Origin of the sequence: Weissella paramesenteroides (assembly GCF_036327715.1) — a bacterium.
In the GTDB taxonomy this organism is placed as follows: Bacteria; Bacillota; Bacilli; order Lactobacillales; family Lactobacillaceae; genus Weissella; species Weissella paramesenteroides.
Map to the genome: position 1 here is coordinate 806,336 of NZ_CP130559.1, position 115,343 is coordinate 921,678.

The window sequence follows — 115,343 nt, forward strand, 5'->3', positions numbered from 1 at the left end:
GCTTTTGGGATGATTCTTTTGCTGTCATTTTGCATACCTAATCATAAAATTTATGGTCAGACAAATAATCCAGTAACCAATGTTGATTTGAAACGTAACATTCAATTGCAGACAGGTAGTAATCAGATAAAAGGTGCAATTTATGATACTAATGAAAGTGGATCAGTTGCTTATACACTTGTTGTGAAGAATCAGCAAAGTGTTTTATTAAAAAAGGTAATTATTTTAAACCAAGCGTTTACCGCAAAATTATCTCGCCCTTTGCGTAGCAGTGATCTGATTACGTTGTCATTGCAGGATAAAGCTGGCAGAAATTTGACGGGTGCAACACAAATTAAGCCGGCACAATGGCAGGTTTTGAATAAACCAAAAACAAAAATAAAGACGAGTAATTGGTCAAATGTTTTTCAAAATAGTCGCACTACGCAAAAAAAGTATCGCATTATTCAATCACCCGATACGGGTATTTCATATTTGAAGAAACCAACGTATACAGCAGCTAAAAGCAAATTTTCTACTTTACGGGCAACAAGTCGATCAGTGTCACCGATTAAAGGTTATCAAACAGCGCTATTGTTACCCACTGTGTCAACAAAGTTAGTCAATTGGCAATTACCACAAGGAAGTGTGATGAATGGTCGCTACTTGTATGTTGTTTATGAGTCACAGCAACGAAAAAATTATGGGCGCGTTGTGCGATATGATATTCAACAATTACAAAGACTTGGCGTGTGGCAAACTAGTCAAGCTGACATGCTTAGAAAAATAGAGAATCGTGTTAATCATCACCAATTTGCAACAACCAATGATGATCGACTGTTGCAGGCAATTAAGGTTGGACCAGAATTTTATATGGGGCATGGTCAAGCGATCGCTTATAATGCCCAAGATAATCGTATTTGGATGATTGCGTTAGCAAAAAAATCACGACAACAGCGTTTGATCAGAATTAAATTAGATACGCTATATCCTAGTGATCAACACCAGTTTATTTTTAGAGACACTAAAACTCATCAGTCATTTCACGGTGAACAAACATTAAGTATTGATGGGGATGGTAATGTGGCGATTGTTAGCATGGTTTCAAGCCAAACTAAGAAAAGTTTTGCTGCTAAGAATATTAAGGTGGGTGATTTGATGCTTTATCGTGGTGCTGTGTCGCACGGTAAACTTCGATTGTATATGTCGCGAACACTGATTAGACAAAAGCCAGGCTACTTTGGTCAATTTTTATCAATTAATAATAATACTGATCAATTATTTTATCTCACGGATGGCGCCTATTATGCTATCCCAGCTTCAAGATGGGCGAATGGTGCATTACAAAAATCAGATATTAAAAGTGGTGTCTATGTATCACCAAAACAATCAACCAGAGAGTTTGAATCACAAGTTTGGGATAACAATGGACGTTCTTATCTAGTTGTGAATCGTGGTGCTGAAATTATGCACGAAATCCAGTGAGTTTCTGAAGGATTTTTTATTTAATTACACGGTGTCAATAACATATTTTTGTTATACTTGAATTATTAACTTAGGGCAGAGGGTAATGGTAGTAATATGGGTCGAGCACAAAAAATAAAAAATCGTATTAAAAATTCATCTTTTTTTGGTGGGGCATACCTCATTCTTGTGGGTGCATTTGTTAAAGTTCTACAATTGTTTATTAGACCGAACGAAAAACAGATTTTGTTTATTTCATACAGTGGTCGGCAATATTCAGATACACCAAAAGAAGCATATAATATGTTAAGAACTGACCCAGCGTTTAAAGACTATGAGTTGGTATGGGCACTGAATAAACCAAATATTTATGTTCAACCTGAATTAGGCCGAAAGATTTCATCTAATTCGCCAACTTTTTTTTACCATTTATTAAAATCTAAATATTGGGTGGCTAATTCGAGCATTGATCGTTTAATACCGTTTAGTCATAAACGGCATATTTATATTCAATTTTGGCATGGTGTTCCTATGAAAACACTAGGTCATGCTGAAATTGGCTTATCAAGACTGGTACAATATTGGTATGACCATGTACAATTTGACTTTATGTTTACCTATGGTGACTACGATTTGGAAAAATTCAAAGAGGTATTTCCAAAGACAAAAAGGTTTGTGGAACATGGGCAATTGCGAAAGAATATTGTGACTCGTTATCAAAAAAATATAACACCAGCGCGTGTTAAGTATCAGTTGGGCATCAAATCGGAGAAACCAATTCTACTGTATGTGCCAACCTTTAGAGGTTACCAAGCGCGCGAACAGACAACACTAACACAAGCAACACTAGAGAAATTGTCTGAAACTTATACCGTGATTTACCGTGGTCATTATTTTTCAGAGGGTGTAAAAAAAGGTAGAATCATTACAGCTGATAATTATTCTTTGTATAAACTGTTTATGATTACTGATGTTTTGATTACTGATTTTTCAAGCGTCTTTTTTGACTTTGCCGTCTATGGTAAAAAGATTTTTCTTTTTCAACCAGACTTTAATGAATACCATGTTCGACGTGGTGTTTATCTAGATGCTAAAAAAGATTTGGGGTTACCGGTTGCATATTCTGAAACAGAGTTGATGGATCTATTACGAGCAGATGATTATGATTATCAGGTACTTGCAGACATTAGTCAGCAATACAATCCACATGATGGTGATGAAGCTGCGACAGCATTAAAAAACATTTTGATGCATTTATCGTGATATAATTATAAGGACGCTATGAGACTGTTAAAGTTAATAGCGCCCTTTAATTTGAAATAAAAATTAGAAAACAATCAAGGAGTTAGAAAAATGCATGCTAGTGCAATAAAGAAGGGATGCTACTACCTTATTCCAGGCTTAGTATTTGCGATCATCTTAGCCTATGTTGGTCGGTTTGGCTTTTTATATGCTGGTGCTGATTTACAATTCCATGCGAATAGAATTGTTGAATTCTATAATAATTTAAGACAAGGAAATTTGATACCAGTTATTTCAACATTTTCAGCTAATCAGATTGGTAGTATTGTACCAACGATGTATCCATCATTTCCTGTGTACATTGGGGCAGTATTGGAATTTATTTTCCCGCCAGTTACAGCCATGTATGTGTTGATGTGGGTGCAATTAATGACTCAATTCAGCATTGCAAAATGGGTTAGTAAAGAATTGGGGTTATCTTTGACAGAAAGTACAACGGCAGCTTTCATTTATACAATGGCTGTGCCAACACTTTCACAGGTTATTCAGCAATGGCTGTTTGGTGAAGTATGGGCAATGTCATTTATGCCTTTAGTTGTACTAGGATTAATTAGATTAACGAAGACAACAGCAAACAATTTGGTGGTATTAGATAAGAAAACTATTTTGTTGTTAGTCATTGGTTTCACCTTTATTATTCTTTCGCATGTTTTGTCATTTGCAATCGTTGTTGGCTATACTGCAATTTTTACTTTGTTTTTATTGATTTTTAGAAAGAATCGTCTGAATGTTTTGGCGAACTTATCAGTTGCTGCAGTTATTACGGTACTTTTGTCACTGATATTTTTACTACCATTTATTATTGCCATGTTGGGGAATACAATGGTTACACCAGCGGCAACAGAATTATCTATTTGGGCAGCACCGGATTGGCATGAATTTATTAAGTCAACCTTTGCAATTGCAGGAGATGCACGTTTTAAAACCAACACGGTGGGAATTATTGCTTTCTTAGCAATTTTTGGTGTATTAGTTACCTGGCGTAAGCAGGATCGTTTTACAAAAGTTGCGACACTTGTGTCTGTTGGGGTTATTTTTAGTGGAACGAGTTATGTTTGGAAATACTTGTATGGGACGAAACTAGGCGTTATTCAATTTCCACATCGGGTGTTTATTATTGCTATCTTCCTATTAAGTTTGAGTGCTATTTTGGCTGTACGTCATGTTATTAATAAAAATTGGTTACGAAATACAATCTACGTGGTATTAGCACTATTTTCATTTGGTGTTGCCGTGTTTAACGTCAAATATGGTTTTGTGGATCGGGTGAACGCATTCGCTGTTCAAACAAATTACAAATCAACAGCCAAGCACCCAGTTAGCTATACACCAATGGCAAATTTTAAGGTACACAATGAGGATTTTAAAAATTTGATGGGTTACTGGGTAACTTATGGTGCATTTGATTATTTACCTAAAAATGTTGATTTTAATCAGTCATTACAGAAAAAAGAAATTGTTCAAGATGACAAATTATTAAAGACAAAAGCAACGTCTGTACCGAATGGTATGGTTTATCGGGCTAAATTTGCAAAAAATACAACGACGGTCATCCCAATGGTGGGATATAAAAGTTTAAAGTATGAAGTTACTGATCAAAATAAGCATCAGTATCAGTATAAAATAAATAAAAATAAGCAACTAGTTATTAAGACGACGGCTGCACAAGTTAATCGTTTAACAGTTCGAGCAAAGACACCTGCAACAACCTATATTGCATGGATAATTAGTCTAGCAACTGGAGTATGTTTAATTATTTTTGGTGTACGAGATAAGCGTAAAACTATATAAGCACAACTGTTGTGCGACAAGCGAGAAAGAATTCTTCTTTCTCGCTTTTTTCTAACCTAAAAAATAGATTCATGATGCTATAAAGTGGTACAGTTATAGGTGTAATTCATAAAATTTAGGGGTGGCAATGGGCATGCAAAATCATAATAATTTATATCGAACGATGATATTTGGAATGAGTTTATTAGCAGGAGGACAGCTGGGCTATACAATCGTGTCTGCTGATGCAACAACATCATCTCAGACAATAACCAGTGAAATGAGTTCTGAACAATCTAGTCAGGCCTCTTTAACAACTAATTCAGTAAGTACAAGTAGTATAACGAGTAGTTCAAGCGTTATATCATCAAGTGCTGCTGATTCGACGGACGTACCAGGGACATCTAGTAATAGGACAACAACAGCAGCATCTGCTGTGGATCATCGATCAGGTTATGTCTATGCACCAGATGTTTCTTCCGCTAATGGTGGGTGGAATTGGTTAGAGAATGGGCAACCGTATACTGGGTTTAGGAAGTATCAAGGTTCATATTATTGGTTCCAAAATGGTGTGCGTCAAAATAACCAATGGGAGACAGCTTGGGGCCATCAATATTACGTTGGCGCAGATGGCCGAGCCGTTCAAGGCATACAATGGATCAATGGTAAAAGATATAATTTTGGCACAAATGGGACATTTTATTTACGACAGGATAATGTATCAGGCTACTTAAATGTACCTGGTGTTGGGTGGCGTTGGCTTGAGAATGGGCAACTTTATTCAGGCTTTCGCTATTACATGGGTGCATACTACTGGTTCCAACAAGGTGTGCGTCAAAATAACCAATGGGAAACAGCATGGGGTCACCAGTATTATGTTGGCGCTGATGGGCGTGCCGTCCAAGGGTTGAAGGTCATTAATAATCATATTTATAACTTTGGTACAAATGGGACATTTTATAAACGTGCAGTACCTTCCGGATATGTCAATGTTTCAGGGTTAGGTTGGCGCTGGATAGAAAATGAACAATTATTCACTGGTTTCCGTCATTATCAAGGTTCATATTATTGGTTCCAAAATGGTGTGCGCCAAAATAATCAATGGGAAACGGCTTGGGGACACCGATATTATGTCGGTGCTGATGGTCGAGCTGTTCAAGGAATTGTCACGATTGATGGTGTGAAACATAATTTTGGCACGAATGGGACATTTTACGAACGTGAAATGCCAAAAAAAGCTGCAAAACCTTACTATTATTCACAATGGGATAAACGCTGGGCAAATACCTGGTTAAGTGGCGGATCATTTGGTGCAACAGGCTGTGTGCCAACTAGTGCTGCAATGGTTCTAAAAGGAACGTACGGTATCAATGTCACCCCACGTCAGGTTGGTAACCAAGTGAGTCATTTCCATGAGTCATATGGTGCATCAGGTCTAGATCTAAAGACAATGATTAATGCGTATGGACATAGTATTCAAAGCTTAGGTACACCAAACGCAGTGAAATCAGCCTTACAACAAGGTAAACCAGTTATCTTCTTCGTGAATGTTGGAATTGGTCATGCGGTAGTTGGCTATGGCTATAACCAAGGTAACACAGAAATTTTTGATCCTTATAATCACCAGTTTTATAGTGGCTGGAATAGTGTAGATGGCATTTTGAGTAAGTTATCAAAGGATCCACAAGATTGGGATGCAGGAACACCTGCGTTTGCGATTAATTAGGGGTGATCAAGATGAAACATAAACATATTCTTTGGGTCGTATCGGGTGTTATTATCATGATTGTGATTATTTCATTATTCTTTGTGTTTAATAGATCAGAAGATAAGCACACAACGATGACTTCTTCACATACATCGAGTGTGAAATCATCCCATTCATCGCATGCGCAGAGTTCAAGTGTCAGTAGTACATCGTTATCCGGAGATAAGAGTCTCACATTGGAAACTAGCTCGGCTGAAACAACTACTAGTAGTGATCAAGACACCAGTGACTCTCAAGTTGTTAATATTCGGGAAGCGCGTATTAAACTTTACGAAGCTGGTGTTGATTCTTCAAATCTAGACGATGCAACGATTGCCCAGTATTGGCAAGCAGCTAAGAAACAACAGATTGACTTTCCAACCTATGTTAAAAATCAACTGAATCAATAGTCTGACTTATTTTTTTACCAACGTAAAATAACAGTTCTTATTTCAGTTACCAAATATTGTAATATGGTTAGGCACTTACAAAAAGTGTAATCATATAAATATGAGGTAAGGGTTAGATGCACTATTTTAAACAATTAATACTAGTTTTAATAATTAGTATTTTAAGTATTGCTGTTTTAGTACATCGTGTTTATGCGACAGGTGTGCCGAGTATTACAGTTGGTCAAGCAGGTACACCACGTACGGACTTTGTGGATGTTTCATCATGGAACGGTCGTTTAACCACCGCTGATTTTGACAATATGAAAAGTCATGGTGTCAGAGGTGTTATTGTTAAATTGACTGATAGCACATATTACATTAATCCAAATGCACAAGCACAAATTGCCAGTGCACAAGCTGCTGGGCTTCGAATTGCGGTCTATCATTATTCCAAATATCAGACACCTGTTAGTGCGATAAATGAAGCCGATTATTTTACAACATTTGTTAAAAAATATGGGTTAACGAACAATACGGTACTAGTTGATGATTTGGAAGATTCAGCGACCAGGCAAGGGGATGTCACACAGAATGCATTGGCCTTTCGTGATCGTTTAGCAGCTAATGGATATCAGCGATATATGCTATACACTTCGCCAAGCTATATCGCAGCGACAAAATTGAATCCAAATACATTTGGATTGCGTAATATTTGGATGGCATCATACCCATATCAACCAACTGCTAATAATTTATGGCACACGCAATATGGTGCGTGGCAATGGAATTCAAAAACTAGTTTTCCAGGTGTTCCAGGATTATTTGATGTGAGTATTGATTACGGATCGCCATTCTTACAACAAGGTCTAAGCACTGCAACGACTGCAACTGAACCAGTGGATCATATTTTTTATTCAGCAGGTAAACCAGCTGCAGGGTATCTAAATGATGGAACCGGTTGGTATTGGTTTGAAGCAGGTCGACGATATACAGGTTTCCGTCATTATATGGGAACGTATTATTGGTTTACAAATGGTGTTCGACAAAACAATCAATGGCAAACAGCATGGGGTTATCGTTATTATGTCGATGCCCAAGGACGTGCGGTACAAGGTATTCAACAAATTGGTGAAAATAACTATTACTTTGGTGATAATGGCACACACTTTTTGCGAACAAATCAATCGATTAAGGTAGGTAACCAAACCTTTTATGCTGATGCACAAGGCATACTTATTCCTTGGCAAGGTTATATACAGTCTCGTATGGGTTGGCAATGGTTTGAAGATGGCAAACCATACACAGGCTTCCGATATTATATGGGTGCATACTACTGGTTTACGAATGGTTTCCGTCAAAATAATCAGTGGCAAACAGCATGGGGTTATCGCTACTATGTTGGAGCTGACGGTCGTGCGGTGCAAGGACATCAAATGATAAATAACCATCATTATTATTTTGGTAATAACGATACGTTCTATTTGCGTTAATATTTCTAATATTGGCTATTTTCAGTGTTTATTGAAAATAGCCAATTTTTTATAGATAATAAGAAAAGTTTCCAAGAATTGTTAAAGTAAGCGTATAATGTTACTAGTTAAACTGAATTTAGAAAAGCAGGTTAGAACATAAATGATTACAATTAAATCACAACGTGAAATAGAAGGCATGAAAAAATCTGGTGAAATTATCGCTGGTATGCATAAAGGACTACGTGAATTAATCAAACCGGGCCTTTCAACTTGGGAAATTGAAGAGTTTAGTCGTCAATACATTGAAAGTCATGGTGGTCGTGCGGCTCAAATCGGTTTTGAAGGATTTGAGTATGCGACGACGGTTTCAGTTAATAACGAAGTTGCACACGCTTTTCCACGTAAAAAATTAATTTTAAAAGACGGTGATATCGTCAAAGTTGATACAGTTGTTGATTTGGATGGCTATTATTCAGATTCAGCATGGTCATATGCTGTTGGTAATGTGTCAGATGAGGTCAAGCGTTTGATGGCAGTAACTAAGAAAGCCTTATACATTGGTATTGACCAGGCTCAAGTGGGTAACCGAATTGGTGATATCGGTGCAGCAATTGATAAATATGTCACTGATGAAAATGGTTATGGTAATGTCCGTGAATATATTGGTCATGGGATTCAGCCAACCATGCACGAAGAACCAGCAGTACCACATTATGGTAAAGCAGGACATGGGTTGCGCTTAAAGGCTGGTATGACAATTACGATTGAACCAATGGTAAATCTTGGTGGTTGGAAAGTAGAGACCTCTAAAGAAGATGGTTGGACTGTTACAACCGAAGATGGTTCGTGGTCAGCACAATATGAGCATGTGATTGCCATAACAGATGATGGTCCCAAAATTTTGACGTCACAAGATCCTGAATTTGACGCAAAATATCTATAAAATATTAGCAAACAAGAAGGAGGTTTCGCGGTGTCAGAAACCGGATACTTATTTACGAAACGATTTTTAGATATTTCTGTTTCACTATTTGCATTGATTATTTTATCGCCAATCTTTTTGGTTGTTTCACTGTTTTATTTTTTTGGTGATAATCGTGGTCCTATTTTTTATCAACAAAAACGAATTGGTCAAAACCATCGTGAGTTTGGTATTTACAAATTTCGGTCAATGGTTGTCGGTGCTGAAGAAAAGCTATACGCTAATAAAGCACTTTATGCAAAATTTGTCGAAAACGGATACAAATTGCCAACTGAAGAGGATCCTAGAATCACAAAATTTGGTGCATTTCTACGTAAAACTTCGATTGATGAGTTACCACAATTCATTAACATTCTTAAGGGTGAAATGAGCATTGTTGGGCCACGACCAGTGGTTGAAAAGGAATTGGTAGAATATGGTCAGGATGTTGATAAATTCTTATCAGTTAAACCAGGTGCAATGGGGCTTTGGCAGGCAAGTGGTCGTAGTGAAATTCAATATCCAGAACGTGCCCAATTAGAAATTGGCTATGTCGATCAAGCTGATTTATGGTTTGATTTTAAAATTTTATTTATGACAGTTATTGCAGTTTTTAAAGGAAAAGGTGCAATGTAAAGAAAGTTAAAAAAATGTGACATAACTATCAAACTCGCTACATCTCATGTATACTGAAATGTAGCGAGTTTTCGCGTTTAACTGACGATGTTATAGTCAGAAATTTTATACTAAGAGGAAATAGTGAAAATGGACAATCAATTTACTATAACTGATTTGATTAAGCACATGTTACGGAATGCTTGGTGGATTATCGTATTAGGGATTATCGGCGGTGGTGCCATGTATGTCATGAACAAACAACCAGCCGTTACTAGTTATAGTGCTTCACGAAATATGTATGTTGGTAAAAGTGATAGCGATGTCAAAGATCCAAATTCACGTATCATGGGAAATTCTTGGATGTTAAAGACATACCGCTCAATCGGTAAGGATCGTCAGATTATTGAGCCTGCTGTCAAGCAATTAAAGAAACAACACGTTAAAGTGACCGCAAATGAATTACGTCAGGCAATTAGCTTATCGACACCTGATAGTACATTGTTAATAGATGCTCAAGTACATGGTATTAAAAAGGGAAATCAAGCAGTCAAAATGGTTAATGCTTATACAGACTCATTTGCTGTGAATGGCCCTAAGCTAATTTCAAATATGCCACAGCCTGAGTTAATGTCTGCCGCTAAAAAGGCACGTGCTGACTCAATTGTTTCGGGATCTCCTAAAAAGTCAGCTGCATTTGGCTTGGTTGCAGGAGTTGCCTTGGGAATTGTATTAGCGTTCTTTACTGGTATTTTCAAAAATTTTAAAACAACGAAAGCATAAAAAGGAGTGAAATATGGTTAATTGGTTAATGCCTTTTGCGATTTTGCCAAAAACATATACATTCTTTTTCTTTGATTTATTTTCTCAAATTGCTGTTGTTGTATTCGGTCTATTTATATTAGTGAAACTGTATTTACAACCTAAACAATTGGAAGATGTTTTACCAAAAACGTCGACTTTGCGTATCTGGGGTGTATTTGTTGTTGTACAACTGATTTTAATGACCTATGAATCATTCGTGGTAGGGGCAACTACGCGAGTATATGGCTTATTACATGGTTTATTAATGTTTATTCAAGTCATACTGTCAATTTGGATGGCATATACGATTCAAAAAATGCTTATTCGTAGTTATGACGATGCAATAAAGTTTATGAAATCTGTCGTCATTACAATGGCTGTTTACCTTGGCGTAATTGTTTTGCCGCAGATACTTTATCTTTTTGGCTTCACATCATTAACACATTGGATAAACCCAATCGCTCATTTGTTCGAACGTCATTGGGAAAATCGTAACTTTTATGACAACGGTAGTTATGTCACAACTTCGATGCGTGTTAATGGATTTGAGCCAGAAGCAGCATACTTGGCATTATTAGTTGGTATAGCATTCAGCCCATTCCTACTTATGTTGATACAAGAACCATTGAGAGCATTTAAAAATCGTTGGATATACTGGATAGCAATTATATTAGGTGCTGCCAGTTTAGGTGTATTGTTGTTAGCAAAGACAACAACGGGATTCCTACTAATTGGTATTCTTGCACTAGTGTATTGGTTAGCAGCACCCAAAAAGCAAAAAATTAGCTTATTTTTTCTGGGAATAATCGCAGTAATTGGGGTAGCCTTGACATATATCACTGTGCCAAGTGTTCATAATTTATTGAATACTTGGATTTTCCAAAAAGGTGGTACTGACAACCGACTTGGTGGAACAATTGCCCTAATTAGAACATGGATACAACATCCACTATTTGGTGTTGGCTATGGTTATGAGGGACAATATATTGTTGATAACTTACCTGCTTGGTCAAAAAATAATTTCGAGTATATGCAGGTCTATCAACATCAAGCTTATCCAATTTTGAACGATACCTTTGGTTGGTTAGCAAGATATGGCCTTGTATTTTTCTTGATATTTATTTGGCTATTGTTTGGCCTAGTTAAGCGTTCTTTAGTAGTTTTAAAAGAGTTATCTGGTAAATTTGATCAGCGTAGTATGTTCTATCGCGTCTCAATTAAGGCGTTTTATATGACAATTATCACTGTTGCTGTCGTTAGTTCAGTAACGCCATCGAATGTTGTGTCATGGCCAATTCTATTAATGCTGTTCTTTTACTGGCGTGTTATTCATATCGCTGAAAATGATGTGTTTGCAAAGGAGTCAGAATAATGAAGATTTTAATTGCAACCCATAAACCATATCAAATACCTGAAATTTCAGGATATCAACCGATTATGGTTGGGTCTGCGTTACGTGATGAGGTACCGGTAGGATATCTACGAGATGATCAAGGTGAAAATATTTCGTCTTTGAATCCATTTTTTAATGAACTGACAGCATTATATTGGGCAAAGTATAATTTGAGAGATGAAGATATAGTGGGACTTGCTCACTATCGCCGCTATTTCGGTACGAAATCAAGTCATAATTTGGCTGATATTCTTAGTCAAGAGCAAATCTATGATGCTTTAGAGAAAGTAGATGTATTGTTGCCAAAGCAACGTAATTATTACATTGAATCACAGGAGAATCATTACTTAAATGCACATAAAAATGAACCTTATTTTATGATGCAGGATGTTATTAAAGAAAGTTTTCCTGAGTATTTGTCAGCATTTCAACAAATGGGTCAAAGTAAGAAGGCACATTTGTTTAATATGGCAATCATGAAACAGGCAGACTTTCAGTCATATACTGATTTTATGTTTGGCGTTTTGAACCAAGTCGCACAACGGATTCCTTATGAATCGTATGAAGGCCAAGATCGTCGTGTATTTGGTTTCTTGTCAGAACGTTTAATGGATACCTGGCTGTATACGAATCATAAAACATTCCAAGATTTTCCTTTGGTAACTACTGAAAAAACGAATTGGCTTGATAAGGGTACACAATTTTTAAAGCGTAAATTTTTTAAAAATACAAATAAGAAGGTTCACTTTTAAAACACAATATCCTGGATTTATGGTAAAGTAAGTTCAGGATATTTTTTTATAGATATGTAGAGGAAAATAATAAATGACTTTAAATGATAAAAATTATGATTACTTAGTTGTTGGGGCCGGTCCATTCGGAGCTATTTTTGCCTATGAGGCGGCTAAACGTGGTAAGCGTTCACTTATCATCGAAAAGCGTTCACACATTGCCGGAAATACGTATACACATACTGACCATGGTATCACTGTCCATGATTATGGTGCTCATATTTTCCATACGGACAATAAAGAAGTTTGGGAATACATCAATCAATTTGCCGAGTTTAATGGTTACCAAAACCAAGTGGTAGCGAACTACAAGGGTGAACTTTATAATTTACCATTCAACATGAACACATTTTACGAAATGTGGGGTACCAAAACACCCGCTGAGGCCAAGGCTAAGATTGAAGAACAAAAGCAAGCAGCCTTATCTGAATTAGGCGATCGCGAACCACGTAATTTGGAAGAACAAGCAATTTCACTGATTGGTACTGATATTTATCAAAAATTGGTGAAGGGCTATACTGAAAAGCAATGGGGACGTAAGGCAACTGAATTGCCTTCATTTATCATTAAACGATTGCCAGTTCGTTTTATTTACGATAATAATTACTTTAATCACCGTTATCAAGGAATTCCGGTTGGTGGTTATACGCAAATCTTTGAGAAGATGTTGGACAATGATTTGATTGATGTTCGTGTCAATGAAGATTTCTTTGCTCACAAGGACGAGTATATCGCAGAGTTCTCTCGTATTGTTTACACGGGAATGATTGACCAATTCTTTGATTACAAGTTTGGTGAACTAGAATATCGCTCAGTTCGCTTTGAATCTGAATTAAAGCAGACTGAAAATTATCAAGGTAATTCTGTGATTAACTATACTGATGCTGAAACACCATACACACGTGTTATGGAATGGAAGCATTTTGATGGCTTGTCAGATGATGGTGTTACCATCATTACAAAAGAATACCCACAAGAATGGGATCGCTCAAAAGAAGCATATTATCCTGTTAATGATGAAAAGAATACAAATCTGTATAAGGAATACGCAAAGGAAGCACGCAAACATAAAGAACAATTTATTTTTGGTGGTCGCTTAGGACAATATCGCTATTATGATATGGATCAAGTGTTCAATGCTGCCTTTAATACAGTACGTAAAGAGTTTGATATTCCATCAGATTTTAACTTCGCACATGATGAAGAACATTAATTTTTGATAGATTAATAGATAATCGAGGCGCAATCACTCTTTAGTGTATTGTGCCTCATTTTTTCATAATAAGTTTAGATACAATAACAGGAGTGACATGAGTAATCCAGTTAACATAAGTGAACAACACTATTATTATTTGGATATTTTAAATATTGTGGCCACTTTTGCAGTAATATGGCTTCATACATCTGAATATGCCTTTCATTTTATGCCAAATGATCCCAATTGGTATTTAGGTGTATTTATTCAAGTAATTTTTATATGGGCAGTTCCAATATTTTTTATGATATCGGGAGCAAATTTGCTCAACTATCGCGAGCGATATGATACCAAAACTTTTTTGAAAAAAAGAGGGGCACGTGTGCTAGTGCCATTTCTGGTTTGGTCAATCATTTGGTATGCTTGAAATCATTTTATTTTGGGAATACCAGATTGGTCACTGTCAGGTTTGATTAATGGCATCGAACAAGATCATATTCAACCGGTCTTTTGGTTTTTTTATTATATAATTCCGGTATATATCGCAATGCCTTTTTTATCGATTTTAGCAACTAAAGAAAATAAGAAAGTCGTTGAATATATTATTTTGCTGTATATAATTGGAACTGGCATCATAAACTATGGGTATAGTTTATTGCATCGACCATTTAGTCAGCTTATATCAAATATTCCTTTAGCGTTGAGCATGGGAATGGGTATATTTTTTGTAGGTTGGTATCTACATAACTTTAAGCAAACAGAGCGGCAGAGACATTGGGTATACGGGTTGTCGTTTTTGAGCGTGGGATTTATGTTTTTATTGACAGTATTTCTTTCTATTAGTCACGGTGAAACTGCGCGTGAAGTTTATAATATATTTTCAATCGGTGGATTCATCTTGCCTTTGGGAATTTGGCTGTTTTTCCAACATCGATTCCCCAAAACTTGGCAACCAAATCCTAAAACAGGACAGTGGTTAAAACGTATTTCTGGCGCTTCACTTGGTGTGTATGTTGTCCATGAATTTATCATACAAATAGTTACTCATTTTCTACATATCAAACCAGATTCACTATTCCATTTGTTGGGGTTACCATTGATTGTCTGGCTTATTTGTCTCATTATCATACTTATACTAAAAAGAGTACCAGTCTTAAATAAAATTATTCCGTAATCAAAATTAATGATTACAAGCAGAGGATGGAACCATGCAAGTTGTCAAAAATTATTTATACAATGTGTTTTATCAGCTATTAGTTGTTTTAGCGCCTTTGATTACCATGACCTATTTGTCACATGTATTGGGTGCAGAAGGTATGGGTGTTCAAGCTTGGACTAATTCAATTGTTAGTTATTTTCTTTTGTTTGCGACTTTAGGAATTACACTCTATGGTCAACGAGAGATCGCTTATGTCCGTGATGACATTGACTTGCGTAACAAACGTTTTTGGGAAATTCAGCTCTTACACACGTTTGTCAGTGTAATTGCAATTATCTCCTATGTTATTTTTGTGTTTTTTATGCGCCAAGTTTCGAGCGAATTTAGTCAAAACACGCATCAACTTTATTTGCAAACCTGGGTAATTGTCTCAGGATTGTTAGACATCTCATGGTATTTTATGGGACTTGAGGATTTTAAGAAAACAGTTATTCGTAATTCCTTAGTAAAGATTGCGATGGTTATTCTGATATTCTTGGTTGTTAAATCACCAGCAGATGTTAATAACTATATTTTGCTGTTAGCCTTGACGCAGGTGGTTGGTAACATCACCATGTGGTTTTATATTCCAGGGCAGGTTAAACTGCCTAAATTGCGAACATTGCAGTTCAAGCGACATGTTCTGCCAACGTTAGGCTTGTTTATGCCTACCATTGCGACACAGATTTATTTACAATTGAATAAAACAATGTTGCCACTATTCCAAACAAACTCAATCGGATTATCTGCATTTTATGAAAATGCAGATAAAATCATTAAAGTGTCTTTGGCATTGGTTACTGCTTTGGGAACAGTTATGCTACCGCGTGTGGCAAATTACTTTGTAAAGGGTAATATTTTAGCGGTGAACAAAGCCATTTATAAATCAATGGATTTTGTGACCGCTCTATCAGTACCATTAATGTTTGGTATGATGGCACTGGGACCCAAAATGTCGATTTGGTATATGGGACTTCCTTTCTTGCCTGCTGGATGGACAATCTCAATTTTGTCACCAATTATTGTTTTAATTGCGTGGAGCAATGTCCTGGGAACACAGTATTTAATGCCAATCAGTCGGACAAAGGATTATACGATGTCCGTAACGATTGGAGCAATCATAAATATTGTACTTAACTTTATTACTATTCCACTTTGGAGTCTCTATGGTGCAGCGGTTGCAACGGTACTTTCAGAGGGTGCGGTGACGCTTTATCAGTTAATTGTTGTCCGTCATGATCTATCAATCGGTAAACTATTTTCTGGTACATGGAAATATATGGTTGCTGGGTTAATTATGTTTGCTGTTATTCTTCCAATGACAATGAAGCTACAAGCAAATCCTAGTGGTACAGTACTATGTATTGTTGTTGGTGCAGTTATTTATTTTGCAATTATTTTCTTATTACGCGCTAAGCTTGTAATGGAAAGTATCGGTTTTGTAAAAAAAATTTTAAAGGATAGGAAATGATTGGAATTTTGCTATAATAGAATGCAGTAAGATTTCAAAAAGGGGAAGAAATGGCTAAATTATCTTTGATTGTACCGGTCTTTAATGAGCAAGACACTGTAAATTTATTTTATGATGCAATAGAAGAGGAACATAAAAATTTTGCCGATTATGAATTAGAATATTGGTTCATTGATGACGGATCTTCGGATAATACAATGGACGTTGTGGAAAAGTTGATTGAGAAGGATAATCATGTCCACACAGTATCATTTTCTCGTAATTTTGGTAAAGAGTCAGCATTATATGCAGGGCTTGAACACGCAACGGGTGAATATGTTGCAGTAATGGATGTTGATCTTCAGGATCCGCCTTCAATGTTGCCTGAAATGTTGGCTGGCGTGTCGTCTGGTGAATGGGATGCGGTGGGTGCTCGTCGTACCAGCCGTGAAGGTGAGCCGGTCATTCGTTCATGGTTCTCAAATTTGTTTTATAAATTAATTAATTCAATGTCTGATACGCATATTGTTGAAGGAGCCCGTGACTTCCGAGTAATGAGCCGACAAATGGTTGATGCCATTTTGAGTATGCAAGAATATAATCGTTTCTCAAAAGGTATTTTTTCTTGGGTTGGATTTAAGCAAAAGTATTTAGATTATAAAAATCAAGATCGGGTTGCTGGTAAGACATCATGGTCTTTCTGGGGTCTATTTAGATATTCAATTGAAGGATTTATTGACTTTTCACGAGCACCACTGTTACTAGTTTCTGTTCTTGGTAGCATTGCCTTTGTTTTGGCGTTAATTGGTGCATTAGTTGTATTTATTCGTGCCATTTTATATCCAGATACTTCGGTCTTTGGTTGGCCATCAATGGTGGTTATTATTCTAGCATTGGGTGGTGTTCAACTTTTGAGTATTGGTATTGTTGGTCGATATATTTCAAATATTTATTTAGAAGTAAAAAAGCGACCAATCTATGTTGCTAAAAAAGTGAAATAATCTAAGCATACTTTTAGGTCGCAAATGTATAAGTGTATATGAACATGTTATATATGTTCATTTATAAAAATAGTTAATAGTTGGGAGACTATCTAATATGACTGTGAGTGCGGTTGTGGTAACGTATAATCGGCTACCAATGTTAAAAGAGGTCATTGAAGCCTTACAAAATTCTGAGACGAAGGTAGATAATATCATCGTTGTTGATAATAATAGTAAAGAGGATACTCAAGAGTATCTAACAAGTTTGGGTGACGCGATTCGATACGTTCGCTTAAAAGACAATATTGGTGGATCTGGTGGCTTTAATAAAGGTGTTCGTTACTTCATGGAAGAAACGACTGATGACTACGTCTGGTTGATGGATGATGACACAGTGCCAACACCAACAGCCTTAACTGAGTTGGTAAATGCAGCGAAGAAGATTAATAATCAATTTGGCTTCTTGGCATCTGATGTTCGTTGGACAGACAATTCACGAGCACAAATGAATCTACCATCTCCAAAGAGTAGGTTCCATAAAATTTCATTACATGCGACTGAATTAGAACCACTGCGGAATGCAACTTTTGTGTCAGTTATGTTTAGTCGAGAAGTTGTCGCAAATATTGGTTTGCCAATTACCGAATTCTTTATTTGGGGCGATGACATTGAGTATACTGAGCGTTCTGCGCGAGTACTACCAGGATATATGGTTCCAACATCTCGAGTTATTCATAAGATGGCAAACAATATTGCATCTAATGTTTCTTTGGACACAATTAATCGTGTACCTCGTTATTTCTATGCCTTTAGAAATCAAATGTACTTTAGCCGACAAAGAGGTTTGCTATTGTATTTGAGAACACATCTAAAGGTTCTATATGAAATTTTTAGAGTATTCTTAAATCACAAACCTAATATGCGCTTGCGTTTGAAAATGATTGTTAAAGGAACTGTAACTGGGTGGTTCTTCCGTCCAAAGGTTGAATTTGCTAAAAACAAAAAAGTTAGTCACTGATAGTTGTGCAGAAGTGTCTATAATGGAGGTTGTTAATGTTACGTTAGCAACCTTTTTATTTTGAGTATTTAAATCTAGCTAATTACATTCAAAAAGGAATAATAGAACCCATGATTTCAAAAATAAAATCAACAATTAATCGATATCCCAATTTTTTTAGTTTATTATTATTTGTTTTGTTGAGCTTTTTGCTTGTTTTACCATATTTACATGGACCTGCGTATCAACATATGCCGGGTTGGGATGGTAGGTTTCATATTTCACGTGTTGCTGAAAGTTATTTAAATCTAAAAGCAGGGCATATCACCCAAATAAATCCAAGTATTATGACAAAAACATTTGGATCGTTTGGGTACCCGCAAAATATATTTTATCCGATATTCGTTATGTTACCCGAGGCCTTTTTGCAATTAATTATTGGTAATGCCTATGGTGCTTATTTAGCTTTTGTTGGACTAATATTCTTTCTAACATTTGCATCAATGTATGTATGCACTCTAAAATTATCAAGTAATCATTACACTGCTTTACTTAGCAGTATTTTGTATGGATTAGGTCATTTTACGCTCACAATTAACTTGTTTTATCGTAGTTTTGGTGGCTCATTTGCTTTTATTTTTATTCCCATTGCTTTTTATGGTATTTATCAAATTGCAATTGCAGATTATCGAAAGTGGTGGATATTATCACTTGGTGTTACGGGACTAATTTTTAGCGATTTACCGGATGCAAGCGTCTCGCTTCTTTTACTATTGTTAAGTTTCTTAGTGACATTTACAGCATCTGAATCAATTCAAACCAAAGTAAAACGCTTTTTACGGTTAATCTACGCAGGTATATTAACAATTGGTCTGACAGCTTTTTTTCTATTCCCGTTAATTCAAAATCTATTATTTGTAAAAAGTATAGCAGTAACGAAGCTGATGCTATCAAAGACAGCATATCCATTAATTAATCTATTTATTACAGATAAATTAGCATCATATAGTTTAGGAATTTCAGGTTTAATTCTAGTTGTATGCATTGCTATCTATTGGCAAAAATTTAAGGCACCATATAAGTATTTTTCGGTCATGCTAATTATTTCTATATTAATGGCATCAACCGTTTTTCCATGGACACCACTTGATAAGTATTTAAGTTTTATCCAATTTGTGGGTCGTTTCTTATATTTTGCTACTTTTCTTGCTGCTTTATTAGGAGCAAGTGCCATTACAGAATTAGTTCATGGCATGCAAAATAAAAAAATAATTATTAGTTTATTTTGTGTGATTGGAATTCTTGCTGGTACGAGCTTGAATTTTAATATCAAACACAGTCAGGTCAATGATTCAGTTTACGAGACTAGTTGGCGTGATTTTCAAAAAAGTACTTTAAACAATAACGTCTATGATTATTTGCCAAGTAAATCTGTTGGTTTAAAAGATAAGTTGTTGAAGCATGATATTAATGTGATGAATCCTAAAAAGCAAGTCAAACAATTAGAATGGTCAACAGGATATAATGTTATTCATTATCAAATTAAAGCACAATACGCGTATGAAAAATTAATTTTGCCAAATATCTATTATCCAGGATTTGTAACTTACGTTAATGACACAAAGGTTGATGGTGGTTATACAAAACAAAATTTGATAACGATACCTATAAAAAAGGGGATTAATCAAATTGACGTACGCTATATCAAAACACCTGTTCAACTGTTCTCAATTTGGTTAAGTGTGTTTTCATGGATTGGATTATTGATTTTTAATTTGTTATCCCTGAAGAGGAAAAAATAAGTACTTGGCTAAATTGGTAGTTGTCATATATGCCAAATCTAAATTTTCACTATATTTAAAGCGTCTCATACTTGTTAGGTCTTAATGCCAAACAAGTATGAGACGTTTTTTTTACGTTCAATAATATTTTTAAAAATATCAAGTATCGCTATTATCATAGAAATGATAAATATATTGAGGTAATTTAGATGTTAGGAATAAAGTTGATTTTAGCGCTTGGAATGTGTGTACTAACAGTTTGCACTGGTCGCCACAGCGTGTTAGCAAGAGAGCGACTTCTTTGTGGGGATGAAATAGTAAAGAAAAATGATTTAAGTAGATTGTGTGGGCAAAAAGGATGTTTGAACTTGTCACAAATGCTTTACTTTAAAAACAAAAAAATTTGGATCGTGGGTGACTCATTAATGGTGGGCTGGGATGGTACAAAATTACTAAAAAACAATTGCCCAAAATTAATATCACAAGCATTACGGCCAAAGGTAATAAATAATCGATATTCATTTTCTGGTGCACAAATTAGCGGTAATCGAAATCAGGGTACGGTCGATTTGACCAATAATGTCTCACAAATTATTTTGAATTCGCAATTTAAATCTGTAGATATTTTGTTATTGTCATTAGGTATAAACGATTTAAATTATAGTGATAACAATATTGGTTACATTCAACAGCGACTACAAGCGAATATTATCCGACTAAAGTCAAATAATTCTAATGTAGTAATCATAGGTATTTTGCCTTTTGAATCATATTTAAAAACGAAAAAAAGGCAATATCAGCTGCAAGAGATGCGAGCGGCATTGACAGAAGTTTACCAGAGCTTTGGCATACCAGTTTTAAGTTGGCAACAGGCAGGATTTTTTATTGGCTATTCTTCACTGAATGACGGTGTTCATCCGAAATACATGACTTATAGAAGAATGAGTACAACGATTATAAATTTTATGATTCAAAATAAAACTACTCAGCCAATTGTTTTAAAAAAGCAGCGGATTTTTGTATCAAATGGTTGGCAAACAAATGAACAAGGTTATCGGCAGTATGCTAAAAACAATATTTTACTGACAGATTGGCAAAAGATTGGTCATACGAACTATTATTTTGATCCAATTAATAAATCAGTGGTGTTTGAAAAATAATTTAAAAAATCGTGGACAAATAATGGCAAATAACGTCCTTGTATATAGCTCAATTAATGACAGTTAATACAGGAGAAGAAGATGATCCAAATAAAGAAATGGTTACCAATAACAATTATTACTGTTGCCATAAGTGTTACGTATCAAGAAATTTCGATGACTCAAATTTGTGCAGATAATAAGAACGGCTATATTAATCAGCGTTTCTATAAGGATAATGTATTGGCAAATGGCTATTTAAATGATGGTCAGCAGTGGTTCCTGTTTAAGGATGGAAGCAAGCAAATTGAAATCCAAAAATGGCAAGAAAATTATTATTATTTTGATCCCAAAACAGGGTTAAGGTCGGACGATGTGTTTAGGAATCAATGGGGTAATACTTATTATTTTGATAAGAATGGTATTGCTGTCTCTGGGTTTCAATTAATTTCCGGTAAAAAATATTATTTTGGCGATGATGGTACGCATTTTTTGCGCAAAAATACTTGGCTCAATATAAACGGCAAGCAATATTATGCTGATATAAATGGTGTTATTGTGAGTGGCGTTCAAAAAATTGATAGCAACTATTATTTCTTTAATATTGATACAAATGATTTGCGAAAAAAACGAGATTATATTTTGTCACAATGGGGTAAATGGTATTTAATTAATGAACTAGGAATCGTTCAAAGCGGGTTACAATACTGGGCAGGCGATAATTACTATTTTGATCCAGTGACCTTCTTAAAAGTCGAAAATCAAACAAGGAACATTAATAATGTTGACTGGTATTTTGATAATCAAGGTATCGGACATAAAAAAATTGATCAACGAATTGTGGAAGATATTACTTTTGCTGAATTAAATAAGATACGAAAAATGTATGGACGTCACCCACTGGTATGGGATAATCAACTCGCACAATTGGCACAAAATAGGGCAAGTCTCACAAATAAGACTGGTATTCCTGCAAATCACTGGCGTACACCAAACGAGGTGATAGGTATTGGGTGGCAGAAAGGAAATAATGTTATCATGGCTTGGTTTAATGAAACAAATATGTTGCCAAAAGGAACTCGAGGACATCATGATTGGTTGTTAAATAACAGTGTTACTAAGGTTGGTTTTGGCTATTCTGGTAATGTCATTGTTGGCAAGTCCAATTAAAATTAGCACTTAATAATAAAGAGTGCTAAAAGGTGTTGACAAGTTAACTTCAGGCGTGTACTATAATAACTGTTAGCACGAAGTAGTTGAGAGTGCTAAGGAAGGTGGCGCGTATGTTAACGGACAGACAGCGGCTAATATTAGCCACAATAATTCGCGATTACGCAAAAACCGGCAAAGCTGTTGGATCTAAAACGCTATTAGGTGAATTAGATTTGACAGTCAGTTCAGCAACTGTGCGAAATGAGATGGCACTACTAGAGGAATTGGGCTTGCTACAAAAAGAGCACACTTCATCGGGTCGCGTGCCTTCACAACGGGGCTATCGCTATTATGTTGATGAATTAATGCATCAACATCATTTATCAAAAGTTGTTCAACAATCATTAGAACGTGTGTTTAATCGTAACTTTCAGGAGATTGACGATTTGATGCAAACGATGGTAGATGAATTAGCGAGTCTGACAGGCTATACGGTTGTTGCTCTAAAACCTGAATCAGCTGATATTCGGCTTTCGGGTTTCCGCCTAGTACCAATAAATGGTCAGCAAATAATGGCCATTATTGTAACTAATGATGGACAAGTTACCAGTCAAAGTTTTAGATTGCCAGAAGGAACGTCTGTTCGATATCTTGATGATATGGTTGATTATATTAATAGAACATTAGTTAACCAACCAATTATTGAAGTATTAAGGACACTAACAGGTGATTTGCCTTGGCAAATGGAACGAACTATCCGTACACCGGTTGCGTTTTTACAACTGTTTGGTGACGTATTAGCGCGATCGATTCATGATAACGTATTTATTGGCGGTTATTTAAATGTTCTTGACTTTACTGTTGATTCAAGCTTGCAAGATGTCAAGCAACTATATCAGTTGCTTGACTCAGCACAAGATATGAGACGTGTTGTTGGAACTGCTAATGATGGAGTGATTGTACAAATCGGTGATGAAAATGGTAATGATTTATTGTCACCATATAGTCTAGTATCAGCCACATATCGTGTAGCACAGTATGGCGTTGGCGCAATTGCTATTTTGGGTCCAACATCTATGCGTTATGCTGACATGGTGAGTTTGGTTGATGCGTTCCGCAGTGCTTTATCGCAACAGTTACTGGAGTATTATCGATAGTTAGAAAAGAGGTGTTAACATGTCAGAAGAGAAGCAAACCCCTGAAGAAGAAATTGAGGTTGTCAGTGAAGAAGCGGATGTTGACACTGAAGCTAAATCTAGTGAGGCAGAAAAGCCTGAGCAAGAAACAGAAGCAGATCAAATTTCTGACCTAAAGGACAAAGTTGCCGAAGCTGAGGACAAATATTTACGTGCAGAAGCTGAGATGCAAAACATGCAGTCTCGATATGCTAAAGAACAAGTTCAAGCTGTTAAATTTGCAAACCAAAAATTAGCAGCTTCAATTCTACCAGCGGTAGATAACTTGGAACGCGCACTACAAGTAGATGCTGAAGATGGTGCAGCAAAGCAAATTAAGACTGGTGTTGAAATGGTTTATAAAACACTGATTTCAGCACTTGAAGAACATGATGTTAAGGCAGTTGGTGAAACTGGCGAAACATTTGACCCGAACTTCCACCAAGCAATTCAATCAGTACCTGCGGATGATGATCATCCTGCAGATACGATTGCAACGGTTCTTCAAAAGGGTTATGTCTTAGCTGATCGAGTAATTCGACCAGCGATGGTAGCTGTTTATAACTAAACAACTAATCATTAAATAATATATAAAAAATCTGATCAATAAGAGGTAAATTATTATGTCAAAGATCATTGGAATTGATTTAGGAACTACAAATTCTGCTGTTGCTGTTATGGAAGGTGGATCTCCAAAGATTATCACTAACCCAAACGGTGGTCGTACGACACCATCAGCTGTTTCATTTAAGAATGGTGAAACACAAGTTGGTGATACAGCAAAGCGTCAAGCAATTACAAATCCAGATACAATTTTGTCAATCAAGTCACACATGGGTGAAGCTGGTTACAAGGTAACTGTTGATGGCAAAGATTATACACCACAAGAAATTTCAGCAATGATTCTACAATATATCAAGAAGTATGCTGAAGATTACTTAGGTGAGACAGTTGACAAGGCTGTTATCACTGTTCCCGCATACTTTAATGATGCGCAACGTCAAGCAACTAAGGATGCTGGTAAAATTGCTGGCTTGCAAGTAGAACGTATTGTTAACGAGCCAACTGCTTCATCATTGGCATATGGTCTAGATAAGCTTGATCAAGATCAAAAGATTTTGGTTTATGACTTGGGTGGTGGAACATTTGATGTTTCTGTTCTTGAGTTAGGTGATGGTGTGTTTGAGGTACTATCAACTAATGGTGATACACACCTTGGTGGTGACGACTTTGACCAAAAGATCATCGATTGGTTAGCTGATGGCTTCAAGAAGGAACACGGCATTGACCTAAAGAATGATAAATTAGCATTACAACGTTTGAAGGATGCTGCTGAAACTGCAAAGAAGACTTTGTCATCAGCCACTGAAGCTCAAATTGATTTGCCATTTATCACAGCTACTAATGAAGGTCCATTGCACTTGCAAACAACATTGTCTCGTGCGCAATTTAACCAATTGACAGCAGACCTAGTAAAGCGTGCCGAAGGTCCTGTTCGTAGTGCTTTGAAGGATGCTGGTCTTTCAATGGGTGATATTGATAAGGTTATTTTGAACGGTGGTTCAACTCGTATTCCAGCTGTTCAAGAATCTGTTAAGGAATTGACAGGTAAGGAACCAGATCACTCAATTAACCCTGACGAAGCGGTTGCACTTGGTGCAGCTGTTCAAGGTGGTGTGATTACTGGTGATGTTAAGGACGTTGTTTTGCTTGATGTTACACCATTATCACTTGGTATTGAAACAATGGGTGGTGTCTTCACAAAGTTGATTGATCGTAATACAACGATTCCAACATCAAAGTCACAGACCTTCTCAACAGCAGCCGATAACCAACCAGCTGTTGATATCCATGTCTTGCAAGGTGAGCGTTCAATGGCAGCTGACAACAAGACACTGGGACGTTTCCAATTAGCTGATATTCCTGCTGCACCTCGTGGTGTACCACAAATCGAAGTTAAGTTTGATATTGATCGTAATGGTATTGTGTCTGTTTCTGCTAAGGACTTAGGTACAAACAAAGAGCAAAAGATTACAATTCAAAGCTCAGGATCATTGTCAGATGAAGAAATTGAGCGTATGATGAATGACGCGAAGGCAAATGAGGAAGCTGATAAGAAGCGTAAGGACGAAGCAGACTTGCGTAACGAAGTTGACCAATTGATCTTCCAATCAGAAAAGACGTTGGAAGAAGTTGGTGACAAGCTACCAGCTGACGAAAAGAAGCCAGTAGAAGATGGTGTTGCTGATTTGAAGGCAGCTAAAGAAGCTGATAACTTAGAAGATATGAAGGCAAAGAAGGAAGCTTTGGAAAAGGTTTCTCAAGAATTGGCCGTTAAGTTGTATCAACAAGCACAACCAGAAGAAGGCAAGGACGGAGCTGCTCAAGACGGTAAGTCAGGCGATGACAATACTGTTGATGGTGACTTTGAAGATGTCTCAGATGACGACAAAAAGTAAACTAAACTAACGATCTGAACACCCCTACGTTACAGACCGTACGCCTTTGTGAGAATAGCAGCTCACAAGGCGATACATATTTAAATTTTAGGAGGACTTGCCTCATGAATAATACTGAATTATATGAGCGTTTAGGTGTTGATAAAAATGCCTCACAAGATGAAATTAAGAAAGCTTACCGTAAGCTATCTAAGAAATATCACCCGGATATTAACCATGAAGCAGGTGCTGAGGAAAAGTATAAAGAAGTTCAAGAAGCCTACGATACATTAGGTGATGAACAAAAACGTGCAATGTATGATCAATACGGTGCGACCGATGGTCAACCAGGTGGTCAAGGCGGTTTCGGCGGCTTTGGTGGTTTTGGTGGCGGTGGCGCTCAATATGGGGACTTCTCTGATCTTGGCGATATTTTTAGTCAAATGTTTGGTGGCGGTTTCCAAGATCCAAATCGTCCACGTAAGGGGCAAGACTTACAGTATCGTATGAACTTAACCTTTGAAGAAGCGGTGTTTGGAAAAGAAACAACTATTTCATATACGCGTTCTACAGATAATGGTAAACAAGAAAGTAAAGAGTTAAAAGTTACTGTTCCCGCAGGTGTTGAGAATGGCCAACAGATGCGTTTGTCTGGTCAAGGTGAAGCAGGATTTAACGGTGGCCCATACGGTGATTTGTTTGTTGTATTCCATGTTGCACCATCTAAAGATGGATTTGAACGTGAAGGTGCGACAGTATATTCACGCATGGGTGTTGATTTTACAACCGCAACATTGGGTGGCGAAATTGCTGTTAAAACTGTCCATGGTGATGTAAAGCTTAAGGTACCAGCCGGAACGGCAACGGAGACTAATTTCCGTTTGCGTGGTAAGGGTGCACCGCACATGCGCAATAATAACAACAATGGAGATCATATTGTGACATTGTTTGTTGATGTGCCAAAGAAGTTAACAAAAGAACAGAAGAAGGCCCTTGAAGCTTTCCGTGAAGCCATGACTGGTGAGCATAAAAAAGGATTTTTCGGTTAATATAGCTACAAGTGACTTTATTTAAGGTTGCTTGTTTTTTTATATGTCATAATATATAAATGAAATGGAGTGTGCGAAGTGCGATTAGGAGATTTAAAAATATCAACAGGTGGTATGCCGATAAACCGTCCAATCGCAACGCGTCTATTTGTGACTACGTTTGAATCAATTAGAATCGTCGGTATAGATGGAAACTTTTTGGTTTTAGAAATAGATAAAAATCAAGTAACGACAATTAATGATCTACAACAGTATCATGATGATTTAGAAATTGTCATTCGTGATAGTGATCAAACATTACATAAAATATACGGCTATCGCATTATTGAGGATGTTATTGTGTTAGGCTGATGAGGAAGGAAAGTATGCAAAGACGAATAGGATGGCTTTTAACAACAATTATAGGTATTGTTGCCGTTATTGTTGTTTTAGTGTTGTATCGCAGTAATGAGCAACCTACCCGTGTTCGAACGATGGCGGAGGTTAACCTAACACATAACAAACGCCCTTTTTCAAAAAAAGATAGTGACAAAGATAGTAGCTATGAACCAACTAAGAAAGATTTGGCAGATAAAAATTATGTTAAAACTGGCCAAATTAAAAAAATTGGTCAATATCAAATCACTGAAAATGGTCTTGTACAAAAATGGGTTGACAGTAAAAAGGTTAATCGTACCATAACGAATGGATCAATTAGTTATAAAATTGAACAAATTAATACCATTGAAAACACAGCTCGGACACAAAATGCTTTGGTTGCAGCAAGGCATACGTTAAATGACCGAAACATGTCTGATAAGTTTACAACATTGGTGATTAGTTATAGAGTTACGAATAACAATGCAGTGACAGCGATAACGCCAGGGATTACAGCAATTAAATATCCTGGGAGTATAACCATGTCAGCATTGAGTGGTATTTATAATGATGGACAGTTGAACACGGCTGGCATTGTACCGTATAGTACAGTAGTTACGACAACAACTGTTTTGGTGCCTAAAAAGGATGTTGCCAAATTGAAGTCGCTTGACGTACAATTCGCAACTGTGAAAGATTCAGCTGGTAATGAAATTGAGAAACCTTCTGACGTTGAGACAATTACTTTTTAACGATGTAAAACCGCTGTATTAAACGTTTAAAAGATGATAATATTGTAGAGAGTGTTGACCGTCATTTTAGACGGTTTTCTTTTTGAATAAGTTTGATACTTATACATGAACAAATATTTAAAAAAAGATAAGGAGTTCCTAACTATGCAAATTGAGTTTCTGGGAACTGGAGCTGGTTCGCCAGCACATTTTCGTAATGTAACAGGGGTTGCTTTACGATTACTTGAAGAAATTAACGAAGTATGGTTGTTTGATGTTGGTGAAGGAACCCAACGTCAAATGTTACAATCAACAATTCGGCCCCGTAAAGTCACTAAGATATTCATTACACACTTACATGGTGACCATATTTATGGGCTGCCAGGATTGTTATCATCACGTTCATTCCAAGGTGGCGAAGATGAACTAACGATTTATGGTCCAAAAGGTATTCGCCAATTTGTGGAAGTTAGTTTGCGTGTCTCACAGACACACCTAACTTACCCAATTAAGTTCGTTGAACTACCGGATGATGGGGGCGATGTCTTACAGACGGATAAATTTACAGTTTCTGCATTACCATTGGATCATCGAATTATTTCATTTGGTTATCGTGTGACAGAGCATGCACACCCAGGTGAGCTACTAGTTGAGCGTTTACGTGAATTAAACGTGCCTGCTGGGCCGTTGTATGGTCAATTAAAGCAAGGAAATGATGTCACTTTGGCAGATGGTCGCACAATCCATGGTGCAGATGTTATTGGGGCACCACAACCAGGCCGTTGTGTTGCAATTATTGGTGATACACGCAAAACAAATAATACAATGACCCTTGCAAGAAATGCAGATGTTTTAGTTCATGAATCGACTTACGGTAAAGGTGAAGGTAAGCAGGCTCGTAATCATTTCCATACGACTAGTGTGCAAGCAGCAACTATTGCGAAACAAGCCCAGGTTGGTCGACTATTATTAACACATATTTCTGCCCGCTATGCAGGAAAGGCAGCGAATGAATTAGCTTATCAAGCACGTTCAATTTTTCCAAATACGCGTGTTGTCAATGATTTTGATGTCTTTGACATTCCGTTTGGTAAACAAGGAAACACAAAACCAGTGAAATTGACTGTACCTAGTGAGGTTGAGTAGTAAGGAGGCAGCGTATGATTGATTCACGTTATCAATGGGAATTTCCTGAAGTAAGTAATCAAAAGGCGGTTAAAACGATCAGTGAAGCGTTTGGCGTCACAGAGTTGATTGCTAAGATTTTAGTTAATCGAGGTTATGACACTATTGAAGCTGCGAATGCCTTTTTAAGACCTGATCTTTCTGGTTTGTATGATCCATTTTTGTTGCATGATATGGATAAAGCAATTACACGTCTGATGCAAGCCATTGATAATGGACAAAAGATTATTGTCTATGGTGATTATGACGTTGATGGTATGACTAGTACAGCTATTATGACTTGGGCGTTGGAATTAATGGGAGCGAACGTAGACTACTTTGTTCCTAGTCGTTTTAGTGATGGTTATGGTCCAAATTTAGCAAACTATCAAAAGTTAGCTGCTGAAGGAATGCAATTACTAGTGACTGTTGATAACGGGGTTTCAGGAAAAGATGAAGTGGCATGGTTAATGTCACAAGGGATTGATGTCATTATTACTGATCATCACGAACTACCAGAGGAACTACCAATTGCAACAGCTATCGTCCATCCACGCCATCCTGAAGGTGAATATCCATTTGGTGGTCTTTCAGGAGCTGGTGTGGCTTTTAAAGTGGCATCTGCTTTACTTGAAGAACCTGCTGACGAAGTATTAGACTTAGCAGCCTTAGGGACAGTTGCTGATGTGATGTCATTAACGGATGAGAATCGTATTATCGTTAAGCAAGGTCTTGAAAATCTGAAATTAGATCCTCGTCCTGGACTTGCAGCATTATTAGCAGCAGCTGGTACGCAATTATCTGACATTGACTCTTCAACGATTGGTTTTACGATTGCACCAAGATTAAATGCATTGGGTCGGTTAGAAGATGCAACTACTGGTGTGCAATTATTATTAATGGATGATATTGGGGGTGCCAAACCTTTAGCTGATCACATCAATAACCTAAATCAAGAACGTCAACAGTTAGTCACAACTATTACCGCTGCAGCACAAGAGCAGGCTGCACAGTTGCGTGATGATCCAGTACTTGTGGTTGCTGGTGAAAATTGGCACGAAGGTGTCTTAGGAATTGTTGCTAGCAAGTTAGTCGAGCAAACAGGTAAACCAACAATTGTCTTGAATATCAATGGTGATGAGATGAAAGGATCCGGTCGTTCAGTACCATCCTTTGATTTATTTACAGCTTTAGATGGACATCGTGATTTAATGACTGCTTTTGGTGGGCATGCAAGTGCTGCAGGAATGACAGTGCCAACTAATAATTTAACTGCATTGAGAGCTGCTTTGCATGATGCGGCAGCACAACAAGAATTAGCTAATGCACAAAAACCGAATCTTCAAATTGCTGCAAAAGTAAGCGCTGCTGATTTTACGAAAGAAAATTTTGATAATTTACAAGTACTGGCACCATTTGGTGAAGGTAATCCGGAACCCTTATTCATGTTGGATTTACTGGGTGTTAATCAAGTAAAAACAATGAGCGATGGTAAACATTTACGATTTATTGCACAAACAGATACGGACCAATTACCCGTGATTGCCTTCGGCTGGGGAAATCAAGCAAGTGCGCTTGCAGGTCATTTTTCTTCTCTACAGATTATCGGTACGATGAGTCAGAATTCTTATCGAGGGAACATTTCATATCAATTAATGTTACGTGATATGTTAGCTGAAGGAGCGGCTATTTTGGATTGGCGCACGAGCCATCTTACCAGACAAACTTTTAATAAGCCCGTAACCTACGTTTTTTTCAAAGAAAATCATTTACAACAGTTAGCAACATATATTGATTCAGCTGCACAACCTTTAATGTGGCAAGATGCAATGAATGAATCGGACATTCAAACAATGGTACTAGTTGATTTGCCCGATTCCTTAGATCAATTACAAATGTTATTAAAGGCAAGTACGCCAGGTAGATTAGCACCAATGTTTTACGTGCAGTCACCAGTTTATTTACAACCTGTACCAAGTAAGCAAGTCTTTTCTAATGTTTATAAATTTGTCTATTCATTCAAAAACATCAACTTACAAACACAATTTGATGCGATGATTAATCATCTGAAAATCTCTAATATGACATTAAAACTAATTTTAAAGGTGTTTTTAGAGGCAAAATTTGTTACAATTGACAATGGTGTTTTGAATGCTGTGCCTAATCCAACGCCGATGAAATTAACACAGACAAAGACGTTCCAACGATTTATGGCTCAGCGAGATCTTGAACAACAACTAATTTACAGCACAACAGCTGAATTAGAAACTTTATTAATGAATTTAAGTAAGCAGGAGAGCTAGACTGATGTTGGATTTGAATGACTATATTGCCTCTATTCCGGATTTTCCAGAAAAGGGTATAATTTTCCGTGATATTACGCCACTCTGGGGCAATGCAGAAGCATATGCAGAAGCTACGCACCGCATTGCACATTTTGCAAAGATGCGTGATGTTAACGTTGTGGTTGGTCCAGAATCACGTGGTTTTTTGGTTGGAGCACCAGTAGCTAATGAATTAGGAACTGGTATTGTCTTAGCTCGCAAGCCAGGTAAATTACCACGAGAGACAGTTAGTGAAAAATATACTCTAGAATATGGTGAAGCAGCCTTAGAAATGCATAAGGATGCGATTAAGCCAGGAGATAAGGTATTAATTACTGATGATTTACTTGCAACAGGTGGTACGATTGCTGCGACAGTTAAGTTGGTTGAATCATTAGGTGGTGAAGTTGCAGGGCTGGCATTTATGATTGAATTGAATGACTTACATGGGCGCGAAAAACTTGCAGGTTATGACATTTTATCGTTGATGGATTACTAAAATAAGAAAAATTTATGTTTTGTTTTTGAAATATGATTTATAATACTTTTAAGTAATTAAGGGAGCCGGGTTTATTTTTATCCGACTCCTTTATGTTTTTATATAGGAGCATCTGAAATGGTGATGAATAATAAAGATAGAACGATACAAATACTTTCAAGTTTTTCATTTATGATGTTAATTTTTATTAGCATCATAAACCCACAAAATCATAGTATTTTGTATCATTTTTTCACATGGTTAACATGGCCAACTATTTTCTTTATTGCTGGTTATAGTATTGATGTTAATTTAAAAATAGGTCAGTCTATTTTTTTAGCAGTTAAACGTTATTTGGTTCCATACCTTTCTGCTGGATTGTTGATGATTGTAATGAATAAAGTAGTTCAACTCCTTCAATTAAGTACATGGTTGAATACACCATTTCCCGCAATGCGTACTGGATTGAAGGCCTTATTATATGGGAATGGTTCGCCTGTTGTTACGATTTTTGGTTTTTTTGATACAGGTATCGGACTTCTTTGGTTATTAATAGCTTTATTTACTGGTACACTGTTAATGATTTTTATTTCAAAAATAAAAAAAATGTTTTGGGCAGTTTTAATCATTATTTTGCTTGGTGGGCTAGGCTTTTACCTAGCTACTTTTATTCAAATACCTTGGTCATTGGAATCGGCATTGATTGCCTTACCATTTATGCTTTTCGGTGTTTATTATCAAAAATTAGACAATTGGTCAGCTGGCCCAGCGACAGTTTTAGCTGCTTTAATCGTTGATTTGACGATGTCAGCTTCAACAGGCCTAGATATGATTGTTGCCTACACACCATTTTGGATTTTAGGAACGTTAACTGGTTTGATTAGCTTAGCAGGAGTAATTGTTGTAGCAAGTAGCTTGACAAAAAATTCTGCACTTACCAATTTATTCGCTAAAATTGGCAGCTATTTAAGTTTAAATCTAGTCGTGTTTATATTTATTAATACAATGATACCGATAAATAATTACATTGGCGGGCTGTTACCCACAGGAATGTTAAGCTTTATCATAATTTGGTTAATCATGTTAATTATTAGCACTGTGATTAAGTTTGGTTTAGTAAAAATTTTAAAGACATTTAGTGGGCAAGAGGGTGAGTTAGATGAAAAAGTTTTTAAGTAGAAAACAATTTAGTGGACCGACGTTCAATAATTGGATGAAATTTTTAATCATCGGTCTTGTTTTAAGTGTGTTAACAACTGTTGTTTTACAATTTACCATGTATTTTCAAATTTGGGGAAGATTTGACCAAACTTTAAATCTTGGGCAGGCTGTTTTAACATCTATTAAGTTCTTAACACGTGCTCAGGCATTGTTTACTATTGTTACCTGTTTAATCTTATTCATATTTATTGTGGTACTGGTTAATCGATTATTTGTTGGGATTGCTATATATTTGACAATTGCAGTAGTAACTTTTATTGCCGAATATATGAAAATGAAGGCACGAAACGAACCAATCTTGTTTAGTGATATGTCTGAAGTTACCGCTGTTGGCGGTTTAACACAGATGGTTGATAAAAACTTGTTAATGCTTGCTATTGTTGGTATTGTCGTTGTTTTTGTTGGCGCAGGATTATTGGAATATTGGCTCCATCGTAAGAGATCAGGTCGCTTTGCAGAATCTATCAAGCGAATGATGATCAAACAGACTGGGACAAGAATTGCTATTCTATTGGTCAGTTTCTTAACCTTAGCATCTCCATTTATTGCTAATGCTGACCAAAATCGTGCTTTATTGGATCATTTTAAGTATCAGTGGCAGAGCTTTAATACAGGTGAAGATGCTATGCTTAATGGTCCAGTGATGACTTTTGTTTCGAATATTTCGAGCGTTATTATGCGCCAACCATCAGGTTATTCGCAAAAATCAATGGCTGCTTTGCAAAAAAAGTATACAAAGTATTCAGAGACATTAAATAAAACTCGGCAGGATAATCTTAAAGGACAAACAGTGGCTTATATTTTGAGTGAGTCATTAACAGATCCTGATGATGTACCTGGGTTAAAATACAAGGGAACTGATGTCTTTAAAAATATTAAACAGATTCAAAAGAATGCAGTCTTCTCAGGTAAAATGCTGTCTTCAGGTTACGGTGGTGGAACGGCTAACATTGAGTATATGACTTTGGCAGGATTCCCATTAGCAACTTATGCACCAGAAATGGTGGTGCCTTACACACAATTGGTACCTGTTGCTCATGACGTACCTACAATTACTAACTTGTTCCAAGATCGAGAAGTGATTCATCCATATGTTGGTACGTTCTATAACCGACGAGATGCCTATAAAAAAATTGGTATTCAAAAGTTTTATACAACGGATGGCAATCAATATAAGTATCCTGAAAAGTATGTGAAGTCGGTTGGTTCTAAAAACAATTATCCTGCTGATAAATATTCTTATAAATACTTAACAAAGAAAATTACGTCAGCGAATAATAATCAGTCGCAATTCATCCAGTTGATGACAATGCAGAATCATATGCCTTATTCTGCAAATCAATATCCTGATAGTAAATATAAAATGTTAGAACCAGCTGTTACTGGTAATACAAAAGAAACTGTTGAAAGCTATATTGCTGGTGTACATTATACAGACGTCGCAACGAAGAATCTCATTAATAAATTAGAGAATATTTCACGACCGGTGACACTTGTCTTTTATGGCGATCATTGGCCAGGTGTATTCACATTTGTTGATCAGGACAAGCAACAAGAACGATCTCATGAAACGGACTACTTTATTTATCAAAATAAGGCTGCTCGTGAAAAGAGTCATGCAAAAACAGATCACAATCAACGTGCTTATGCATCACCAAGTGATTTTCCTGCATTAGCATTAGAAGCCACAAACAGCAAATTAACGCCATTTTACGCATTGCAAACGAAGGTAACAAAGGAACTACCAGCATTTGCTAATTACACGCGTGGCGAATTTGTAGATAATAATGGTCATACTTTAAAGACAAAAGATTTAACTAAGAAGCAAAAAAAGCTATTACATGAATTTAAGTTAGTTCAATACGATTTAAGTTCTGGTAAGCATTATCTATCAAAGAGTTTTACAAAACACTAAAATAAAGCATCTTGTCACTAATGAAAAGTGGACAAGATGCTTTATTTTTTATCAGAGTTTTTTTAGTGGGAAATTTCGATCAACGAATAATTGATAGATAAACTTTATTTTTAGTAAAATCCATGTGAAAAAGGTTGTATATAAAATTCTCGCTAGCATTAAACCAATGTAAGCAATCAGACTGTCCTTTAAGAACCAAGCTTGTGATTGGAAGAAATGCATTATTTCAGAATCTAATAGTCCAATGTCCATTGAATGGATGCACAGAAGAACTAGTGAATATTGACCTACATAGCTCAGCAAATTAGCCAATTTTTGCCAATGTTTTTCAATAAAAAAAGCGATACCTAAGAGGACAACAGCACTACCGATACCACCTAAAACTGCCATTAGCATGTTATCTGCTAAACCGCGATTTAGTTCGTATGTACCGCTAGTTGCACTCATAATCCAAAAGACTAGGCCGACTATTAAAAGAGGAAGATTGGTAAAAACTTTTTTTTCTGAATATTTTTTTACAATCTTTGCTAACCAGTAGCCAAATAGGTAATAAATTTGAACTTCTAATGCAGCTTGTATAGACCAAGGAAAGTAAGCATACTGAGCTAATGTATAACCAGTGCCAAATAAAATGATGACAATAATGAAGCGGATAAATTCTTTATTTGATTTCATTAACAAATGGAAAATGATATTTGCGATGAACATCGTTGGCAGGAACCAGACAGCGCCTGCATGTGAACTTAAGTCAAAGCCAAATGGTGAATGGGCAGTTGCGCCATTTCCATATATGAGTGGTAGTAACGTTTGAAAATTTAGATAATGAATATGTTGGATAAATTCACCAATAATCGTTCTCAATCCGATATAGAGAATGGTAACAATAAAAAAAGGTATTAGTAATGTATTAATTCCAGTTTGGATGACATCTTTCATTTTTTTTGAATGATAGAAGTAACCAGAGATAATAAAGAATACTGGTAAGTTTGCGGCAAATAAAAAATTAGATTGCCATGTTCCCCATAAACCAGTCATTGAATGGCCGATGATTACCAGGTAAATCGCCATTGCACGAGCAATATCAAAGGAGAGATTTCGTTTAGACGTTGTCATATAATTGCCTTTCTAAAATAAAACTGATAAAAATAATGTTATCATTTAAATCCGACTTTCACAATTGGTCACGGTGACGAGACTTATGTTAGAATTAGACAGTTCATATACAATAGGGGGCTATTAAATGAAAACTGAACGAGAGATTATGTTGTCAGCTAATTTGTATGATTCAACTGACAAAGAATTAATTGCTTTGCGAAAGGCATGTAAGTGGAGGGTTGCCTTGTACAATCAGGTTGCTCATGAGGAAGAAGATCAGGTCCAGGAGCTACTATCAGAAATATTTGGGTCAGTTGGTGAGGGAAGTTACATTGAGCCAGACGTTTATATAGATTACGGTAAAAATGTCTATATTGGTGAAGCTTTCTATGGGAATACTGGATTAACGATATTAGATACGTGTGAGATACATATTGGTGATCACGTGATGATTGGACCACGTGTAAGTTTAATTACAGCCGGACACCCCATTGATGCTGGTGTCCGGACACGTGGACTAGAATTTGGTAAACCAATTAACATTGGCAATAATGTTTGGATTGGCGCCAATGTTTTTATTGGACCTGGTGTCACAATCGGTGATAATGCGGTTATCGGTGGTGGAGCAGTTGTTGTGAAAGATGTTCCTGCCAATACGGTAGCTGTAGGGAATCCGGCTAATAACAGCCGAAGATCAAGATTATTGGGAACAGCAAGAACAATCGTATTATGATGATCGAAAAAATTAGGTAACTAAGTGCTCTGATAGCGGTTTAATTTCTGTTATCAGAGTCATTTTTTTGGTTAAATAGAAAGTATGAAATAAATAACGTCACCGATCAGCTAAATCTCAGGCGTTATTTGGGATGGAGGTAAAATGACAACTAAAGAATTATTAATTCGTCTATTATTAGCAACTCTGGCAGGCTTATTAATTGGTATTGAAAGACAAACTAGATCGAAATCTGCCGGTCTACGAACTCATGCAATTGTTAGTTTAGGTGCAGCGTTAATGATGATTGTTTCACAATATGGCTTTGGCTCTGTTTTAGGCATGCAAAATGTTAACCTCGATCCATCACGTATTGCTGCCCAGATTGTTAGTGGTATCAGTTTTCTAGGTGCAGGGATGATAATTGTTCGTAGCCCAGACTTTAATGTGATTGGTGGACTAACGACGGCAGCTGGTATTTGGACAACTGCTGGTGTGGGGATGGCCATTGGGGCCGGTTTGTACGAAGTGGGCTTTGCAGCGACATTTATTATCGTTATTTTGCAACTGGCATTTCATTATTTTAATGATTTTAATTTGCGCCAGTCATTTTCGATTAGAGTTTACTTGAAAAAAATTGATGATGTGAAAAAACTACGTAATTACCTAGAAGAGCAGCACATTTCAAGTAAGGTCTCTAGTTTGAAAAAATCGTCAGAAGGATTGACAGTGAATTTAGCTTTATCAACACCAAGGAATTTATCACTTGAGGACGTTGGTCAGATGATATCTGATACTGATATTGATTTAAGTTGGGAAATGGGTCTATAGCAATCAAATACCCTAATGAGTTGATAGATTAGGGTATTTGATTGCTTTATTAGGTATTTTCTGAATTTAATTGATATGATTGCGGTAAATTCCAACGACGCGGCCAAGAATAGTAGGATTTTCAATAATAACAGGTTTTAAATTACTATTCTCTGGTTGTAGCCGGCAATGAGTACCTTCCTTGAAATAGCGGTACACGTTAGTCATTTCATTAATTTTAACAACAATAATATCACCATTGACAACGGATTTTTGCTTTTTAACAATCAAATAATCATTATTTAAAATACCAATATTGAGCATGGTGTTACTGTGTTGCTGTAGGATAAAAGTATCATCATCGAATGAAAATAAATTTTGTATTGTTATATTAGTGATTGGCTCTTTCGTTTCATCATTATGATAATCCTGATTTAGTAATGACATGCCTTGTGGTGTTACCTTGATTGCGCGAGTCTTTTCAGCATCCTTAGTAATCAAGCCCTTTTTTTGTAAGCGGTCTAGGTGACCATGCACGGTTGAGGATGATGCTAGACCAACTTTTGCTCCAATTTCACGAATAGTAGGCGGGTAACCACTGGTTAACTGTTTTTCATATATATATTGTAGTATCTCTAATTGCTTTCTAGGCTTTTTTGTCATACGTTAGTTGCTCCTTTGTAACTACTGAATATTGTACGACAAACATCTGCTCATATGTACATCAGTTAATACAAATATTATTAATCAAAATATGTTAAAATGGTAACATTAAATTCAAAAAAAGGTGGAACTAGCATGGTTGAGACAGATCACATGATGGCTGTTCGTTCACGAATTAATGAATTAGCAGCAAAAGCAAAATCTCCAGAAGGATTAACAAAGGATGAAGTTGCCGAACGTGCGGATTTGCGGGCTGAATTTTTGGATAATTTTAGAAAGTCCTTTCGTTCTCAAGTAGAAATGCTACAAGTCTACGATGAGAATGGCAATGAAGTAACTCCTGAAAAAGTAAAGAAAATTCAGCGTGATAAGGGATTACGTGATAATTAATCGTTCGGGTAGCTAGTCAAACGGCATTTAGTTCGCTATAATGATGTTTGAATATATTTTTGGAGTAATAAAATGAGCACAACAATTTGGATTTTTATTGTCGTTCTTGCCGCGGTAGTTGGCGCTGTCGCTGGATTCTTCATCGCACGTCGTTCAATGGAGACGTACATCAAGAATAATCCGCCAATTTCAGAAGAAATGATGAAATCAATGATGACATCAATGGGACAAAAGCCTTCTCAGAAGCGTTTGAACCAGATGATGGCACAAATGAAGAGTCAAGCACAAACTTCTTCAAAAAAGAAGTAATGTGTGAAAAAAGTTGAGTTATCAATACTCAACTTTTTTTTTGCAGTTATAAAAAAGTTGGAACAAATCCTTCTGTCCCAACTTCTCTATAATTATTGATTAACTACTTGATTTATTCTTTGTTCTTCGGATTTGGATCAACATAAACCCAATCAGGATTAATTTCATCATCTAGCTTGTCAAAAGCTGCTTGTAGAGTATCACCAAATTCAGCGGTATTTTCTTCATTTACTTTGATACGCTTATCAATGTAAATGGGATCACCAAATGCCATTGTGACATTCTTGCGCTTGAATAAACCAGAAAACTTTACTGGTCCTTGATAAACGATTGGTACTAATGGTGCACCAGAAAGTTTCGCAATCATTAAAGCGCCACCTTTCATTTCTTCAGAATGGCGACTACCAGATGGAAACATAATCAAACTTAGGTCAGTCTTTTTTAAGTTCTTAACTGGTGTTTTAATGGCTGATGGACCTGGATGGTCACGATCAACTGAAAAAGCATTGGCATGGACAAGAATCCAGCGTAAAATAGGATTCTTGAAAAGCTCTTTTTTAGCCATAAAGCTAAATTTATGTGGCCAACCCGCTAGAGCAAAAAATACAGGTTCCCACCAAGTACGATGTGGACCAACTAAAATATAGTTGCCCTCAGGTAATTTGTCTGTCCCTAGCAGTTTGTAGCGACCATTGATAAGCCAAACAATTCCCGCAGCGACATAACGTATGAATGAATAGAACATTTTGTTCATCCTCCCTAATAATAACGCCTTATTATCCCACATAACAGGCGTTTTTGGCAAACGATGGTGAACGATAAGGAGAAAAATATGAAAGTTGAACTGTTACCTGATGAACGTATCGATATGCTATACAATGACGACGTTCACATCATTCAAAGTAAATCGGTTTTTTCATTTTCACTGGATGCAGTATTACTGGCCAACTTTGCTGAACCCCGGAAAAATGGTCGGGGTTTGACAGTGGATCTTGGTGCCGGGAATGGTGCGGTGTCATTATTTATGGCGCACAAAGTTTCTGGTCAAATTATTGGTGTAGAAATACAAGAACGTCTAGCCGATATGGCACAACGATCAGTTATGATGAATGACCTAACTGATAAAATTCGCATTATGAATGCAGATATGCGTGATATTTTCAATGACATTCGCCCAGGGTCAGCAGATATGGTGGTATCAAATCCACCTTATTTTTCGATTGATAACGAGCATACAGTCATGCATGAAAATAAACATTATGCGATTGCACGCCATGAATTGATGGCAGATTTGGATTTAGTAACATATACTGCTAAGAAGTTGTTGAAAAATAAGGCACATTTTTTCATGGTTCATCGACCTGATCGTTTGTTTGAAATTTTAGAGTCATTACAAAAAAATCATTTATCACCAAAGCAAATTCAATTTGTCTATCCTAAAGTTGGTGAACCAGCTAATATCGTGTTAATTGATGCAATCAAAGACGGTAAATTAACAGGAGCAAAGATTTTACCACCGATTGTTACCCATAATTTAGATGACACCTATACAGATGCTGTCTGGTCAATTTATGAAGGGCGTCAGCAGCATGGATAAACCATATTATATGTACGTGTTATTGACTGCGGATAATATGCTTTATTGTGGGTTTACGGATGATGTTGGTAAACGTCTAGCCACTCATGAAGCAGGTAAGGGGGCAAAGTTTACTAGACCAGCCAAACGACACCCACTGAAACTGCTTTATGCGGAGGCGTTTACGACGAAACATGATGCATTGCATGCAGAAGCTATGTTTAAGAAGCTTACTCGTAGCCAAAAAGAGAGATTTCTATATGAACACCATGTGCCAGAGTTTGAGAAAAATTTTGGTTGACATATTGCATAAAACTGAGTAATATTAATTATTGGTTTTATACCAAAAATACACACTAGTTCTCAATAGTTTGACGGGTGCCCCTTTACCGGGTCGCCAGGCTACATGCGAGGCTAGGCGGAAAAAACATTTGGAGGCAGATACTCATGGCAGTAATCTCAATGAAGCAATTGCTTGAAGCTGGTGTACACTTCGGACACCAAACTCGTCGTTGGAACCCAAAGATGTCAGATTACATCTTTACGGAACGTAACGGTATTTACATTATCGATTTGCAAAAGACAGTTAAGTTGGTTGACCAAGCATATAACTATGTTCGCGATGCAGCTGCTGATGGTGCAACGGTATTGTTCGTTGGTACTAAGAAGCAGGCACAAGACTCAATTGCAGAAGAAGCAACTCGTGCAAACATGTTCTACGTTAACCACCGTTGGTTAGGTGGAACTTTGACTAACTGGAAGACTATCCAAGCTCGTATTGCTCGTCTAAAGGAATTGCGTGCAATGGAAGAAGACGGTACTTTCGATCGTTTGCCAAAGAAGGAAGTTTCATTGCTAATCAAGCAACGTGAGAAGTTGGACAAGTTCTTGGGTGGTATTGCTGATATGCCTAAGATTCCTGATTTGATGTTCATCGTTGATCCTCACAAGGAACAATTGGCTGTGCAAGAAGCACACAAGTTGAACATCCCTATCGTGGCTATGGTCGATACTAACGCTGATCCAGATCAAATTGACGTTAAGATTCCATCAAACGATGATGCAATCCGTGCCGTACGTTTGATTACTTCAAAGATGGCAGATGCTATTATTGAAGGTAACCAAGGTGAAGATGCAGTTGAAGAAGCTGATTTTGCAGCTGAAGGTGACAAGCCTGCTTCAATCGAAGAATTGACTGATCTTGTTGAAGGTAAGAAGAACTAATTATCTTTTGACAAATAGCAAAAAAGCTTATTCCAATTTACGGAATAAGCTTTTTTTGCGCTCTACGCAAAACTCATGTAAAATGATTACTAGATATCTAATATGTGTATAGAAAATCGTTATATTTTCGTGTATACTAGTTGAGATAAGATTTAGCATATACAAGGAGACCATAAAATGGCTATTACTGCTTCACAAGTTAAAGAGTTACGTGAAAAGACTGGCGTTGGAATGATGGATGCCAAGAAGGCATTGGTTCAAACTGATGGTGATATGGACAAGGCAATTGATGCTTTGCGTGAAAAGGGAATGGCAAAGGCTGCTAAGAAGGCCGGTGCTGTTGCTGCTGAAGGAATGACTTATGTTGTTTCAAAGGACAACAAAGCTGCTATCATCGAATTGAACTCTCAAACTGACTTCGTTGCTGGCAATGCAGAATTTAACGAATTGTTACATGCTGTTGCCAACGCAATTGTTGAATATGCACCAGCAAATGTTGAAGATGCTTTGGCACTAAAAGTTTCTGAAGATCAAACATTAAATGACATGATTATTCACACAACACAAATCACTGGTGAGAAGATTACACTACGTCGTTTTGCAGTTGTTGAAAAAGCAGAAGGTCAAGTATTTGGTACTTACTCACATATGGGTGGTCGTATTTCATCACTTGTATTGTTGGATGGTTCAGATGAACAAGTTGCAAAGGACGTTGCAATGCACGTTGCAGCAATTGCACCAAAGTACGTTTCAGCTGAAGAAGTGCCAGCAGAAGTTTTGGATCACGAGAAGGCCGTTCAAATGAAGTCAGAAGACTTAGCAGGTAAGCCTGATAACATCAAGGAAAAGATGGTTGAAGGACGTTTGCACAAGTTCTTGGCAGAAATTGCATTGGTTGACCAACCATTCGTAAAGGGTGACGGTAAAGAAACTGTTGCTAAGTATGTTGCAAGCAAGAACAGCAAGGTTGTTTCATTCGTTCGCTATGAAGTTGGTGAAGGAATCGAAAAGAAGGCAAATGACTTTGCTGCTGAAGTTGCAGCTCAAATGGGTGAATAGAGACCGAGGCGATTAAAATAATGGCAGATGTAAAGTACAAACGAATATTGTTAAAGCTCTCAGGTGAAGCTTTGTCCGGTGAGCGTGGGTATGGTATTGATCCAGAAACTGTTAACAATATCGCAGCGGAAATCAAAGAAGTTTATGAACTAGGTGTTGAGATTGCAATCGTTGTTGGTGGTGGTAACCTATGGCGTGGTGAAGCTGGTGCAAAGTTGGGAATGGAACGTGCACAGGCCGACTATGTTGGTATGTTAGGTACAACTATGAACGCATTGGCATTGCAAGACGCACTTGAATCACACGATGTTCCCACACGTGTACAAACTGCTATTGAAATGCGTCAAGTTGCTGAACCTTACGTTCGTCGAAAGGCAGTTCGTCACTTAGAAAAGGGACGTGTTGTGATTTTCGGTGCAGGTACTGGTTCACCATACTTTTCAACGGACACAACTGCAGCCTTACGTGCCGCCGAGATTAATGCTGAAGCTATTCTAATGGCTAAAAATGGCGTTGACGGTGTATACAGCGACGATCCTCGTAAAAACCCAGACGCAACGATGTTTGAAAAGCTAACGCATAAAGACATTATTGCTAAGGGGCTTAAAGTGATGGATTCAACTGCTTCAACACTATCAATGGATAACGATATTAATCTGGTGATTTTTAACATGAATACATCTGGCAATATTAAGCGTGTTGTCTTGGGTGAGAATATCGGAACAACCGTGGAGGTAGATTAGAATTATGGCTAATGCAATTATTGAATCAGCAAAAGAGCGTATGAGCAAGGCTGGTGATGCATTACGTCGTGAATTAGGTAATATCCGTGCGGGTGTTGCTAATCCATCAATTCTACGTAATATTACAGTAGAATACTATGGGGCAGAGACACCACTTAATCAATTAGCATCGGTAACTGTACCTGAGGCACGTGTATTGTTGATCACGCCCTTTGATAAGTCTGTTTTAAAAGGGATTGAGCAATCTATTTTTGCATCTGATTTGGGATTGACTCCAGCCAACGATGGGTCAGTTATTCGCTTGGTAATTCCAGCTTTGACTGAAGAAACTCGTAAAGATTTGGCTAAAGAAGTTAAGGCAGAATCAGAAAAAGCAAAGGTTGCTGTTCGAAATGTTCGTCGTGATGCGATGGATGATGCGAAGAAAGCATTAAAGAACAACGACTTATCAGAAGATGAAGCACACAATATTGAAGATGACATTCAAAAGGCAACGGATGCTGCCATTAAGAATGTTGACGAAATTGCGGCTGAAAAAGAAAAAGAATTGTTGACTATCTAGTTGATGGTTATTTTCTAAAAAGAATTGGGAACAAATCGTTCTCAATTCTTTTTTATATCTTAATAAATTTGTTACTTATTCATTGGTTTATTTGTGTATAATGCTTTATAGGTGGAATATACTACACAAAATAATGCCTGTTTCAGGAGTAGGAGTGTCAACAATTTTTATTTGCTGGCAAATAGGGAGGACAAATCATGGATGATGAGCAAAAGGTATCTCGCTCAGAACGTGGTAACAAAAAAGGTAAAAAGAAATCGCATAAGGTACGTAATACGATTTTGAGCCTTTTGTTACTGATCATATTAGCTGTGGCTGGTCTATTCGGTTACGCATATATGCAAACCAAGGGTGCCATTGATAAATCATACGTTGCGCCAAACATAAAGAAGGCACGTGATGTTTCAAGTGTCCTTAATGATGGCCGGCCAATTTCTATTTTGTTGTTGGGTACTGATACGGGAGAATTAAACCGTAACTATAAAGGTCGTACGGATTCGATCATGGTTTTGACGATCAATCCAAAAACAAACAAGACAACAATCATGTCAATACCACGTGATACATTGATTGCCATTGTTGGATATGAAAATACATTCCCACAAAAAATCAATGCGGCTTATTCATATGGTTCAGCGGCGACAACGATTAAGACAGTGCAAAAGTGGTTAAATATTCCAATTGATTACTATGCATTGGTCAACATGGGTGGTATGGAGAAGGTTGTTAATAAAATTGGTGGTGTCACAGTAACATCACCACTAACATTCAACTTTAACCCAGATACGGCACATTCTACAGGAAGTAATTTGTACAGCTTTACTGAAGGATCAAGTACGTATTCACATAATGGCAAGACTTACTCAAAAATGAATGGTAAAGCAGCCTTAGCATTTTCTCGTATGCGTTATAATGATCCGCAGGGAGATTATGGTCGTCAGACACGTCAACGACTAGTTTTGCAAGGTATTATTGAAGCTGCGAAGAATAATCCAACAAAACTATTGGACTCAGGATTCTTAGATTCAGTTTCATCCTCAACACAAACGGATTTGACCTATAATGATATGATTACAATTGCTCGTAAGTATGCGAAAGCAGCTGGACATATTTCAAATGATCATATTCAAGGTACAGGGTATAGCTTGTCATCAGGTTCAACCGAAGTTGTTTCAAGTGATGAACAACAACGTGCAACCAATGTCTTGCGCAAGTCATTGGGTCTAAAAGCTGCACAAACTGGACCACTTTATGGTGGCAATGTTTCAGTATCTGAAATGAGTTCAATCGGTGTACCAACAAATTAATATAATTGTTAGAAATAAGAGGTTGCATACTTTCTCTATCCCAACTTCGTTTAAAGGACGTCAATCTACCGAATGCAAATAGGTAGATTGACGTCCTTTTCAGTCTATAATGACTAGCTATGACTATTTGTCTAGACCACCAAATGTTAGCATTGTTAACACAATTTATTACGTTCGCCGGGTATGTGCTTATACTGATGTTAAGTTATTTCAAGAAAGCGCAGGTGAGAAAAATGAATGGTGCAGATGTCGCATGGGTGTTAGTAAGTGCAGGATTGGTCTGGTTAATGGTGCCTGGATTGGCGTTATTTTATGGTGGTTTAGCAGAAACACGGACAACGGTTAATACATTGGCAATGGTTATGATTGCGATTGCAGTTGGTGGTGTCGTTTGGTTCACAGTTGGCTATTCATTAGCCTTTAGCGGTTCAGGACCTATTATTGGTAACCTAGATGCAGCATTTCTTCATAATGTCTCTATGACAAAGAGTACACGAGGTTTAGGTATCTCAGATGGTCTATTTGCACTCTTTCAAGGAATGTTTCCAATGATTACTATGGCAATTATTGCGGGTTCAGTTGTTGGTCGTATGAATTTTAAGGCATTTATTTTGTTTTTAACTGCTTGGATGTTGCTAGTTTATGTCCCATTGGCACACATGATTTGGGGCGGCGGAATTTTAGCACAACATGGCGCCCTGGATTTTGCTGGTGGTGATGTTGTTCATATTTCATCAGGTGTGTCTGGTTTGGTCCTAGCTTTAATGATTGGTAAGCGGCGAGTGAACACTGATACGTCAGGAAACAATTTATTAGCAACAGTTATTGGTGGTGGCTTACTCTGGTTTGGTTGGTTTGGTTTCAATGCTGGTTCTGCCTTAGCAGCCGATGGCGTTGCAATTGTTGCTTTCACAAATACAAATATTGCGGCAGCTTTTGCTATGCTAACTTGGGTTATTCTTGATTTTATCTTGTTCAAGCGCGTACGTATTTCCGGAGCTATTTCTGGAGGTGTGGCAGGATTAGTTGTTATCACACCAGCTGCTGGATTCGTGCAACCAGCTAGTGCGATGATCATGGGAATTATTGTTGCTATTGGTGCTTATTTTGCAACAACTGTGATTAAGTATCGATTGGGATATGATGACACACTAGATGCTTTTGGATTGCATGGTGTTGGTGGTGTCATTGGTGGTATTTTGACCGGTGTCTTTGCTTCAAAGCCATTGGCTGGGAAATCAGTTAGTTGGCAATTAATGGGTACCCAACTTGGGGCAATCTTGGTAACAATTGTTCTAGTTGTTGTCTTAACATTTATTATTGCGAAAGTTGTTAACTTGATTACACCATTACGAGTTGATGAAGCTGTTGAAGAAGACGGTCTAGACTATGACCTTCACGGCGAAGTCAATGCATAATTTATTGACTTTTTAAGGTAAATAGTTTAGTATTAGTCCACAGGTTAATATTACAGTAATGTAAAGATTATCTTTACATGAATTAAATGAAAAAGGGAGGTAATTTTATGTTCGGAATGAATATGTTGAACAAGAAAGTTGATCGCGCTGTTCGTGCATATAAGAACATGGATATTCAGCGCCACCCTAAGGCTTGTGAACATCACAAGGCTCACTAATTTGGCGATGATTATTAAAAAATAAAATTATTTTTTACTGACTGGAACATATAATAATGTTTCAGTCTTTTTTTATGATAATTTCGCACATCAATAAAATCTATACCAATTTAGACCAAATAGATAGTTAAACGTTATAAATTCATTGACTGATACAAATTAACGCGTGATAATGGTCATTGTACTTAAAATAAAAAACAAAAAAATACTATACCATTAGTGGAAACGTTGTATTAGTTGTATAAGGAGAAAAATATGTTCTGTGGAATTGTTGGATTTACTGGAAATAATTACCAATCAGCACCTATTCTATTAAAAGGATTACAAAAGTTAGAATATCGTGGTTATGATTCTGCTGGCTTATATGTAGCAGATGAGGCCAATGGCACAGATCAACTAGTTAAGGAAAACGGCCGTGTTTCAGAACTAGTAAAACTGGTTTCAGAGAAAAATGTCAAGGGAACTGCCGGTATTGCACATACTCGTTGGGCAACTCATGGTGTGCCTTCTGTAGCAAATGCGCATCCCCATGTTTCTGCGGATGGTCGTTTTTACTTAGTTCATAACGGTGTGATTGAAAATTATGCAGAATTGAAGCAAAATTATTTATCAGACGTTCAGTTTGCATCAAATACTGATACAGAAGTTGCTGTACAAATGATTGATAAGTTTGTGAAGGAAGGCGAAACAACTGTTAACGCACTTAAGAAGTTAATTGCATTGATGGATCGTAATTCAGCCTATGGTTTCTTGCTAATGGATCGTGAAGAACCTGAACGCATGTATGTTGCTAAGCAAAAGTCACCTTTGTTGATTGGTATCGGTTCAGATTTTAATGTCGTTACATCTGATGCCGTTGCTATGCTGGATCAGACACATGATTTTATTGAATTACATGATGGTGAAATTGCCATCGTTGATCCAGACAATGTGCAATTATTCGCTGCTAATGGCGATGCAATTTCTCGTGAGGCTTTCCATCTAGATATTGATGCAACTGAAACAGATAAGGGTGCCTATCCATTTTATATGTTAAAAGAAATCGATGAACAACCTGTTGTGATTCGACAATTAATTTCACGTTACTTACCTAAGGATGGTCAGCCACAAATTGGTGAAGGAATTGTGAAGGATATGTTAGCAGCGGATCGTATCTACATCGTTGCTGCTGGAACTTCATATCATGCAGGACTAGTTGGGGCACGGCTCTTTGAACGTTGGGCTGGTATACCGACAGAAGTTCATGTGTCATCAGAATTTGCTTATGAGCAGCCATTATTATCAGAAAAGCCATTCTTTATTTTCCTATCACAGTCTGGTGAGACGGCAGATTCACGTGAGGTTTTGCAAAATATCAATGCCCAAGGTTTCAAGTCATTGACATTGACTAATGTTGAAAAATCAACACTATGGCGTGAGGCAACTTACGCTTTGCCGCTACTTGCTGGTCCAGAAATTGCTGTGGCATCAACGAAAGCATATGTTGCACAAGTGACTTTGCAGGCTATTTTGGCATATGCTTTGGCAGACCGTGAAGCGTTAAATCTAGATTTAGAACAAGAATTATCAAAGATTGCCATTGCTATTCAGGGAATTATCGATGATAAAGAGCAGCTGCAAGAAGTTGCAGAGGAAATGCTTGTACCAGCACACCATGCATTTTACATTGGGCGTGGTGTAGATTCAGCAGTTGTATTGGAAGCTGCCTTGAAATTAAAGGAAATTTCATATGTTCAGACTGAAGGATTTGCTGCCGGAGAATTAAAGCACGGTACATTAGCCTTAATTGAAGAAGATACACCAGTTATTGCTGTAATGACCCAACCACGTTTAGCTGGACTGGTTCGTGGTAATTTGGCTGAAACACAAGCTCGTGGTGCGAAAACTTATACGATTGTGACACAAGCTATTGCCAAACCTGAGGATGATTTTGTACTACCAGATATTAATGAATTGTTGACACCGTTGGTTAGTGTCGTACCAACGCAATTGTTGGCTTATTACACATCACTTGGTCGGGGATTAGATGTTGATCATCCACGTAATTTGGCTAAGTCTGTTACTGTTCAGTAAAAAAGTAATCTGAAATGTTTAACGTTGATTTGTTTCGGCAAATCAACGTTTTTTATTAGCAGATGACGTGTACAATAGAGAGTAGGAAAAAGGTAATTTGGAGGACTAACGATGTATAAAAACTTAGTCACACATAATGGAAAGTTTCACGCAGATGATGTCTTTGCGAGTGTTATCATGACACAGCTTTTCCCAGAATTGACAATCATTAGAACACGTGATGAAGTCGTTACTGATGATCATCAGAATTTTGTCTATGATGTTGGTGGTGGTGAATTTGATCATCATGGCATTGACGATACTCGTCAGCATCAAAACGGGGTACCAATGGCTGCGTTTGGGTTAATTTGGCAAACTTTTGGTCAACAATATATTGAAAAATTAGTTCCTGACTTATCAGAAGAAATTATTAAGTCTGTTCATCGTCATATTGATAGTAGCTTTGTTATTGGTATCGATGCATTGGATAATGGTGTTTCCGAATACCAAAGTGAAGTCTTTACAGTACCGGATGTGATTAATGACTTCTATGAAGAAGATGATGAAACAAATAGTTTTAATCATGCAGTGGTTTGTGCGACATTAATTTTGGAAAATCGGGTCAAAAAGACAGTAGCTAAGCAAATCGCACAACAGGCGGTTATTGAACAAGCCACATTCGTATCTAATCAAATCTTATTATTACCAATTTCGGGACCTTGGAAAGATTATGCTGAGCAATTTGATCAATTAGTATTTGTTGTATTACCTAGAAAAGACGGTAATTGGATGATACAAGGTGTTCCAGTAACCCATGGCAGTTTTGAAGTTAAGCATGCGATTCCACAAGTAAAAGAAGATGGTATCGTATTTATACATCGCACTGGTTTCATGGCAGTCGTAGATACACAAGAACATGCATTGCAATTAGCCCAGCAAGTACTGGATGGGCGGGAAAACTAAAAATAAATGAATGTTCGTTCATTTATGAGTCGTGCATTCTATGGTGTACACGATTCATAAAAAGATTAAGGTGTCTGGTATACTGAGTAGTAGCAGAAAAAAGGAGGCCCAACATGAAAATAAATAAAATGCCATTGGAGTTTATTGAGGCATTGCCGATTTTAGAAACGATAGAAAATGCGGGTTATGAGGCGTATTTTGTTGGTGGATCGGTTCGTGATACATTGCTCAGTAAACCAATCCATGACGTTGATATTGCGACCTCGGCTTATCCTGAAGAAATTAAGAAAATATTTAATCGTACGGTAGATACCGGTATCGAACATGGGACGGTTATGATTCTGGATCATGGCACTGGTTATGAGACAACCACATTTCGAACAGAATCAACTTACACAGATTTTCGTCGCCCAGATGAGGTGAAATTTGTTAGATCCTTAGATGAAGACTTAAAGCGACGTGATTTTACGGTTAATGCACTGGCTTTAACAAAAGATGGTGAGGTCATTGACTTATTTGGTGGTGTCCAGGATATGTCAGCTAAAGTATTACGAGCTGTTGGCCGACCTGAGGAACGTTTTCACGAAGATGCATTACGCATGATGAGAGCAGTGCGTTTTGCTGCCCAATTAGACTTTAAAATCGATCCTGATACGCAAAAGGCGATTGCAGAAAACGCACCATTGCTAGCAAACATTGCTGTGGAACGGATCAATGTTGAATTTAGTAAACTCATGCAGGGAACTGCAGCTAGCTATGGTTTAGTTGAAATGATTAAAAGTGGCTTGAACGGATTTATGCCGGGGTTATCAAGCACAGATCAGGATCTAGCTGCCTATGCTGAATTATTACAAATTGCGCAGCCTGCTGATGATAACCAAGCTTGGTCATTACTATCTTTCGAGCTGGGATTAAATCCACAGGATACGAGTAAATTCTTAAAGCTATGGAAGCAACCAAATGAAATGATTCAGACGGCAAAGTCAGTCATTACACTGATGAATAAACTGCGTCTTGGTGATGTTAACGATTGGGATCTTTATCAAACACAGGATGCCATCACGACAGCTTTAGCTACTGTCAAAATAAGTGAAATTAGCGCTAATGTTGACAATTTGTCAATGCGCTATCAAGCATTACCTATTAAACATAAACAAGAATTGGCCATCAATGGTGGTGAACTAGTGAAAAGTTTGCATCTTGCACCTGGACCATTATTTGGGAAAATATTAGCTGACTTAGAGCATCGGGTTGTAACTGGTGGGCTAGTGAATGAGCGAGCGGCTTTATTGCACGCTGCTGCTGAGATTGTAGAGAAAGAGAAGAAATAATATAAAATGAAGCAATTAAGGGCAACAGATCTACATAGTGTCTATGGTGAAAAAACACTGTTAGACAAAGTGTCATTTTTGATTGAGACAGGTGACCGTGTGGGAATCGTTGGTGTTAATGGTACAGGTAAGACAACGTTATTAAATGCTGTTTCAAAAGTTGTGCCTGCTGATAGTGGTCAAATTGAAACACCAAATGACTACACGATTGGCTATTTACAGCAAGAACCACCACTAGATGAAAATAAAAAAGTGATGGATGCCATTTTTAGTGGTGCCCAACCAGTCTTTCAGCTAATTCGTGATTATCAAGCGGCACTAGCTGAATATTCCGAAAATCCATCTGATGAAAAGCGGCTTTCTCGTTACACTAGACTAGAACAACAAATGACGCAACAAGATGCCTGGTTAGCTGAGTCTGAAGTTAAAAATATTCTGACACAATTACACCTACCAAACTTGGACTTACAAATATCTGCACTATCTGGTGGCCAACGTAAGCGTGTCGGCCTTGCTCAAGTGCTTATTCAGGCACCAGATTTATTGTTATTAGATGAGCCCACGAACCACCTTGATTTTGATTCAATTGCGTGGTTGGAGAAGTATCTAGCTAATTATTCCGGTGCCGTCATGACAGTGACTCATGATCGGTATTTCTTAGATAGTGTCACCAATCGTATTTTTGAGTTATCATTTGGAAAACTCTATGAATATCATGGTAACTATGAGAAATATGTTACTGCCAAGGCTGAACGAGTTAGTGCTGAAGCTGTTGCAGAACACAAATCAGCACAGTTATACAAAAAGGAATTGGCTTGGATGCATGCGGGTGCGAAAGCCCGTTCTACCAAACAAAAAGCTCGCGAAAATGCCTTTGCAGAATTAGCGGCACAACAGGGAACTCGTCAGGTTGAAGGTGAAGTTTCAGTCAATCTTGGACAAACGCGTTTAGGTAAAAAAGTTATCAATATTGACCATGCAAATTTGGCGTTTGATCAATTAACGATTTTAAAAGATTTCAGTGAGTTGGTGCAAGGTAATGAACGGATTGGTATCACCGGACCAAATGGTTCTGGAAAATCAACCCTTTTAAATGCGATTGCAGGGCAGCAGCCGCTAGATAGTGGTGTGATTGAAATTGGTGAAACCGTTAAAATGGCGTATTATACGCAAATTACCGAACCAATACCAGAAGATAAGCGAGTGCTTGCCTATTTAAGTGAAGTCGCTGAAGAAGTTACGGATTCGGATGGTAATCACATTTCGGCTGCTGAATTATTAGAGCAATTCTTATTCCCACCATTCATGCACGGTACGTTAATTCGACAACTTTCTGGTGGTGAAAAGCGCCGGCTGTATTTACTGAAATTGTTAATTCAACAACCGAACGTATTACTACTAGACGAGCCAACGAATGACTTAGATATTGGTACCTTAACCGTTCTTGAAGATTATCTACGATCATTTGCAGGTACGGTGATAACTGTTTCTCATGATCGGTATTTCTTAGATAAAGTAGCTAACAAACTGTGGATATTTAAAGGACATGGTGAAATCACACGCTACAATGGTAGTTTCAGTGATTATTTGGACACGTATGGTGCACCAACTCTTGATGTAAAGGCTACTAAACCAGTTGCTGAAGTAGACGAAAAGGTCAATAAAAAACCAGTTCCTAAAAAGAAAAAGTTGACTTGGAATGAGAAACAAGAATGGGCAACTATCGAAGATGATATTGCCAATTTAGAAAGTAAAATTAGCGCTATTGAAGAAGAAATGAATATAAGTGGTGATGATTTTACAAAATTAGCGGATTTGCAAAAAGAATTAGAGCAAACAAATGACGCATTAGAAGCAAAGATGATACGATGGGAAGAATTATCTGAACTTGTAGAAGGTGGTGCATAAGATGGCTGAGAAAAACTTAATTTGGGCACAAACACTGGATGGTACGATTGCTATTGATGGACATATACCTTGGCATCAAAAGGCTGATTTACAATTTTTTAAACAATCCACTATTCATGAGGCAGCACTAATGGGACGCCATACAATGGCTAGTTTTCATGGTCGTCCATTGCCTGAACGCTTAAATTTAGTACTGACAAGAAATCATGATTTGGAAGTTCCAGAGGGCTTTCAAAAAGTTTATAGTGTTGCTGAAGCCGAAAAGGTCGCTGATAATGCTAACTTGAAGTTGCAAGTTATTGGTGGTAAACCAATCTATGAAAGTTTCATGGATACAGCAGATACATTATATGTGACCTATTTACAGACAGATTTTTCTGGGGATGTTAAAATGGCACCAGTTGATTTAACTGTCTGGCAAGGTGAAGTGATTGATCAAGGACCTGCCGATACAGATAATGATTATGATTGGCGATTAGTGAAATACACAAGGCAACAGATTTCTGTGAATTAATTAACATGTGACAAATTGGTTGCTGAGGCGTAAAATGATGGAGTAAAACATTTTGGCGATATGCTAAGAGGTGTCAATATGAAGTATGTTGTAGCGTTTGTTTGGACATTTGTTTTGGGAGAAGTACTTGGTTACATTGGTAGTGCGCTTGAGAGTGCAACTTACAATGCAACCATGACTTCTTTGTTCTCTGTGGTTATCGGTATGATTGGAACAATTGCTTATGTTGCAATTTCAAAATCAGCTGCGCCTCACGTAGAAAAATAATGACCATTAACAAGCTAAGTATAAGGAGATCACCATCATAGGTGGTCTTTTTTATTTGCAATGGCTATAATTAAATTAAGTTAAAATAAATATTCATCAATTGGATTCTTTGAAAGAAGGAGGCTATTATGGTACCACTTCAAACCATGACAGCATTTAGTTTGTTGCGGAGCCCGATGACTCCTCAGCAATTGATAAAGGCTGTACAAGATAAGGGTTATCAGGCCGTTGCGTTGACGGATTACAACGTTTTATACGGGATGTATGATTTTTACCAAGCAGCCCAGGCAGCTGACATACAGCCCATTTTAGGATTGACAGCTGAATTGATTGGTTTGCAATCTTCACAATCTTATCCGGTAATTTTTCTGGTTGAAAATCAGGTTGGGTATCACAACTTATTGCAAATCAGTAGTGCCATTAATACACAGAATGAGAAACTGACGCTCGACGATTTAAAATCGTATTTATCAGGTCTATATATTATCTTACCAAGTATCGGTGAACTAGCAGTTTTGTTAGGAACTGAACCTGAACGAGCAATGACATTGGTTAAAACAGTCACCGCATTATCTGATGCTACTCATGTCTTTTTGGGAATTTCATTGGATATGCGTGAGGCTATGTTGCAATCGATCAAAGAGCTTGCACAAAATACTGGCACACGTATCATTGCGAATGAAAATGTCTTATATCCTAACGCATCTGATCAGTTTTCAGCGCAAGTTATTCAGAAACTAGGCCAAGGTGAGATTATATCTAATGTTGGTTTGGCACAAAAGCAAGCCGCAACAGCATATTTGAAAGAAAGTACCGATTGGGCAAACGAATATAATAGCCGCGGTTTATCAGATGCTGTCGAGAATACAGATTGGATTGCAGCACATAGTCATGTGGTGTTAGAGCAGTCATCAGTGACCGTGCCAAAATATGAAACACCGCAGGGACAATCTTCTTCGGATTATCTTGCAGAGTTAGCGACAACCGGGTTGACCAATCGTTTGCATGATATGGCTGTTGATGCTACACCGTATAAAGCACGTTTAAAAGAAGAATTACGTATCATTAATGAACTAGGTTTTGCCGATTATTTCTTAATTGTTTGGGATGTTTTGAATTATGCGCACAAAAAATCAATTCGAACTGGGCCAGGACGTGGTTCGGCAGCTGGCTCGTTAGTTGCCTATGTTTTGTGGATCACGGATGTTGACCCCATTGCTTATGATTTACTTTTTGAACGTTTTTTGAATCCAGAACGTCATCAAATGCCAGATATCGATATTGACATCCCCGACAATCGACGTGAAGAAATTTTGGATTATCTACATGAGCATTATGGGCATGAGCGAGTTGCTCAAATTATTACCTTTTCAACGATGGCCCAGCGCGCAGTTATTCGAGATGTTGCCAGAGTTTTTGGTTTGAATCCAACACAAATCGATAATTTATCGAAATCGATGCCTCGTGGGACTGCCAGTTTACAAGCTTCATATGAATCGTCTTTGCCATTTCGTAATGCGTTATTAGACTTACCTGTTGATGGACAACTGTTATATCAGACAGCATTGAAGTTAGAGGGATTGCCACGCAATGCATCATTACATGCAGCGGGGGTCGTCTTATCCGCCGAACCATTGGCAAATTATATGCCAGTTCAACTAGGGGACGACGGGCGTTTAGTCACACAACTCCCCAAAGGTCCCGTAGAAGCATTAGGACTGTTAAAAATGGACTTTTTAGCTTTATCTAACTTAAACATCTTAGATATTGCTATTCGTGAAATTCAAAAAATACCTGATCATGAGTCATTCAATATCGCAAGTGTATCATTGGATGATCAAGCGACGTTAAGACTGTTTCAAAATGGTCTGACGAATGGTGTTTTTCAATTTGAATCAGGGGGGATGAAAAATATTTTGCGTCAATTACGTCCTGATAGTTTTGAAGATATTGTGGCAGCAAATGCTCTCTTCAGACCAGGACCCATGCAGAATATTCCTCATTTCGTTGCCCGTAAGCATCAAGAAGAAAAACAAGATGTACCAGATGCTAGTATGGCCGAAATTTTAGCCCCGACATATGGCATTATCGTGTATCAAGAGCAAGTTATGCGGGTTGCCGAACGCTTTGCAGGCTTCTCATTGGGTGAGGCCGATTTGTTGCGTCGAGCAATGTCAAAAAAAGACCATGATAAAATTGCGGCTATGCAATCAAAATTTATTGATGGTGCGGTTGGCCGACATCATGACCAGCAAGTTGCCGAACAGGTATTCAGCTATATTGAAACGTTCGCTCAATATGGTTTTAATCGATCACATGCCGTTGCTTACTCGAAACTAGCTTTCCAACTGGCATACATTAAGGCACATTATCCAGCCGCTTTTTATAAGGCGGTATTAAATGATTCAATTGCTGATCATAAAAAAGTTGGTATTTACATTGCCGAGGCAAAATTAAGCCATGTGACTATTTTGCGCCCTAGTCTTAATCATTCGTGGCAGGGATACAGTATGAATAAACAAGGCGAGCTTCAAATGGGACTAGCATCAATTAGCGGCTTACGACGTGATTTTCGTGAAGCGCTGATTCAAGAACGGCAAGAAGGCGGACAATATCGTGATTTAACGAATTTCATTGGTCGTCTACCTAGCAAGTATCGCAAAGTCTCACAGTTAGAGCCGTTAATTTATGCGGGTGCTTTGGATGAATTTGGATTTAATCGTAAAACGTTGTTAGGGTCAATGCAGGGATACATTGATGCAGTTGGGTTGGCTGGTGAATCGATTTCATTATTTGAGTCTCTAACACCAAAAATGCATGAAGTTGCTGAGTTTCCACTCAATGAAAAGTTGGGTTATGAACATGAATATTTAGGTGTTTATCTAAGTGGTCATCCAATTGAACCTTATTTGGCTGCGATACCAGAGAACAGACGGACTGACATTGCTAACTTAGCAGTAGGTATGACATCGGTAACGGTCGTTATTTATGTCCAAAATGTTAAAAAAATCCGTACTAAAAAAGGTGATCCAATGGCTTTTGTAGACGGTATTGATTTAACTGGGACCTTATCGATTACTATTTTTCCAACGGTTTTCAAAAAAGTCGAGCCATTATTGGTAAATGAAAAAGTGCTATTAATTACTGGAAAAATTGAACAACAACGTGGTCGTGATACTTTACAGATGATTGCAAATCAAGTAATTAATGGTGATGAATTATTGGCAGAATCATCTGTTTCTGAAAAAGCAGCAGCACCGACTGGACAATGGTACTTAAGAATTATGGCATCAGCTGAAGATGCTGGTGTCATGCCAGTATTGCAGAATATTTTGCGACAACACCATGGTGCTAATCCGGTATTGATTGTATTTGAAAGAGATCATCGTAAAATTGCCTTGAATGAAACGTATTGGTTAACCGCTGATGATGAAACCGGTGAGGCAATTCGGTCAATTTTGGGCGAAAACAATGTCGTATTTAAATCAATCCAATAATTTTTTAGAGAATTATTAAAATTAAAAGCAAAATACAATACAAACAGCTATAAAATGCGTTAGAATAAATTAACTATTCAGAGTGATAGGTGAAAGATACGATGCTGCGGGTATGAATCCCAATCGGCGTGAATCTAAAAATAGAGGATGATTTTTATGGCAGAGGCAAAAAATTTGACAGCACAAGATGTGCATGATTTAGTTGCAGACTATATGAACGATGAGCATGTCAAGAAGGTTGATAAAGCTTACCAGTTTGCATACCATTTACATCAAGAGCAGAAGCGTAAATCCGGGGAACCGTATATCATTCATCCAATTCAGGTGGCAGGGATATTAGCTGAATTGCATATGGATCCTGATACGGTTGTTGCAGGATATTTGCACGATGTGGTTGAAGATACGACGGCGACATTAGCTGACGTAGAACAAGCTTTTGGACACGACGTTGCCATCATTGTTGATGGCGTTTCAAAGTTGTCACGAATCAAATATAAGTCTTCACGAGAACAATTAGCTGAAAACCATCGTAAATTGTTACTCGCAATGTCACATGATATTCGAGTTATTATTGTTAAATTAGCTGACCGTCTACATAATATGCGGACGTTGTCTGCGTTACGAGAAGAAAAACAGAAACGAATTGCTTCTGAGACACTTGAAATTTATGCACCTTTGGCTGATCGGCTTGGAATCATGACAATCAAGTGGGAATTAGAGGATATGGCGTTACGCTATCTTAACTTTGAAGCGTATCACGATATTGCAAAGTCCATGAACTTACGACGTCAGGAACGACTTGAAATTGTTGATCAAGCCGTTAGTGAAATCGAGCATGCAATTACAGATTTGCATTTAGACCACACCGAGGTTTATGGACGACCAAAGCATATTTATTCAATTTACCGGAAGATGGTTGATAAAAATAAGCGCTTTGAAGAAATTTATGACCTATTAGCCATTCGTGTGTTAGTTGATACCATTCCCGAAACATATGCAGTTTTGGGAGCAATTCATGCACGTTGGACACCAATGCCTGGCAGATTTAAAGACTATATTGCTTTACCAAAGGCAAATGGGTATCAGTCATTACATACTTCTGTCATTGGACCAGGAGGACGCCCACTAGAAGTTCAAATTCGTACGTATCAAATGCATGAAATTGCCGAATTTGGTATTGCTGCCCACTGGGCATATAAGGAAGGTAATTTTGCTGGTGCCGATGTTCAGAATGCTGATCAGCAAAAGTTAAATGTGATTCAAGGAATTTTAGAATTACAAGCAGATGCCCAAGATGCTGATGACTTTATGGAGTCAGTTAAAGGTGATTTATTTACTGATCGCATTTTCGTCTTTACACCAAAAGGCGATGTGATCGAAATGCCTAAGGATGCTGGCCCACTAGATATGGCGTATACGATTCATACGAATGTTGGTAATCATACTGTTGGTGCTAAGGTCAATGATCGGATGGTACCGTTGGATTTTCCAATCAAAACGGGTGACATTGTTGAAATCTTAACATCGCCAAACGCCCAACCTAATCGGGATTGGTTAACGATGGTGTCTACGCGTCGGGCACGTAACAAAATTAGACAGTATTTCCGTAAGCAGGATAAAGCTGACAATATCGAAGCCGGTAGAAAAATGGTGGCTGACTGGTTAGAAGATGAAGGTTACGATGTTGAAGAACTGATGCAACCTGAAAATGAGGAACATGCAGCTGAAAAAATGCATTTCTTAGCAGTTGATGATATGTACGCCTCACTTGGATTCGGGGATATTAAACCACAAGGTGTCGCTAACCGTTTTTCAGAAGAGAAACGTGCTGAGATTGAAACTGCTCGTCAAGAAGCTGAGCAAAAAGCAATCTTAGAACATCATCAAACAATCGAAAAAGAAACGAAATCTGCAAAAAATCATGCACATCGTGAAGACCGAATCGTGATTCAAGGTGTCGATAATATGCTGGTTCGCTTGGGGCATTGTTGTACACCTGTACCTGGGGATGAAGTTATTGGTTATGTCACCAAGGGGCGTGGTGTATCAGTACATCGTTTGGGATGTCCTAACCTCAAGGCTGCTGAAGTGGAAGGTAATCGATTGGTTGATGTGGCGTGGGAAAACCCAGCAGGCAATAGCAAAACAGAATATGATGCTGATTTACAGGTCTCAGCAACCAATCGCAACCGTTTATTGAATGATGTTATTCGGATGGTCAATAATACAACTCGCTCATTAAATTCGGTCAATGGGCGCGTTGATCATAACAATGATGTGCGGATTTCAATTAGTATCGGTGTAAAAAACTTAGAGCAACTCGAATCAATCATGGTCAATATCCGAGATGTTAAAGATGTTTATGAAGTAAAGCGAGCATTCAAATAATGAGAATAGTTCTACAAAGAGTCAAATCAGCTAGTGTATCAATTGATGAAACGGTCGTTGGCAAAATTGGTGTTGGCTTTGTATTACTGGTTGGCATTGCTGATAGTGATACGGAAGCTGAATTAGATTATTTAGTGAGAAAAATAACAAAATTAAGGGTATTTGAAGATTTAGTTGGTAAGATGAACTTGGCTATTGAGGATGTTGGTGGACAAATCTTATCAATTTCACAATTTACGTTATATGCTGACACTAAAAAAGGTAATCGCCCCAGTTTTACGAAAGCAGGCGCACCTGATTTTGCTGACAAGATGTATCAGTTGTTTAATAAAAAGTTGCGGGATACAGGCTTAACTGTTGAAACTGGTGAATTTGGTGCAAATATGCAAGTTCAACTAATAAATGATGGTCCAGTCACAATAATCTTTGATACCGAAAATAAGTAAAATATGTGAATTTAGATAGAAAGTACTAGCCAAAACGTATAAAAGCGTGTAGTATTTGATTTATATTTAAGGTACATGTAAAGTGTGCCATGATATAATATTTGTATAGAAAGTAATTATTGTGAAGGGAGTAACATTATGGCAGAAAAGTTAATTCAATTGCGTGTCGAGGACAATGTTAAAGACAAAGCAGATGAAATTTTTAAGTCACAAGGTTTAACCACGCAGACTGCGATCAAAATCTTCTTGACACAGGTTGCAAATACTGGTGAATCACCATTCAGCAACTTGTTTTCACGCAATTTATCAAAGTAAATAAAATTTCGGTTGGGCGTATGCTTCAAGTTCCTGGGTGGGTAACCAGTTAGGATTGAAGTGTACGCTTTTTTTTGGAGGTTTATATGGGAATTTTGGGACAATTAATCATTTTAATTGTTGTGACTTTTATTATGGGGCGCATCGGGCAAAAACTTGGATTTGCAGAAGTTGTTGGTCAGCTGATTGCGGGTATAATCATCGGACCAGCACTTTTACACTGGGTAACGACAGGAGAAATAGTCAGCTTTTTGTCAGAATTGGGTGTCCTGCTACTAATGTTTACAGCGGGGTTAGAGACAGATATTGGTCAATTGAAACGCAATTTAAATGGGGCAACTTTAACCGCTATTATGGGCGTGGTGGTTCCGTTAATATTGTTCACAGTAGTCGCTTTAGTATTAGGCTATCAGTTTAATATTTCTATTTTTTGGGGAATTGTATTTGCTGCAACATCAATTTCAATCACCATTAGTGTTCTAGGCGAATCTGGACAACTGGGATCACAAGTTGGTGCCGTCGTTCTAGGAGCGGCCGTTTTGGATGATATGTTAGCCTTGCTATTGGTTGGGGCATATGTTTTAGTATTTGGTGGACAAGGTCTGAGTTTATCAACATTATTACCAATTGTGGTGTTTATTTTAGGGTTAGTGGCTGATCGATTACCAAATTCAGGAAAAATCCTAAAGTTTACCAACTTATTAGGTACTTGGACACTATTTCCAATCTTCTTTGGCTCAATTGGATTACATATTTCTTTGAATGGACTACAAAAAACGTGGCCTTTGATTGTTGTTTTAACCGTGTTGGCGGTAGCAACAAAATATTATGGTGCGCAATGGGGAGCTAGACTTGCCAAGTTAGATAAACCAGCCGCACGGGCAGTCGGGGCAGGTATGGTTTCAAGAGGTGAAATGGCGCTCGTCGTTGCTCAAATTGGGTTAAGTGCTGATTTAATCGCTAAAAATATTTTTGGTGATATGGTCTTTGTGATTATTATCTCAACAATCATTGCACCGTTACTATTACGGCCGCTACTTAAAAGAGTGTAACAAATAAACAAAGAAAAGGTTGGAACATCGTTTGTTCCAACCTTTTTTAGCCAAAAATATATTAATTATAAGTCTATAAGTTTTATAGCATAAACGCGTTCCAAAAGTCTGAAGTCTCGCTCTTGACTTTGTTCATTTATTACAATGGCTCAATATCGTAGCGTTTTGTACGTAATTCACGCTTCTGGGCTTTCGTTGGCTTATACAGGAATTCAAAATAAGCAGCACGCCAATCATCAAATGATGAGGCTAATGTTGCGATTTCTTCAGGAATTTCTTGGCGCGGCACACGATCAAGATCAGGGTGCTCGGCAAAGTAACTATCTAACCAAGTTGAAATTTTTTCGTGACCAGCATTTTCAGCCTCAACGTTAAACCAGTTAGTTGGTTCAGGTTTGATCAAGGCATCATCGACATCAAATAACTCCATGGTACCGTGCACTTTAAATGGGCGGATTAGAGTGACTTCAGGATTAAATTTCCAAACAAAATTGCCAGGTGCAGTTTCTTCAACATCCTCTAATTGCACAACGGCACCCGCCATACTTGATGGTAAGCCACTTTGCTTAAGCGCATAAGAGGTTACAACTAAATCACCACGATGTTCTGTTCCAAACGGATAAACAACACCAATCTTGGCACCCACAAGAATGTCGATCAGTACTTGTGGTTCCATACCAATTGCTTTCATAAATGATTAACTCACTTTCAAATTATTACTAACTATTTTAGCAAAAAAATATTGTTTTTGGCGAGATAAACAAGAGAATCTGGTTTACATATATCATATCCAATGTATATCTGTTAAGATAATTAGATATAGTGAGCAAGATTACTGGCGCTATGATGCTGGTTATGAATAACCTTTACCAGTGCTGTGGCATCGGACATATAGAACAATAGATGCAGCTGATGTAAAAGGATGGAGAAAAATGACACATAAACTTGGAGACGTGATTACAGCTAAAGTAACTGACGAAAATGATCGTTATTACTACGCACAAATTGACGGTGAAACGTACGAGATTGACAAATCAGAATTAAAGAAGCCATTATCGATTGGTGGACTAGTTTCAGGATTTGCCTACGAAAATGAAAAACATCAATTACAAATAACGAAGAATCTACCAGAGGTTCGCCTTGGTCATTATGCCTGGGGAACAGTGACAGATATTCGTCGTGACTTAGGTGTCTTTGTTGATATTGGGTTACCTAATAAAGATGTGGTGGTTTCTTTAGATGAACTGCCAACTATTAAAGAATTATGGCCACAGCGTGGGGATAAGCTAATGATTACGCTACGCATTGATAAAAAAGATCGTCTGTGGGGCGAACTGGTTACCTCAGATATTCTGCAAGCAGTTAGAATTCCAGCGAAGCCAGATATGCATAACAAACAAGTCCAGGCAACGGCCTACCGCTTAAAGAAGGTTGGTACATTGGTCGTTACTTCAGACTATAATTTTGGCTTTATTCATCCCGATGAACGACAACGTGAGCCCCGCTTAGGTGAAGTTGTATCTGCACGAGTAATTGGTGTGCGCCCTGATGGTGTATTGAACTTATCATTGCGCCCACGAGCATATGAAGCTATTCCAGAAGATGCTCAGATGTTGTTAACGTTGTTAGAACGTTCAACAACCCATAGTTTACCGTTCACAGATAAATCAGATCCTAAAGCAATTAAGAAATATTTTGGTATGTCAAAATCACAATTTAAACGTGCTGTAGGTCGTTTGTATAAAGAACGTCGAATCACACAAAATGAGAACGGTCTTTTCTTAGTAGAAAGTGAAGGCGAATAGGATGAAAGTGCAGGTAGGACCATTTGAGGATGTTTTGGTTGACTACCTTCATTATCTAACTGTTGAGAGAGGCTTATCAGCTAATACCAAGCATTCCTACCAACAAGATCTTGTCCAATTTTTTCAATATTTGATAGCTGAAAAATATGATACGTTGACAGCAGTTGATCGTTTTACAATCATGGCATTTTTGGGACAGTTAGAACAAAAAGGCAAGTCACGTAATACAATTATTCGCATGGTATCGACTTTGCGAAAGTTTTTTGAATTTGTTCAAGTGAATAATTTGATAACCAGTAACCCGATGGATCAAGTAGATTCACCCAAAAAGGCGCAACATCTACCAGCAGTATTGACTTTAGAAGAAGTTGAAGCGTTGTTGCAGGTTCCTGATAAAAACACGCCACTTGGGTTACGAAATCGAACAATACTTGAAGTCATGTATGCGACAGGTTTACGTGTCAGTGAGTTGGTCAATTTACGCTTAGATAATTTACATTTGGACTTAGGTCTCATTCAAACGATTGGTAAAGGGGACAAAGAGCGGATTGTGCCAATTGGTGATGTTGCAGTCAAGTGGTTAGAGAACTACTTAAATAATAGTCGTCCGTTGCTAGGTAAACAGCAAGATCCACACGTTATTTTTTTAAATGATCACGGTCATCAGTTAACACGACAAGGTGTTTGGAAATTAATTAAGCAATGGGTCAAGCAGGCTGGGATTACGAAAGATGTTTCGCCACACACTTTAAGACATTCATTCGCCACCCATATCCTCGAAAATGGGGCAGATTTGCGAATTGTTCAGGAATTATTGGGACATGCTGATATCTCAACAACGCAAATTTATACTCATATCTCAAACAAACGATTAACCGAGGTATATGAAAAGGCGCATCCTCGTGCTTAGTTTAGCTTGATTGGAGAAAAATATGTTAATTATCGTACGTAAAGATCAATCAAAAATTGTTATGGGGCTGCTGTCTTATAGCCCGAATTTACCAGATATTTTAGCTGTGCAACGTGAATATGATTGGTATCAGTCTGATGATAATCGGGATATTCTTCTATGGCGTGATGAAAATACACATCATTTTACCGTATTACTTGGGGTTGCACGTGTTTATAATTCCTTGGTGATTCGACGGATTGTTTTTAGTCCCGAAGTACAACCAAAACAAAAATTAAAACTTGGCCGTAAAATATATCAAGCGTTGCAATCTCAATATCCAGATCAAGTGATCATGGGTTCAATTGCCACACAAAAATTTGTAACGAAATGGCGAGATATGCAATGAGTGAAGAATTAACTTATCATTTAGAAGATTTTGATGGGCCATTGGATTTATTGCTCCATCTTATTCGGGTGAATGAGATGGATATTATGGACATTCCGATAGTTGAGATTACGGCACAATATCTGACATTTCTACATGCGGAACAAGAACGTAATTTAGATGTTGCTGGTGAATTTTTGGTCATGGCCGCAACGTTGATGTCAATAAAGGCCAATTACTTACTACCTAAAAATGATGTCTTTCAATATGATGAGGATTTAGCTGAATTTGTTACTGAAGAAGATCCTCGAGACACATTGATGGCACAATTAATTGAATATCAGCGCTATCAACAAGCTGCAGGTGATTTACGTGAACGAGAAGAAGAACGTCAATTACAGTTTTCTAGAGCACCGATGTCAATCCCAGACGATATAAAGGGTGCACCTCTGCCAGAAGGACTCGTATTGTGCGATCTTCAAAATGCATTTGATCGTTTGGTGAAAAAACGCTATCAAAAGCGGGTACAACCACGCTCATTGCAAGGTGATAACTGGTCAATTCAACAACAAATGACTAAAATTATGGCAAAGGTAGACACTGATCATGTTGTAACTTTTGACCAACTTTTTGCGGAAAATGCAGATAAGGATGAAATGGTCACAACATTTATGGCGATGTTAGAATTAGTGCGTCATCAGCACTTGACTATGACACAAAATAATCTATTTGACCGAATTGATGTTTCACGCGGTAAGGTACCCTACCAGCAGGAAAGTAGAGAGGATGAAGAGGCTGATGCAAAATAGCTTACAACAAATTGAAGGATTATTATTTGTTGCAGGAGATGAGGGTATCTCTTTGGCAGAACTGTCAGCAGCAACACAATTTTTAAAGCCAGCAGTTAATGGTCTACTAGACGAGTTGGCGATTAAGTATGCGCAAGATGAAAGTTGTGCTTTTGAAATTCTAAAAACAGATGATCGTTATCAATTAGTGACGAAGGCAAATTTATCAGAAACCATTCATCGTTTCTTTACAGCGCCATTAACAACAGCTCTATCACAAGCATCATTGGAAGTTCTAGCTATTATTGCTTATAAACAACCGGTTACACGTGTTGAGGTAGATGAAATTCGTGGTGTCCAATCACAATCGACCATCCAAAAATTAATTCTTCGTAATTTAGTAACGGGTAAGGGGAGATCGACTGAACCAGGACGACCAATTCTTTATGTGACAACCAACTATTTCCTAAATTATTTTGGGTTAACCAGTTTAGATGAGTTACCACCGTTGGTTACTGCTAAAGCACTAGAAGATTTACAAAATCAGCAAGATGTGACGATTCCGTTATTACCATCAGAAAAACAACAGTCTTCATTTGATGTCACAATTGCTGAATTAACAAAACAATCAGAAAGTAATGAGGAAAAATAATGGCAGAACGATTACAAAAAGTCATGGCTCAAGCAGGGGTTGCCTCACGCCGGGCTTCTGAAAAAATGATTACTGAAGGGCAAGTCACGGTTAATGGTCAGGTAATTCGAGAGTTAGGAACAAAGGTTGAACCCAGTGATCACATTGAAGTAAATGGCACACCAATTGATTCAAAAGAGAAACTAGTTTACTTCCTATTGGACAAGCCACGCGGTGTTGTAACGACTAATTCTGATGACAAAGGGCGTCAAACGGTCATGGACATTGTTGATGAACCTGAACGGGTTTATCCCGTTGGACGTTTGGATTATGATACGACTGGTGCGTTGCTATTAACCAATGATGGTGATTTAGCTAATAAGTTGATGCATCCTAAGTATCGCATTGATAAGGTCTATGTTGCCAAGGTCAAAGGTATTCCAACGAATGAGGAATTAGAAAAATTACGTCATGGTGTGACTGTAAAGACTGTCCAAAATGGACGTCATTATACCTTTAATGCGGCACCAGCTCATGCAGAAATCTTATCAACTGATAAAAAGAAGCACACGGCAATCGTCAAATTAACTATTCATGAAGGTAAATATCATCAAGTGAAAGAAATGTTAAAATCAGTTGGTCATGAGGTTATTAAGCTAACTCGTGAACGTTATGGGATGCTTGATTTGACTGGTTTGACACCTGGTGAATATCGTCCATTGCGTCATGAAGAGGTCCAAGCGCTCAAGTCTGGTCGTCAATTCCGCAAATCAGCTGGTCGTTGGTAAAACGGTGGCATGAATTTTTATTGACTTTTAATTAGCGGAAAGCTATGATAATAACATAACTAAATATCTTCAGGGCAGGGTGTAATTCCCGACCGGCGGTAATTTCGTTTTTACGGAAAAGTCCGCGACCCACAGTTTTGTGGTTGATATGGTGAAAATCCATAACCGACAGTAAAGTCTGGTATGCAGAAGAAATTAATGAATTTGACTGATAGAGTCGGTCTTATTTGTGTCGCCCTGACATAAATAAGATCGACTTTTTAATTATCAGCGTGGAGGATTAGGTAGTCACATGAATAAAACACGTCATTTAACAATCATTGCTTTATTGTCAGCAATTTCGTTTGTTTTGATGGTTTTCCCGCAATTTCCAATCTTACCTGGCGCAAGCTTTTTAAAGATTGATTTTTCAATTGTTCCCGTATTAATGGGGACTTTACTATTAGGATTAAAACAAGGTTATCTTATTTTGATTTTACGGTCGGTTTTGAAACTATTACTTAATAATGAAGGGCCTGGTGATTTAATTGGGCTACCAATGAATATCATTGGTATGGCTATTTTTATTACCATAATTATTCTAGTAATGCGTCGTACAAATGTGTCTAAAAAGCAGTTTATGTGGGGAACATTGCTTGGAACGCTTGGGTTAACACTGGTGATGGTTATTCTAAATTATGTTTATGCAGTGCCACTATATGCTTTGTTTGCAAATTTTGATATCCGAGCAACAATTGGCATGGGACACTACTTACTTTGGATGGTTGTGCCATTTAACTTAATTGAAGGCGTTATTCTTGGTACTGTATCAGGTGTTGTCTTCTATTCATTTCAGCGGGCATTAAGCAACATGCATTCACAATTAAATTAAAACACGCAGCTTGCACTTACCTCACTATTTTTTTAAACTAGACAATAGTACAGCACAAAGTGAGAGGTGGGCAATGTCGTGATAACTGATTTCCTGATTACCCTTTTTTCGCCGGTTCAACCACGGCGACATCGGGTAATTTTTGGTTTATTAAAGCGTCGTTTGACAGTATCAACAGAATATTGGGGATTACGTTATCAATTGTTACCCATTATTGGTTTATTGCCACAATTAGAAAAAAATGATTTTGATGAACAAATTGCACAACTCATTAAACAGGGGTTGCTCATTGAACAACAACCAAGTTCTGGACAATTATTGCTAACCGACAAGGGCGTTACTTTTCAACAGAATTATAGGCAATACCATTATCAGTTAAAATACATTCCTTTAATGGTCCAACCACTAGCGAATATCCGGCAGTTCCGGGAAGCATTTTGGTTGGCGAATCAAATCGTGTCGGAAGTGGCATATCACAACAAACACTACTATCCGTTACAGATTGACTTTAAAACGAAAAAATTAGTAAAAAATTGGTATGGACAGACAGATAAAAAACACTTAATTGATGATTGGTTAACAGAATTAACCGACTTTTTAAAATTATTGGATCAACAAACTGCGAATCAACTAGTTGCGACATGGGTTGGACATCAAATACCTGGACGAAATAGTGACCAACTAGATTTACCGCGATCTTGGATTGCAACTGATTTTTATCTTTGGGAAATTGATTTATTTTCTTTTTGGAGCCAGCAATTATCGCAGACTAATGCTAGTAGTGAATTAAAAAGGTTATGGGACTTAACACAGCAACAAGCCAACTTGTCACCCAGCGTGCAATTAACATGCCAGCAGGTGCATCGGGGGATGTCTATTGAAACCATTAGTAAGCAACGCCATTTGAAAATCGGCACGGTTAGGGAACACTTGCTGACAGCAGCAGTTTGGCTACCTAAAGCGGATTTTCCCTATGAATTGTTTTTAAGTGCTTCAACCATTCAATATCTAGAACAACATTTGACTGGCAATATTGATAATTGGCAATTTTCCAACATTAGAACGTCAGATAACCCAAATGAGTTTTTTATCTTCAGATTATATGAAATTTACTTAACCAAACAGGGGAATTAAGCACCAATGACAATTAACTTAGAACAGGTTTTACAAGATAAATTTGGATTTGAGAGTTTTAAAACGGGTCAAAAAGAAATCCTAACGGCCTTATTGTCAAAGCAATCAACATTAGCAATTTTACCAACAGGCGGTGGTAAGACGTTGATTTACCAGATGATGGGGGCGGTTCGAGATGGATTGGTTATGATTGTCACGCCATTACTTTCACTAATGCAGGATCAGGTTGCACGATTGAATTATCTTGGTGAAAAAAATGTGGTGGCTTTAAATTCGACATTAACATTTGAGAACAAAAAAAATGTCCTTAAAAATTTAAATCGTTATCATTTTTTATTTGTTTCGCCTGAGATGCTTAACCAAGAGCAGGTACAAACAGCTTTAAAACAAGTGAAAATTAACTTAATGGTTATTGATGAAGCTCATACAATGGTTACTTGGGGGCAGGATTTTCGTCCAGATTATTTATCATTACCTAGTATTCACGAACAGCTTAATCGACCACAATTACTTTTATTAACGGCAACCGCAACACCAAGTATGATGTCAGCAATTACTGAGAATTTTCATGCGCTGCAAGATAAATGGTTTATTTATCAACAACCAGTTGATCGACCAAATATTTTTTTGCATACAGAGCAACTAACTAATGAAATTGAAAAAAAGCAACGCTTAAAATATTTAATTCAGACGGTTAATGGACCTGGTATCGTTTATTTTACTTCACGTAAGCTAGCAACAAGCATGGCGGAGTGGCTAACAAATGAAACTGGACAACGGGTCGTTGCGTACCATGCTGGTATGGATACAATGTCTCGATATCGTGTACAACAACAATTTATGCAGGGAGAGATCGATGTTATTACGGCAACTTCCGCATTTGGTATGGGTATTGATAAAGAAGACATTCGTTTTGTCATTCACTATCATTTGAGCAACGATCTTTCAAATTATCTGCAAGAAATCGGTCGTGCAGGACGTGACGGACAACAAGCAGTTGCAATCTTATTGTATGTACCTGGGGATGAACGTATTCAATTTAATTTGATTGATCAAACCATCCCTGATAATTATGCTATTCAAAGTTACTTGGATCAGTCGTTGGTGACAATACTAACACCTGAGCAGGTCAGATTATTGAATTTTTATCAAAATAAGGGCTTATCATCAGCTGAAATTATTCAAATTTTTGATAGTAGACGCGTGATGAGACAGAGTAATTTATGGTCAATGATTAACTATGCAAAGTCCGATGGTCAGCTGCGTAATCAAATCAGTCAATATTTTGGTAATGCCACTGACAACTTATCGCAAACGGATGAAAGTGTGGGTGTGACAGATTGGCATCCCAAAGAATTAAATTTCGTGCGAAAAGAAGATGGTAAACAGCAAGCAAAGGTGGTAAATTGGTCTAAACAACTAAAAAAACTATTTAATTTACAGTAAAGATTAGGTGTGACACTAACTATTTTAAGGCGGTTAGTGTATTATTAGAGATAGTAAAAAAAGAGAGTAAGGAGAGCCACCAATCATGACCGAAAAAAAGGATGAAAAACAGCCATGGGAGGCATCTTTTAAAGATGAAACAACCAACCAGTATTCAAGAACACAAAATCGACGCAAGTCACAACGTGTCAGTATGGTTGTCGGAATTCTGGTACTGATTGTCATTGCTTTGTCTTTCGTTCCTGTTTATAAGTATTTGCAGGAATTGAATAAACCAGCTGATGCCACATCGAACACTGAATTACCAGTTGCTTCATCAACGAAAACGACCACTTCAACGAATAAAGTGACCGATACCGCAAAATCAGAATCGAAAGCTAAGGTTGCTGCATCAAAGTCATCATCTGAGGCAGCGGCAGCCAAATCATCATCTGAAGCAGCAGCAAAGTCATCGTCAGAGGCGGCAGCTAAATCATCAAGTGAAGCAGAGGCAGCAGCGTCTTCTTCGTCAGAAGCAGCAGCTTCATCATCTTCTTCAGAAGAGGCTTCTCAAACCGTTTCATTTGATTCTGGTACACTGTATAGTTTTGCCGTTGCAAATGGCACAACCCCTGAAGAGTTGTATACTTTGAATCCTGGTCTAACGGCAAGTAATTATGCATCTTACTATGGTAAGGGATTAAAAGTTAAATAAAAATATTTTGATTATGATTATCAAATTGGCTGGAACGTTACTTGTTCCGGCTTTTTTTATTAAATATACCTAGTGTTTCAGCTAAATTAAGCGTAAAATAGAACAGTAATAAATTGAATAAGGATGTGGATCATGAACCCAATTCAGATTGCAATTGATGGACCAGCCTCGGCAGGAAAGTCAACGATTGCTAAAATTTTGGCTACTGACTTAAATTTTGTCTATGTTGATACAGGCGCAATGTATCGTACTGTTACACTGGCTGCGATTAAAGCAGGTGTTACGTTGACGGATGAAGAAGCAGTTGTCGCATTGTTACCTAAAATTGATATCTCGTTTAAGCCGGGTAATCCTGTACAACGTGTGTTCTTAAACGATGAAGAAGTGACTGATGATATTCGATCAGTTGAAGTAACAGCCAATGTATCGATTGTTTCAGCTTATGGTGAGGTGCGTACTGCAATGACTGACTTGCAACGTAATATTGCAAGTGAGGGTGGTGTCGTGATGGATGGACGAGATATTGGCACCACGGTATTACCAAAAGCTGAAGTCAAGATCTTTTTGATTGCCTCAGTTCATGAACGAGCAGTCCGTCGTTTTAAGGAAAACCAAGCAAAAGGTATGACAACGACGTTAGTGGACTTAGAAACAGCAATAGAAAAAAGAGATTACTTAGATTCTCACCGTGAAATATCACCACTAAAAAAAGCATCCGATGCGGTAGAATTGGACACTACTGGACTATCAATTTCAGAAGTGGTTGCTGAAGTAAAACGCATTATTGAAAATAAATTACAAAATTAATAAATACAACTCAAAAAAGTGTAAAAAGCACTGGTAATATATACCAATATTGGGTATAATATTCATTAGAGTCGTGTGACCAGGAGGATATATTGTAATGAACGAAGAGAACAACGAGCTATTGGCAGCTCTTGACAGCGTAGCCGAAGTTAAAGTTGGCGATGTAGTTAAGGGTGAAGTCTTGGCAATTGATGATAATCGTCAAGTTATCGTAGGTATTGAAGGTGCCGGCGTTGAAGGTGTAATTCCTTTGCGCGAATTGACAACTGACCGCGATGCGGACGTAAATGACCTTGTCAAGGTTGGAGACGTGTTGGATTTGGTAGTTGTATCAACTATCGGTTCTGACAAGGAAGGTGGATCATACCTATTGTCAAAGCGTCGTCTTGAAGCTCGTCGTGCTTGGGAAGAAATCGCAAGCAAGCACAGTGTTGACGACATTGTGGAAGCCCCAGTAACGCAAGCCGTTAAGGGTGGTTTGGTTGTTGATGTTGAAGGTGTACGTGGATTCGTACCTGCTTCAATGATTGAGAACCGTTTCGTGCAAGATTTGAACCAATACAAGGGTCAAACTATCCGTGCAAAGATTATTGAAATCAATGCTGCAGATAGCCGTTTGATCTTGTCACGTCGTGATGTGTTGAATGAAGAGCGCTCAGCTGCTTTGGCACGCATCTTTGATGAACTATCAGTTGGTGATGTCATTGAAGGTAAAGTTGCTCGTATGACTAACTTTGGTGCATTTATTGACCTTGGTGGTGTTGATGGATTGGTACACGTATCTGAAATCTCACACGAACGCGTTTCACAACCTTCAGACGTTTTGTCAGTTGGTGAAGAAGTTAAGGTTAAGGTTTTGGGCTTGGATCCAGAACGTGAGCGTATCTCATTGTCAATCAAGGCTACACAACCAGGACCTTGGGATGCAGCTGCTGAAAAGGCACCAGCTGGTACAGTTCTAGAAGGAACTGTTAAGCGCGTGGTTGACTTTGGTGCATTCGTTGAAGTGTTCCCAGGTGTTGAAGGTTTGGTTCACGTTTCACAAATCTCACACAAGCACATTGCTAACCCTAGTGATGTATTGAAGGCTGGTGACAAGGTTCAAGTTAAGGTTTTGGATGTTAACCCAGAACGTCAACGTTTGTCATTGTCAATCAAGGCTTTGGAAGAGGCACCTGCACACGAGGAAAATGATCGTCCTCGTCGTTCACGTCGCCCTCGCCAATCTGCACCTACTAACTACTCAACTTCTGAAGAAGAAGGTTCAGCAACGTTAGGTGATGCCTTTGGTGACATCTTCAAAGATTTTAACTAAGCATTAGAATAGTTTAAAACAGTTAGAGGCTGGGACAGATGTTGTCTCAGCCTCTAATTTTTGTGCTAAAAGATATTAATTAAACGCATGTTAGTTTGACAGCATAAACGCGTTCCAAAAGTCTGAAGCCTTAATGTAACGTGATTTTCGTCATTTCTGTCCTTCGCTTTGCTACGGCCAAAAATGACGAAAATTACGTTACACACCGGCTTCAAAACGACTTTTGTCTCGCTCTCTAATTTTTGTTTCGTATTAATTCATGTTAATATTAAACATAGCGTATACAAATTAAAACGAATTGCAATAATCTTTGTGATTCAGAAAAGAGGATAATATGGGATTTCCTGTTGTGGCTGTTGTTGGTCGTCCAAACGTTGGTAAATCAACAATTTTTAACCGCATCGCGGGTGATCGAATTTCAATTGTAGAGGATACACCAGGTGTCACACGTGATCGTATTTACACGCGTGCTGAATGGTTGACTCATGAATTTCGATTAATTGATACCGGTGGAATTGACATGGGTGATGAACCATTTATGTCACAAATTGTGCAACAAGCTGAAATTGCGATTGACGAAGCTGACGTGATTGTTTTCATGGTTTCAGCCCGTGAAGGATTGACAGAAGCTGATGAACGTGTTGCTAAAATATTGTATCGATCAAAAAAGCCAGTTGTTTTGGCTGTTAATAAAGTTGATAATATTGAATTGCGATCAGAAATCTATGAATTTTATGCATTAGGATTTGGTGATCCATATCCAATTTCTGGTGCACATGGTACGGGATTAGGAGACTTACTAGACCAAGTTGTTGCTAATTTCCCAGAGATTGAGGCACAAGAAGAAGACGATGCAGTACGTTTTTCATTCATCGGTCGTCCAAATGTTGGTAAGTCATCATTAGTAAATGCTATTTTAGGCGAAGAACGAGTGATCGTTTCGGACATTTCCGGTACAACACGTGATGCAATTGACACAAGATTTACTTCAGCTGATGGTGATGAATTCGTTATGGTCGATACCGCCGGAATTCGTAAACGTGGTAAAGTGTATGAATCAACTGAAAAATATTCGGTCATGCGTGCTATGCGTGCCATTGATGATTCCAACGTCGTGTTGGTTGTCTTGAATGCTGAGGAAGGTATTCGTGAACAAGATAAACATGTGGCAGGTTATGCGCATGAAGCTGGTCGAGCCGTAATTATTGTTGTGAACAAGTGGGATACCCTTGAAAAGGATAATCATACGATGGCTGATTTTGAAAATCAGATTCGTCAAGAGTTCCAATACTTGTCATATGCACCAATTGTTTTTGTTTCTGCCATGACTAAGCAACGTTTGAATAAATTACCAGCCTTAATCAAGCAAGTAAATGATAATCATCAAAAGCGCATTCAGTCAGCAACGTTAAATGAAGTTATTATGGACGCCTTGGCACTAAACCCAACTTCAACAGTTAATGGTAAGCGATTGCGTGTTTACTATGCGACACAAGTTGCTATTCAACCACCAACGTTTGTTGTCTTTGTAAATGATCCTGAGTTGATGCACTTTTCATATGAACGTTTCCTAGAGAATCAAATTCGTAAATCATTTGATTTTACAGGAACACCAATTCATTTGATTAAACGAGCACGAAAATAAAAATAAACTTAATCTGGGCTTCTTTCATCACAATTTTATGAAAATGTTTAAGGATATGACAAAAACCTTGTTATATCAACGTTTTAAGACATTTTTTACTTGTAAGAAGCGTATAATTATGATATTCTAAATATCGAAATCTAATTACAGATTCAATCTAAATTTATTGGCACTTAGCTAATAATACCTATGCAGGAGGAAAACTAAATGGCTAACAAGCAAGAATTAGTAACTGATGTTGCAACTGCAACTGGTTTGACAAAGAAGGATGCAACTGCTGCAGTTGATGCAGTGTTTGCTTCAATCCAAGAAACTTTGGCAAAGGGTGAAAAAGTCCAATTAATTGGCTTTGGTAACTTTGAAGTACGTTCTCGTGCAGCTCGTAAGGGTCGCAACCCACAAACTGGTGAGGAAATCGAGATTGCTGCATCAAAGATTCCTGCATTCAAGCCTGGTAAGGCATTGAAGGATGCAATCAAGTAAGTTGTATCGAAAAAGAAGTCGTGTTAACTCACGGCTTCTTTTTTTGTGCCTACGCTTAATAAGTCTATGTTTACAGGTAGTAATTTGTGCTAAACTTAAATTTAATTACTGTAAAAGGGGTGTCGCGATGGTGGTAGGGAAAATCATAACAATCGCTGGTTCTGATATTTTATCTGGCGGTGGGGTTCAAGCTGATTTAGCAACGTTCAATGAATATGGTTTGTTTGGCTTAAGTGCAATTACAAGCATTGTGACTGTTAATCAACACGATTTTGATATCCATGAGGTACCAATATCTGTGTTGGCGAAACAATTGACGTCCCTGGGAGAGTTGTCAGACATTAAGGGGATTAAGGTCGGTTTGTTACCTTCTGTTGCACATATTGATTTAGTTAGTCAGTTTATAAAACAATATGTTGGACGTGTTCCAATAGTGATTGATCCAGTGATGGCATTTAAAGAGACTGATTCAGTCAATGCTTCAGAATTAGCCACTGCAATTAAGCAAAAGTTATTACCATTAGCAACGGTTGTGACACCTAATCTGATCGAGGCCGAGTTACTAACACAACAGACCATTCATTCTGAGGCTGACCTATTGACGATTGCTGAAATGCTTCATAAAATCGGCCCCAAAACGGTTGTTGTTAAAGGTGGCGTTCGTTTAGACGGTGATATGGCATCAGATGCCGTGATTTCTGAAAATACGAAAAAAGTTATTAAATTACCCAAAATAGAGCGACCATTTAACAATGGTGCAGGTTGTACATTTTCTGCGGCGATTGCTAGTCAAATCGCTCAAAATGTTCCTGTGTTAATGGCTATTGATGATGCAAAAGATTTTGTCCATCATGGTATTTTGCACGGTGTTAATTTAAATGATGATTTTAAGGTTGGTAATGTTTGGCAGGCAGCTCGCCGGCGTAAGGGGTAAAATAAATGAAAACAAAACAACTCACTATCGGGGCGGTTTTAATCGCCATCAATATTGTATTAAGTTACATCGCTAAATTACCGACACCCACCGGATTTGTCTCTTTGGTTGAGACCGGTATTTTTATTGGTGCTTGGCATTTTGGACCTAAAATGGGTCTGGCGGTTGGTGGCTTGACTGGTTTTTTGTTGGACTTATTTGCGGGCTATCCACAATGGATGTTTTTTTCATTGATTATTCACGGAACAGAAGGCTGGATTATTGGGCACTATAATGTTGAAAAAACAGTCGGTGTCCGTATATTAGGGAATTTCTTAGGTGGCTTGACGATGGTAGTTGGCTATTGGGTAGCAGGTAGTTTCCTACTTTGGGTGACAGGTGGCTCAAAGATGTCTTTGCAATCAGCAGCATTAGCTGGTTTAACGGATGTGCCTGCTAATATTGTCCAAGTTTTAGTTGGCTTTATTTTGGCATTGATTGTGAGCGTACCATTGCGTAAGTGGATACGTTAATGACAAAAATATCAAGTTAGAAGAAAGCGAGACAAATTGCGTTAAATTGAGGCTTCAGACTTTGGGAATGTGTTTATGCAATTAAATTGCCGTGCTTTTAATTAAGATATTTTTAGCAAAAAGAAGTTGGCACATTTTCCTTTGTCCCAACTTCTTTTTGTTTTCTAACTGAAAAATAACCTTTAGAATGACAATTAATAGTTAAATAATCAATGAAAATTAGAGGAAAGTTTGATTATGAAGTTTTTACATACAGCTGACTGGCACATTGGTAAGGAGTTAGGGGGCTACTCACTATTGGCAGAGCAGCAAACAGCTTATCAACAAATTAGGGATTTAGCAGTTAACGAAGAAGTAGATGGTGTAATTATCGCTGGTGATTTGTATGATCGGGGTATTGCACCTATTTCAGCAGTCAACAGTTTAGAAGGTATGCTAAAAGATCTAAATATAACGTTTAAAATGCCCATTTACGCTGTTTCAGGAAATCATGATGGTGCAACCAGGTTGGGTGCAGGGCGCGAGTGGCGTGAAAAAAATCAATTATATTTAAATACAACCCTTGCAGATGCCTTTAAACCAGTTGAGACACAGGATACACAAATATTTCTATTGCCTTTCATTGAACCTTCAATGGCTCGTGTTTATTACGGTATAACAGAGGACGAAGCATCTCAGTATCAAACAATTAATCAGGTTATGCCTCGTATTGTGTCAGAGATGGTTGCCAAGTTTAAACCAGAAATGAACCATGTATTAGTGACCCACTACTACGTTGTTGGTAGTAAAAATCAGGATTATGAGTTTACTAGTGAAACAAACTCACAAGTTGGTGGATTGCGAGGATTGGATGACCAACTATTTCAGGATTTTGATTATGTTGCGCTCGGACATTTACATCTACGACAAGCTAGTCCGAGTGATGTTGTGAAATATTCAGGTTCACCAATTAAGTTTAATACCAAGGAAGCCCAGTCTGAAAAAGGGGTTTATACTGTTGAAATCAAAAATCATCAAGTGAGAACAAGTTGGCATCCTTTGTTACCTAAAAAGGATTTGATTCTGCTAACTGGTACGTTTGAACAATTAATTGATGCCGATTTTTATCAGCAATATGAACGAGGTCATAAAAATTATTTTAGTATTAAAATCCAGGGACATGTCACGGCAACGAATGCACGGGCGATGTTAACTGAAATTTATGGTGATGTTGTAGAAGTTCAATATGATCTGCCAAAATTAGTTCAGAATCGACAGGACATACCAGAAATTAAAGCTGATGATGGTAACGATGATGTCATGATTGCTAATTTTTATCAATTTGTAACTGGTAAACAGTTAAACAACAATCAAAAAAAACTTATTGATGATACTTTGAGCCAGCTACATCAACAGGAGGAAGAAAACTAATATGCGTCCTATAAAATTACAGTTGAACAATTTTGGACCGTATGATCATGCAGTGATTGATTTTTCGAATTTTACAGAATCTAAATTATTCTTAATCACAGGTGATACAGGTGCTGGTAAAACAACCATATTTGATGGTATGACCTATGCATTATTTGGTGAAGGCACTGGTGAACGCCAACCTGAAGATATGCGTAGTGAATTTGCGGATACAGTTTCTGAAACAAAAGTCATTTTTTGGTTCGAACATAATGGTCATTTCTATGAAATTAAACGAACACCAACACAGATGCTGAAAAAAAAGCGGGGAGCAAAATCAGATTTGGATTTAACCGCTCATAAAGCCACTGTTTCTCTTTTAGAAGTCGATAACACACTCAAAACGCCTGTTGCTGCACTAGGAGATAAGGCGACGGTTGTTAATGACCAAATTAAAGAATTATTGCATTTGAATGCTGAGCAATTTCGCAAAATCATTTTGTTACCGCAAGATAAATTTCGTGAATTTTTAAGTGCTCAAAGTGATGAAAAAAAGGTAATTTTACGCCAATTATTTGGTACAGCAATTTTTGATCAATTTACTAATGAGCTAAAGCAACAACAAAAAATATCTGATAGTAATTTGGAAAAAATTGTTTTTCAACGAAATGAACGACTAAATCAAATTAGTTGGCCACAAGATGACATTGAAACAATCGCGCCAACTGCAGAAGAAAAATTGGCAGTCTTGATTCAGATGAATAAAGATATGCGGGTGACGATAACTGAGCAGGGTAATCAGCTAGCAGTTGCTCGAGAAAAATTGCAATCTGTGCAGCAAGAATATCAAGATGGACGACGAATTGCTGATTTATATACACAATTAGCAAAACGACAACAAGATTTACATGAAAAAAAGACGTTTAAACCAGAAATTGACCAGAAAACAGTTTGGTTGCGCACGTTACGTTGGGGTGCAGCACAACGTTCAATAGTTGATAAGCAAGATCAATTGAAAGTGCAACTTAGTGAAACGTCAGAAAATAAGCAACAAATTGATAAAGCAATAAGTGTCCTAAAGCAACAACAATCGAGTTTAAAGGACGCGCAAGCAAAGCATAATGAACAACAGGAAAACATTGCTGAGAAACGGGTAGTGCTACAACAAATTCAAAGTGATTTACTTCCTAAATCGCGTCAACTGATGAAAGCTCAAGAAAAATTGCAACAGGCGATTGCAGCAATAAAGTCAGGAGAACAAACACAACAAGCGTTAACAGGACAATGCCAAACTGCCCAAAGTGACTTAGTTACACAACAAAAACATTTATCTGATAAACAGAAAATTACCGTAAATGAAATTAATTTAACAAGGTTGATTTCACAGATAGCGTCTCTGGATGATAAGACTAGTGAGTATGATTCCCGACAGATAGCTTTAAAAGAAATAAAAGCACAAGCAACCGAATTAGCAGGACAAGTGGCTACGGCAGAAAATAACCAAGCTTTGCAACTTCAAAAATTACAGGAACAGCAATCTTTACGTCGCGATATCTTAATTCAGCAACTAAAGCAAGAATTACAGGTGGGGGAGCCTTGTATCATTTGTGGCCAGATTTATCAAGGGCAACAGCATGATCATGAAATGGATAGTTCAATTTCATATATAGATTTAAAAAATGCCATTCAAGCGGTTGAAGAGACGGAGCTAGCAGTTAGAAAAGCGACTGCACAGCTAGCCAAAGTTAAAACGGATCACCAGACTAGTTTAACTAAAATTGATAGTGAACAAGTCTGGTTGACATCACGAAAAAATGAAATAGCACATCTTTATGAGCAATTAAAAACTGACTGGCAGCAGATCATGGGGACTTTAGATCAATCTTTCGGTCAATTACCGACTGCCTTTGACAATAATTTACTCAAAGAGACTGGGCAAATGGCATTAGACTTTATGCGTGATACTAAGGCGCAGATTGATGTGTTAACACAGGATATTGTCACGAAACAGCAGCAAGTGCAACAAATTAAGGATAAAATAGTTGGAAATAATCAGACTCTAGTCTTACAGAAAAATACCAAGCAGGATTTGACTAAGGAAATTGAACAACTCACTGGTGCATCTGAAGGATTACTATCGGAGATGGCCTATGAACAAAAAATTGAGCGACTTCAAACTGAAATCAAACAATATGAGGGCTTTGGGACAAAGTTAAGAGAACAATTGTTAACTAACGAAAATAGTCAGCAGGAAAAGCAACAACAATTGACAGGCGTTCAGCAAAAATTACAGCAAATTCAAGACGATTTAGTCAATGAACAGAAGATTTTAAATGAGTCAATTGATGAAGGCCCGGTTAAAGATTTGACAGCATTTTCAGACTTGATGACACATTTACAACAAAATCCAGACGAAATCAATCAATTGCATGATGAGATTATGGCTTACCAGACAAGCATCAAAAACTTGTTTTCAGAAGTAGCAGATTTACAACACCAAATTGGTAATGAAAATCATCCTGACTTAGAAAAATTGCAAGGACTTGTTAATGAACAACAAACTTTTGTTGAGCAACAAGTTGCTGATTATACGGCTAAGAAAGCACAATTAGATCAACAAATAAAGATTGAGCGGTCGGTACAGAAATTACAAGATGAATGGTTGGCGCAACAAGCTGCTGGTAAAGATCTATTTGCGTTGGTGCAAGCAGTTGATGGTAACAACGACAAGCGATTACGGCTCGAATCATTCATTTTACGGCGCTTCTTATACGATGTGTTAGAGTATGCTAATCGTCATTATATTGGTGTGCTATCCGCTGGCCGATACCAATTTATTTTGTCAGATCGACAAGCAGGTCGAGCAAATCAAAATGGCTTAGATATTGACATCTATGATCAAGATGGCGGTAAAATCAGAGCGACGAGTACACTATCCGGTGGGGAGTCATTCATTGCAGCGCTTTCGATTGCCCTTTCAATGGCTGAGATTGTCCAGCATCGAGCAGGTGGTGCAAAAATTGACGCGCTATTTATTGATGAGGGCTTTGGCTCACTTGATGAACAAACACTTTCACAAGCTATGGAAGCTTTGAGTATGGTTGAGCAGAGTGGCCGATTAGTGGGTATTATTTCGCACGTTACGTCAATGAAACAGCAAATTCCGCAACAGTTAGCAGTTAAAAAATTAGGTAATGGACGCAGTAAATTGACTATGCATATGCTTTAGAGAGATAAAAGTCTATAATTAATACATTTTTAGCACAAAGAGGTTGGGACAGATGTTGTCTCAGCCTTTAATTTTTGTGATAAAAGATATTAATTAAACGCATGTTAGTTTGACAGCATAAACGCGTTCCAAAAGTCTGAAGCCTCAATGTAACGCAATTTACGACATTTCTGTCCTTCGCTTTGCTTCGGCCAAAAATGACGAAAACTACGTTACACACCGGCTTCAAAACGACTTTTGTCTCGCTCTCCTTACGCTATTTACGTTTAAAAGTACCAGCCATAAGGCACTTGATTGCTAATTTGATCGATAGCTAATTGATGCTGTTTGTTGTACATCTTGGGTTGCTCAGATAGTGGAACAAATTTTAGTGACAATGTCTCGTCACCGTCGGCAATGAGTGTACCACCAACTCTTTCAACTTCAAAAAGAAACATTGGAATTTGTGCTTTGTCACCTGAAGGGAACGTATGATGAAAATTGGTATCAACACCAATTAATGCCTTAATTTTAACATCAATACCGGTTTCTTCTTTATATTCACGAATGAGTGATGTTGGGGCAGATTCACCTAAATTCTGCATACCACCAACAAGGCTCCAGCCGATTTCGCCGTCACCACGTTGCTCCATGAGAACTTTTTGATGCGTCTCATCAAACAAAATACCAGCAACACCTGGCATAATAATTTCTTCATGGCCAATTTTTTTACGTAAATTCTTAAAGTATTGTTCCATAACCATTAATGGCAGCCTCCTAAGTTAGTGTCTGAGTTCATCATAGCATACCGGTGGGAAACTTAAAAAAGGCTGATATTATGGTACAATTATGGTATCTATTTTATATGAGGAGAAATGCATGATTACATCATTTTTAGTTCTGGAAATTACGGCTATTGTGACGTTTCTATGGGCAAAAAAATTAAGGCTTAGCAAATTAGATTGGTTGGCAGTTGGTATTGCTACTGTCATGAATGCTATTTTTGTGTATTGGTGGATGCCAGTGCCGACACTATCACAATTAGTAATTCCAGTGGCAATTGAAACCACGCTAATCAGTATTTGGTCGGTGATTACTGGTGCATCGTCTGTCCTAGTTGAGCGAGTGACGAATGGTAAACGTTCATTTAGTATACAGGGCATTACTTTTTGGCCATTTATTATTTCGTTTGTAGCTATTGGTATATCAGTATCTGCAGGCGTATCAAAGGCACTAACTGTGCGACCAATGTATCATTCTGTCCAAGCAGAACACCATAAAGAAGCACCGTTGACTAAGGACGATCAGCCAATTGCTTTGTCAGCACAAGCAGCAAAAAATATGATGAAAAAGGCTTTCTCACAAGTGCCAGATTCGTCAATGTATGAATTAGGTGATTTATCGGCACAATATATTAAAGGAAAGCCATATTATGTAGCGCCAGTAGAATTTAATGGTTTTGTATCATGGTTTATGAATCGTGAATTACCAGGCTATTTTATCATTTCAGCAACTGATATTAATGACACAGCACACTTCGTGAAAAATGATATGGCTTATTCTGAAACGAGTTGGTTCTCGCATAGTATTGCTCGTAAAATTTATATGGCTAATCCACGATATCAACAAGTTGGTGAGCCAATTTTAGAAGTTGATAATCATGGCAAAACATATTGGGTACAAACCCTATTACGTGTTCGATGGGCTGGTCAATTATTGTTTGATAATATTCATGTTGCAATTACTAGCGCAGACAGTGGGCAAACAAAAGTTTATAAAACAAATGAATTACCTAAATGGGTCGATGTTGGTGTTTCACCTGAGGCAGCAACCTTAATGAATCGAACATATGGTAATCCATATGCATTTAATTTCCGACACAAGAATCAAATCAAACCAACTGAGAATGGTTCTGAAAGTGGCGTGACCCCTATGTTTAATGTTAATGGGTCATTGGCATATTTTGATGATTTTACAACGGTACGTTCAAATGCGGATTCGGATAAGGGCTATTCACTAGTTGACACACGAACTGGTCAATTACGGTTCTATACCGGTAAAAATGTTGGTATCATGGATTCTGAAGGTGCGATGAAAGTTGCTAAGCAGTTACATCCACAAAATAAATGGCATGGCTCGAATCCAGTTATTATGAATATTGACGGCACTCCAACTTGGGTTGTTTCGATGATGGATAATAACGAGCGTTTCCGTGAGTATGCCTATATTAAAGGTGCTGACCAGAATGTTATTGGTGAGGGTGCCAATGCATCAGACGCACTGTCATCTTACCGTAATGCCCTTGCCGGTAGCGTGCAATCAGCAGCTGCAAGTGATCAAAAGGTTAAAATCAAAAAGGTTAGCGGTAAAGTCTCTCGCGTTAATACTAATGCGACGTTAAATAGTAAACAAGTTGTTGTCTTTAAGTTGACCGATGATCAAACGCTGTACACTTTGGATCCTTCACAAAGTCAAACTGCTCTGTTAATGCAGGCAGGTGATCAAGTTGATCTGAAGGTTAAGTCTATTAAGGGAGCTGCGGTCGCTAATGTTGTTTCAATAACAAATGAATCATTGAAGTAGGAAGAATTTTATGGGAAAAGGCACAATTAAATCAAATGATTTTGCTCGTGGTGCAGCAAAAAAAGGTCAGGTAACTGCTGATCAAAAAAAATCAGCACGACAAGCTTTGCTTGCACAAGCAAAACAAAAAGCACAAAAAAACAAACATTAAGTGCTGAGAAAGGATGGCGTTATGGCAAGTTTTGCAGAACGTATGCTTGATGAATTATCGAGTGGACAGTTAGATGCGGCAAAGAAATCTTTTGCATCATCTTTAAGATATGATGATGATGACACAATTTATTCGTTGGCTGAAGAACTCTATGGGTTAGGCTTTTCTAACCAAGCTAAGCGTGCCTATAAGAAATTACTAGATAAATATCCAGATGAAGATCAATTACGGACATCATTGGCTGATATTGCGATTGATGAAGATAATACAGATCAAGCATTGATGTATCTGTCAGAAATTTCAAAGGATTCAACAGCTTATATTGAATCCTTATTGGTTGCGGCAGATTTGTATCAATCAGAGGGATTGACAGAGGCTGCAGAAGATAAGTTGCTGACGGCATATCAACAAGATTCAGAAGAACCAATTATTCAATTTGCGCTCGCTGAATTTTATTTTGCGACAGCAAAGTACCAGACGGCAATTCCGTATTATCGCCAACTTATTAAAAATGGTGAGCGTTACTTCTCAGGCTTGGATATTGTATCGCGAATCGGTGTTGCGTATGCGTTAGTTGGTAATTTTGATAATGCGCTCGGTTATTTGGAGCAAATTAACGATGCTGATATGACGCCAGATGTGCGTTTCCAGCTAGGTTTGACTTATGCCACAAATCCGGAGAATCAACAAAAAGCAATTAAAACTTTTACTGAATTGCGTGATATTGATGCATCTTACGTTGGTGTATATGATCCATTAGCTCAGCTCTATATACAAACACATGAGCCTAAAAAGGCATTACTTACTTACCAAGAAGGTATTGCTGTTGATCCTTTTAATATCAAGTTCTACCAAGAAGGTGCTAAAATTGCAGCTGAATTGGATGAGAATGAACAAGCGAATGCGCTTTATAAAGAGGGATTAGCTAATAACCCTGACGATTCAGTTCTTGTGACAAGTTATTCTAATTTCTTGGTACAAACGGGAAATGATATTGATAATATTAATCTGCTAAATGATTTCTTTGATGATGATGATACTGATGTAAATCCACAGCTTTATTGGAATTTGGCACAGAGCTATACAGCATTAGAAGACTTTGAAATGGCAACCAAGTATTGGCATGCAGCATTGCCATTCTTTATGGATAAGCCTGACTTCTTGAAACCAGCCTATTATTATTTCAGAGATGAAGGTGAACGTGAACTTGCACTGCAAGCCTTGCAACAATATGTCAAATTAGTCCCTGAAGATTATGATATGGTAGCAACTTTACAAGACGAATTTTAAAAATACAGATATAGCATACTTTTTTAATGATGGTTATCATCGTTGGAAATGTATGCTATTTTTATGTGTTTTATGCTGTTTGTCACGGTGTGTTTAAAAATGTATAATATGATTATTAGAAATTAATAAGATATAGAAATGAGGATGGACAATGGACGCTTGGCATTTGTCAAAACGTTTAGCTGCAGTGGCTGATTTTGTTCCCGATGGCGCTCGAATGGCAGATATTGGATCAGATCATGCGTATTTGCCAGCCAATTTATTATTAAATAAACATATTTCATTTGCCATTGCTGGAGAAGTTGCACCGGGTCCACTTGCTAATGTTGAAACGGAAATACAGCGTCATCGCCTTAATGATGTGCTAATGCCACGTTTAGCAAATGGATTGGCAGCAATTAAAACAAGTGACTTAATTGATACCGTCGTTATTGCTGGTATGGGTGGTCGCTTAATTTGTCAAATTTTAACGGATGGCGAATTGGACAAATTTCGATATCATCGGCTTGTTTTACAACCAAATATAGATACAGATTTGGTAAGAGCGTGGTTAGCTGAAAATAGTTATCATTTGGTTGATGAAGCTGTCGTTGCAGATGATGGTCATTACTATGAAATATTAGTTGCCGAACCAGGAAATGTAACTTATTCTTTGCAAGAGTTAAAATTTGGTCCCTACAATTTAACGGAGCCTTCACCAGCATGGTTAGAAAAATGGCAACGAGAGGTCGTACGTATTCGTCATATTATGAATAAACTTGAATCTGCTGGTCAAACAGAAAGTGACGCTTATCAAGAATATGGCAAAGAAGTACAGACGATTATGGAGGCGATTGCGTATGCTAGCATGTGAATTAATGGCACAAATTGAGACGTATGCGCCGAAGTCTTTAGCCTGGGAGAAAGATCCAATTGGCTTGCAACTGGGTGATCCCCAAAAAGAAGTTCGTCGGATCATGACGACTTTAGATGTTCGACCAGAAGTCGTGGATGAAGCTGTTGACAGACATGTTGATTTTATTTTTGCACATCATCCAATGATGTTTCATCCCGCTAAAAATTTGGACCTGTCAGTGCCACAAAATGCCATGTATGCCAAGTTAATTAAGCATGGCATTGTTGTTTATGCAGCACATACTAATATGGATGCAGCCGCGAATGGTATGAACGATTGGTTGGCTGCAGCATTACAACTTAATAATGTGCAACCATTGATACCAAATGCTGATGGTCAAACTGGACTTGGCAGAATTGGACAGTTAACCAAGCCCCAAACAGTTAAAGAATTTGCAACTTTTGTACGTGATTTATTTCAGGTTAAAGCTGTGCGGGTTATCGCAAATGATTTGCAACGACCAATTCAACGTATTGCTGTTTTAGGTGGTGACGGAGGGGATGACTATCCAACGGCAATCGCTGCTGGCGCTGATGCCTATGTCACAGCGGATTTTTATTATCATACAGCACATGATGTTTTGGCTGATGATTTTGTAGTTATTGATCCAGATCATCATATGGAGGCGATTGCTAAAAAGCATATGGTAAATTTGATTACTGATTGGCAGCAAGAGAATAATTGGGTCATAGATGATGTATTTGCATCAACAATTAACACTGACCCATATACTTATATTTAATAAAAAAAGAGGTGCAACATGACAGAAGAACTTTACCCTAATTTAGTTGATCGTTTTATTGATTACGTTAAAATTAATACGCAATCAAATGAAAATTCAACGACAATTCCATCTGATCCTAAAGAAGTCGCATTCCTAAAAGACTTGGCCAATGAATTAAAGACGATTGGTTTGGAAAATGTGCGGACAATGTCTGATGGTTATGTATTTGCTGAATTATCAGCAAATATCGATAAGCAAGTACCAACGATTGGGTTTATTTCGCACGTAGATACAGCTGATTTTAATTCAGAAAATGTGCAACCACAATTTGTGACAGATTATGATGGCCAATCAGAAATCAAATTAAACGAAGATTACTCGCTAACAATTGAAGATTTTCCATCATTAAAGAAATATGCGGGTCATACATTAATTACAACTGATGGTACAACATTATTGGGTGCAGATGACAAGGCTGGTGTTGCAGAAATTGTATCGGCTGCAGAATATTTCATTGCTCATCCAGAGTTGAAGCACGGCAAGCTTGTATTTGCATTCGGTCCTGATGAGGAAATCGGTATTGGGGCAGATAATTTCCATGTTGCAGAATTTGGGGCAGATTTTGCTTATACGGTCGATGGTGGACCACTTGGTGAACTAGAGTGGGAAACTTTCTCAGCTGCTTCGGCAGTTATTGAAATTCAAGGACGTAATGTGCATCCTGGAACGGCTAAAGATACAATGGTAAACGCTTTGCAGGTTGCTATTGATGTGCACAATGCGCTACCAGCTGGCGATCGTCCAGAATTAACAGAAGGTCGTGAAGGATTCTTCCACCTATTGAGCTTATCAGGTACTCCTGAAGAAGCACGAATGGACTATATTATTCGTGACCATGATCGACAAGAGTTTGAAACCCGTAAAGCATTGATGGGGCAAATTGTTGATCGCTTGAATAGTGAATTAGGTACAGATCGTATTACACTCACTTTAAAGGATCAATACTACAACATGGGTGAAATTCTTAAGGACGATATGACGCCAGTTGATTTGGCAGCTGAAGCAATGCGTGAATTGGACATTGCGCCAATTATTGAACCTGTGCGTGGTGGTACGGATGGATCAAAAATCACCTTCTTGGGGTTGCCAACGCCTAACCTATTTGCCGGGGGTGAAAATATGCACGGACGTTATGAGTATGTTTCAACGAAGGTAATGGCGCAAGCAACCGATACAATTATTAAAATTGCGACTTTAAATGCTGAAAAATAAGCTAAGTATAATTTAAGACATTAGTGATATCATACTTAATAATCAGATTGGGGGAATTAAATGTTTTTTCTAATTATTATGTTGATCATTGGTCTCTGGTGGTGGAAGAGTTCACGGCGCATTAAGCAGGTCGTAGCTAGAGTACAAGATCAATCATCTTTTCAAACTAAGCAGCAAACAACACATCATGAGAATGTCTTTGATGGTGAATTTGAAGAAATCAAATCAAACCATCGTCAATAATTGTTAAAAATAAATTAAGCGTCATATACTATATTTTGTGGTATGTGGCGCTTTTTTCTGATAAACTAAATGAAAACATCGTTATTTTAATGAGATGTTTATCATAAATCTGGGTGTTAAGGGGAGTTCAATCAAATGGAAAAGTTGTTGATTGCAAACCGAGGTGAAATTGCGGTGCGGTTAATACGTGCAGCAAAAGAACTCGGTATTAAGACGGTTGCTATCTTTGCAAAAGAAGATGAATTTGCGGTTCATCGTTTCAAGGCTGATGAAGCTTATCAGGTGGGTGCAGGAAAAGCACCGATTGCTGCATATTTAGATATTGCAGATATTATCCGCATTGCAAAGCAAGCAGGTGTAGACGCAATCCATCCGGGATACGGTTTCCTATCAGAAAATGATGAATTTGCCGCTGCTGTAGCTGCTGCCGGTATTAAATTTGTTGGGCCTAAGGTCGAACACTTAAAAATGTTTGGTGATAAAATCATCGCCAAACAAATTGCAATTAAGGCTGATGTGCCAACGGTTCCAGGTACAGACCATCCCGTTGCTGATGTTGCTGAAGCTTTAGCTTTTGGTGAGACCCATGGTTATCCATTGTTTGTTAAGTCAGCAGCTGGTGGTGGTGGTCGTGGTATGCGTGTGGTAGAACACGAAGAGGAGCTCAAAGAAGCTTTTGAACGTGCAGCATCTGAAGCTAAGCAAAGTTTTGGTAAGCCAGATATATACTTGGAAAAGTATTTGCGTGATCCAAAGCACGTTGAGATTCAAATTTTGGCGGATGAACAAGGTGAAGTGATGCATCTGTTCGAACGCGACTCATCAATTCAACGTCGTCATCAAAAGATTATTGAATTTGCACCAGCGGTTTCAGTTTCTGTGGCTATGCGCCAACGTATTCAAGATGCTGCATTACGGTTGATGCGTAGCGTTCACTATCAAAGTGCTGGAACAGTTGAGTTTTTAGTTGAAGGTGATAATTTTTATTTCATTGAAGTTAACCCACGTGTGCAAGTTGAACATACCGTGACAGAAGAAGTGACGGGTATTGATATTGTAAAATCACAATTATTGATTGCCCAAGGATATGGCTTGCATGAGGCACCATTAAGTATTCCTGAACAAGATCAATTACACGCAGTTGGTGTGGCCATTCAATCACGTATTACAACAGAAGATCCAGCAAATAACTTCATGCCTGATACGGGTAAAATTGACTGGTATCGTTCGCCAGGTGGTACAGGTGTTCGTTTGGATGCGGGAAATGTTTATGCCGGTGCCACGGTGACACCTTATTTTGACTCGCTACTTGTTAAACTGATAACACATGGATCTGATTTTGCTGCTGCAGTTGATAAAATGCAACGTGCATTAAATGAATTTGTTATCCGTGGTGTCAAAACAAATATTCCATTTTTGAAAAACGTTTATGCTCACCCAACATTTAGAGCAGCGGATGCACCAACAACATTTGTCGATAACCATCCAGAACTATTCGAAATCTTGCCAGACAAAGATCCAGAGCGTAAAGTATTGCGGTATGTCGCTGAAACGACTGTTAATGGATTCCCTGGTTTAGATCGTGATCGACCAAAGATATATACCACAACACACTATGAGCCAACGCAGCAAACAACACTACCTGAGAAGTTAGTAACGGCTAAGGACGTTTTAGATGCTAAGGGACCAGATGGTGTCGTTGATTGGTTAAAGCAACAGGATAAAGTATTGCTGACGGATACAACGATGCGTGATGCTCATCAATCATTATTTGCGACACGATTACGTACCAAGGATATGGCAGCAATCGCAGCTGATTCACAACTTGCCTTGCCAAACTTGTTTTCAAGTGAGATGTGGGGTGGAGCAACTTTTGATACAGCTTATCGTTTCTTAGGTGAGGATCCTTGGGAACGTTTACGTATTTTGAGAAAGAAAATGCCACGAACACTAACGCAAATGTTGTTCCGTGGTTCAAATGCGGTTGGCTATCAAAACTATCCAGATAATGTTCTAGAAGAATTTATTAGACTATCAGCTACTAATGGTATGGATGTCTTCCGTATTTTCGATAGTTTAAACTGGTTACCACAGATGGAAAAGTCTATCCAGTATGTCCGCGATAATAATAAGTTAGCAGAAGTCGCAATGGCTTACACGGGTGATATTTTAGATCCATCAAGAACGAAATATAATTTAAAGTATTATACGGACTTTGCACAAGAATTAGTTGATGCGGGTGCACACATCATTGCCATTAAGGACATGGCGGCACTATTAAAGCCAGAAGCTGCTTATCAATTGGTAAGTGCGTTGAAGGATAAGGTTGATGTACCAATTCATTTACACACCCACGATACAACTGGTAACGGTGTATACACTTATGCACGAGCCGTTGATGCAGGGGTTGATGTCATTGATGTTGCGATGTCAGCATTCTCAGGCGCAACATCACAACCATCAATGGGTGCAGTCTACTACTCTTTGACAGGACATGATCGTCAACCAGAATTAGACATTCATGCAGCCAATCGAATCAATGATTACTGGACTGGGGTAAGACCATATTACCGGGACTTTATGAGCGAAACAGCTGGTACACAGACGGATATCTTTGAGGTTGAAATGCCGGGTGGTCAATACTCTAATTTGCAACAACAAGCGCAGGCATTGCGTCTGGGAGATCGTTGGAACGATGTTAAGAAGATGTATGTGACAGTTAATCAGATGTTTGGAGACATTATCAAGGTAACCCCTTCATCTAAGGTTGTTGGTGACATGGCATTGTTCATGGTGCAAAATGATTTAACGCCAGAAAAAGTGTTAGCTAATGGACAATCAATTGATTTCCCACAATCGGTTATTGATTTCTTTGCTGGTGATTTGGGTCAGCCGGTTGGAGGATTCCCAAAGGATTTGCAAAAGGTTGTTTTGAAGGGACAAAAGCCGATTACAGTACGTCCGGGTGAATTAACGGCACCGGCTGATTTTGCAACTGAAGAAGCAGCTTTGAAAGAAAAAATACACCGACAACCAACCGCTGAGGAAGTCATTTCATATATTCTCTATCCAAAGGTCTTTTTGGATTATATGGCTAATAATGATAAATTTGGTCCAATGACTGTACTAGATACGCCAACCTTCTTCCAAGGCATGCGCTTAGGTGAGCGTATTGATGTTAAAATGGGTGAAGGCCAAACGGTTATCTTCCAACTTGAAGAAATTGGTGAGCCAAACGTTGATGGTATCCGCACATTGTACTTTGATGTGAATGGCACACCACTTGAAGTTGATGTTCAGGATGCAAGTATTCAAACAACGACTGTTGTTCGTCGAAAAGCTGAACCATCAAATGAACATGAAATTGGTGCAACTATGGCAGGAAGTGTCTTGTCAGTCAATGTTGAAAATGGTCAAAGTGTCAAGCAAGGTGACACGTTGCTTGTTACTGAAGCAATGAAGATGGAAACAACTGTTCAAGCACCATTTAATGGAACCATCAAACAAGTTTATGTATCTGCAGAAGATATGGTAGACGGTGGCGACTTACTTTTGGAGATTGAGCCAGCCTAGCATTAAACAACAAAAAAGAGTAAAAGGCATTCATACTAAATGACTAACGAAACAGGCTTGCTGCCTAGAAAAAAATTCGTTATATTGGTGTAAGAGCTTTTTGCTCTTTTTATTTATAAAAATTTATCAAGATAAGGAGATCATCATGCAGCCGTGGTGGCAGAAAAAAATTACTGTGGGAGCGGGGATGGTTGGTAGTCTCCTATTAATCTTACAAAGTGTTTTAGGAACAATTGTTTGGCCAACATATAAAATTAGTCAATTTCCTCTGGCGATGTTAACAGCCAAGGGAACGCCTTATGAATATGTCTTTAAAACATTACAATTAGTTGCTGGTGGCTTGGTATTAGTTACGCTCATTGCCCTCATTAGATACGCCTTAGCAACCAAAAAAGCGACATTTGATCGAGATTTAAGGGTGTTAACTCTTTCTTGGTTAGTTTGGCTATTGTTGCAATTTGTATGGCCCATTTCAATTGACGTTGCGATTACGACAACACCCGTGTCGATACGTGATATTGTATTTGGTTTGCTAATAATTATTATGGCATTTGCAATGATTCAATTAGGAAAATCAGCAAGAAAGAATCGTTTCGAATCGCTCCGCAACGCATTGACATTACTAGGTATTCTGTATGTTTTATTTAATTTCCTATCTTATGTCGTGACGTTGTTGGGATGGCCAATTCATGGCTTTTTAGATGTGATGGCCAATGATATATTGGCAGTGGCAATGGGATTCTTGAGTTGGTATTTTATGCGACTAGCGGAATCTTAATGATCAAAAGAAAAATTTAATTTTTTGGTTCAAAATGCTTGCTATTTATTGAAAATGTGTGTAATATAATTATTTGTAATTTACTAGCTATATTGTAACGGCGCAAGCTTGGGGATTAGCCCAATGCAGCTAATCCTGTCGTTCAAATTAGTGGTAGGGGGCACCCTACAAATAAATTCAAGGAGTTATGTTAATGCGCATTAACATTTTATTAGAAGCCGCCGAAACTGGTGAGCGTATCTACTTGACTTCTAAGAACCGTCGTAACACGCCAGACCGTTTGGAGTTAAAGAAGTATTCTCCAAAGTTGCGTCGCGTTACTGTGTTCAAGGAGGTAAAGTAATCATGGCTAAAAAGTCAAAGATCGCTAAGGAAAAGAAGATCGAAGCAACTGTAGAGAAGTACGCTGCAAAGCGTGCTGAACTAAAGGCTGCTGGTGATTACGTTGGGTTGTCAAAGTTGCCTCGCAACGCTTCACCTGTTCGTATCCACCGTCGTGACAAGATTGATGGTCGTCCACGTGCATACATGCGTGAGTTTGGTATGTCACGTTTGAACTTCCGTGACTTGGCACACAAGGGTCAAATTCCTGGTGTTAAGAAGGCTTCATGGTAAAATTTTTACCATAAAGCAAAAAGAGTATTCACTTTATTGTGGATACTCTTTTTTTTTGCATAAAAATGTTTTTTAAAGCAGTTAATCAGCAAAACTTGACACCAGGGTATACAATAGAAGTATATTTTTATTGCGAGGTGTGAAAAGAGATGTTACAAAAAAAGGTTTTAAATAAGCTTCTTGCAAGTGCGTTTGATATGCCAATCATGGTGACATACTGGGATGGCAAGACTGAAAATTATGGTGATGGGCTGCCACAAATTCATATTACATTCAATAAGAAGCTTGATTTAAAACGGATGGCGAAGGTGCCAACATTAGAACTAGCTGAAGCATATATGAAACGTGATATTGAAATTGATGGTAGCATTCAAGATCTTGTCACCGCAGCGTATCGACAAGCAGATAGCTTCTTAACCGATCAAAGTGGTTTCACAGGATCATTGATCAGCAAGTTTACTTCTTCGCATGATAAAGAAACATCTAAAGAAGATATTCAAAGTCATTATGATATTGGTAATGATTTTTATAGAAAATGGTTAGATGATACGATGACTTATTCATGTGCCTACTGGGCGCGTGATGATATGACGCTTGAAGAGGCACAAATTGCCAAAGTACATCATATTTTGGATAAGTTAAATAGTGAACCAGGCAAAACATTGCTTGATATTGGTTCAGGTTGGGGAACGCTTATTATTACTGCTGCCCAAGAGTATGGGTTAGAAAGTTACGGTGTGACGCTTTCTGAGGAGCAATATGCCTATACCTTGCAACGGGTAAAGGAATTAGGCTTGGAAGATAAAGTACATGTTATGCTAAAGGATTACCGTGACATTGACCAACAGTTTGATTATGTCACGTCTGTGGGCATGTTTGAGCATGTTGGTAAGGAAAACTTGGGTGAGTACTTTAAAGATGTTGCGAAATATTTGGTACCAAATGGTCGGGCATTAATTCATGGTATTACAGGCCAACATTATGGGGCAGGTGTGGATCCATTTATTGAAAAGTACATTTTCCCAGGTGGTTATATTCCAAATATAGCTGAGAATGTGACACATGTCTTAGACGCTGGCTTGCAATTGGACGATATTGAACCATTGCGGCGACACTATCAAAAAACGCTAGAACACTGGACTGAAAATTATCATAAAGTTTATGATGAAACGATTAGTGAATATGGCGAAGAATTTGCTCGTATGTGGGATCTATATTTGCAGGCTTGTGCAGCTTCATTTGAAGCCGGTAACATTGATGTCATGCAATTCTTAATGACAAAGGGTGCTTCAGGTCAAGGATTGCCAATGAATCGTGCCTTCATGACAGCCAGAGATTAAATCTTGCATGTATGATAGAATAAAATGATTTATAAAGGTTGGAACAAAAGAAGCTGTTCCAACCTTTTTATGCTAAAAATAATAAGGAAAATAGCGTATGCAGACACTCATTTATAAAATTCTCAACGATCGTACATTGTGGGTAACGACAGCGTTGTTCATCATCAGTTTGTTTTTTGGCAACATTCAGTTACAAGACATTGACATGCAAACGATACTTGCATTGCTGTCATTAATGATTGTCATCAACCTATATGAAGAAGAGGGATTGTTAAAATACATCGCAATTTCAATTATTAGAAAGTGCCAAACCACACGGCAAGTGCAATTAACTGTATTTCTATTAGTTTTCTTTAGTGCGATGTTTTTAACAAACGATGTGGCCATCATCACATTTATTCCTATCTTTGTAGTTATTGCACAAAAAATTCATGTTAAAGCGGTCCTACCAATTATTTTATTAACAGTGTTTGCTAATTTAGGTAGCGCCGTAACACCTTTTGGTAATCCGCAGAACATCTACCTAAGTAGTCATTATCATTTACAAATCGGTTCCTTTTTTCAGATGTCACTACCGCTGGGATTAATTAGTTTGATGCTTGTGTTGCTAAGTAGTTTGTTTTTTCGCTCAGAAAGTCTAGAACAATTAACCCTTGATTTACCAGTTATTAGGACCAAACAAACGATTTTGTTAGTTGTTGGTAGTCTAGTTGTTTTAGCGGGTTTGTTACATTTGGTACCCATTATGGTCTCGTTATTAGTCAGCATTGTCTTAACCCTAATCATTAATAGACAAAGTTTTTTGCATGTAGACTATGGCATTATTATTTTGTTTATTGAATTATTTTTAATTGTGGGTGTACTAAGTCGCATACCAATGATTGTCTCGTTATTCAAAGGACTTACGCAAACGGTTAACGGATCATTTATTTCAGGGGTGATACTTAGTCAATTTATTAGTAATGTACCAGCAGCTGTTTTATTGAGTGCATTTACTAATCGCGTCTATGCAGTGTATCTAGGTGTTTCAATTGGTGGGCTAGGCACACTTATTGCCTCATTGGCTAATTTGTTGGCATGGCGTCAATATCGGCGACAAGTTGGCGAGAAGAATGACAATTTCTCGCTTAGGTTAATGACTATTAATTTATTATTGCTAATTATTTTTATCTTATTGGGATTTTTAATATTAGCCGTTGCATAGAGTGTGACAAAAGCTATTTATGCTATAAAATTTGTGCGCTTATAATTAAGACATTTTTAACTAAAAAAGGTTGGAACATTTGCTTTTGTTCCAACCTTTATTGTATCCCGAAAGATAATTGAATTTTAACCGTTTGTTACGATAAAACGTTCTTGCTTATGAGCGGGGGTAATGATTTCGTCAATAATGGCCTTGGCCATTGTCTCACTAGTTGTTTGTGAACGTCCCTGTTCATCAAATAGCATGTCATCTTTACCATAAAGTATTTTTGTTGCTAACTCTCCTGGGACAAATAGTTGTCCTGGAGAAATACCAGTCCAGTTAACATTTTTAACGTCCTTTAAGAAATTCAACTCATATAGTTGGTTTTCTGGAATGCTTTGCCAAGCAGCATTGTTTGGATCAGCTTTGATATCATCATAGGCATAGTGGCGTTGCTCACCATTGCCAACAAATGAGCTACCGGCACCCAAAATAAAGATTAAACGTGGTGAATCTGTTTCACGAAGTACAGCAACTAAATGTGCCGCTAAATCTGTATGCAGATAGGCTTGTTCTGGTGCGGTTGCAAAGGCATCTACAACAACATCAAATTGCTCTAAATCAGATTTTGTTAAATTAAAAGCATCGGTTTCGAGAATTTGAATATCGGAACCTAAATTTTGTTTTGCCTTATCGGCATTGCGGACAATTGCTGTGACATCAAGACCAGCGTTTTGAGCAGCTTTAAATGTTGCTGAACCCGCCATACCAGTAGCACCAATAATACCAACTTTAGTCATAAAAAACCTCCCAATTAATAATACTATTTAATTACATTTTATAAGTAAAAATTAAAAAAAGCAAATTGCACAAATCAAAATTATGAAAAATATCAGTAATAAGCTAAAATAATGAGTAGATGTCTAATTATATGAGTATCAAATTCGATAGTGGAGATATCATGAATAGTGACATTATTAAGAACAAAGTGAGGAAAATATATGCGTGCCTATTTTAATTTAGATGCTAATGATTTTCCGGTCACAGTTGAACATATCGGTGCCGAATGGCCACAGGATCAAATTATTAGATATCAGGGATTTCCACACTTTCATTGGTTGCAAACCGAGAAAGGGGTTGGTGACTTTTGGATTGGTGATACACACTTGGTTTTACCAGAAAAAGCAGGTGTATTAGTATCTCCTGGCGTTGCCCATCGCTATGAATCAGCTAATATCAATGAGCCGTGGGAAGTGATTTTTGTGACTTTCCAAGGAAAATTTGCGGATGATTTTAATCAACAAATGATGAATCACGATTATGTCTATATCCCTCCTGAAAGAGGGGTTGAGTTTGTCCAGCAAGTGGAAAAGATTATTGCAACATTAGACTCAAATCCAGTCGATAATGAATGGGTATCAGCTTTATCGTATTATCTACTGTTATCATTGGGACGTGAAGAATCATATCATGTCAATGTTAATCATCCTGATTTTATTCGCTATGTTAAACCAGCTATGACCTATATGTCTGAAAATTTTGCGACGCAATTGACGATTACATCAGTCGCAAAACATTTAAATGTGACACCACAATATTTAGATCGGGTGTTTCAAAAAATTATGCATCTGAGCCCACAAGAGTACTTACTTCAAATTAGGATTAGCCATGCTAAGAAATTATTAGTTTCTCAAAAACATCTGCGCGTTGTCGCTGTTGCCAACGAAAGTGGCTTTCGTGATGCCGCATATTTCAGTCGAATTTTTAAGCGAGAAACTGGCGTAACACCACTTAATTTTAGAAAATGGCAAACATAATGACAAAAAATCCATTTGAAACAAAGTGAGCATAATTTCAATTTGTCCTTTTTTTTGGTTCAAATTAAGCAAATATAATTTTGAAAGCGCTTTATCATTAATAATGTAGATATGCACAGATGTGCTTTGGAGGAATTATATTATGAAACAGGTAAAACAGTACTTGTCCTACGCGGCAGGAGCTTTTGGTCACGATGCATTTTATGCAACATTAAGTACATACTTTATGATGTTCGTGACAAGTCAGTTGTTTAACACTTCGGATGCAGGGTTTAACGACAAGATGATCGGTTGGGTCACTGGTTTGATTGTTGCACTTCGTATTGTAGAAATTATTTTCGACCCAGTTATTGGTGGTGTTGTTGATAACACACGTACACGTTGGGGAAAGTTTAAGCCATGGTTGGTTGTTGCTGGATTAATCAGTTCAATTCTATTGGTTGTTATCTTTACCGACTTTGGTGGATTAAACGTTAGCCACCCAGTACTATACATTGTCTTGTTTGGAATCGTATTCATTACTTTGGATGCTTTCTATTCATTCAAGGACGTGGCTTTCTGGTCAATGTTACCAGCCTTGTCATTGGATAGTAAGAAGCGTGAAAAGTTTGGAACAATTGCTCGTTTCGGATCAACCTTAGGTCAACAAGGTGTACAAATTGTTGTTATTCCTTTGGTAACAATGTTCTCACTAGCATTTGTTGGTTCACATGCTGAAACTAAGACTGGATGGTTCTGGTTCGCAATTGTTATCGCTGTTGTTGCTTATCTTGGTGTTATGCTAACGGTTTGGGGAACTAAAGAAGAAGATAACATCATCCGTAAGAACACTGAAAAGTCAGGTATTAAGGCTATCTTTACTGCCGTAGCGAAGAACGATCAATTGATGTGGCAAGCATTGTCATACTTCTTGTTCGCCCTAGCTTACGTTTCAACTAACTCAATGTTGTTGTACTACTTCAAGTATGTCATGGGTGCAGGGGACAAGTTCTACTTAGTTGGAATCTTTACAGCTATTGAAGGAATTATTGCCGTTGCGATCTTCCCAACATTATCAAAGTTTTTCTCACGTCGTACAATCTTTACGACAGGTGCAATCATCATGCTTGTTGGTTATGCACTATTCCTATTCTCATCAAATAGCTTGCCATTGGTATTGCTAGCTATTACGTTGTTCTTCTCACCATATCCAATCTTGTTCTTGGTTGTTTTGATGACAATTACTGACTCTGTTGAGTATGGACAATTGAAGTTAGGTGTTCGTAATGAATCAGTGACATTGTCACTACGTCCATTGATTGACAAGTTAGCTGGTGCCTTTGCAAATGGTATCGTTGGTATTGCCGCTGTTGCTGCAGGTATGACTGGTTCAGCAAAGCCTGAAGATATCACTGCCGCTGGTATGCAATCATTTAACTTGTTTATGTTCTATATTCCAATCGCTTTGATTATCATCTCAGTACTTATTTACTGGTTCAAGGTTAAGTTGACTGAAAAGAAGCACGCTGAGATCGTTTGTCAACTTGAGGAACGTTTACGTAAAGAAGAAGCAGAAAAGAATTAATTTAAAAAAGGAATTTTAAAGGTATTTAATTATGACTCTTACAAAAGAATTAGGCGAATCATTCGAGCGTCGTTTTGGTCATCCAGCAGAACACTTTTTCTTCTCACCAGGTCGTGTTAACTTAATTGGTGAGCATACTGATTACAATGGTGGTCATGTGTTCCCAGCTGCTATTAGTGTTGGAACATACGCAGCAGTTTCACTTCGTGATGATAATGAAATTCATGCATTTTCAGCAAACTTCAAGGATGCTGGCATGGTTTCTTTTGCAAAGGATGATTTGAAGCTTCGTCAATATGATAGTTGGGTAAAGTATGTACGCGGTGTGATCAGTGAATTAAGTAAACTGGGTCATGAAGTACCACGTGGATTTAATCTAGCCATTGTTGGTGATATGCCAACTGCTTCTGGTTTGTCATCATCAGCATCATTAGAGTTGTTAATTGGTGTTATGTTGAATGATTTGTTTGATTTTGGTATGGATACCTTGTCATTGGTAAAGCTTGGTCAAGCAGTAGAAAATGATTATCTTGGTCTTCAAACTGGAATCATGGATCAATTTGCCGTTGCCTTTGGTCAAGAGAAACAAGCAATTTTCTTGGATACAAACACAATGGACTACGAAATGGTGCCAGCTGATTTTGGTGACTATGAGCTAGTTATCATGACCACCAACAAAAAGCGTGAATTGGTAGATTCAAAGTATAATGAGCGCCGTGCTGAAACACAAAAGGCACTTGAAGAATTACAAGCTGTCGCTGATATTAAGTCACTAGGTGATTTGACGACTGAAGAATTTGAAAAGATTGTTGATCATATCAGCAGCCCAGTTAACCAACGTCGTGCTCGTCATGCAGTTGCTGAAAATGAACGTACTGTATTGGCAAAGAAAGCCTTATCAGAACATGATATGAAGCGCTTTGGTGAATTATTGACAGAGTCACATAATTCATTACGTGACGATTACGAAGTGACAGGTATTGAGTTAGATACCTTAGTTTCAGCTGCGATGGCACAACCAGGTGTCCTAGGTGCTCGTATGACTGGTGCTGGATTTGGTGGTAGTGCAATTGCGTTAGTTGCTAAATCTGAAGCTGACAACTTTGCTGCAGCTGTTGGTAAAGTATACGATGAAAAGATTGGTTATCAAGCATCATTCTTTGTCGCTGATATTGTTGATGGTACCCATGCCTTGTAGGAGGCCGAAGTTTTAAAATGAAGTCATTGAATGAAGAACAAAGTCAAGCTGTAATGGATTTCGTTGCGTGGGGAGTAGCCATGCATGCTTATTCAGAAGCTGAAACGGTTTATCGGACGAATCTTGTGTTAGCCAAGCTGGGTGCTAATAGCCTGGTTCAAGGTTTGACAGGTCATACAGACACTAATTTAAGTGATTTAGCTGATCAATTGATTGCAGTCCAAGATACTGATTTTGAGATGGGATGGCAAGCAGCCATTGATCGTACGGAATTGCTAAATATTGTGACACCAACACCAGATGTATTGGCAGCTGAGTTTGAGCGTTTGTATAAGGTTGATCCTGAACAAGCAGTGAAGTATTACTACTTTATTAGTGAATCAGTCGAAAACGTTAAAGTGAAGGATATTGCTCGTAATATTGCTTTTACCCATAATTCAAAGTATGGTGATATTGAAATTACGATCAATCTTTCAAAGCCTGAAAAGACAACTGCTGAGATTAAAGCAGCCGCTAGTGCACCAAAATCAACTTATCCACCAACTGCGTTAGATTATACTAACGAAGGGTATCTTGGTACAGTAACTGCGGCACCACGTTTAACACATCGTTTTATTCGTGAAAATTTCAGTAATGAAACCTGGGGATGGCATTACTCACCATATGCATATTTTGAAGAACACGCTATTTTCGTGAACTTCAAACGTCAGCCAATGCAAATGGGTCTACGAACATTTACGCGTTTGATGCAAATTGTGACACGTTATCCAATGTATATGGTTGGTTCAAATGCTGACTTACCAATCGTGGGTGGATCAATTTTGTCACAAGAACATTATCAAGCGGGACGTCATGCATTTCCAATGATGAAGGCAGATGTGAAACAAAAGGTTGCCTTATCGGAATATGAAAATGTTGAGGTTGCTGTATTAAACTGGCCGATGACTGCGTTCCGAGTTTCTTCGACTGATGCGGCAGATGTTGTTGCTGCGAGTGAATTTATTCGTCGTGCTTGGGAAAAGTACTCTGATGAAAAGCTAATGATTCATGCAACTAGTGCTGAGGGTGATCGTCAACATACGGTTACACCAATTGCTCAGTTTAAGGATGGCAAGTACGAGTTGTACTTGGTTCTTCGTGATAATGGGACTTCTGAAGATTATCCTATGGGAATTTTTCATCCCCATGCAGATGTACAACACATCAAGCAAGAAAATATTGGTTTGATTGAGGTGATGGGATTGGCTATTTTGCCTGCACGTCTCTTAAAGGAACTTCAGAAAGTTGAAGACTTCTTAATTGACCGCGCATCACTTGATGAAGTTGCTGAAGGTCACCGTGCTTGGGCACAACAAATTAAGCAGGATCGTCAAGCAAGTCCAACGACAGTTACAGAAATTGTACAAGAAGAAGTTGGTAAAGTGTTTGTTCGTGTGCTTGAGGATGCTGGTGTATATAAGGATGATGCTAACGGTCAAGCTGGATTAGACCGTTTCATTAAATATCTCGCAAGTGCTGAATAAATCAGCTGATTTTAAAACAAAATGATAAGAGTGAACAGAAATTTACATGTTCACTCTTATTTTTTTAGATTAAACAGGCTAAAATAGAGATATGAGACAACGAGATGAGAACAAAATATCAGCTTTATCAAAGGCAGCTATTGATTTAGTTGCGGAACAAGGAATCATCAATTTAAGTATTAATAAAATGGCCAAGCGGGCGGGAGTATCGGTTGCTACGGCATATGTTTATTATGACAACAAAGCAGACTTATTAGGAAAGTTATTTCAACAGGTTCAAAATCTGCTAATTAATAATATGACAATGCCTGCAGTTGATTTGCCCATAAAAGAGCAATTTGCGCTAATTTTAAGGCAATATGCCGCACGCTTTAGGAATAATGTGAAGGAGGTTGAATTTCTAGCAGCAATGTTAGCAAATCCACAATTTTTACCATCAGATTTACAGAACAGTGGTTCATTATTAAATAATGAACTATTAACAGTTATTACACAGGCATACCGTCAAAAGCTATTGGTGACGGGTAGTGTCGACCTGATTGTGGCACAGACCATCCAGCCAATGCAATGGCTATTACAATCACGCATACAAAATGGTTTAACAGTTTCGGATGCAGAAATTGAAGAGTTTATTACAATGGCAACAAGGGCAATTTTTAAGTAAGTCCTAAAAAATTAAGCTAAAATAAATGCACGTCTGATACTTTTCTTATATACTAGATGTAACGGTTGATTTAAGAGATATCAGCTGATTGAGGATTTTTAGTAAAATTCCACGGGAGGAAGAAACAGAATGACAGCATATGATTATGATGTATTGTATATCGGTAGTGGTCATGGAACGTTTGACGGGGCAATTCCACTAGCGGCTAAAGGTAAGAAGGTAGCTGTAGTTGAACAAGACTTAATTGGGGGAACATGCCCAAATCGTGGATGTAACGCCAAAATCGTTTTGGATTCTCCAGTTGCTTTAAAGCGTCATTTAGAAGAAGTTCACGGTATTGTAACTGGTGACGTTACAATTAATTGGTCAGAAAATCAGGCACATAAGCATGAAGTGATTGCTGGGTTGCCAGATTTTATTCAAGGATTATTGGATTCTTCAAACGTTGATATCCTATTTGGTCGAGGCACCTTAGTTGATAACCATACAGTAAAAGTAAATGGCGAAGAAAAAACGGCCGAAAACATTGTTTTGTCAACAGGTCTTCGTCCAAATCGTTTGAATATCCCAGGTGACGATTTAGCTCACGACTCAGAAGAATTTATGAACCTTAGTGAAATGCCTAAGCGTGTCACAATTATTGGCGCTGGTTACATTGCAATGGAATTTGCAACAATGGCACAAGCAGCTGGGTCAGAAGTAACCGTTATTTTACATGGTGATAAGGCGCTTCGTGCTTACAACCAACCTTATGTAGAATTAGTTATCAAAGACTTGACATCAAAGGGTGTAAAATTCATTCGTGAAGTCGAAGTGGAAGCAATTGTCGGCGGTGCGAATGGTTTGGTTGTTCGTGGTAGTGAGTTAAACATTGATACTGATTGGGTGCTAGATGCAACTGGACGAATTCCAAATGTTGAAGATCTAGGTCTTGAAGAAGTTGGCGTTAAGTTTAACGAAAAGGGTATTGAAGTGGATGATCATCTTCGTACTTCAGTTTCAAATATCTATGCCTCTGGTGATGTCATTGATAAGGTACAACCCAAGTTAACGCCAACAGCAATCTTTGAGTCAACTTACTTGATGCACACTTTTGCCGGTGAGACTACTGAAGCCATTCAATATCCTGTAATTCCATCAGTTGTCTTTACTTCACCTCGTATTGCCAAGGCTGGAGTGACTGTTGCTGAGGCACAAGCAAATCCAGATAAATACACAATTGTTGAAAATGACTTGGCTGGCGATTGGTATCGTCAAGTTGAAAAAGAGCAAATTGGTCACAATACGCTTATTTTTGATGCTGACCACAAATTAGTGGGGGCAACTGAGGTATCGAATAAAGCAGAAGATGTCATCAACGCATTGCTACCAGCTATTGAGTTTAAGTTTGGTCCTGCTGAACTAGAGCGCATGGTTTACTTGTTCCCATCAATTGCTTCACAAGCATGGGGTCAATTGTAAAAATAAGTTCAATCAATAATATCAATTAAATAGTTTAAATATTAAGCAGCTGAATTCCGCGTGGGTTTGGTTGCTTTTTTGCATAAAAAGTTATTTATCAATGATTCATTGGGTTTGTTAGTAAATAAAAAATGAGAAAATAATGAGTTTATGAAATAAAAGTACAAAATAAAAATGAATGCTATTTTTATAGATAAATGTTGGTATATCAACGTTTATATTGTGATTTATCGTTTGATAATATTTTTACATTAAAATAAATTTAAAAATTCTGTTGACTATGATTTAAGTTTATTATATGATTATGAAAAATTTATTACACATAATTAATTTGATTAGGAATCGGGGAATGATTATGAACAAAGCATTAAAGGTGAGTGCCTTATTATCTGGTGCGGTAATTTTAGGATCTACTTTTGTACCAGTAACAGCCAGTGCAGCAAAGTATAAGACGATTAACTGGACTGAAAGTGCTGATATTGGAACGATGGATCCTTCTAAGACAACAGCTGCCATTGACTTTAATTACTTACAAGCCACTGGTGAAGGTTTATACCGTCCTAGTAAAACTGGTACACCAGAACTAGCAGCGGCAACCTCTGTAGATAAGTCATCTGACGGATTGACCTTAACTTACCACTTACGTGACATGAAGTGGTCTAATGGTGATCCAGTGACTGCTAAAGACTTTGTTTACGGTTGGCAACGTACTAATGATCCAAAAACAGCTTCTCAATATGCTTACTTATTCTCAGGTATTAAGAACGCTGACGCTATTCAAAAGGGAAAGATGCCTGTAAGCGATTTGGGAGTTAAGGCCATCGATGATAAGACCTTGCAAGTAACGCTTGAACGTCAAATGCCACAATTGGAATCAGTTTTGACAATGGCTGGTTTCTATCCTCAAAATGAAAAGTTTGTCCAAAAGGTGGGTAAGAAGTACGGAACAGCAGCTAAGTACACGTTGTCAACTGGACCATATATCTTGAAGAACTGGAATGGATCAAATAACAAGATTTCTTTGGTTAGAAATCCCGGTTACTGGGATGCCAGTGCTGTAAAGACTCCAAAGATTACCGTACAAACGATTAAGGATCAAAATACAGGTTATAACTTGTTCAAGTCGAAGAAGGTTGATTACACAACGCTTTCAAGTGATCAAGTTAAGACTTCAAAGAAAAATAAGGCTTATACAGTTATTTCACAGGCAACAACTGATTATCTTGAATTTAATGAAAAGCGTAAGCCTTTGAATAATGTGAACATCCGTAAGGCATTGTCAAAGTCAATTGACCGTGAGACGATGTCATCAAAGATTTTAGTTGGTAGTGGTGAGCCAGCCTATTCATTTACAGCTGCTAACCTAGCAAAGGATCCAACAACAGGTAAGGACTTTGCAAAGGTTGCATCTGATAAGAGTGCAACGGGTTATGATCTTAAAGAAGCTAAAAAATTGTGGAAGCAAGGCTTGAAGGAAACTGGTAAGAAGAAGGTTACCTTGCAATACTTGACTGACGATTCTGATGGGGCTAAGCGTTCAGCTGAATTCGTTCAGGCACAAATGGAAAAGCTACCTGGATTGAAGGTAACGATTAAGACAGTACCATTTAAGCAACGTTTGTCACTATCAGAGACTAAGAAGTTTGATATCGTGAACACACTTTGGGGTGCTGATTATGCAGATCCATCAACATTCTTAGACTTGTATAAGTCTGATTCAGATTTCAACGATGGTAGTTGGAAGAATACAGACTATGACAACATTGTTAATGCTGCTGAGACAACTGATGTCAGTGATAAGGCAAAGCGTTTCCAAGATTACGCCAAGGCTGAAAAGATTATTCAAGATGACGCAGCCATTGCACCATTGTATTACCAATCAAAGCCATCACTATTGAACACTAAGGTTAAGGGTGTTGTATCAAACACAGTTGGTGCACCATTCGATTGGAAGTGGGCATACAAGAAGTAATTTAATTATAATTATTTAATTGTATAGCAAAAGTAAAAAGCAACCGAATTCTTCGTGAATTTGGTTGCTTTTTTGTGGTACTTCAAAATGTCTTTTGACGCATATTTTTTTTAATCCGTTGGTAAATAATATAAGCGATGTAGCAAGCTAAGATAAACCAAGATAGTTTATTAACAGTCATTAAATTCATAAACCATTTTGCTGGTTGATAAGATAATTGCATAACATTTTCACCAACTTTACTACGCACTTTGACGGCACCAATTTTGGTTAATTGATAGCCGTGTGCAGATAAAGGTTTGCCGTTCAATTTCAATCGCGTATGGGCGTATTTAATGACATTAATTGTTTTATAGTTGGGATTCGTTGCATACCAAAGGATATACAATTTTTTATTCTCAACGTACTTTACAAATGTATATTGTTGTCGGGCAATTTGTTCATTGTATTTTTTGTAGGGCTTTTTCACCTTTTTCGCACCATTAACCGGTAGATAATCAGGCGTGGGTTTCCAAACACTATCTAGTAGGACATGCAATCTTTTGTTGGCGTAGAAACTTTGTCGGATGGTTGTTTTTGTGGCATCTTGATGGATTTTATTTTTATCCGCAAGAACTTTTGGTGTATGCCAGATAGCAGCTTTTTTATGGACAATCCCAATATTATTTGCCAAAATGCAGATTATTGCAGTTATTAAAATTACAGATAACTGCTTTTTATTAAATAGTAAATCGTCACTTGTGGTTAAGGTAAGTCCTAAACCTAATAAAAGTAAAACAATGGCTGTTGGCAGTAAACGATATGGGAACTGAAACAGACTAATAAAGTGGATTTTAAAGAGTGTATTCCAAGGGATAACGGAAGAGGATAATACTAAGCAAATGGTACCAATTATTGTGACTGTTCGGATGACTAGAGTAGTATGGCGCCAATGCATTAATGTCATAAAAATTTGATAACCAAATAATAAGACATATGGGAAAAATAATTTTAGATTATCAATCGGAAAGGCAACACTACCACGTGACTGCGGTGTCTTGTTTTTAAATGGCGGAATTAGCTGGTTTCCCATATATACCTCAAGAAAACTGCCCCAAATATTTGCCGTTAAAAATATTGTACATAGTGCAGCGATGAGTGTACGTAAAAGAAGCCTTTTTTTATCTGTCGATTGTAAAATAGCGATAATAAAGAAAATAGTTAAAAGTACAATCAATAACAATGACGATAGGACATGTGTTTGCAACATCAAAGTAACAGCCAATGTCATTTCCAGGATATTTACTGGATTATCTTTCTCACGAACTAAGCGTGTGGCAACAGACACACCAAGTGGTAGAACTGCGGCTCCCCAACTTAAAAATTGTTGTGATATTGTCCAAGTAAAAATGACATAACTAAGCATATAGAGTGTGGATAATGGCATCAGGTAGCGTTGAGATACTTTATTTTGGATAAGTAAATAGTACATCATGCAGCCGGCAATAAACATCACCATAAAATCAGAAATAATTTGGTAAAGGAACCATGACCGGGTGAGCCACAAAATAAAACCATGTAGGTAAGCAAGTAGTGGGCCGTATATTGCATTGACAATGCGACCAGATTGGGTAAAACCATACATGGAAACAAAATACTGCCAATTATGATCATTGATTTGTGAAGCCATATCGTAGAAACGATTGAAGTGAAACAGTGAATCAGCACCTAAAATCAAACTATGGGAGTATATTTGCGGAGAAATAACAATTAAGGCAAATACAGCAATTATCAGAATGTTTTTGGTATGTTTTTTAATCATTTTGACCTCACATTTATACTAATGGGTATTTTTAATTACCTGACTATGTATAGTGTAACAATAATGTGTGTTTAGTAGAACGGTTATTTTGTGATAAGATTAATTTGTGAAGGAGAGAACAATTATGTATCCAAAGAGATTTATACAATTATTCATTATATTTTTTGTCACTATTTTTATATCACTAGCAATTGTTGACTTATTTCATGTGAGAGAATTTTGGTTACAAGGCATACTGGTAACTATTGTTGGCTATATTATTTTAATTATTCCGTTAACAACGTTGACTATTTTAAAACAACGAAAAAAGTTTAGCGGACAAACCGATAATGATCGAGATGATATTTTTAATAAGACGTTAGCAAAACTAGAAAATGTTTTTGTCCTGGCAACAAAAGCATCAGATGGGAAATTGACAGCTAGCATTGTAACTTTCAAACAATCAACAGTTAATGAGAATGTTTTCTATATTGTCACTGACTCGAATTCAGAGCGGACAGCAAACATTGCTCAAAATGGGGTGGCTGCTCTAACAACATGGTATGATAAGCAAACTGGGGCTAGATTGAGTTCAAAGAATGTCTCAGCAGCTGTTGTTGCGGATGATCAAGTAGCAACAATGTTACAAGAACACCCTGAGATTAAAGCATTAGGTGAAGATTTTTCTAATCATGTAATTATTCAATTAACTTGCCAGTCTGTTTTAATTGAATCATTTCGGGATCAGCCTGTTGCAGTATCCTTTTAATTTTGTCGCTTAGTTGCAATTCTTATTTGATAGTGCTATTTTTAATAGCAGTGATATCAGTGGTTCGTAACCATCCCACTTAAAAAAACTAGGAGTAGTAGAAACTATGGAACAAAAAACACATCAAGTTAGTTCAGCAAGAAATATTGCGGTGACAGCGGTCATTGCCGCACTTTATGTGGTGGCAACCGTTGCCATCCCGTTTGCATCATATGGACCGGTACAATTACGATTTTCTGAGGCCTTTAATCATTTAGCAGTATTTAATAAGCGTTATATTGTTGCGATAACACTGGGCGTGTTTATTGCTAACATTTGGTCACCGTATGGCATTATTGACATGATTGTGGGTACTTTGCAGACGTTATTGATGTTATCAATCTCTTATTACTTAGCAAAGCATGTTACGAATATTGTGACCCGCTTGGCAATCAGTACCATCGTCGATACCTTAATGATGTGGGTTATTGCTGCTGAGCTATACTATGTTGCAAAAACACCATTCTGGGCAACTTATGCTTGGACGGCATTAGGTGAATTTGTTGCTTTAGTTATCGGCGCGATCATTGTGTACATCATTAGTCGGACAATTGATTTAGAAAAATAATCTTAAATAAGTAAAACCCGCTCACGAAAATGAGCGGGTTTTACTTATTTAATTACTATTCATTTCTAAAATCGCATCAAAAACAGCTTGTGGTAGTTCGATATCACTTTTTTTAACACCTTGACGTCGCATTTGCTGCTGCTTTTTTGATACTTTAGTACCTGAAGCTTGAGCTTTTCGCAAAGGTGGAACATCTGCACGAGCAATAGCGCGTCCTTCAACAATTGCTTGTACAGGCATCGCTTGCAATTTACGTGGAATTAGGTTTTTAAGTTTATCAACAATCTCAACGCCCATCCGGTTAGCTTTCAAGCGATGTACAACGAATGTCAAGGCATCAATCTTGGCATAGTCGATTGCAATGTCAATTCTGACTAAATCTGAGGGTTGATATTGATCAAACGTTGTTGAAAGGGTCGCAAAGCCATGTGAAACCGACTTTAATTCATTAAAGAAATCATATGCAATTTCAGAAATTGGCATTCGGTAAGTAACTAATAGCATGGCACCGATAGTTTCTAAATCTACTAATTCACCCCGACGACCTTCGGCTAAGCGCATGACATCATTCAACATTTCATTTGGCATCGTCATTTTGGCTAACATATATGGTTCTTCAACTAATACAATTTGGCCATAATCTGGAAATTGGGTGGGGTTTTCAACATAGATTGGCTCGTCTTCATTTTTAACGGTCACACGGTAAGTTGAATTTGGCATTGTGGTCAAGACATCCAGACCGAACTCTTCTTTTAATCGTTCACGAATAATTTGTAAATGGAAGATACCTAAAAAGCCACCACGGAACCCCATTCCCAATGCTTCTGACTGTTCAGGTTCGTATTGAAAGGCGGCATCATTTAGGGCTAATTTTTCAATACCAATTTTTAAATCTTTAAATTCACTACCACGAGGATAAAGTCCGGCGTATACCATTGGCTCAACATCTTGATAACCAGGTAGGGCTGATGCGACAGGTTGTTTTGCAAGTGTAATCGTATCACCAACTTTAACCGCGTCAGGGTCTTTAATACCTGTCACAATAAAACCAACATCACCAGATTTTAATTGCTTGATTGGCGTCATTAAAGGGGCGAAGACACCCATTTCTTTAATGCCTGATTTAATTTGATTAGCCATAAATAATACCTGATCATTACTATTTAAAGTACCTTGTACGATTCGCGCCTGTACAATAATACCTTTATATGGATCAAATTTTGAATCAAACACGAGAGCTTGTAAATCAGCGTGTTCATCACCTTTTGGAGCAGGAATACGGTCACGAATAGCAGTTAGGACAGTATCTACGTGTAAACCACTTTTAGCAGAGATTTTAATGATGTTATCTGGTGTAAATGCATCATCCAAGTCTTCAAGTTGCGCGATAGTTGCATCAACTTCCGCAGCAGCTGTATCAATTTTATTAACAATTGGAATAATAACTAAGTTAGCTTCTTTTGCAAGACGATAGTTAGCAACAGTTTGTGCTTGAACACCTTTAGTTGCATCGACAAGTAGCAACACACCGTCAGTAGCTGATAAACTGCGGGATACTTCATAGTTGAAATCAACATGTCCTGGAGTGTCAATAAGGTTGTATTGGTATTCATCACCGCGTTCATCGATGAAGTAGTTTCGGACAGTTCGTGATTTAACCGTGACACCATGTGCTTTTTCAACGCTCAAGTCATCAAGTAGTTGATCTTCAGCTTCTCGTTCTGAGATGGTATTTGTCATTTCCATGATTCGATCAGCAAGTGTCGACTTACCATGATCAATATGGGCAATGATGGCAAAATTACGAATAAATTCTTGACGTGTAGACATTTTAGCTCCTTAAAAAATATATAGTGCTCATATTATACCATTTTCATCAAAAATTACGGTTTTGCATTTCGTAATGTCACGTATATACGAACATTATTTTAATTTAATGGTCGTTATTAACTTAAAGACAATAAAAAACGAATTAAATTTAAGGTTATATCTAGTAAAGTTAGCTTTATTTTATTTGCTAAAAGTGTTAGTATAGTTTGCATAGGAGTTGTTGTTGATATTTTTAGCCTGATAATTGGGAGGAAAAGTACAATGGATTACGCAACTGGTGCAATGGGTCCAAGTAGTTTACATTATAGTTTCGAGAAGACAGATGTTGCTAACTTTATGACTGGGGGTCCACAAACAATTACACAGCCCGAAGTAAATGATAAGTTAATTGCACATTTTCATGATCTTTGTGAACGCCACCCAACATGGACGTTTGGTCAAATAGCAAGTGGTTTGCATGTAGATGCTGCAACACTACGACAAATTGAGATCATGACAAATAGTCGGTTGCGCTCTGCAAGGGCTCGTTAAAAGAATATGGATGATTGAGATTGTCTATTAAAAATTTTATTTTTGATGACATTTTAAGACCCACAACTTTTCGAATTAAAGAAAAGTTGTGGGTCTTTTTTGTTAATTAAATTAATAGCGACCAAGCTTCAAGATAGGTGTTGACTGTTCTATCAAAGTATTTGGTTCTTCAAGTAATTCGAAAGTTGTCAAATCATCAGAATTGGTAATGGTTACAATGACTGTGTCATCTAAACCAGCATCTGTGATTGATTTGTCCCAGAATTCAATTAATAAATCACCTTTATTAACGTGTTGACCACGTTCAAAGTAGGATACGAAGCCCGTTCCTTGTAGCTTAACAGTATCTAAACCAATGTGGATCAATGTAACAATACCAGTGTCAGATACGATACCGACAGCATGACGAGTTGAGAAGGCAATACGTATGGTACCATCAAATGGTGCATAAACACGACCGTCTGCTGGCTTTATTGCAAATCCCTTACCTAAATCGCCAGAAGCAAACGCTTTATCATTAACACGACTTAATGGTAGTAGGGTACCTGTGACCGGCGTGTAGTAGATTGACTCGCCTGCAGAAAGTTCTGGTAGTACCTCAGTCACTGTTTCGTTAGTATCGTTAAACTGCTTACCCCAAGTACGCTCAAGTTCATCAACAATTTCAGCATGCTTTGCTTCTGTTAAAGTAACCTTCTTGAAGAAAACAAAGACACCAGCAACAATAATGATAATTGGAATACCAAACATAATTGTCTTAAAAGTCAATGAATTTGCATGGGTAATCGATGCAGCAGTTGCACCACTAGTCATCCCAGCAACAACGGCAGTTAGTCCAACGACTCCATTTGAAATGGCACCAGCTAATTTATCAAGTAGGGGACGGATTGACAAAGTTAATGATTCGTCACGGTGTCCCAACTTTAGTTGACCATATTCAACTGAGTCAGAAATAGTCATTAGAACAACTAAGAACACAAGTGGTTGTGGAATGGCGAATAATTCAGCAGCAACTAGAATAACGGGTAGTGATTTACCAGCAAAGATAAATACAACCAAGCCCAAGAGCATGATACCAACACTCCAGAAGAATAGCTTACGGCGATTTAGCTTATCAGCCAACTTAGGGAATAATGAAACAGAAATCAAACCAGTTACCACGTTCAAGCTTGCTAGGATTGAGAATGACTTTGCATCACCTAGAATGAAAGTGAAATAGTAAAGCTCAAGTGAGTTAACCAACGTCATACCTGTTGTATAAAGACCATAAGCAACAGCCGTCCACATCAATTGGTCATTTTTGACCAAAATCTTAATAACTTGCTTAACTGTGGTTTTTTCTTTGTTTTGGCGTAGCTCTGAATCAACTTCTTTTGTACCAACACCAACTGCAATCGCGCTGATCCAGGCAACAACAGAAATAATAATGGCGAACCATAACCAGCCACGAGTATCTCCGGTACCACCATTACTTTTAACTGAGAAAAATAGAACCAGAGGCATAACCACGACACCAACTAAATTAGCACCAAGGGTTGAACCAATTCGTGCAAAGGTAGCCGTCTTTTCACGTTCACGTGAATCGAATGTTAAAGCAGGGATCATTGACCAAAAACCAATGTCCTTAAATGAATAGAAGATATCCATCGTAATGTAGATAATAGCGAATAAAATTAGATAAGCCATTGGATTTGATTTGTTCAAACCACCCATGCTTGTAAATAAAATGATTAACGCAATCGAACCAATTGTTCCACCAATAACCACCCAAGGTTTAAATTTACCCCAACGAGTTCTGGTATTATCAATTGCATTACCAATAAATGGATCAATTGCTAACTCTACGAAACGTAATAAGAAGATGATTAATGTAATGGCACTAATCATTTTATTATTAGTTGCTGAATTGCCACCACTAAATAAGTGAGTGGTGACGAACATGATGAAGTAGGTTGATAATGTTGCGAAAAACACATCATTACCAAATGCTCCAAAGGAATATGACCAACGTGATAAAGCTGACTGTTTGCTATTTTCAGTCTTCATGACGCAAATTCTCCTTAAAATTTATTAAATTGTCAACTGTTTAATTGTAAGCGCTTTCATAAGACAAAGCAAGTATTTTTTAATGTTTGTCACTTAATCGGCAAGCGGTTACAATATCAATAGAGAAACTATTTTTACTTTGCTAGATTAAGGATGATTAATCGCATCTATGGAGGGGTATATGGAAAAGGCAGTCATCACATTTGATAACACACAACGCACATTCCATCTGAGAAATGAAACAATTTCTTATTTAATGTCAATCGAAGAGGGAGAAATTTTAAGTCATCTATATTTTGGGAAAAGGGTGACAGGATACCATGGGTCTCGTCATTATCCTAGGTATGAACGTGGCCTATCACCTAATTTGGCTGGTCGACCAGGGGAAGTAGATCGTTTTTATTCAAAGGATGTTTTACCACAAGAATTTGCAGGTAATCAGACTGGTGATTTTCGGAGTCCTGCAATCATTATTAAATCAGCAGATGGGGCTTTGGCAACTGATTTTCGTTATGATTCATATGAGATTTTTTCCGGTAAACCAGAATTAGAAGGTTTGCCACAAACATACGTAAAACAAGATGATGAAGCACAAACATTAGCAATTAAGCTAAAAGACAAAACATTAAGGGCATCGGTCGTACTCTACTACACAATTTATGCAGATCGATCAGTGATCACACGATCAACTCGTGTCTTTAATGAAAGTGAATATTCATTCTCTATTGAGAAGGTCGCATCATTACAACTTGATATGCCCAAGCAAGAAATGGAAGTCATTTCATTTCCTGGTTCACAATTTCATGAACGTCAAGTAGAGCGTGCACCGTTGCGTCAGGGCATTACAGAATTCAGTAGTCGCCGTGGTGCGAGTTCACATCATATGAACCCATTTGTAGTAGCGGTTGATCCAAATACAACTGAGCAAACCGGGGAAGCTATTGGTGT

At 37.7% G+C, this 115,343-nt stretch carries 103 protein-coding genes, 1 pseudogene and 2 riboswitches (2 of these 106 running past the window's edge); of the genes and pseudogenes, 95 read left to right on the top strand and 9 right to left on the bottom strand.

Annotated elements, in window-relative coordinates:
• From QRX23_RS03945 to QRX23_RS04090, 30 genes and pseudogenes are all read left to right on the top strand, one after another.
• Window positions 1-1,464, top strand: the 3' portion of a protein-coding gene (locus QRX23_RS03945) for a hypothetical protein (protein ID WP_330155999.1). The gene continues 24 nt to the left of window position 1, outside the view; 1,464 of the gene's 1,488 nt are visible here — the last part of the coding sequence; its start codon lies beyond the left edge, outside the window; its stop codon occupies window positions 1,462-1,464.
• A gap of 96 nt (window positions 1,465-1,560) precedes the next feature.
• The gene (locus tag QRX23_RS03950) at window positions 1,561-2,706 is read left to right on the top strand and encodes a CDP-glycerol glycerophosphotransferase family protein (protein ID WP_330156000.1); all 1,146 of its coding nucleotides are present in this window, start codon (window positions 1,561-1,563) and stop codon (window positions 2,704-2,706) included.
• A gap of 90 nt (window positions 2,707-2,796) precedes the next feature.
• Window positions 2,797-4,536, top strand: coding sequence for a hypothetical protein (locus QRX23_RS03955; RefSeq protein WP_330156001.1), 1,740 nt, complete (start codon window positions 2,797-2,799; stop codon window positions 4,534-4,536).
• 133 nt (window positions 4,537-4,669) lie between these two features.
• Window positions 4,670-6,241, top strand: a complete 1,572-nt coding sequence (locus tag QRX23_RS03960) for a C39 family peptidase (protein ID WP_330156002.1) — start codon at window positions 4,670-4,672, stop codon at window positions 6,239-6,241.
• An 11-nt stretch (window positions 6,242-6,252) separates the two neighbouring features.
• On the top strand, window positions 6,253-6,672 hold the full coding sequence (locus tag QRX23_RS03965) for a hypothetical protein (RefSeq protein WP_330156003.1): 420 nt from the start codon (window positions 6,253-6,255) through the stop codon (window positions 6,670-6,672).
• Window positions 6,673-6,788: 116 nt separating this feature from the next.
• Complete coding sequence (locus tag QRX23_RS03970) at window positions 6,789-8,144, top strand: GH25 family lysozyme (RefSeq protein ID WP_330156004.1); 1,356 nt, start codon at window positions 6,789-6,791, stop codon at window positions 8,142-8,144.
• 142 nt (window positions 8,145-8,286) lie between these two features.
• On the top strand, window positions 8,287-9,069 hold the full coding sequence (gene map, locus QRX23_RS03975; protein WP_140836945.1) for a type I methionyl aminopeptidase: 783 nt from the start codon (window positions 8,287-8,289) through the stop codon (window positions 9,067-9,069).
• 30 nt (window positions 9,070-9,099) lie between these two features.
• Window positions 9,100-9,723: a sugar transferase gene (locus QRX23_RS03980; RefSeq protein ID WP_002827440.1), complete on the top strand. Its 624-nt coding sequence runs from the start codon at window positions 9,100-9,102 to the stop codon at window positions 9,721-9,723.
• Between the two features lie 129 nt (window positions 9,724-9,852).
• On the top strand, window positions 9,853-10,485 hold the full coding sequence (locus QRX23_RS03985; protein ID WP_140836944.1) for a YveK family protein: 633 nt from the start codon (window positions 9,853-9,855) through the stop codon (window positions 10,483-10,485).
• A gap of 13 nt (window positions 10,486-10,498) precedes the next feature.
• Window positions 10,499-11,878, top strand: a complete 1,380-nt coding sequence (locus QRX23_RS03990; RefSeq protein ID WP_330156005.1) for an O-antigen ligase family protein — start codon at window positions 10,499-10,501, stop codon at window positions 11,876-11,878.
• Window positions 11,878-12,651, top strand: a complete 774-nt coding sequence (locus QRX23_RS03995) for a DUF4422 domain-containing protein (protein WP_330156006.1) — start codon at window positions 11,878-11,880, stop codon at window positions 12,649-12,651. The genes QRX23_RS03990 and QRX23_RS03995 overlap by 1 nt, the downstream gene beginning before the upstream one ends.
• A 73-nt stretch (window positions 12,652-12,724) precedes the next feature.
• Entirely contained in the window at window positions 12,725-13,903 is a 1,179-nt protein-coding gene (gene glf / locus QRX23_RS04000; protein WP_330156007.1) for a UDP-galactopyranose mutase, read from the top strand.
• A 97-nt stretch (window positions 13,904-14,000) separates the two neighbouring features.
• Window positions 14,001-15,059 (top strand): annotated as a pseudogene (locus QRX23_RS04005) (acyltransferase).
• Window positions 15,060-15,093: 34 nt separating this feature from the next.
• Window positions 15,094-16,554 carry a flippase gene (locus tag QRX23_RS04010; protein ID WP_330156008.1) on the top strand — a complete coding sequence of 487 codons (1,461 nt, stop codon included), beginning with the start codon at window positions 15,094-15,096 and terminating at the stop codon, window positions 16,552-16,554.
• Between the two features lie 50 nt (window positions 16,555-16,604).
• Entirely contained in the window at window positions 16,605-17,534 is a 930-nt protein-coding gene (locus QRX23_RS04015; protein WP_150190670.1) for a glycosyltransferase family 2 protein, read from the top strand.
• A 97-nt stretch (window positions 17,535-17,631) separates the two neighbouring features.
• The gene (locus tag QRX23_RS04020) at window positions 17,632-18,534 is read left to right on the top strand and encodes a glycosyltransferase family 2 protein (protein WP_330156009.1); all 903 of its coding nucleotides are present in this window, start codon (window positions 17,632-17,634) and stop codon (window positions 18,532-18,534) included.
• Window positions 18,535-18,644: 110 nt separating this feature from the next.
• Complete coding sequence (locus tag QRX23_RS04025) at window positions 18,645-20,315, top strand: YfhO family protein (protein WP_330156010.1); 1,671 nt, start codon at window positions 18,645-18,647, stop codon at window positions 20,313-20,315.
• Between the two features lie 188 nt (window positions 20,316-20,503).
• Complete coding sequence (locus QRX23_RS04030; RefSeq protein ID WP_330156011.1) at window positions 20,504-21,454, top strand: SGNH/GDSL hydrolase family protein; 951 nt, start codon at window positions 20,504-20,506, stop codon at window positions 21,452-21,454.
• A gap of 81 nt (window positions 21,455-21,535) precedes the next feature.
• The gene (locus QRX23_RS04035) at window positions 21,536-22,603 is read left to right on the top strand and encodes a CAP domain-containing protein (RefSeq protein ID WP_330156012.1); all 1,068 of its coding nucleotides are present in this window, start codon (window positions 21,536-21,538) and stop codon (window positions 22,601-22,603) included.
• 113 nt (window positions 22,604-22,716) lie between these two features.
• Complete coding sequence (hrcA, locus tag QRX23_RS04040) at window positions 22,717-23,742, top strand: heat-inducible transcriptional repressor HrcA (RefSeq protein ID WP_002827420.1); 1,026 nt, start codon at window positions 22,717-22,719, stop codon at window positions 23,740-23,742.
• Between the two features lie 19 nt (window positions 23,743-23,761).
• Window positions 23,762-24,328, top strand: coding sequence for a nucleotide exchange factor GrpE (gene grpE, locus QRX23_RS04045; protein ID WP_002827417.1), 567 nt, complete (start codon window positions 23,762-23,764; stop codon window positions 24,326-24,328).
• A gap of 55 nt (window positions 24,329-24,383) precedes the next feature.
• A complete protein-coding gene (gene dnaK, locus QRX23_RS04050) occupies window positions 24,384-26,219 on the top strand; it encodes a molecular chaperone DnaK (protein ID WP_002827414.1) in 1,836 nt (611 codons plus the stop codon).
• 104 nt (window positions 26,220-26,323) lie between these two features.
• A complete protein-coding gene (locus QRX23_RS04055) occupies window positions 26,324-27,247 on the top strand; it encodes a DnaJ C-terminal domain-containing protein (protein WP_002827412.1) in 924 nt (307 codons plus the stop codon).
• Between the two features lie 78 nt (window positions 27,248-27,325).
• A complete protein-coding gene (locus QRX23_RS04060; protein WP_002827411.1) occupies window positions 27,326-27,598 on the top strand; it encodes a hypothetical protein in 273 nt (90 codons plus the stop codon).
• A gap of 14 nt (window positions 27,599-27,612) precedes the next feature.
• Window positions 27,613-28,356: a hypothetical protein gene (locus tag QRX23_RS04065; RefSeq protein WP_040760255.1), complete on the top strand. Its 744-nt coding sequence runs from the start codon at window positions 27,613-27,615 to the stop codon at window positions 28,354-28,356.
• 144 nt (window positions 28,357-28,500) lie between these two features.
• Complete coding sequence (gene rnz / locus QRX23_RS04070; RefSeq protein WP_330156013.1) at window positions 28,501-29,481, top strand: ribonuclease Z; 981 nt, start codon at window positions 28,501-28,503, stop codon at window positions 29,479-29,481.
• A 14-nt stretch (window positions 29,482-29,495) separates the two neighbouring features.
• A complete protein-coding gene (recJ, locus tag QRX23_RS04075; RefSeq protein ID WP_330156014.1) occupies window positions 29,496-31,802 on the top strand; it encodes a single-stranded-DNA-specific exonuclease RecJ in 2,307 nt (768 codons plus the stop codon).
• A gap of 1 nt (window position 31,803) precedes the next feature.
• The gene (locus QRX23_RS04080; RefSeq protein ID WP_040760251.1) at window positions 31,804-32,322 is read left to right on the top strand and encodes an adenine phosphoribosyltransferase; all 519 of its coding nucleotides are present in this window, start codon (window positions 31,804-31,806) and stop codon (window positions 32,320-32,322) included.
• A gap of 117 nt (window positions 32,323-32,439) precedes the next feature.
• Window positions 32,440-33,480: a hypothetical protein gene (locus QRX23_RS04085; RefSeq protein ID WP_140836936.1), complete on the top strand. Its 1,041-nt coding sequence runs from the start codon at window positions 32,440-32,442 to the stop codon at window positions 33,478-33,480.
• Window positions 33,461-35,437 (top strand): LTA synthase family protein, encoded by a 1,977-nt coding sequence (locus tag QRX23_RS04090; RefSeq protein WP_330156015.1) that lies wholly within the window; start codon window positions 33,461-33,463, stop codon window positions 35,435-35,437. The genes QRX23_RS04085 and QRX23_RS04090 overlap by 20 nt, the downstream gene beginning before the upstream one ends.
• Window positions 35,438-35,488: 51 nt before the next feature.
• Here the strand turns inward: QRX23_RS04090 and QRX23_RS04095 are convergent, their stop codons facing one another.
• Window positions 35,489-36,550, bottom strand: a complete 1,062-nt coding sequence (locus QRX23_RS04095) for an acyltransferase (RefSeq protein WP_330156016.1) — start codon at window positions 36,548-36,550, stop codon at window positions 35,489-35,491.
• Between the two features lie 127 nt (window positions 36,551-36,677).
• On the opposite strand from QRX23_RS04095, the gene QRX23_RS04100 reads away from it, so the two are divergent.
• On the top strand, window positions 36,678-37,265 hold the full coding sequence (locus tag QRX23_RS04100; protein ID WP_330156017.1) for a sugar O-acetyltransferase: 588 nt from the start codon (window positions 36,678-36,680) through the stop codon (window positions 37,263-37,265).
• Between the two features lie 144 nt (window positions 37,266-37,409).
• Entirely contained in the window at window positions 37,410-38,075 is a 666-nt protein-coding gene (locus QRX23_RS04105; RefSeq protein ID WP_002827398.1) for an MgtC/SapB family protein, read from the top strand.
• Window positions 38,076-38,141: 66 nt separating this feature from the next.
• Here QRX23_RS04105 and lexA read toward each other — a convergent pair whose 3' ends face one another.
• Window positions 38,142-38,717 (bottom strand): transcriptional repressor LexA, encoded by a 576-nt coding sequence (gene lexA, locus QRX23_RS04110; protein ID WP_330156018.1) that lies wholly within the window; start codon window positions 38,715-38,717, stop codon window positions 38,142-38,144.
• A 135-nt stretch (window positions 38,718-38,852) separates the two neighbouring features.
• Here lexA and QRX23_RS04115 point away from each other — a divergent pair, with 135 nt between their 5' ends.
• Together QRX23_RS04115 and QRX23_RS04120 are read left to right on the top strand one after the other, a co-directional pair.
• Window positions 38,853-39,107: a DUF896 domain-containing protein gene (locus QRX23_RS04115; protein WP_002827396.1), complete on the top strand. Its 255-nt coding sequence runs from the start codon at window positions 38,853-38,855 to the stop codon at window positions 39,105-39,107.
• Window positions 39,108-39,179: 72 nt separating this feature from the next.
• A complete protein-coding gene (locus tag QRX23_RS04120) occupies window positions 39,180-39,416 on the top strand; it encodes a YneF family protein (protein ID WP_002827394.1) in 237 nt (78 codons plus the stop codon).
• A 112-nt stretch (window positions 39,417-39,528) separates the two neighbouring features.
• Here the strand turns inward: QRX23_RS04120 and QRX23_RS04125 are convergent, their stop codons facing one another.
• A complete protein-coding gene (locus tag QRX23_RS04125) occupies window positions 39,529-40,161 on the bottom strand; it encodes a lysophospholipid acyltransferase family protein (RefSeq protein WP_330156019.1) in 633 nt (210 codons plus the stop codon).
• 87 nt (window positions 40,162-40,248) lie between these two features.
• On the opposite strand from QRX23_RS04125, the gene QRX23_RS04130 reads away from it, so the two are divergent.
• The 19 genes from QRX23_RS04130 (at window position 40,249) to QRX23_RS04220 (ending at window position 62,256) form a co-directional block, all read left to right on the top strand.
• On the top strand, window positions 40,249-41,013 hold the full coding sequence (locus QRX23_RS04130; protein ID WP_330156020.1) for a tRNA1(Val) (adenine(37)-N6)-methyltransferase: 765 nt from the start codon (window positions 40,249-40,251) through the stop codon (window positions 41,011-41,013).
• Window positions 41,006-41,293, top strand: coding sequence for a GIY-YIG nuclease family protein (locus QRX23_RS04135; protein WP_002827391.1), 288 nt, complete (start codon window positions 41,006-41,008; stop codon window positions 41,291-41,293). Before QRX23_RS04130 ends, QRX23_RS04135 begins: the two co-directional genes overlap by 8 nt.
• 146 nt (window positions 41,294-41,439) lie before the next feature.
• Window positions 41,440-42,216, top strand: coding sequence for a 30S ribosomal protein S2 (rpsB, locus tag QRX23_RS04140; protein WP_040760244.1), 777 nt, complete (start codon window positions 41,440-41,442; stop codon window positions 42,214-42,216).
• A gap of 177 nt (window positions 42,217-42,393) precedes the next feature.
• Entirely contained in the window at window positions 42,394-43,275 is an 882-nt protein-coding gene (gene tsf / locus QRX23_RS04145; RefSeq protein ID WP_002827389.1) for a translation elongation factor Ts, read from the top strand.
• 20 nt (window positions 43,276-43,295) lie between these two features.
• Window positions 43,296-44,018, top strand: a complete 723-nt coding sequence (pyrH, locus tag QRX23_RS04150) for a UMP kinase (RefSeq protein WP_002827388.1) — start codon at window positions 43,296-43,298, stop codon at window positions 44,016-44,018.
• Between the two features lie 4 nt (window positions 44,019-44,022).
• Window positions 44,023-44,580: a ribosome recycling factor gene (gene frr, locus QRX23_RS04155; protein ID WP_002827387.1), complete on the top strand. Its 558-nt coding sequence runs from the start codon at window positions 44,023-44,025 to the stop codon at window positions 44,578-44,580.
• 197 nt (window positions 44,581-44,777) lie between these two features.
• The gene (locus QRX23_RS04160; protein ID WP_002827386.1) at window positions 44,778-45,887 is read left to right on the top strand and encodes an LCP family protein; all 1,110 of its coding nucleotides are present in this window, start codon (window positions 44,778-44,780) and stop codon (window positions 45,885-45,887) included.
• Window positions 45,888-46,120: 233 nt separating this feature from the next.
• Window positions 46,121-47,305 carry an ammonium transporter gene (locus tag QRX23_RS04165; RefSeq protein WP_330156021.1) on the top strand — a complete coding sequence of 395 codons (1,185 nt, stop codon included), beginning with the start codon at window positions 46,121-46,123 and terminating at the stop codon, window positions 47,303-47,305.
• A 473-nt stretch (window positions 47,306-47,778) separates the two neighbouring features.
• Window positions 47,779-49,596: a glutamine--fructose-6-phosphate transaminase (isomerizing) gene (glmS, locus tag QRX23_RS04170; RefSeq protein WP_259704925.1), complete on the top strand. Its 1,818-nt coding sequence runs from the start codon at window positions 47,779-47,781 to the stop codon at window positions 49,594-49,596.
• Between the two features lie 111 nt (window positions 49,597-49,707).
• Complete coding sequence (locus QRX23_RS04175) at window positions 49,708-50,538, top strand: MYG1 family protein (RefSeq protein WP_330156022.1); 831 nt, start codon at window positions 49,708-49,710, stop codon at window positions 50,536-50,538.
• Window positions 50,539-50,651: 113 nt separating this feature from the next.
• Window positions 50,652-51,869 (top strand): CCA tRNA nucleotidyltransferase, encoded by a 1,218-nt coding sequence (locus QRX23_RS04180; RefSeq protein ID WP_330156023.1) that lies wholly within the window; start codon window positions 50,652-50,654, stop codon window positions 51,867-51,869.
• Window positions 51,870-51,875: 6 nt separating this feature from the next.
• The gene (locus tag QRX23_RS04185) at window positions 51,876-53,777 is read left to right on the top strand and encodes an ABC-F family ATP-binding cassette domain-containing protein (protein ID WP_206213685.1); all 1,902 of its coding nucleotides are present in this window, start codon (window positions 51,876-51,878) and stop codon (window positions 53,775-53,777) included.
• Window position 53,778: 1 nt separating this feature from the next.
• The gene (locus tag QRX23_RS04190) at window positions 53,779-54,291 is read left to right on the top strand and encodes a dihydrofolate reductase (RefSeq protein WP_206213684.1); all 513 of its coding nucleotides are present in this window, start codon (window positions 53,779-53,781) and stop codon (window positions 54,289-54,291) included.
• A 78-nt stretch (window positions 54,292-54,369) separates the two neighbouring features.
• Complete coding sequence (locus QRX23_RS04195) at window positions 54,370-54,558, top strand: YjzD family protein (RefSeq protein ID WP_040760232.1); 189 nt, start codon at window positions 54,370-54,372, stop codon at window positions 54,556-54,558.
• Window positions 54,559-54,686: 128 nt separating this feature from the next.
• On the top strand, window positions 54,687-58,055 hold the full coding sequence (locus QRX23_RS04200; RefSeq protein WP_330156024.1) for a DNA polymerase III subunit alpha: 3,369 nt from the start codon (window positions 54,687-54,689) through the stop codon (window positions 58,053-58,055).
• A 156-nt stretch (window positions 58,056-58,211) separates the two neighbouring features.
• Window positions 58,212-60,443: a RelA/SpoT family protein gene (locus tag QRX23_RS04205; protein ID WP_040760229.1), complete on the top strand. Its 2,232-nt coding sequence runs from the start codon at window positions 58,212-58,214 to the stop codon at window positions 60,441-60,443.
• Window positions 60,443-60,889, top strand: a complete 447-nt coding sequence (dtd, locus tag QRX23_RS04210; protein WP_150221875.1) for a D-aminoacyl-tRNA deacylase — start codon at window positions 60,443-60,445, stop codon at window positions 60,887-60,889. The genes QRX23_RS04205 and dtd overlap by 1 nt, the downstream gene beginning before the upstream one ends.
• Window positions 60,890-61,027: 138 nt before the next feature.
• A complete protein-coding gene (locus QRX23_RS04215; protein ID WP_002827374.1) occupies window positions 61,028-61,204 on the top strand; it encodes a type II toxin-antitoxin system RelB/DinJ family antitoxin in 177 nt (58 codons plus the stop codon).
• Between the two features lie 86 nt (window positions 61,205-61,290).
• Window positions 61,291-62,256: a cation:proton antiporter gene (locus QRX23_RS04220; RefSeq protein ID WP_330156025.1), complete on the top strand. Its 966-nt coding sequence runs from the start codon at window positions 61,291-61,293 to the stop codon at window positions 62,254-62,256.
• A 139-nt stretch (window positions 62,257-62,395) separates the two neighbouring features.
• Here QRX23_RS04220 and QRX23_RS04225 read toward each other — a convergent pair whose 3' ends face one another.
• A complete protein-coding gene (locus QRX23_RS04225) occupies window positions 62,396-62,947 on the bottom strand; it encodes a hypothetical protein (protein ID WP_150190707.1) in 552 nt (183 codons plus the stop codon).
• Window positions 62,948-63,188: 241 nt separating this feature from the next.
• Between QRX23_RS04225 and QRX23_RS04230 the strand changes: the two genes are divergently transcribed.
• From QRX23_RS04230 to QRX23_RS04315, 18 genes are all read left to right on the top strand, one after another.
• Window positions 63,189-64,061, top strand: a complete 873-nt coding sequence (locus QRX23_RS04230; protein ID WP_040760226.1) for a CvfB family protein — start codon at window positions 63,189-63,191, stop codon at window positions 64,059-64,061.
• 1 nt (window position 64,062) lies between these two features.
• The gene (xerD, locus tag QRX23_RS04235; protein ID WP_330156026.1) at window positions 64,063-64,971 is read left to right on the top strand and encodes a site-specific tyrosine recombinase XerD; all 909 of its coding nucleotides are present in this window, start codon (window positions 64,063-64,065) and stop codon (window positions 64,969-64,971) included.
• 22 nt (window positions 64,972-64,993) lie between these two features.
• Window positions 64,994-65,359 (top strand): hypothetical protein, encoded by a 366-nt coding sequence (locus tag QRX23_RS04240; RefSeq protein WP_002827369.1) that lies wholly within the window; start codon window positions 64,994-64,996, stop codon window positions 65,357-65,359.
• Window positions 65,356-66,147 carry a segregation and condensation protein A gene (locus QRX23_RS04245; protein ID WP_330156027.1) on the top strand — a complete coding sequence of 264 codons (792 nt, stop codon included), beginning with the start codon at window positions 65,356-65,358 and terminating at the stop codon, window positions 66,145-66,147. The genes QRX23_RS04240 and QRX23_RS04245 overlap by 4 nt, the downstream gene beginning before the upstream one ends.
• Complete coding sequence (gene scpB / locus QRX23_RS04250; protein WP_002827366.1) at window positions 66,137-66,778, top strand: SMC-Scp complex subunit ScpB; 642 nt, start codon at window positions 66,137-66,139, stop codon at window positions 66,776-66,778. The genes QRX23_RS04245 and scpB overlap by 11 nt, the downstream gene beginning before the upstream one ends.
• Window positions 66,778-67,545: a pseudouridine synthase gene (locus QRX23_RS04255; protein WP_150221870.1), complete on the top strand. Its 768-nt coding sequence runs from the start codon at window positions 66,778-66,780 to the stop codon at window positions 67,543-67,545. Before scpB ends, QRX23_RS04255 begins: the two co-directional genes overlap by 1 nt.
• A gap of 61 nt (window positions 67,546-67,606) precedes the next feature.
• A riboswitch (FMN riboswitch) is annotated at window positions 67,607-67,743 on the top strand.
• A gap of 94 nt (window positions 67,744-67,837) precedes the next feature.
• A complete protein-coding gene (locus tag QRX23_RS04260; protein ID WP_002827364.1) occupies window positions 67,838-68,416 on the top strand; it encodes an ECF transporter S component in 579 nt (192 codons plus the stop codon).
• A 78-nt stretch (window positions 68,417-68,494) separates the two neighbouring features.
• Window positions 68,495-69,550: a helix-turn-helix domain-containing protein gene (locus QRX23_RS04265; RefSeq protein WP_330156028.1), complete on the top strand. Its 1,056-nt coding sequence runs from the start codon at window positions 68,495-68,497 to the stop codon at window positions 69,548-69,550.
• 6 nt (window positions 69,551-69,556) lie between these two features.
• On the top strand, window positions 69,557-70,996 hold the full coding sequence (locus QRX23_RS04270; protein ID WP_330156029.1) for a RecQ family ATP-dependent DNA helicase: 1,440 nt from the start codon (window positions 69,557-69,559) through the stop codon (window positions 70,994-70,996).
• An 85-nt stretch (window positions 70,997-71,081) separates the two neighbouring features.
• Complete coding sequence (locus tag QRX23_RS04275; protein WP_150221866.1) at window positions 71,082-71,690, top strand: LysM domain-containing protein; 609 nt, start codon at window positions 71,082-71,084, stop codon at window positions 71,688-71,690.
• Between the two features lie 132 nt (window positions 71,691-71,822).
• Window positions 71,823-72,497, top strand: a complete 675-nt coding sequence (gene cmk / locus QRX23_RS04280; RefSeq protein ID WP_330156030.1) for a (d)CMP kinase — start codon at window positions 71,823-71,825, stop codon at window positions 72,495-72,497.
• A gap of 97 nt (window positions 72,498-72,594) precedes the next feature.
• On the top strand, window positions 72,595-73,812 hold the full coding sequence (gene rpsA, locus QRX23_RS04285) for a 30S ribosomal protein S1 (RefSeq protein WP_002827357.1): 1,218 nt from the start codon (window positions 72,595-72,597) through the stop codon (window positions 73,810-73,812).
• A 334-nt stretch (window positions 73,813-74,146) separates the two neighbouring features.
• On the top strand, window positions 74,147-75,457 hold the full coding sequence (der, locus tag QRX23_RS04290) for a ribosome biogenesis GTPase Der (protein ID WP_140836921.1): 1,311 nt from the start codon (window positions 74,147-74,149) through the stop codon (window positions 75,455-75,457).
• Between the two features lie 207 nt (window positions 75,458-75,664).
• Complete coding sequence (locus QRX23_RS04295; protein WP_002827353.1) at window positions 75,665-75,940, top strand: HU family DNA-binding protein; 276 nt, start codon at window positions 75,665-75,667, stop codon at window positions 75,938-75,940.
• Between the two features lie 127 nt (window positions 75,941-76,067).
• Complete coding sequence (locus QRX23_RS04300) at window positions 76,068-76,874, top strand: bifunctional hydroxymethylpyrimidine kinase/phosphomethylpyrimidine kinase (RefSeq protein ID WP_330156031.1); 807 nt, start codon at window positions 76,068-76,070, stop codon at window positions 76,872-76,874.
• A 5-nt stretch (window positions 76,875-76,879) separates the two neighbouring features.
• On the top strand, window positions 76,880-77,386 hold the full coding sequence (locus tag QRX23_RS04305; RefSeq protein WP_330156032.1) for an ECF transporter S component: 507 nt from the start codon (window positions 76,880-76,882) through the stop codon (window positions 77,384-77,386).
• A gap of 237 nt (window positions 77,387-77,623) precedes the next feature.
• Window positions 77,624-78,796: a metallophosphoesterase family protein gene (locus QRX23_RS04310; protein WP_330156033.1), complete on the top strand. Its 1,173-nt coding sequence runs from the start codon at window positions 77,624-77,626 to the stop codon at window positions 78,794-78,796.
• Between the two features lies 1 nt (window position 78,797).
• Window positions 78,798-82,004, top strand: a complete 3,207-nt coding sequence (locus tag QRX23_RS04315; protein ID WP_330156034.1) for an SMC family ATPase — start codon at window positions 78,798-78,800, stop codon at window positions 82,002-82,004.
• 266 nt (window positions 82,005-82,270) lie between these two features.
• Here the strand turns inward: QRX23_RS04315 and QRX23_RS04320 are convergent, their stop codons facing one another.
• A complete protein-coding gene (locus tag QRX23_RS04320) occupies window positions 82,271-82,747 on the bottom strand; it encodes an NUDIX hydrolase (protein WP_131473636.1) in 477 nt (158 codons plus the stop codon).
• A gap of 115 nt (window positions 82,748-82,862) precedes the next feature.
• On the opposite strand from QRX23_RS04320, the gene QRX23_RS04325 reads away from it, so the two are divergent.
• The 13 genes from QRX23_RS04325 to QRX23_RS04385 all read left to right on the top strand — a co-directional run bounded on the left by QRX23_RS04325 (window position 82,863) and on the right by QRX23_RS04385 (window position 96,651).
• On the top strand, window positions 82,863-84,566 hold the full coding sequence (locus QRX23_RS04325) for a hypothetical protein (RefSeq protein ID WP_330156035.1): 1,704 nt from the start codon (window positions 82,863-82,865) through the stop codon (window positions 84,564-84,566).
• 10 nt (window positions 84,567-84,576) lie between these two features.
• Window positions 84,577-84,717, top strand: coding sequence for a hypothetical protein (locus tag QRX23_RS04330; RefSeq protein ID WP_164222804.1), 141 nt, complete (start codon window positions 84,577-84,579; stop codon window positions 84,715-84,717).
• A gap of 21 nt (window positions 84,718-84,738) precedes the next feature.
• The gene (locus QRX23_RS04335; RefSeq protein WP_164222807.1) at window positions 84,739-86,007 is read left to right on the top strand and encodes a tetratricopeptide repeat protein; all 1,269 of its coding nucleotides are present in this window, start codon (window positions 84,739-84,741) and stop codon (window positions 86,005-86,007) included.
• A gap of 151 nt (window positions 86,008-86,158) precedes the next feature.
• Entirely contained in the window at window positions 86,159-86,860 is a 702-nt protein-coding gene (locus tag QRX23_RS04340) for a tRNA (adenine(22)-N(1))-methyltransferase (protein ID WP_330156036.1), read from the top strand.
• The gene (locus tag QRX23_RS04345) at window positions 86,847-87,644 is read left to right on the top strand and encodes a Nif3-like dinuclear metal center hexameric protein (protein WP_330156037.1); all 798 of its coding nucleotides are present in this window, start codon (window positions 86,847-86,849) and stop codon (window positions 87,642-87,644) included. Before QRX23_RS04340 ends, QRX23_RS04345 begins: the two co-directional genes overlap by 14 nt.
• A gap of 18 nt (window positions 87,645-87,662) precedes the next feature.
• Complete coding sequence (gene pepT / locus QRX23_RS04350; protein ID WP_330156038.1) at window positions 87,663-88,898, top strand: peptidase T; 1,236 nt, start codon at window positions 87,663-87,665, stop codon at window positions 88,896-88,898.
• 60 nt (window positions 88,899-88,958) lie between these two features.
• Window positions 88,959-89,141, top strand: a complete 183-nt coding sequence (locus tag QRX23_RS04355; RefSeq protein ID WP_002827338.1) for a hypothetical protein — start codon at window positions 88,959-88,961, stop codon at window positions 89,139-89,141.
• Between the two features lie 135 nt (window positions 89,142-89,276).
• Window positions 89,277-92,714 carry a pyruvate carboxylase gene (locus QRX23_RS04360; RefSeq protein ID WP_150221852.1) on the top strand — a complete coding sequence of 1,146 codons (3,438 nt, stop codon included), beginning with the start codon at window positions 89,277-89,279 and terminating at the stop codon, window positions 92,712-92,714.
• 145 nt (window positions 92,715-92,859) lie between these two features.
• Window positions 92,860-93,492 (top strand): hypothetical protein, encoded by a 633-nt coding sequence (locus tag QRX23_RS04365; protein ID WP_150190733.1) that lies wholly within the window; start codon window positions 92,860-92,862, stop codon window positions 93,490-93,492.
• Between the two features lie 193 nt (window positions 93,493-93,685).
• Entirely contained in the window at window positions 93,686-93,835 is a 150-nt protein-coding gene (gene rpmG, locus QRX23_RS04370; RefSeq protein ID WP_002827335.1) for a 50S ribosomal protein L33, read from the top strand.
• A 2-nt stretch (window positions 93,836-93,837) separates the two neighbouring features.
• Window positions 93,838-94,107 carry a 30S ribosomal protein S14 gene (rpsN, locus tag QRX23_RS04375; RefSeq protein ID WP_002827333.1) on the top strand — a complete coding sequence of 90 codons (270 nt, stop codon included), beginning with the start codon at window positions 93,838-93,840 and terminating at the stop codon, window positions 94,105-94,107.
• Window positions 94,108-94,256: 149 nt separating this feature from the next.
• The gene (locus tag QRX23_RS04380) at window positions 94,257-95,447 is read left to right on the top strand and encodes an SAM-dependent methyltransferase (RefSeq protein ID WP_150221850.1); all 1,191 of its coding nucleotides are present in this window, start codon (window positions 94,257-94,259) and stop codon (window positions 95,445-95,447) included.
• A gap of 97 nt (window positions 95,448-95,544) precedes the next feature.
• Entirely contained in the window at window positions 95,545-96,651 is a 1,107-nt protein-coding gene (locus QRX23_RS04385) for an SLC13 family permease (RefSeq protein WP_330156039.1), read from the top strand.
• Window positions 96,652-96,776: 125 nt separating this feature from the next.
• Here QRX23_RS04385 and QRX23_RS04390 read toward each other — a convergent pair whose 3' ends face one another.
• The gene (locus tag QRX23_RS04390) at window positions 96,777-97,433 is read right to left on the bottom strand and encodes an NAD(P)H-binding protein (protein ID WP_131473631.1); all 657 of its coding nucleotides are present in this window, start codon (window positions 97,431-97,433) and stop codon (window positions 96,777-96,779) included.
• A 201-nt stretch (window positions 97,434-97,634) separates the two neighbouring features.
• Here QRX23_RS04390 and QRX23_RS04395 point away from each other — a divergent pair, with 201 nt between their 5' ends.
• The 7 genes from QRX23_RS04395 to QRX23_RS04425 all read left to right on the top strand — a co-directional run bounded on the left by QRX23_RS04395 (window position 97,635) and on the right by QRX23_RS04425 (window position 106,832).
• Window positions 97,635-98,450, top strand: coding sequence for an AraC family transcriptional regulator (locus QRX23_RS04395; RefSeq protein WP_150190738.1), 816 nt, complete (start codon window positions 97,635-97,637; stop codon window positions 98,448-98,450).
• A gap of 142 nt (window positions 98,451-98,592) precedes the next feature.
• The gene (locus QRX23_RS04400; protein ID WP_330156040.1) at window positions 98,593-100,014 is read left to right on the top strand and encodes a glycoside-pentoside-hexuronide (GPH):cation symporter; all 1,422 of its coding nucleotides are present in this window, start codon (window positions 98,593-98,595) and stop codon (window positions 100,012-100,014) included.
• Between the two features lie 31 nt (window positions 100,015-100,045).
• Complete coding sequence (locus tag QRX23_RS04405) at window positions 100,046-101,212, top strand: galactokinase (protein WP_150222802.1); 1,167 nt, start codon at window positions 100,046-100,048, stop codon at window positions 101,210-101,212.
• Window positions 101,213-101,229: 17 nt separating this feature from the next.
• Entirely contained in the window at window positions 101,230-102,735 is a 1,506-nt protein-coding gene (locus QRX23_RS04410; protein ID WP_330156041.1) for a UDP-glucose--hexose-1-phosphate uridylyltransferase, read from the top strand.
• A gap of 91 nt (window positions 102,736-102,826) precedes the next feature.
• Window positions 102,827-103,399: a TetR/AcrR family transcriptional regulator gene (locus QRX23_RS04415; RefSeq protein ID WP_002827324.1), complete on the top strand. Its 573-nt coding sequence runs from the start codon at window positions 102,827-102,829 to the stop codon at window positions 103,397-103,399.
• Window positions 103,400-103,528: 129 nt separating this feature from the next.
• Entirely contained in the window at window positions 103,529-104,860 is a 1,332-nt protein-coding gene (locus tag QRX23_RS04420; RefSeq protein WP_330156042.1) for a dihydrolipoyl dehydrogenase family protein, read from the top strand.
• 355 nt (window positions 104,861-105,215) lie between these two features.
• The gene (locus tag QRX23_RS04425) at window positions 105,216-106,832 is read left to right on the top strand and encodes a peptide ABC transporter substrate-binding protein (protein ID WP_330156043.1); all 1,617 of its coding nucleotides are present in this window, start codon (window positions 105,216-105,218) and stop codon (window positions 106,830-106,832) included.
• Window positions 106,833-106,914: 82 nt separating this feature from the next.
• Here QRX23_RS04425 and QRX23_RS04430 read toward each other — a convergent pair whose 3' ends face one another.
• Window positions 106,915-108,633 (bottom strand): hypothetical protein, encoded by a 1,719-nt coding sequence (locus QRX23_RS04430; protein ID WP_330156044.1) that lies wholly within the window; start codon window positions 108,631-108,633, stop codon window positions 106,915-106,917.
• A gap of 124 nt (window positions 108,634-108,757) precedes the next feature.
• Between QRX23_RS04430 and QRX23_RS04435 the strand changes: the two genes are divergently transcribed.
• Both QRX23_RS04435 and QRX23_RS04440 read left to right on the top strand, forming a co-directional pair.
• Window positions 108,758-109,381, top strand: coding sequence for a pyridoxamine 5'-phosphate oxidase family protein (locus QRX23_RS04435; RefSeq protein WP_330156045.1), 624 nt, complete (start codon window positions 108,758-108,760; stop codon window positions 109,379-109,381).
• A 53-nt stretch (window positions 109,382-109,434) separates the two neighbouring features.
• Window positions 109,435-109,479: riboswitch (PreQ1 riboswitch) on the top strand.
• An 8-nt stretch (window positions 109,480-109,487) separates the two neighbouring features.
• On the top strand, window positions 109,488-109,988 hold the full coding sequence (locus QRX23_RS04440; RefSeq protein WP_330156046.1) for a QueT transporter family protein: 501 nt from the start codon (window positions 109,488-109,490) through the stop codon (window positions 109,986-109,988).
• Between the two features lie 48 nt (window positions 109,989-110,036).
• Here the strand turns inward: QRX23_RS04440 and lepA are convergent, their stop codons facing one another.
• On the bottom strand, window positions 110,037-111,818 hold the full coding sequence (gene lepA, locus QRX23_RS04445; protein ID WP_330156047.1) for a translation elongation factor 4: 1,782 nt from the start codon (window positions 111,816-111,818) through the stop codon (window positions 110,037-110,039).
• A 261-nt stretch (window positions 111,819-112,079) separates the two neighbouring features.
• Here lepA and QRX23_RS04450 point away from each other — a divergent pair, with 261 nt between their 5' ends.
• Window positions 112,080-112,349, top strand: a complete 270-nt coding sequence (locus QRX23_RS04450; RefSeq protein WP_002827312.1) for a hypothetical protein — start codon at window positions 112,080-112,082, stop codon at window positions 112,347-112,349.
• 111 nt (window positions 112,350-112,460) lie between these two features.
• On the opposite strand, the gene QRX23_RS04455 is transcribed toward QRX23_RS04450, so the two are convergent.
• The gene (locus QRX23_RS04455; protein ID WP_330156048.1) at window positions 112,461-114,395 is read right to left on the bottom strand and encodes a glycoside-pentoside-hexuronide (GPH):cation symporter; all 1,935 of its coding nucleotides are present in this window, start codon (window positions 114,393-114,395) and stop codon (window positions 112,461-112,463) included.
• 181 nt (window positions 114,396-114,576) lie between these two features.
• Here QRX23_RS04455 and QRX23_RS04460 point away from each other — a divergent pair, with 181 nt between their 5' ends.
• On the top strand, window positions 114,577-115,343 hold the beginning of the coding sequence (locus tag QRX23_RS04460; RefSeq protein WP_330156049.1) for an alpha-galactosidase. It continues 1,453 nt past the right edge of the window; the window shows 767 of its 2,220 coding nt (coding positions 1-767); its start codon is at window positions 114,577-114,579; its stop codon lies beyond the right edge, outside the window.

Excerpts from the sequence above, each read along its gene's own strand:
- QRX23_RS04385 (WP_330156039.1), top strand. The coding sequence starts at position 95,545 with ATGCAGACACTCATTTATAAAATTCTCAACGATCGTACATTGTGGGTA.
- QRX23_RS04450 (WP_002827312.1), top strand. The coding sequence starts at position 112,080 with ATGGATTACGCAACTGGTGCAATGGGTCCAAGTAGTTTACATTATAGT.
- QRX23_RS04010 (WP_330156008.1), top strand. The coding sequence starts at position 15,094 with ATGCAAGTTGTCAAAAATTATTTATACAATGTGTTTTATCAGCTATTA.
- QRX23_RS04130 (WP_330156020.1), top strand. The coding sequence starts at position 40,249 with ATGAAAGTTGAACTGTTACCTGATGAACGTATCGATATGCTATACAAT.
- QRX23_RS04395 (WP_150190738.1), top strand. The coding sequence starts at position 97,635 with ATGCGTGCCTATTTTAATTTAGATGCTAATGATTTTCCGGTCACAGTT.
- QRX23_RS04425 (WP_330156043.1), top strand. The coding sequence starts at position 105,216 with ATGAACAAAGCATTAAAGGTGAGTGCCTTATTATCTGGTGCGGTAATT.
- glf (WP_330156007.1), top strand. The coding sequence starts at position 12,725 with ATGACTTTAAATGATAAAAATTATGATTACTTAGTTGTTGGGGCCGGT.
- QRX23_RS03950 (WP_330156000.1), top strand. The coding sequence starts at position 1,561 with ATGGGTCGAGCACAAAAAATAAAAAATCGTATTAAAAATTCATCTTTT.
- rpmG (WP_002827335.1), top strand. The coding sequence starts at position 93,686 with ATGCGCATTAACATTTTATTAGAAGCCGCCGAAACTGGTGAGCGTATC.
- QRX23_RS04020 (WP_330156009.1), top strand. The coding sequence starts at position 17,632 with ATGACTGTGAGTGCGGTTGTGGTAACGTATAATCGGCTACCAATGTTA.
- QRX23_RS04165 (WP_330156021.1), top strand. The coding sequence starts at position 46,121 with ATGAATGGTGCAGATGTCGCATGGGTGTTAGTAAGTGCAGGATTGGTC.
- QRX23_RS03960 (WP_330156002.1), top strand. The coding sequence starts at position 4,670 with ATGCAAAATCATAATAATTTATATCGAACGATGATATTTGGAATGAGT.
- QRX23_RS04220 (WP_330156025.1), top strand. The coding sequence starts at position 61,291 with ATGGGAATTTTGGGACAATTAATCATTTTAATTGTTGTGACTTTTATT.
- QRX23_RS04065 (WP_040760255.1), top strand. The coding sequence starts at position 27,613 with ATGCAAAGACGAATAGGATGGCTTTTAACAACAATTATAGGTATTGTT.
- QRX23_RS04160 (WP_002827386.1), top strand. The coding sequence starts at position 44,778 with ATGGATGATGAGCAAAAGGTATCTCGCTCAGAACGTGGTAACAAAAAA.
- QRX23_RS04225 (WP_150190707.1), bottom strand. The coding sequence starts at position 62,947 with ATGAAAGCAATTGGTATGGAACCACAAGTACTGATCGACATTCTTGTG.
- QRX23_RS04270 (WP_330156029.1), top strand. The coding sequence starts at position 69,557 with ATGACAATTAACTTAGAACAGGTTTTACAAGATAAATTTGGATTTGAG.
- QRX23_RS04305 (WP_330156032.1), top strand. The coding sequence starts at position 76,880 with ATGAAAACAAAACAACTCACTATCGGGGCGGTTTTAATCGCCATCAAT.
- rpsA (WP_002827357.1), top strand. The coding sequence starts at position 72,595 with ATGAACGAAGAGAACAACGAGCTATTGGCAGCTCTTGACAGCGTAGCC.
- xerD (WP_330156026.1), top strand. The coding sequence starts at position 64,063 with ATGAAAGTGCAGGTAGGACCATTTGAGGATGTTTTGGTTGACTACCTT.
- QRX23_RS04330 (WP_164222804.1), top strand. The coding sequence starts at position 84,577 with ATGGGAAAAGGCACAATTAAATCAAATGATTTTGCTCGTGGTGCAGCA.
- QRX23_RS03990 (WP_330156005.1), top strand. The coding sequence starts at position 10,499 with ATGGTTAATTGGTTAATGCCTTTTGCGATTTTGCCAAAAACATATACA.
- QRX23_RS04255 (WP_150221870.1), top strand. The coding sequence starts at position 66,778 with ATGGCAGAACGATTACAAAAAGTCATGGCTCAAGCAGGGGTTGCCTCA.
- QRX23_RS04015 (WP_150190670.1), top strand. The coding sequence starts at position 16,605 with ATGGCTAAATTATCTTTGATTGTACCGGTCTTTAATGAGCAAGACACT.
- recJ (WP_330156014.1), top strand. The coding sequence starts at position 29,496 with ATGATTGATTCACGTTATCAATGGGAATTTCCTGAAGTAAGTAATCAA.
- frr (WP_002827387.1), top strand. The coding sequence starts at position 44,023 with ATGGCTAATGCAATTATTGAATCAGCAAAAGAGCGTATGAGCAAGGCT.
- rnz (WP_330156013.1), top strand. The coding sequence starts at position 28,501 with ATGCAAATTGAGTTTCTGGGAACTGGAGCTGGTTCGCCAGCACATTTT.
- QRX23_RS04230 (WP_040760226.1), top strand. The coding sequence starts at position 63,189 with ATGACACATAAACTTGGAGACGTGATTACAGCTAAAGTAACTGACGAA.
- tsf (WP_002827389.1), top strand. The coding sequence starts at position 42,394 with ATGGCTATTACTGCTTCACAAGTTAAAGAGTTACGTGAAAAGACTGGC.
- QRX23_RS03985 (WP_140836944.1), top strand. The coding sequence starts at position 9,853 with ATGGACAATCAATTTACTATAACTGATTTGATTAAGCACATGTTACGG.
- QRX23_RS04105 (WP_002827398.1), top strand. The coding sequence starts at position 37,410 with ATGACAACTAAAGAATTATTAATTCGTCTATTATTAGCAACTCTGGCA.
- QRX23_RS04300 (WP_330156031.1), top strand. The coding sequence starts at position 76,068 with ATGGTGGTAGGGAAAATCATAACAATCGCTGGTTCTGATATTTTATCT.
- QRX23_RS04340 (WP_330156036.1), top strand. The coding sequence starts at position 86,159 with ATGGACGCTTGGCATTTGTCAAAACGTTTAGCTGCAGTGGCTGATTTT.
- QRX23_RS04100 (WP_330156017.1), top strand. The coding sequence starts at position 36,678 with ATGAAAACTGAACGAGAGATTATGTTGTCAGCTAATTTGTATGATTCA.
- lepA (WP_330156047.1), bottom strand. The coding sequence starts at position 111,818 with ATGTCTACACGTCAAGAATTTATTCGTAATTTTGCCATCATTGCCCAT.
- QRX23_RS04035 (WP_330156012.1), top strand. The coding sequence starts at position 21,536 with ATGATCCAAATAAAGAAATGGTTACCAATAACAATTATTACTGTTGCC.
- QRX23_RS04440 (WP_330156046.1), top strand. The coding sequence starts at position 109,488 with ATGGAACAAAAAACACATCAAGTTAGTTCAGCAAGAAATATTGCGGTG.
- QRX23_RS04180 (WP_330156023.1), top strand. The coding sequence starts at position 50,652 with ATGAAAATAAATAAAATGCCATTGGAGTTTATTGAGGCATTGCCGATT.
- QRX23_RS04195 (WP_040760232.1), top strand. The coding sequence starts at position 54,370 with ATGAAGTATGTTGTAGCGTTTGTTTGGACATTTGTTTTGGGAGAAGTA.
- lexA (WP_330156018.1), bottom strand. The coding sequence starts at position 38,717 with ATGACAAAAAAGCCTAGAAAGCAATTAGAGATACTACAATATATATAT.
- QRX23_RS04135 (WP_002827391.1), top strand. The coding sequence starts at position 41,006 with ATGGATAAACCATATTATATGTACGTGTTATTGACTGCGGATAATATG.
- QRX23_RS04430 (WP_330156044.1), bottom strand. The coding sequence starts at position 108,633 with ATGATTAAAAAACATACCAAAAACATTCTGATAATTGCTGTATTTGCC.
- QRX23_RS04240 (WP_002827369.1), top strand. The coding sequence starts at position 64,994 with ATGTTAATTATCGTACGTAAAGATCAATCAAAAATTGTTATGGGGCTG.
- QRX23_RS04390 (WP_131473631.1), bottom strand. The coding sequence starts at position 97,433 with ATGACTAAAGTTGGTATTATTGGTGCTACTGGTATGGCGGGTTCAGCA.
- QRX23_RS04295 (WP_002827353.1), top strand. The coding sequence starts at position 75,665 with ATGGCTAACAAGCAAGAATTAGTAACTGATGTTGCAACTGCAACTGGT.
- glmS (WP_259704925.1), top strand. The coding sequence starts at position 47,779 with ATGTTCTGTGGAATTGTTGGATTTACTGGAAATAATTACCAATCAGCA.
- QRX23_RS04405 (WP_150222802.1), top strand. The coding sequence starts at position 100,046 with ATGACTCTTACAAAAGAATTAGGCGAATCATTCGAGCGTCGTTTTGGT.
- QRX23_RS04205 (WP_040760229.1), top strand. The coding sequence starts at position 58,212 with ATGGCAGAGGCAAAAAATTTGACAGCACAAGATGTGCATGATTTAGTT.
- QRX23_RS04355 (WP_002827338.1), top strand. The coding sequence starts at position 88,959 with ATGTTTTTTCTAATTATTATGTTGATCATTGGTCTCTGGTGGTGGAAG.
- QRX23_RS04125 (WP_330156019.1), bottom strand. The coding sequence starts at position 40,161 with ATGTTCTATTCATTCATACGTTATGTCGCTGCGGGAATTGTTTGGCTT.
- QRX23_RS04410 (WP_330156041.1), top strand. The coding sequence starts at position 101,230 with ATGAAGTCATTGAATGAAGAACAAAGTCAAGCTGTAATGGATTTCGTT.
- QRX23_RS04335 (WP_164222807.1), top strand. The coding sequence starts at position 84,739 with ATGGCAAGTTTTGCAGAACGTATGCTTGATGAATTATCGAGTGGACAG.
- QRX23_RS04215 (WP_002827374.1), top strand. The coding sequence starts at position 61,028 with ATGGCAGAAAAGTTAATTCAATTGCGTGTCGAGGACAATGTTAAAGAC.
- map (WP_140836945.1), top strand. The coding sequence starts at position 8,287 with ATGATTACAATTAAATCACAACGTGAAATAGAAGGCATGAAAAAATCT.
- QRX23_RS04260 (WP_002827364.1), top strand. The coding sequence starts at position 67,838 with ATGAATAAAACACGTCATTTAACAATCATTGCTTTATTGTCAGCAATT.
- QRX23_RS04200 (WP_330156024.1), top strand. The coding sequence starts at position 54,687 with ATGGTACCACTTCAAACCATGACAGCATTTAGTTTGTTGCGGAGCCCG.
- QRX23_RS04415 (WP_002827324.1), top strand. The coding sequence starts at position 102,827 with ATGAGACAACGAGATGAGAACAAAATATCAGCTTTATCAAAGGCAGCT.
- QRX23_RS04245 (WP_330156027.1), top strand. The coding sequence starts at position 65,356 with ATGAGTGAAGAATTAACTTATCATTTAGAAGATTTTGATGGGCCATTG.
- QRX23_RS04400 (WP_330156040.1), top strand. The coding sequence starts at position 98,593 with ATGAAACAGGTAAAACAGTACTTGTCCTACGCGGCAGGAGCTTTTGGT.
- pepT (WP_330156038.1), top strand. The coding sequence starts at position 87,663 with ATGACAGAAGAACTTTACCCTAATTTAGTTGATCGTTTTATTGATTAC.
- QRX23_RS04085 (WP_140836936.1), top strand. The coding sequence starts at position 32,440 with ATGGTGATGAATAATAAAGATAGAACGATACAAATACTTTCAAGTTTT.
- hrcA (WP_002827420.1), top strand. The coding sequence starts at position 22,717 with ATGTTAACGGACAGACAGCGGCTAATATTAGCCACAATAATTCGCGAT.
- QRX23_RS04345 (WP_330156037.1), top strand. The coding sequence starts at position 86,847 with ATGCTAGCATGTGAATTAATGGCACAAATTGAGACGTATGCGCCGAAG.
- cmk (WP_330156030.1), top strand. The coding sequence starts at position 71,823 with ATGAACCCAATTCAGATTGCAATTGATGGACCAGCCTCGGCAGGAAAG.
- QRX23_RS04025 (WP_330156010.1), top strand. The coding sequence starts at position 18,645 with ATGATTTCAAAAATAAAATCAACAATTAATCGATATCCCAATTTTTTT.
- rpsB (WP_040760244.1), top strand. The coding sequence starts at position 41,440 with ATGGCAGTAATCTCAATGAAGCAATTGCTTGAAGCTGGTGTACACTTC.
- QRX23_RS04455 (WP_330156048.1), bottom strand. The coding sequence starts at position 114,395 with ATGAAGACTGAAAATAGCAAACAGTCAGCTTTATCACGTTGGTCATAT.
- QRX23_RS04315 (WP_330156034.1), top strand. The coding sequence starts at position 78,798 with ATGCGTCCTATAAAATTACAGTTGAACAATTTTGGACCGTATGATCAT.
- QRX23_RS04325 (WP_330156035.1), top strand. The coding sequence starts at position 82,863 with ATGATTACATCATTTTTAGTTCTGGAAATTACGGCTATTGTGACGTTT.
- QRX23_RS04185 (WP_206213685.1), top strand. The coding sequence starts at position 51,876 with ATGAAGCAATTAAGGGCAACAGATCTACATAGTGTCTATGGTGAAAAA.
- dnaK (WP_002827414.1), top strand. The coding sequence starts at position 24,384 with ATGTCAAAGATCATTGGAATTGATTTAGGAACTACAAATTCTGCTGTT.
- QRX23_RS03965 (WP_330156003.1), top strand. The coding sequence starts at position 6,253 with ATGAAACATAAACATATTCTTTGGGTCGTATCGGGTGTTATTATCATG.
- QRX23_RS04190 (WP_206213684.1), top strand. The coding sequence starts at position 53,779 with ATGGCTGAGAAAAACTTAATTTGGGCACAAACACTGGATGGTACGATT.
- QRX23_RS04435 (WP_330156045.1), top strand. The coding sequence starts at position 108,758 with ATGTATCCAAAGAGATTTATACAATTATTCATTATATTTTTTGTCACT.
- QRX23_RS04275 (WP_150221866.1), top strand. The coding sequence starts at position 71,082 with ATGACCGAAAAAAAGGATGAAAAACAGCCATGGGAGGCATCTTTTAAA.
- QRX23_RS04090 (WP_330156015.1), top strand. The coding sequence starts at position 33,461 with ATGAAAAAGTTTTTAAGTAGAAAACAATTTAGTGGACCGACGTTCAAT.
- QRX23_RS03955 (WP_330156001.1), top strand. The coding sequence starts at position 2,797 with ATGCATGCTAGTGCAATAAAGAAGGGATGCTACTACCTTATTCCAGGC.
- QRX23_RS04380 (WP_150221850.1), top strand. The coding sequence starts at position 94,257 with ATGTTACAAAAAAAGGTTTTAAATAAGCTTCTTGCAAGTGCGTTTGAT.
- QRX23_RS04365 (WP_150190733.1), top strand. The coding sequence starts at position 92,860 with ATGCAGCCGTGGTGGCAGAAAAAAATTACTGTGGGAGCGGGGATGGTT.
- QRX23_RS04115 (WP_002827396.1), top strand. The coding sequence starts at position 38,853 with ATGGTTGAGACAGATCACATGATGGCTGTTCGTTCACGAATTAATGAA.
- rpsN (WP_002827333.1), top strand. The coding sequence starts at position 93,838 with ATGGCTAAAAAGTCAAAGATCGCTAAGGAAAAGAAGATCGAAGCAACT.
- QRX23_RS03970 (WP_330156004.1), top strand. The coding sequence starts at position 6,789 with ATGCACTATTTTAAACAATTAATACTAGTTTTAATAATTAGTATTTTA.
- QRX23_RS04175 (WP_330156022.1), top strand. The coding sequence starts at position 49,708 with ATGTATAAAAACTTAGTCACACATAATGGAAAGTTTCACGCAGATGAT.
- der (WP_140836921.1), top strand. The coding sequence starts at position 74,147 with ATGGGATTTCCTGTTGTGGCTGTTGTTGGTCGTCCAAACGTTGGTAAA.
- QRX23_RS04095 (WP_330156016.1), bottom strand. The coding sequence starts at position 36,550 with ATGACAACGTCTAAACGAAATCTCTCCTTTGATATTGCTCGTGCAATG.
- QRX23_RS04120 (WP_002827394.1), top strand. The coding sequence starts at position 39,180 with ATGAGCACAACAATTTGGATTTTTATTGTCGTTCTTGCCGCGGTAGTT.
- QRX23_RS04055 (WP_002827412.1), top strand. The coding sequence starts at position 26,324 with ATGAATAATACTGAATTATATGAGCGTTTAGGTGTTGATAAAAATGCC.
- QRX23_RS04030 (WP_330156011.1), top strand. The coding sequence starts at position 20,504 with ATGTTAGGAATAAAGTTGATTTTAGCGCTTGGAATGTGTGTACTAACA.
- QRX23_RS04310 (WP_330156033.1), top strand. The coding sequence starts at position 77,624 with ATGAAGTTTTTACATACAGCTGACTGGCACATTGGTAAGGAGTTAGGG.
- QRX23_RS04420 (WP_330156042.1), top strand. The coding sequence starts at position 103,529 with ATGACAGCATATGATTATGATGTATTGTATATCGGTAGTGGTCATGGA.
- scpB (WP_002827366.1), top strand. The coding sequence starts at position 66,137 with ATGCAAAATAGCTTACAACAAATTGAAGGATTATTATTTGTTGCAGGA.
- QRX23_RS04320 (WP_131473636.1), bottom strand. The coding sequence starts at position 82,747 with ATGGTTATGGAACAATACTTTAAGAATTTACGTAAAAAAATTGGCCAT.
- QRX23_RS03995 (WP_330156006.1), top strand. The coding sequence starts at position 11,878 with ATGAAGATTTTAATTGCAACCCATAAACCATATCAAATACCTGAAATT.
- pyrH (WP_002827388.1), top strand. The coding sequence starts at position 43,296 with ATGGCAGATGTAAAGTACAAACGAATATTGTTAAAGCTCTCAGGTGAA.
- QRX23_RS04360 (WP_150221852.1), top strand. The coding sequence starts at position 89,277 with ATGGAAAAGTTGTTGATTGCAAACCGAGGTGAAATTGCGGTGCGGTTA.
- grpE (WP_002827417.1), top strand. The coding sequence starts at position 23,762 with ATGTCAGAAGAGAAGCAAACCCCTGAAGAAGAAATTGAGGTTGTCAGT.
- dtd (WP_150221875.1), top strand. The coding sequence starts at position 60,443 with ATGAGAATAGTTCTACAAAGAGTCAAATCAGCTAGTGTATCAATTGAT.